Origin of the sequence: Brucella cytisi (genome assembly GCF_038433355.1) — a bacterium.
GTDB lineage: Bacteria > Pseudomonadota > Alphaproteobacteria > Rhizobiales > Rhizobiaceae > Brucella > Brucella cytisi.
In genome coordinates, this window is record NZ_JBCAUP010000021.1 from 1 (window position 1) to 99,201 (window position 99,201).

Below are 99,201 nucleotides of genomic sequence, written 5' to 3' on the forward strand. Positions count from 1 at the left end.
ACCGCACCAGGCACGATACATGCCGGGGCTGTTGAACGGCAGGCTGACATTGCCTTTGCGATCCACCGCAACAAGACCGCCGGAGCCACCGATTTCACCCAGCTCGCGGACAACCGCGCCAGCCGCCTCATTGAGCGATTGCCCTGCCCAGCGCATCCGTGCATCCACTTCGTGACCCACCACCCAGCGAATGAAATATTCTCCGTGACCTGTGGCGGAAAGCGCTACCGTCTCGTCATCCGCCCAGGTTCCAGCACCAATGACCGGGCTGTCACCAACGCGTCCCGGGGTCTTGGCGGTCATGCCGCCCGTGGAGGTAGCTGCCGCCAGATGACCGAAACGATCCAGCGCAACGGCCCCGACAGTGCCATGCTTGCGGGCAGGATCGCCATCATCGGCAGCACCACTGCGACGACGTGCCATTTCGTCATGCAAGGCCTTGCGACGCTGCTCCGTCGAGAACCACTCCGGCGCCATCATTTCCAGACCCGCAGCTTCGCAAAATCGCTTTGCCCCTTCGCCTGCAAAAAATACATGCTCGGTCTGCTCCATGACCGCACGCGCGGCCAGAACAGGATTGCGCGGCCCGCAAATTCCGGAGATGGCGCCGCATGCCCGTGTTGCACCATCCATGATGGCCGCATCCATCTCATGCGTTTCATCCGTCGTGAAAACAGCCCCATGACCAGCGTTGAAGAGCGGATTTTCTTCCAGAGCAATCACAGACGCCGTCACAGCATCAAGTGCTTTGCCACCTTTACGCAAGACATCCAGTCCAGCCTGCAGGCATTCACGCAGACCGGCATGATAGGCTGCTTCCTTCTCTGGCGTCATATTGGCTTTAAGAATGGTTCCAGCGCCGCCATGCAACGCGATGACAGGTACAAATTCGGGCATCTTCATTAACTCGCTGTTGACGTCGCTATTGCGGATCGGAATTATGTGAAGAAGAACGCAAACTATCGAAATGTATCAGCTGGTTTTGATTGGTTCGTTTCGTTTTGTGTATTTTCGAGCTCTCTCGGAAGAGGCAAACTTGAGCAGCGCAGGTGCATCTCGCGAACGAACACTTTTCGTCGCTTCTCGTCATTCTCCTTTATTGCCGCCGCTATACCCAGCCCATACGGGCCGATGAGAAGTCCGGGAGCCAGGTCGGAAACCTTCTTTTCTCTCGCCTCATAATTCGCGGCCTCCGCACGAATTTCTTCGCACTGTGGCGACTGCCATTTGGGATCCTGAATTGAAAGCGAGGACGCATAATTCTGCGGCGATGTCGTGCATCCAACCAAAGTCATTGACAGCAGGCCAACAATCCCTGCCCCTAAACGTTCGAATACCATTTCATTCCGTTTCTTTATGCGACAGGCTTCACGTGCGATGCCACCGCTTAATCTGAAATATTGCTATTGCCTGCAAGTATTGCATCCGCAGCCAACCCACCTGCCATGCGGTATTCATCCGACCATTCTTCATCATCAAATACGCAAAGCGCAATTGTCGCACATCGCTGCCTCTCCCTCAGGATAGCAAGTGCGATCATATCGACGGGTGCAACTTTTTCGTTCGCTTCTGAGACTTCGAGCCACAAATTTCTGGCCGCATCTTCAATATCACGGGGAAATTCCATGCCGTTTGCCTCTTCACGTGGTTCAATGCGCAAAATTTCGGCTCATCGAATCGCAAGCTGTTACCCGCTGCTTCTATCGTTTCACAATTCAATATAGCAGGCACTTCTCAACAATGCCGCACTGAACGAAACTTTCGTTCGACAGCACCCGTTAACGGAAAACATTGATCTGCACGGATATAAAACGCTGAGGGCTACATTTAGCAATGGGCGAGGCAGAGCTTGAAGCCGGACTTATTCTTTAAAATCATACTGGCTTTATGCGCAGTTTTCCTTGTGACTGCCATCTTTATCAGGCTTTATCACGAGTATCACGACATTGATCCGACCTGGGGCAACATACGTTCGGGCGTCTACCCAGGTTGGGATACATCAGAGAACTAATCTCCTGAAGTTTCAGAGAACCTGTTTGCCTGGTAAGTCAGGCTTCCCGACTCGGCAGCCTCAACGTCAATCCGGATATTCCTGATTTCGATAGATTGTTGCTCAACCGGAAAATCGACTGTTTGTCCCGTATCCGGGTTTTGCAGATCAGTCGCGGTATAACCGCGAATCTCGAAACGCATTCTGCCATCGGCGACGCCCAAATAAACGATGTCAAAAATCGTGCCGGACTCGATAGGATCATACTCATCAGGATTTGGTATCTCCAACCCTTTGGCATAATCGCGCGGGGGGACAACAGGATCGCCACTCAGAACGAACTGGATCTGACCAAAGGTGTCGGTTACCGGTGCAGAATGATGCGATGTCTCTTCAGTCCCTGCCGACACCTCAGCACCTTCTGCCTGTTGCGCGTGCAAGTTCGCCGGAAAACTCAGAATACAAGATATGGCCGAGAATATTACAAGCCATCGAATTGTATTCGAACGTTTACCCATCGGCTGCTCCTTTTCCTGAATCGTAAATCAACGGCGTTGTTTTGACCGAAACGCAACGCGCAAGCAATCCTGCATATCAGGTGCTGTACCTGTTGAAGGCATAGCAGTAACTGTCACGATTTTATGACTGCAATCGCAGATGCCTTCGGTTAGGGTCAGCGCGGGAAGATTATCTTCTGAAACCTCAATAGAGAGGCATGGCATGACGGTTGAAACCAGGTCCGTTCGCGTTATTCGGACAGTTGTTGAAACACTGCGCCCACAGTTCAACGTGGAGTTATGGGATGGCACGCGCATCGGTGCATTCGATGGCCCATCATTGGTAATCAACGATCCGACAATCGTTCGACAGCTTCTCCTCAAGCCCAACTATGATTCTCTGATCGATATCTGGACATCCGGTCGTGTGGATATCAGTAATGGTACAATCTTCGACCTCGCAAATGCCAAAACCGATGGAAGTGTGAAGAACAGGCTGAAAGAGCTGCCAAAATGGCAACTACTCAAGGATCTTCCGGCTCTTCTGCTCGCTGGCAAAACCGATGCGCGCGAGGTTCTTGACGGCAAGGAGCCTTTCGTCAGTGGATCGAGCAAGGAGGCAATTACCCATCATTACGATGTGTCCAACGAGTTTTATCGCTTATTCCTCGATGAGCGAATGGTTTACACATGCGGCTACTTCACGGACTGGGCCAATGATATCGATCAGGCCCAGAAGGACAAGCTGGAACTCATCTGCCGAAAATTACGATTGAAACCAGGTGACCGTCTTCTGGATATCGGTTGCGGTTGGGGTGCCCTCCTGATCTATGCAGTGCAGAACTTTGGCGTCATCGGAACCGGCGTTTCATTGTCGGAGGCACAAACGGCGCTGGCCCGAGAGAGGATTAAACAGGCAGGGCTCGAAGACAGGATTACCATCCACGTCAAATCCTATACAGAGCTTGATGGTCAGTTCGATAAAATTTCGTCTGTTGGAATGTTCGAGCATGTGGGCATCGCCAATTACGACAGCTATTTCAGTGCCGTGAACCGGCTTCTGCGCCCCGGTGGGCTTTACATGCACCACGCAATCACACGGCGTATGAAGAGGGACAAGAAATCCTTCAAACGCAAAAGTGCAGAGCATAAGGCGCTTGTGAAGTATATTTTCCCCGGTGGGGAACTCGATCATCTTGGGATGACGGTAGAAAACCTCGAAGGGCACGGGTTCGAAGTCCACGACGTCGAAAATCTGCGCGAACATTATGGCCGCACCTGCCGGTTATGGTGCGAACGACTTTATTCCAATTTCGACAAGGCCGTTGCCGAAATCGGTTATCCAAAAGCGCGTCTCTGGTTGCTCTATCTTGCGGGGTGTTCACTGGCATTTGAGAGAGGCACCGTCCAGATTAACCAGACCCTGGCTTCAAAACGCAAACGCGGCATTTCCGCTGTGCCGCAGACGAGAGCGGATATTTATACCAGTTTTGGCGAGCCAAGAGGTGGCTAAAGCAGCTTGGGCAATTCCCACCTGACTCACGATTGACTAAACAGTCTCCGCTAACTGGACGGTTTGTACCGGTTTAGCCTGTATCTGGCGCCATAGAGGCGTCATTGCAGCTGTGATATCTCCATAAAGCGCGTAACGGCGATTATAGTGTCCATCCAGCGCGGCGTTCGGCTTGTAATGCCGATCGGCGCGCACCATGGCATTGGCACCTTCTGTGAAATCGAAGAACAGCCCAACACCGGTCCCTGCCGCAATGGCTGCGCCAAGTGCGCCTGTTTCTCGTGAGACGGCAACGGAAACTGGCACGCCGAGTACATCGGCAAATATCTGGGGCCATAAACGGCTGCGTGAGCCGCCACCGGAAAGCACAGCCTCCTCGAAGGTCGCGCCTGCTTTTCGGATGGTTTCCACATGCTGGCGATGACCAAAGGCAACGCCTTCAAGCAAAGCGCGTATCAGATGCCCCTTCGTATGCCAGCCCGCAATACCGTAAAACCCTGCGCGGGCGTGGCCGTCCTGCTGCGCTCCGTAGAGATAAGGGTGGTAAAGCGGATCATCACCTGCAGGTTCGACGGCTGCGGCGAGACTACAACAAACATCAAATGACGAGACATCGGTATGATGGTCTCCTTCAAAGAATTCCCGCACCAGCCATTCAAGATTCGCCGCAGAGGTAGCGCTGTTTTCCATCGCCATGTAACGGCTGCGATCAAAAGTAGAGGTCATGAAGACCGGCCCCTTGAGATCAGGGCCGTCGACAATAATCTGGTTGATGCTCCATGTACCCGCAATGATCGATGCACTTCCTGTGCGTGAGACACCAGAACCTAGCGCCGAAGCTACAACATCGAAGAGACCTCCAACAACGGGTGTGCCCGCCGCAAGCCCGGTCTCCCGCGCCACAGCCTCAGTTACATTGCCTGCAATATTGTCGCTTTCGATGAGCGGTGGCAGGATATCCATACAGTCGCCCAAACCGTAAGCTTCCATCAAAGCACTGTCGTAACGGCGCGTTGCAAGATCGAGCAAGCCTGCCCCCGACATGTCGGAAACTTCGCTGAAACGTTTGCCCGTCAAGCGATTGACCACGAAGTCCTTGGAGAAAAATACCGTGCCTATCTGGTCAAACAGTTCAGGCTGGTAGCGCTTCAGCCAGGCAAGCAGTGTCGGGGTTTGGGAGGGCCATGGACGCTGGCGCGCTATCGGATAGGTCTTTGCGCCCACCCCTTTTGCCGTCCACTCTTCAACGAGACCGGTCGCGCGGGTGTCGAGCGACTGGATACCTATGAGCGGATCTCCCTCCCGGTCGAGCGCGTAGAGCCCGTTGCCGTGTCCGGCACAGCCGATAGCGGCAATATCACTCGCCGCTATCCCCGCCTTATCAAGGCAAGCCCGAATAACCCGCTTGGCATTGGACCAGAGCTCGCCAAGGTCACGCTCGACGTGACCGGGATGCGTCATGCGGCTATGTCCTTCTTCACCTGCATGGGCGAGCTCCCGTCCCGAAAGATCAAAAACCACAGCCTTGATGACAGTGTTGCCCGCATCGAGCCCCAACAGATATTTTTGCATGAAGAACCCCTCCCAAGGTCCAACTAATCCAGTAACTCAGCCCTGCTGATAAAGCGAGTAGGCCTCCTCGCCGCTCGCATTCTTATGAATAATCGCCATCAACCCACGCACCACGGCGCTTGGATTGGCATGCTGATATATGTTGCGTCCATAGACCATGCCCATTGCACCTTGCTGCATCAAGGCTGCAGATTTTGCAAATACGGTGGAGAGATCTTCCTTACCACCACCACGCACCAGCACCGGACAGCGCGCCGTCTCTACGACACGATGGAAATCCTCTGCATTTGTTGTCGGATCTGCCTTGATGATGTCAGCTCCCATTTCACGGGCAAGCCGCGTAAGCGTCACGATCTTGTCGGCGTCACCATCGACCATGTAGCCGCCGCGCTCTGTGACTGGCTGCATGACGAGCGGTTCGATCATCAGCGGCATACCATATTTTTCGCAATCTGCCCGGACGCGGGAAATGTTCTGCACGCATTGACGAAAGAGGTCTGGCTCGTCCGGCAGCATGAAGAGGTTCACCACCACGCAGGCCGCATCCATCTGCAGCGCTCCGATCAGCGGATCGGCCTCGTTCTGCAGCACCGCCCACATGTCGCGATGGCGGATACGGTTATAAGGATTACCCATGTCGAGACGCATGACCAGCGCCGGTTTATCCTTGCCGGGAACATCCTGCAGCAGATCGGCCTGACCATAGTTCATCTGAATTGCATCAGGCTTTGCGTCGATCAATGCCTTGATGACAGCTGGCATATTCTCCAAGCCGTCGAGAAAAGAGGGCTCATTGCACACGCCGTGGTCGACAGCCACATCCAGACAGCGACCGTTGCCGAACAGTCGGTTCATCCGGACTTTGCGGTTTTCTCGCATAATTCACTCCTTCGTTCGTTCCTTGCGGAAAGGGTTTCTGCGGCGACGCCGTGGCGCTCGCGCATGAGGGTTAGAAATCGCGTCAGCTCTGCTTTTTTGTACTTTGGTGACCAGCTTTTCTCCGTCGCCAGCAAATCAAGCACGGCCTCGGTCATGGCGAGAGATAGTTCGCCGGAAATCGCCAATGTCGTGCGCCGCAGGAGTAAGTCATCAAGACGTTCGACCGCCTCTGTGCGGATGAGATACAGGAGCTCCCGTGTGCTGTAGTCGGTATTGGGCAAGACGTGATCCGCCCCTGTGGCAATGAAGCGAGCTATTTCGGCAGCATCGGTGCCGTAGCGCTTGAAGAGTATTTCAACGCGGTCTGCGGGAAGTCTGGTGGCGGTAGTCAATTTTTCGATCCAGCTTGCACGATCTTTCGGGAATGCGTGTCCACCGCCTATGGCACGTTCTGTCGTGTCGATCCGTCGCGACAACCCCAACCGCTTCAACGCCATGTCAGCAGCCATTTCGCCAAAGGAACGAAAAGTTGTCCATTTTCCGCCAATCATGCAGAGTACGGGAGGACGGTCATCCTGCCCTTCAAGCACCGTGCAGAAATGGTCGCGTGGGATACGGCCCGTAAAACTGTCGTTGCTGGCTGGCAGCGGGCGCACTCCTGCGAACTGGAAGACAATCTCCTCAGGACGTATTTTGATCTCTGGCAGCACGGAAGCGAGCGATTGCAAAATGTAGTCCTGTTCGTCTGCCTCGCAGCGCACGGTGCCGGGATCGTCGACGCGGATATCTGTCGAGCCGACGAGAACTTTGCCGAGATAGGGAAACAGGATGCAGATGCGTCCGTCCTCGTTCTCGTAATAGATCATGTGCCCATCAAGACTGTCACTGAGAGCGGGATTATCGACAATGAGATGCGAGCCTTTGGTGCCCCCCATCAGCGGGGCAGGTTGTGCCTCTTTCGGAAACAGTGTGCCATTCGCGATATCGATCCAGCCACCCGTCGCGTTGATGACCAGCCGCGGCTGGATAGAGAGTGTTTCGCTGGAAATACCGTCGAATAACTGGAAATCACCGCCGCCACGTTCACGAATTGCCGCATAGTTGAGCGCCTTGGCATTTGGTCCAGCTGAAAGGCCGTCGCGCCGAAGCTCGATACCAATCCGCTCAGGATGGCTGACCCACGCATCGAAGTAGGTAGCGGAACTGCGGATCGCAGGATTGAGCGAGGGCCACTTTGCAAGTGTCGTTTTGCGACTGCGAAAACGGTGTTTTGGCATAAGCGCTCGTTTGCGCGTCAGAAAATCGTAGATGCCTAATCCTGTTTTGATGGCGATTGCACCACGCCGGCTCGGACGGCGCGTAAGCCCCAGAAAACGTACAATCCCATTTCCTAATCCCGAGAAAATGTCGAAGATCGGAACCGTCGTCGGTAACGGCGCTACATAGTGGGGAGCATTCCGCAGCAATCTGTCACGCTCGACAAGGGATTCCTTCACGAGACTGAACTCGCCATTCTCCAGATAACGCAAACCACCGTGAACCATACGTGAAAGCGCAGCGCTGGCACCCGAACAATAATCGGACTGCTCAACCAGCAGCACGTTCACGCCCTGCAGCGCAAGCTCACGGAAAACGCTGAGCCCGTTAATGCCACCGCCGACGACACAAACGTCCACCTTCGGGCTCTGGCGGAGCCCGTCTAATATCTCTTTTCGGTTCATAATGGCCGTCCGTTATCCGTCCATGTTAACCAGTTGTGCCGAAATGGCAGCGTCGATGGCCGCAAGATCATCGGCCGACAGCCGGAGCCCTCCTGCCTGCGCATTGTCGAGGGCTTGTACCGGATTTCTCGCCCCGCAAAGTGCGAAGGTCACTCCCGGCTGCGCCAGCGTCCAAGCAATCACGATCTGGGCTATCGTCGCGCCATGGCGATCGGCGACCGGCTTGATAGCCGTCGCGAAATCCTTTGCCTTCTGCCGGTTGGCAACGGAAAAGCGTGGATTTTCCTTGCGTTGATCGTCCCCGGAAAACACACGTTCCGGTCCGATCATGCCGGACAGAAGACCAAGCGCGAGTGAGGAATAGCTCAACGTCGACACATTGTTTGCAGTGGTAAGCGGCAGCAAGTCTTGCTCGATCTCCCGATCGATCATGCTGAACCGCTCCTGAATCGCATCGAGCGCGCCAGTCTGGATATATTGTTCCAGTTCCGGCCGATTGACGTTGCTGGCGCCGATCGCCCGGATTTTACCCGCCTGCTTCAACTCTTCAAGTGCCGCGACGGTTTCCTCGATGGGCGTCGTCTGGTCCTGCCAATGGGTGATGTAAAGATCGATATAATCGGTGCCAAGACGGCGCAAACTTTCTTCCACCTCGTGGATGATTGAATCCCGTCCCAGATAGCGATAGACTGGCTTTCCATCCTGATCGAAGAAGTGCTTACCTTTCCGGGTATGCCAGACGAGGCCGCATTTGGTCGCGATCACCGCCTTGTCACGACGCCCGGCAATCGCCTTACCGACTATTTCCTCGGAGCGTCCGAGGCCGTAGGCCGGTGCCGTATCGATTAGCGTCACGCCAGCATCCAGCGATGCCTGGATAGCTGCGATGGATTGGGTTTCATCCGTTCCGCCCCACATCCAGCCGCCTATGGCCCATGTACCGAGACCGACTGCGGAAGCCTTGACGCCGGAACACCCGATTTCGCGGATCAACTGTTCGCCGCTCATGCGGAATATCCTTCTTGGGATGCGAGTTCGAGAATGCGGGCGCCAGTCGCTTCGTCGGTGACGAGCGTATCGAGATGATTGCCGCGAAGAACACTCAGGATAGATTCGGCCTTGTTTAATCCGCTGGCGACACCGATCTTCGTCGGGATGTGCGCAAACTCATTCAGCGTAAGCGAGACCAGCGCACGGTTGAGGCTATAGTTGCAAATCCGTCCCTCCACATCGAGCAGATGGGCGAGAAGTTCCGCACTGGCACCGGAATGCTCGATAGCCGTCCGGTCTTCACTCGACGACGGGTGCAGATCGTAATAGGTCGAATCCGTACTGACGATAGAGCCGATACCGACGATGGCCACCTTGGCCTCCCTCGCCCGTTGGAACACGTCAGCGACAGAGCGCATGTTCATCAGCATAGCGCGCTGCGCAGCATCATCTGCGAACAAGGGCGCATGTATCTGATAGGAATGCCCTCCAAGCTTTTCGGCCATCAAAGTCGAGACGTGATTGACGTCAGTATAGTGCTTCCCCTGCACACAGCCCGTTGCTGGAATAACCTCGACATCGAAACGGCGTGGGGCCTGAATTCCAGCGACCACGGAACTCACGCCCTTTCCGCCAGTGATACAGATCGTGTCACCATCGGCGATTTCTTCAAGAAGCAGGCGGGCAGCGGCTTCCCCCACCGCCAGCAAAGCCGTTTGCGGGTTGTTGGATGCGGTCGGCACAACGATGGCGCGGCTAATGCCACCAAGCGCCAGCAATCGTTCTTCCAGATCGATAAGAGGCTCGACCGGCGACTTGATCTTGATTTCTACAAGGCCAAGCTGGCGGCCGCGTTTGATGAGCCGGTTGACAGTTGCGTGAGAAATCCCGAGCTGTTCCGCAATCTGCGCCTGTGTCAACCCTTCCAGAAAATGCAGGACGAGAGCCTGATGCATTTGGCGGGCAACGACGATTTCCTCACGTGGCGCTGTTGTTCTTGGTTTCAGTTTAGCAATGGGCATATCAGGACGCCTTCCGCTTGTGCAGGAAATGGTCGATCGAAACAGCGGCAAGAAGAATGCAGCCCTTGATCATGTCCTGCCAGTACACCGAAACATTGAGAAGGATCAGCGAGGATGTGACCAGCGAAAGCAGAGCCATGCCGAGAATAGCGCCAAGGATAGTACCTGAACCACCGCTGAGCGATGCACCGCCGATGACTGCCGCAGCGATAATATTCAGCTCCATGCCAACACCAAAAGTAGGCGTAGCAGCACCGAAGCGGGACATATAAATGACGCCTGCAACACCGGCGAGCGTCGAGCACAACACCGTAACCCAGAATTTGACCTGGTTCGTCTTTATGCCTGAATAGAGCGCCGCTTTCTCATTGCTGCCGGTATAGAACACCTTGCGAAAGGCCGTGGCACGACGGAGCAGGAAGTCGAACAGAATGACGACGGCGACGAAAATCAAAATGACATAGGGGATGCCATAGAATGTGCCCTGCCCCACCGCTTTAAAGCTTGGCGGCAGCGTGAAAAGCGACAATGGTGTTCCTTTGGTGATGATAAGGCAGAGGCCGCGCACAATTACCATGGCTGCCAGCGACGTGATGAAATGGTTGAGGCCAACGACGGTTACAAAGAAACCCATAATGCCGCCGATGGCTGCGCTCGCCGCGATACCGACAAGCGAAGCCGTCCATGGATCAAGCCCAGCAAGAAAGAGTGCGCCGGAAAGGACCATGGAAAAACAGACCACCGAGCCGACCGAAAGGTCGATGCCCCCGACAATCAACAGGATCGTCATCCCCACCACGACGATGCCTTCCACCGAGAAACTCATCAACATCGCACGAAAATTGCCTAGCGTCAGAAAATGCGGCGACGCAAAACTCATCACCACGGCCAATGCCAGAATGATCGCAATCAAACCGGCTTCACGCATGGTTCCCGTGCGCCTTATCGACGAATTTTTTGGCGCAGCGGCTGCCATTGTGTCGATTGCCATTTCACCCTCTCCCATTTTCTTTTCATGCGGCATGATGCGATGCCCGTTCCGCGCCTACGCCTGAAGCAAGAAGGATCACTGCCTCTTCCGACATGGTGTCCGCAGAAAGCTCTCCCGCAATGTGCCCTTCCCGAACGACCAGCACGCGGTCAGCAAGCCCAAGCAGTTCCGGCATTTCCGACGAGATGACGATGATGCCGATGCCGGAGAGCGCAAGCTCCCGCAACAGGCGATGAATTTCCGCCTTCGCGCCGACATCTATGCCCCGTGTCGGTTCATCCATCAGAATGACTTTGGGCTTTACCGCCAGTTGCTTGGCGATTGCCACTTTCTGCTGATTGCCGCCTGAAAGTGATTTCACGGGCGCTTCGATGCCACCCATTCGCACGGAAAGCCTTTTCGCAAAATCCTCTGCAAGTGCAGCCTCGGCTCGACCGTTCAGAAGTCCGGCGGCATTGGTCAATGATTTCAGGTCCAGCACGGAAATATTCTGTGCGATGGACATCTCCAGGAATACGCCAGAACCTTTGCGGTCTTCGGAAAGGTAAACAATGCCGGCCTTGGCGGCATCGGAATATGAATTGATCTTCTGTGTCTTGCCATGGAGGCGAACTGTTCCTGCGGTACGTGGGCGAAGGCCGCAGATACCTTCGGCAATCTCCGTTCGCCCCGATCCGATAAGGCCACCGACACCAAGAATTTCACCTTTGTGCAGAGAGAAGCTTACATCTGTGAAACGCAACCCATCGCCAATACCACCAACTTCAAGAATGACTTCACCCGTCGCCTCGTGTGATCCAAGCTTATCTGGGTAGAGCTGCGTGATCTCTCGTCCTACCATCCGACGCACCACATCGTCGGGTTTCACATCTGCAATGCGATCGGTGCATACATAACGACCATCGCGGAAAACCGTCACCCGGTCGCAGAGGCTGAAAATCTCGGCCATACGGTGACTGATATAGATGATGGAAATGCCATTCGCCTTTAGATCACGGATAATCGAAAAGAGCTGCTGTGCCTCGGTTTCGGTGAGCGCAGCCGTCGGTTCATCCAGAATCAACACACGGCAGTCGAGTGTCAGCGCTTTGGCGATCTCCACGAGCTGCTGGCTAGAAATCGGCAAGTTGGCGACCTTCTGCCGAACATCGATAGCCGCCAGGCGGTTCATCACGATCTGCGCATCACTTTCCAGCGCGCGGTAATTCATGAACGGTGAACGACGGCGATTGGTCGTTGCCATAAACATGTTTTCGGCCACTGTCGCGTCCGGACAAAGCGCTATTTCCTGATGCACCAGACCGATACCAAGCGATTGCGCCACGGCGGGGGAGGCAATGTGAACGATTTTGCCGTCAATGCGTATCTCACCTTCAGTCGGCTGCAAAACGCCAGCGATAATGCTCATCAGTGTCGATTTACCAGCACCGTTCTCGCCGCAGAGCGCATGGACCTCACCACGTTCAAGCCTGAAATCCACTTGCGTCAGCGCCTTCACCGCTCCGAAATGCTTGGTTACACCGTGAATGGTAAGCACCGGTTCAGCCATCTTTTTCCTCCCTCTCCATTCCAACCATCCGCACCGCAGGGCGCGGATGGCTTCTTGAACGGAGCCTATTCCTCAATGCCCTTAGTACCGCGACGCTTCAAATATTTGTCCCAATAGAAGTCGTCCGCGTTTTCTGCGGTCACAATCGAGAGGCCATTATCGACAACGGGAATGCTCATCGGGTTGAAGCCGGAACGCTTAGCGTCATTCATCGGGTCGATCAGTTCCGGATGCTTGGCAAGCCACAGCAGCATGAAGCCCATATAGCCCTGCATGCCCTGGTTCGGATTGATCGACCCGAAGACTTCACCAGCCTTGATCATGTCGAGGATGTTGGCGTTGACGTCGGCACACATGACGAGAACCTTGCCACCGGCTTCCTTGTTCGCCTGAGCAGCCCCAATTGCAGAGTTGGCCTCCGGCATGAAAACCGCGCCGAGGTTCGGATTGGCCTGAATGAGGCTCGACAGCCCCTGATACGCTTTCGTCGGGTCCTGATTGGAAGCAGCACGACCAACCAGCTTCATGTCCGGCCACTTCTCCTCCATGCGGGCGATGAAAGCTGCAATGCGCTTGTCGTGATTATCCTGTCCCGGATTTTCAAGAACAGCATATTCGCCCTTGCCGCCCATTTTCTGGGCAATGGCATCGGCAGCATAGGTGCCTTCGCGGGTGTTGTCCGAAGTGATGAAGGACACGCGCTTCGACAGCGGAGAATCTGCTGCGAATGTGACGACCGCCGTACCCTGATCGATCGCCCGGTTGATGGGCTCGATGAACGGGTCGGAGTTCATCGGATGAACAAGAATACCAGCTGGATTCTGCGCCAACGCCTGATCGAACGTGGCGATCTGCTTGTTCACGTCATATTCCGGTGTGCCAGTATATTCCGTCTCGCAGCCAAACTGCTGGCCAGCCTGTTTGAACATTTCATAGACGGGAAACCAGTACTCAACGCCAGAAACCATGACGTTCATCACATATTTTTCGCCCGGTTTGCAGCGGAACGGATTCTCGGTCTCGGCTGCCGTTGCGGAACCGGCCAGAAGCGTTGCCGCAAGAACCGCCATTGCGGTCGTACTCAGAAAATTGCGCAAGTGTCCTCCTCGAGGCCGAAGCCCCTCCCAAACGCGCGGAAAGCGTCCCAAAAACGCCGTTGACCTTTATGAAGACCGGCCCTCCTCCTCGAAGACCAGTATTGATAGCTAATCGCAAAGAAACGCGACTGTCAATATAATTCAGGATATGAAATATATTTCACACTATTTGTTCATTTCGCTTATAGTCAAGCTGGATCGGTGGCGAAGCGCATATTTGGTCGATTAAATTTTTGACACTGACCGCGTATTCCTTACTTCTGAAAATGGCGGCTACTTCCGACATGATCGGCTTTCCGATTATTGGACGGAAAACCGTATTGGGCATGTGCACGACGTTTCTCACCACGCCCGGTATGACCGATATACCGGCACCCAGCGATACCTGTGTCAGAACAGCAAGAAGACCGCCCGGCTTTGCAATGATCCTCGGAGTGAAGCTTCCTCGTTTCGCGACTTCATATGTGCCCGCCTCCTGTTCCGGCAGTATAAACCGGCTTTCCGCAAGAAAAGCGTATTGGTCCTCCACCTCAGCAACCGCAAGCCGATGATCAGAGGGCAGCGCCAGACAAAAATAGTCTCGTAGCAAAACATGGGCGCTAAGTGACGGTGGGAGCATCATCGGCATACGGACGAAGCCAATGTCGAGATGCCCGCCCTCAATGAGCTTCGGTAGTTCCTCCATCGGAAATTCGCGCGAATGAAGCTCCACTTGGGGCCAATCATGCGAGAAACGACTGATTTGCATCTGCAAGGCTCCGGCATAAGCCGCCGAGCCGACATAGCCAATTTCGATCCGCCCGATCTCCCCTCGTCCAGCTCTGCGGCCGACACTTTCCGCCTTATCGAATTGATCCAGCACCAATCTCGCTTCCTTCAGAAACACCTCACCCGCGGGAGTGATTGCGACTGAGCGTTTGGTTCTGAAGAAAAGTTTCGTACCGAGCCGCCGCTCGATTTCCTGTATCTGAACCGTGAGCGTCGGAGCCGCAATGTTCAACCGTTCTGCCGCTCTGGAAAAATGAAGCTCCTCAGCGAGTGTCAAAAAATAACGAAGATGCCTGAGTTCCATGAGCGGCTCCAATAATTAGGTAAAAACTAATATTATCTCAAAACACCACGAATGAAAGAAATTCAAACATCCTGTTTATTGGCACCTCAAATGTAACGAAGGAAGTCCAATGTCCGCCCGTTCTGTCGCAATCCTCGCCTCGTTGACCGCAACGATGACCCTCACCGCAGCCTTCCCGGCATTGGCAATCGAATTGCCGACAAAGCCTTATCTTACCCTTCAAGCTGCCCGCTCCATCGTAGCTGCTGCCGAAAAAGAAGCGACAGCGAACGGCTGGCCCTGCGTGATCTCAGTCGTCGATGCAGAAGGTCTGCCGATCCTCACGATACGCATGGACAACGCGTCAGTACCCGCTGGCGTCGAGCTCGCGCCCGGCAAAGCTCGCACAGCCGCGCTTTTCCGTCGGGAAAGCGGTGCTCTCGAGGATGCTATTAACGGGGCACGCCCTGCCGCTATCACGGCGCGCGGCTTCGTGCTCATGCGCGGAGGAGTTCCAATCACGGTGAATGGTACGATTGTTGGCGCCATTGGCGTATCAGCCGACACACCCGATCATGACCAGCAGATTGCGAAGGCTGGTGCGGCAGCATTGACAACCAAATGACAACCGTCCTCGCATCCGCGCCGCGCGTTACCAATTCAACTTTCATTTTGCTGACAGCCTCGACCGGTTGCGCAATGACCGTGCTGGACACAAATGTCGTCGCGATGGTCCTACCGACCATTGCGCGGGAATTTTCGGCAAGTTTTGCTGACGTAGAGTGGGTCATCAGCACTTATGTCCTTTGCTTCGCGTCGCTGCTCTTGCCGGCTGGCGCTCTAGCCGACCGGTTCGGACGTCGCACTGTTTTTCTGATTGGAATTGGTGCGTTCGCATTCTCATCCTGGCTTTGCGGTGTAGCAGATTCAGCCGCTTCACTTTACCTTGCTCGCGCGTTGCAAGGTGCCAGTGCCGCCTTCCAGCTCGCGCCTGCGCTCGCAATCATTGGCCATACGTTCCATCGCGATGAGGAACGTAACCGTGCATGGTCAATTTGGGGCGGCATCATGGGCCTGACCATGGTGCTGTCACCGATTATCGGAGGCCTTATCGCGCATAGTCTCGGCTGGCGTTGGGCATTCTACATAAACATACCTATCGGCATTGTGTTGGCACTGGCTACGCTGCATTCCATCACCGATTCAAAAGATGAAAATGCGCGGCGCGTTGATCCAATCGGCATCGTTGCATTTGCGAGTACAATGTTCGGCCTCACATGGGGACTTATCAATGGACAGGCACATGGTTGGACCTCTTCAACCGCGATTGCAGGATTTGTCGGCGGCTTAGCCGGCCTCGCTATTTTCTTGGCTGCGGAGAATATCCAGCAGCGCCCGATGCTCGATCTCAGCCTGTTCCGCAATCCTCGTTTCATCGGTGGTGTTTGGGCTATGTTTGCTTATGCCGCCTGTGCACAGGTGATGGCGTCCATGCTGCCGCTATTCCTTCAAAATGGCTTCGGTCAGCCGCCATTGCAAGCTGGTTTTGCCATGCTTCCATTTGCAAGCGCGATGCTGATCTTCCCCAATGTCGGGCATTTTCTCGGAAAGAGAATGTCGTCGCCGGAAATTCTGTCCCTTGGACTCATGATCGTCGGTATCGGCAGCCTTGTGACAAGCTTCGGCGCACATTGCGGCGCCTGGTCTATCGTTATGTGCGGCATGTTTCTGATTGGGAGCGGTGGCGGCTTGCTGAATGGTGAAACCCAGAAAGCGATCATGAGTACCGTTGCACGTGACCGTGCCGGGATGGCATCGGGTATCAGCACAACCGCCCGATTTACCGGCATTCTGTTGGGCTTCGCGGTCCTGAGCGGAGTGCTGGCAAGTGCTGTTCGGACTCACTTAATGCAAACGGGCTGCAAGGATCCGACATGCAGTGAAAATTTTGCTGACGCGATAGTCGCGGGCGACTTGCCTAACGCACTTGGTATGGTAGCACCTTCGGCGAGGATTGCCGCAACCGAACTTGCCATGCGAGGCTATTCTGCTGGCTTCTCGGTTGCGCTTCTGGTTTCTGCAATCGTGGCCATCGCCTCCTCGCTTTTGGTCTACTGCCTGATGAAACGACAATAGCTTTCAGGCACGAAGCTCTATTCTTTCTTGTAAAGCGTGCGCGACCGCTCAAGATGTCGGAGCATGGCAGCCTCGGCGCGGTCCGCATCCTTAATCGACAAGCAATCCAATATTTCCTCGTGTTCAACGAGGGTATATTTCTCTTTGCCGGTCCAGATAAGCATATGAGTGTGATACTCTTTCAGCCAAGCCAGCATAGCTTCGCTTACTGCGACCAATATTGGATTGCCGGAAATCCTGGTTATCCGGACATGAAACTCCATATCGGCAGCGATGAATGCCTCTGCATCACCAAGCGATTTCCGCTGCCGTTCGATGATCTCCCGCAGCTCGGCGATATCATCTTCCGTTGTCTTCTGTGCAATCTCGCGAACAATTCCACGTTCGAAGAAAATTCGCGCGCTCTTCAAATCTTCCAGCGTGTCCATTGATTGCGCAAGCATGATCTTCGCAGTCGGATCGACCTGCTGGAAAATTGAACGTGCAGTGAGTTTCAAAACCTTGGCGCGCTCGCCATGCGAGATGCTGACCAGACCCATCTTGGCAAGTGACTGCATCGCCTCGCGGATCGCGGGCCGTCCAACGCCAAAACGCTCCATCAGAACGCGCTCGGACGGCATCTCGTCGCCCGGCGTCAATTCACCGGAAGTAATCATGTTTTCGAGCCGGTCGAAAACTTCGTCAGATAGTTTGCGGCGAATGATGGGTTCAATTGCTTGGGTCATTGCGTCTCACTGCTCATGAGCTTTTCTCCCTTATGCATCTTCAAATGCTCTGAGGAAAGCCGTTACCCACACTCTCGCGACCGGTTAACAATTTTCCGCTTGCAGATATTGGAATACTCATTATACCAGTTCGCACTCAAACACCATGCGCTTATTGCAGGCGCAATGAAAACCGTGAGTGACGACAATTCCGATGAACATCTGTTTGACCTATCGCATTGAGACAACCGGCAGCATCGAACAGATGGCCGCCAAGATCGCGAGCGATCAGTCGACCGGCACTTTCGTCGCCGTTCCGGGAGAAACCGAAGAGTTGAAGGCGCGCATCGCAGCACGTGTGCTCGAGATTCGCCCGCTTGAAGACGCAACGGTGCCTGCATGGCCGGAGCTCGAGCCCGGACACAGCCCGATCAAGCGCGCCGATGTCGATATTGCTTTTCCACTCGATGCAATCGGTACTGATCTTGCAGCACTCATGACGATTGCCGTTGGCGGCGTCTATTCGATTAAGGGCATGACAGGCATCCGCGTTGTCGACATGAAGCTGCCGGAAGCCTTCAAAAGCGCACATCCAGGTCCGCAATTCGGTATTGCCGGAAGCCGTCGTCTGACAGGTGTTGAAAAGCGTCCGATCATTGGCACCATCGTCAAGCCCGCGCTCGGGCTGCGTCCACATGAGACGGCAGAACTCGTCGGTGAACTCATTGAGTCAGGCGTCGATTTCATCAAGGACGATGAAAAACTGATGAGTCCGGCCTACTCGCCGCTTAAAGAGCGCATCGCCGCGATCATGCCGCGTATTCTCGATCACGAACAGAAGACCGGCAAAAAGGTGATGTATGCTTTCGGCATCTCCCATGCTGATCCCGATGTCATGATGCGCAACCACGACATGGTGCTAGAGGCTGGCGGCAATTGCGCCGTGGTCAACATCAACTCGGTCGGCTTTGGCGGCATGAGCTTCCTGCGCAAGCGCTCGGGTCTCGTGCTTCACGCCCATCGCAACGGTTGGGACATCCTGACCCGCAACCCGGGCGCAGGCATGGATTTCCGTGTTTATCAGCAGTTCTGGCGGCTGCTCGGCGTCGATCAGTTCCAGATCAACGGCATCCGCATCAAATATTGGGAGCCGGACGAAAGCTTTGTCAATTCGTTCAAGGCGGTCAGCACACCGCTGTTTGATCCGTCCGATTGTCCGCTTCCTGTGGCCGGTTCCGGGCAATGGGGTGGACAGGCACCGGAAACCTATGAGCGCACGGGCCGCACGACGGACCTGCTTTATCTGTGCGGCGGCGGCATTGTCAGCCATCCGGGTGGCCCTGCAGCCGGTGTTCGCGCTGTGCAGCAAGCATGGGAAGCAGCAGTTGCGGGTATCCCGCTTGAAGCTTACGCCGCAGATCACCCCGAACTTGCAGCCTCGCTCGCAAAATTCGGGAAAGGTGGCGAGTAATGTCACAGGCTTCCAACGAATTACTGCTGTCTTATTACGGCGATGATCTGACCGGCTCGACCGATGTTATGGAAGCCATGGCTTCCAACGGCGTCGACACTGTGCTGTTCATGAATGTGCCGGATGAAGAACTTCTTTCGCGCTTTTCACACTGCAAGGCTATTGGTCTTGCAGGCACCAGCCGCAGTGAAACGCCGGAATGGATGCAGGAAAATCTCACGCCTGCGTTCAACTGGCTCAAAAGCCTGAATGCTGCGATTACGCATTACAAAGTCTGCTCGACATTCGATTCCGCACCACATGTCGGCAATATTGGCAAGGCCGTGGAAATCGGCAAAGCAATCTTCGATCAGGCCTATGTACCGTTGATTGTCGGTGCGCCGCAGCTAAAGCGTTACACATCTTTCGGCAATCTCTTTGCCGCCTATCAGGGCGAAACCTACCGCATCGACCGCCATCCCGTCATGAGCCGCCATCCGGTCACGCCGATGCATGAAGCCGATCTGCGCGTACATCTGGCAAAGCAGACCGCACTGAAAACAGTGCTTGCTGATCTCGTAGCGCTTTCAGTCGCAGATGCAAATGATCGCGTAAACACCATTGCCAAAAATGCGGACGGCATGTTGCTGTTCGACGTCGACAGCCATGAAAGCCAGTTGCAGGCAGGTGACCAGCTTTGGCGTCTGCGTCCTGATGCGGGTTGGTTCGTTACAGGCTCGTCCGGTGTTGAATATGCGCTTCTCGCAGCATGGGCCAAGGTCGGACTGATTAACGCTAAAAAGGAATTTCCGCTTCCCGGCAAAGCTGAACGCATCGCGGTCGTTTCGGGAAGCGTGTCGCCAACCACCGAACGCCAGATCCGCCACGCGACCGCATCGGGCTTTACCGGCATTGATCTCAACCCACTCGACCTTCTGGGTGAGAATGGCAATCAGGCAATCGAAGCTGCCATTGCTGACGGCCAAAAGGCACTCAAGCAGGGCAACAGTGTGATCCTCAATACCGCCCTTGGCCCTTCGGCTGACCGAGGCACAGAAATCGACAAGATCGCAGGCAGCCGCCACAAGCTGGCCCGCAGCCTCGGCTTCATCCTCCGCAGCCTTGTCGAGCGCGAAAGGCTTACCCGCGCCGTCATTGCAGGCGGCGACACTTCGAGCCACGCATTGCGTGAATTGCATGTCGATGCACTCACCACGCTTTTGCCGCTTCCACAAACACCGGGGTCGCCGCTTTGCACGGCGCACAGCGCTCACGCCGCCACCAACGGCCTCCAGATTGCCCTCAAGGGCGGTCAGGTCGGTTCTGACGGTTATTTCAGTCAGATTCGCGACGGCCTGACCGTTTGAATCTGGAATACTCATTGACTGGTTATACCAGTTACGCTACCAAAAGTCTGGGAAGGAACTACAATCATGACAGCTATCGCTTTGTTCGGAGCGGGCGGCAAGATGGGCTACCGTCTGGCCAAGAACCTCAAAGGTTCGCGCTTTGACGTCCGTCACATCGAAGTCAGCGACGCAGGCAAGGCACGCCTGAAGAGCGACCTTGGCATCGATACTATCGATGCGGATACAGGTCTTGAAGGTGCTGATGTCGTCATTCTGGCTGTTCCGGATACCATCATCGGTAAGGTTGCAGCAGGCATCGTAGACAAGCTGAAGCCGAGCACGATGGTTGTTGCACTCGACGCAGCCGCGCCATTTGCCGGTCATCTGCCAGAACGTGCAGACCTCACCTATTTCGTGACCCATCCTTGCCATCCGCCGATCTTCAACGACGAAACGGATATGCAAGCAAAAAAGGACCACTTCGGCGGTCTGTTTGCAAAGCAGCACATCGTTTCGGCTCTGATGCAGGGACCGGAAGAAGCTTATGCACTGGGCGAAGAAATCGCCAAGGTCATCTGGGCACCAGTAATGCGCTCGCATCGCGTAACCGTTGAGCAGCTCGCAATTCTCGAGCCCGGTCTTTCGGAAACCGTTGCAGCTTCGCTTCTCGTTGTCATGAAGCAGGCCATGGATGAAACCGTTCGTCGCGGCGTTCCTGAAGAAGCAGCACGCGACTTCCTGCTCGGCCACATGAATGTTCTCGGCGCCGTCATCTTTGGCGAAGTCCAGGGCGTATTCTCCGATGCCTGCAACAAGGCAATCGAATTCGGCATTCCTGCGCTGATGCGCGACGACTGGAAGAACGTTTTCGAACCGGAAGAAATTGCAGAAAGCATCCGTCGCATTACGTGACGTTATCCGGGAGGGCGTAATGCGCCTTCCCCTTTTTTACCGCCTCTTGGGAAACGGGGCTTGATTTGGGAGGAAAATATGAAGTTTACACGCAGGACAATTGCGCGCGGTTTTGCGATTGCAGCCGTCTCGGCAACATTGGCAGGCGGTGTTGTCATGCCAGCATGGGCCGCTGATCTGATCGCAATCATCACGCCGTCGCACGACAATCCATTCTACAAAGCCGAAGCCGTGGGCGCTGAAGCCAAAGCCAAGGAACTTGGCTACGAAACACTGATCCTTCAGCATGATGATGATCCAACCAAGCAGTCACAGCTTGTCGATACGGCCATCGGTCGTGGCGCAAAGGCAATCATTCTCGACAATGCTGGCTCGGAAGCATCGATTGCCGCCGTTCAGAAGGCCAAGGATGCCAAAGTCCCTTCATTCCTGATCGACCGTGAAATTAATGCATCAGGCGTTGCGGTGTCACAGATCGTTTCCAACAACTATCAAGGCGCACAGCTCGGTGCGGAAGAATTCGTCAAGCTAATGGGCGAAGCAGGCAATTATGTCGAGCTGCTCGGCCGTGAATCCGATCTCAATGCAGGCACTCGTTCGAAGGGTTATCACGACGTCATCGATGAATATCCTGACATGAAGATGGTTGCGCAGCAGTCTGCCAACTGGAGCCAGACTGAAGCCTTCACGAAAATGCAGAGCATTTTGCAGGCAAACCCTGACATCAAGGGCGTGATTTCCGGTAACGACACCATGGCTATGGGTGCATGGGCGGCGCTTGAAGCCGCCGGTCGCAAGGACGTTATCGTTGTCGGCTTCGACGGCTCAAATGATGTTCGCGACTCCATCAAGGCAGGCGGCATCAAGGCAACTGTTCTTCAGCCAGCCTATGCTCAGGCACAGATGGCTGTCGTTCAGGCTGACGAATATATCAAGACCGGTAAGGGACCTGCTGAAGAAAAGCAGCTGATGGACTGCGTCCTCATCAATCCTGACAATGCAGACAAGCTCGAAACCTTCGCTTTGAAGGACTAACTCCCAAGGCTTGCGACATCGGGAGCTCCAACAAATGTTAGCGTTCCCGAAATGCTCCTAAAGTGCATTGTGTTTTTCCAAAACGCGGCGACGCGCTTTAGGTCTTTGTTTTTACGCATGTCGTTATCGGAAAGCCAGTGCCCACTTTTCCGCGACATGCTTTGATGCCGAGGATAAATTCATGTCAGTGCTGAAGTCAGCTTCCATTATCCTGCTGGCCTGCGGTGTCGCGCTTTCGGGCTGCAAAATCATCAAGACTCCGACTGCAGAAGAAGCCGCCGAAGCACGCGGCGATAATTTCAATCCCGATCGTTCGGTTGCCGACATCTGGGACTCAAAAGTTAAGCCGTTTTTTGCCGAGAAAACTGCAAAGCTCGATGAAGTGATGCAGGCAGCAAACGCAGATGCGGATGCCGCTGGAGCAAAATACGGTCATCGCGAAAAGCAGGGCAATGCCCCCTGGACCTTTGCAGCCAAGCTTGAAGGCACGGTGGTCGCCGCCGAAACGAAATCGCGCGCAGCCTATATTGATGTCGACAGCAATGGCGATGGCAAGGCCGATGCACGCGTGCAGATCGGACCGACCGTTCGCGGCAGCGCAATTCGCGACAGCCTCTCCTTTGTGAACTTCAATGAGTTTCGCAATCAGATCGATTGGGCTCAGTTTGGCAAGGCGTTCAACACCCGCGTCAATGACGATGTTCTTTCAAAGCTACCACGCGAAGATTTGGTTGGCATGAAGGTGAAAGCCGGAGGTGCTTTCCCGTTGCCATCGAAGGGTCAGCTTCCGCTCGTCACGCCTGTTTCCATCTCTTTGGAGAAATAAGCGATGGGGACGAGATTGAACCCAAAGGACGATATCGTTCTCAAGCTTGAGGATGTTTCCAAGGTCTATTCGGGCATTGTCGCGGTCAAGCGCGCCAATCTTGAATTGCGCCGTGGTTCGGTCAATGTGCTTGTCGGCGAAAACGGCGCTGGCAAGTCAACGCTGATGAAAATCATCGCGGGCGTTGAGCGTCCGACCATGGGAAAGATCATTCTCGATGGCGAGGAAGTGTCATTCGACAGCCCCGCCGACGCGCAGAAGCGCGGCATTGCGATGATCTTTCAAGAACTCAACCTGTTTTCAAACATGACGGTGGCAGAGAATATCTTTGCCGCACGCGAGATTACACGCGGTGTGCGCGGCATCGATCACAAGGCGCAGGTCGTCAAGGCCAATGAATATCTCGACCGCCTTGACGCAGGTATCAGGGCAAGTACGCTCGTCGCCGATTTGCCAATCGGTCAGCAGCAACTTGTCGAAATCGCCAAGGCTATTTCGCTTGATGCACGCATCGTAATCATGGATGAACCGACATCGGCCCTTTCTGCTGCCGAAGTCGATATTCTCTTCAAGGTTATCGCCGAGTTGAAAAAGAAGGGCGTGGCAATCGTCTATATTTCGCATCGTCTCGAAGAACTGATGCGGATTGGCGATTACATCACGGTTCTGCGCGACGGAAAAATCACAGGCCAGGAAGAGATCAAGAACATCGATACGCAATGGATTGTGCGTTCGATGATCGGTTCCGATGCCAAGGATTTTGCCAAGCCTGTGACCCACAAGATCGGTACAGAACGGTTTCGCGCCGAAAACATCACCTTGCCGCGTGCGACTGGCGGGCTTGCAGTTGATGACGTTTCACTGACTGTGCGGGCAGGCGAAGTTCTGGGCATTTACGGCCTTATGGGTGCCGGACGTTCTGAGTTTTTCGAATGTGTGATGGGCCAGCATGGGCACTCCACTGGCCATATCTATATCGATGGCGAGGAAGTGAAGGAGCGCGATACGACCCGTCGCATCCGGCGTGGCCTTGCTCTCATACCAGAAGATCGCCAGCGCGAAGGTCTGGTGCAGATTTTGTCGATTGCCAGCAATCTGACACTGGCAAGTCTCGATCGTCTGGCTCGCTTCTTCCACATCACGCCAAAGCGTGAAAAGCAGGCTATTCAACAGGCGATCAAAGATCTGTCGATCAAGGCACCGAACCCCGAATTCGGGGTCACTTCGATGTCGGGTGGCAATCAACAAAAGGTTGTCATCGGCAAGGCGCTGATGACCAATCCGAAGGTTCTTCTGATGGACGAGCCATCGCGCGGCATTGATGTGGGTGCGAAGGCCGATGTCTTCCGAACCATGCGCAGGCTTGCTGCCGAAGGTCTTTCCATTCTCTTTTCAACCTCTGATCTGGAAGAAGTCATGGCGCTCTCCGATCGCATCGCGGTGCTCAGCAATGGGAAGCTGATTGCTATATTTGACCGCGATAAAGCGACGGAAGCCGACATTGTTGCTGCATCGGCCAAGGGCCATGGACACACACATGACAACGACCATAACAAACAAATAAAGGAACTCGCGTCATGACAGCCAACACGACGACGGCCGCCACTGACTCAACCTTTAACAGCGGCTCCGCCCTGCTGACGCTGATGAAACTGAGAACCTTCATCGCGCTTTTCGCGGTGTTCATCTTCTTCTCGTTCGCAGCACCGAACTTCCTTTCAGCCGCGAACCTAATCCTGATGTCGAAGCACGTTGCGCTTAACGCATTTCTTGCAATGGGCATGACCTTCGTCATCATCACAGGTGGCATCGACCTTTCGGTCGGCTCCATTGTCGGGCTTTGCGGCATGGTTGCAGGCGGTCTTCTGATCTACGGCATCGATCTTGGCATCGGCTATACGATCTATTTCAACATCATCGAAATCTCGCTGATCACACTGGCTGTGGGTGTTGCAGTCGGCTTCATAAACGGGCTATTGATAACCAAACTGAATGTTGCGCCCTTCATCGCGACACTCGGCACGCTTTATGTAGCGCGCGGCCTAGCACTTCTGTCGTCGGACGGCCAAACCTTCCCGAACCTTGTAGGCCGTGAAGACCTAGGCACAACCGGCTTCGCCTTCCTCGGATCAGGCAGCATTCTCGGTCTTCCGGTCTCGATCTGGATTCTGATCGTCGTTGCATTGGCCGCAGCCTATATCGCGCGATACACGCCGCTTGGACGGCAAATTTTCGCAGTCGGCGGCAACGAACGTGCGGCGCGCATGTCGGGTATCCGCGTCGACCGCGTAAAGATGTTCGTTTACATGTTTTCGGGCTTCTGTGCTGCGATCGCCGGCCTTATCATTTCATCCGAACTGATGTCATCGCATCCGGCAACGGGTAACTCGTTCGAGTTGAACGCCATTGCGGCGGCAGTGCTCGGCGGCACCTCGATGTCGGGCGGGCGTGGCACCATTGGTGGCACAATCATCGGTGCATTTGTCATCGGTATTCTCTCCGACGGGCTGGTCATGATGGGCGTTTCGTCCTTCTGGCAGATGGTCATCAAGGGCCTAGTCATCATCATTGCCGTAGTGGTTGATCAGGCACAGCGCCGCCTCCAGCAGCGCGTTACACTCATGCAAATGGCAAAAGCAGGATAAAGGCTCAGTAAATGGCAGAATTGAATGGCGCTCTGATCGGCTGCGGTTTCTTCGCAATCAACCAGATTCACGCATGGAATGACGTTTCGGGTGCCAAAATCGTGGCAATCTGCGACCGCGATCCTGAGCGGTTGAAGATTGTCGGCGACCAGTTTGGCATCGAACGCCGCTACACGGATGCTGAGGCGCTGTTTGCAGATGGCGGCATCGACTTTGTCGATATCGCCACCACAGTTTCAAGCCATCGTGCTCTGGTGGAACTTGCTGCCACCCACAAGGTGCCAGTAATCTGCCAGAAGCCTTTTGCCAAAACGCTTGATGATGCAAAGGCCATGGTGAAGGTTTGCGATGAAGCAGGCATTCCGCTCATGGTGCATGAAAACTTCCGCTGGCAGACGCCTATTCAGGCGGTGCGCAAGGCACTCGACGGTGGCGCCATCGGCACGCCATTCTGGGGACGTTTCTCGTTTCGCTCCGGCTTTGACGTATTTTCCGGCCAGCCTTATCTTGCAGAAGGCGAACGCTTTATCATCGAAGATTTAGGCATTCATACGCTTGATATTGCGCGCTTCATTCTGGGCGACGTGACCAGCCTTGTTGCTCGCACAAAGCGTGTGAACCCGAAGATCAAGGGTGAAGATGTAGCAACCATTCTCATGGACCATGAAAATGGTGCTACTTCCATTGTTGACATAAGCTATGCCACCAAGCTCGAAACCGATCCTTTCCCGGAAACACTCATTGAACTTGATGGCACGCAAGGATCAATCCGGCTTTATCAGGGTTATCGCCTTGAAGTGGTTACGCCGAACGGCCCCACGGTTTCCGACGTTTCGCCAAGACTGCTCTCGTGGGCCTCACGTCCATGGCACAATATTCAGGAAAGCGTTTTTGCCATACAACAGCATTGGGTGGACAAGCTGGAAGCTCGTGAAGAAACCTCGACATCGGGTGCGGATAATCTCAAGACTTTCGCGCTTGTCGAAGCCGCCTATGACAGTGCCGCAAGCGGCAACCGCGTTGACATTACGGCGTTGCTCAAATGAGCAACGTCGATCCTTTCCTGCTCTATGGGACGCGTGAAGCCGAAGCTAAGCCAACGCATCTGAAAGCGGGCTTACTTGACCTGGATTTAAGCGACGGCAATCTCCGCACTATCACTTACGATGGCGTCGAAGTTCTGCGCGCCGTCTCATATCTGGTGCGGGATCGAGACTGGGGAACCTACCACCCGAAAATCCATGATCTGAACGTCGAGCAAAACGACAGCGGTTTCATCGTCACCTATCAGGCACGTTGCGAAGGCCCGGATGCGACCCAACTCACCATTGATGTTCGCATTCAGGCAGAGAGTGGCGGTACGCTCACTTTTGATGCCGTGGCCAATACCACGACCGGTTTTGAAACCAACCGTTGCGGCTTTTGCATTCTGCATCCAATCGTCGGGGTTGCCGGTTCGCCTGTAACTATCGAGCATGTCGATGGGACGCTCAATAGAACACAACTGCCCTGTCTGATTGAGCCATGGCAGCCTTTCAAGGACATGCGCGCGATCACTCATGAGGCCATGCCCGGCGTTTCAGCCGAATGCCGCATGGAAGGTGACACATTTGAGATGGAAGACCAACGCAACTGGTCTGATGCATCTTACAAGACCTATGTGCGTCCGCTGGCTTTGCCATGGCCTTATCAGATCGAAGCCGCGAAACCCCAACATCAGCGCATTGTGCTCAATATTCGTGATAGTCGCAAAGCTGCTCTCAACGCCACCCGGAATGCCGAGCCGGTGAGCATCACGCTTGGTGACGCAAGCGGCAAAATGCCAAATATCGGCATCATCATCACACCGGAAGAAGCCAAGGCCAGCTTAGCCGCAATAGAGCTACTCGGGGAAATAGCCCCGCAGGATCTGTTATTTCATTACGATCCTCTAGCAGGGCATAAAGGGTCGACCTTTGCGGATTTTGCAGCCTTAGCTGCGAAGCATAGCGGGCGCGTTTCACTCGAAATTGCATTGCCTTGCGAGAAATCGCTCATCGAAGAGACGAAAGCAATCGCTTCTGACATGAAAGCGGCTGGTTTTACCCCGGATGCAATCATTGTTTCACCGGTTATGGATCGGCAGTCGACGCCGCCCGGCAGCGAGTGGCCACCCTGCCCGCCGCTTGAAGATGTCTATGGGGCAGCAAGAGCAGCTTTCCCGGATGTGCGGCTCGGCGGCGGAATGCTGAGCTATTTCACCGAGCTTAATCGCAAGCGCGTTCCCGGCGACCTTATTGATTTCGTGACCCATTGCACCAATCCGATTGTCCATGCAGCAGACGATCTGAGCGTCATGCAAACATTGGAGGCACTGCCGTTCATTATCCGCTCGGTGCGGGCGATCTACGGCGACAAGCCCTATCGCATCGGGCCGTCTACCATCCCCATGCGCCAAAACCCTTATGGCAGCAGAACTATGGAAAACCCGAATGGCAAGCGCATCGCTATGGCCAATCGCGATCCCCGCCACAATGGAAAATTCGCGGAAAGCTTCGCGATGGCCTATGTCGTATCTGTACTGAACGCTGGCCTTGACAGCCTGACGCTTTCAGCCCTCACCGGACCTTTCGGACTTATTGCTGGTGACGGCGAACCAACACTCGCAGGTGGGAAACGTCCACTCTTCACCACGATAAAAACATTGTCCCGGCTTGCAGGAAAAAAATGGCAGCAGCTTATTTCGTCGCGGCTTGACCACGTTCTGGCCTTTGCAACTGAGCAAGAATTCTGGCTGGTAAACATCACGTCACAGCCTCAGACTGTTAGCATCGCTCAATTCGCCAGGATTGCTCTCGAGCCCTACGCGGTCCAGAACTTGAAACGCTCATAGTTTTAATCGCGTCGTGTTGTTTTGATCAGGAGCGGCCAACGCTGAGCTATAAAAATGATATGCCCGCCAGCAAGAACTGACGGGCATAAATCCAAAAGGTTTTCGGCGACTTAAATCACATTTGGCGTGATAGGCAGACGCCAAATTATTCCCACTCGATCGTGCCGGGCGGTTTTGAAGTCACGTCGTAGACGACGCGATTGATGCCACGTACCTCGTTGATGATGCGGGTTGCCGCATTGCCGAGGAAATTCATATCGTAGTGATAGAAATCGGCAGTCATGCCGTCCACCGATGTCACAGCACGCAGCGCACAGACGAATTCGTAGGTACGACCATCTCCCATCACACCGACGGTCTGGACTGGCAACAGAACGGCGAAAGCCTGCCAGATGGCATCATAGAGACCAGCTTTGCGGATTTCGTCCAGATAGATCGCGTCGGCTTCGCGCAGAATCTCGAGTTTCTCGCGTGTAATACCGCCCGGGCAGCGGATAGCGAGACCCGGTCCCGGGAACGGATGGCGACCGATGAAGCTATCCGGCAGGCCAAGTTCCTTGCCGAGCAAGCGTACCTCGTCCTTGAACAGTTCACGCAGTGGTTCGACGAGCTGCATCTTCATGCGCTCCGGCAGACCACCGACATTGTGGTGCGACTTGATCGTGACAGAAGGACCGCCGGTAAACGAAACGCTTTCGATAACGTCCGGATAGAGCGTGCCTTGCACGAGGAAATCTGCGCCGCCGAGCTTCTTGGCTTCTTCCTCGAACACTTCGATAAAGAGGCGACCAATTGTCTTGCGCTTCTTTTCAGGATCGGTTTCGCCTTCCAGCTCACCGATGAAACGATCAGCAGCATCAACGAGAATGAGCGGCAGGTTGTAATGTTCGCGAAACATTTCAACAACTTGGCTAGCTTCGTTTTTACGCATCAGCCCGTGATCAACCAGAATACAGGTCAGCTGATCACCAATAGCTTCATGCGCGAGAAGCGCTGCAACGGACGAATCCACACCACCGGAAAGCGCGCAGATCACTTTGCCGCTACCGACCTGCTTACGGATCGCTTCGACAGCCTGTTCGCGATATGCGCCCATAGTCCAGCCCGGCTTTACGCCGACGATACGATGAACGAAGTTCTGCAACAGCTTGGCGCCATCCGGCGTATGCACGACCTCCGGGTGGAACTGCACGCCATAATATTTGCGCTTCTCGTCAGCGATAGCCGCAAAAGGTGCGTTTGGCGAAGTGCCGATAATGGTAAAACCATCGGGCAGCGACGTAACACGGTCACCATGGCTCATCCAGACCTGATGACGGGTGCCCTTGGCCCAGATGCCTTCGAAGAGTGGGCTATCTTCCTGCACATCCAGGAAAGCACGACCGAATTCGCGATCATGGCCACTTTCGACCTTACCACCCAACTGGGCGCACATCGTTTGTTCGCCGTAGCAGATGCCGAGAACGGGAATACCTTCTTCGAAAACGGCCTGCGGCGCACGCGGCGAACCAATATCAGTCGTCGAATGGGGGCTGCCTGAAAGGATAACACCTTTCGGCTTCAGCCGCTTGAAAGTCTCTTCCGCAGACTGGAAAGGGACGATTTCACAATAGACGTTGGCTTCGCGCACGCGACGCGCAATCAGCTGCGTAACCTGGCTGCCAAAGTCGATGATTAGGATTGTGTCGGGATGTGCCGTGGTGCTCATGTGCAGCGTCTATTTAAAAAGTGACCGGGATGCAATGCCTATATGGGTTATAGACATCATGCTCAACAAGTGCGTTGTCAAAAAACGACTTATACTGACATACCATTGTCAGGAGCCGACAAGAGCCCGTTAGCGATGGCGACCTCCAATTGCTGGACCGCATCAGCCAGTTTCTCATCAATAATGTGCAGATACTGTGTCCAGTCCCCGACATGCTGCAATTCACCTGCACCATCGGAGATACCGCGGAGGCCGTAAAGCGGAACTTCTGCGAGCTGGCAAGCGCGCAGGCAGGCATAAGTTTCCATATCGACCATATCTGCATCGATCGTGGTATATGTCTCACCGGAAACGATATTTGCACCTGTTGAAAGCGATGCAACAGGGATTTTCGGTACAGAGACCGGTAGCGCAATAACTTTGGGAAGATCGAGAAAAGGCGTTGCGCCTTTTTCAAACCCAAGCGGAGAGGCATCCATATCGCGATAGGAAACGGAAGAGACCTGAAACACCTCGGCTTGCGGTAATTTGGCTGAGCCTGCGGAACCAAGTGAAACCACGAGGTCAGGTTTTTCTCCCGATTGGACCAGACCCGCAAGAGCATATGCAAGATTGGCAGCCGCCTCAACCGGCCCTACCCCGATCATGACCGGCGTGAATAGCTTCGCCAGATGACGACCATATTCGGCATCAACAGCCATAACGTAGAGCAGACGCTTTCCGGCGACAATTTTCATCATCCCTGCAGGCCTTTTCTGTCCTGCACGACCATCATTGTTCCGGTCATCGTTGCGATCAGGCGCACTTCCGTGTCGGTGACCGCAAACGCCTGTCCATCACTAACCATGATGGTACGACCGGGCTTGGTGACCTCACCGCGAAAGAGGAACCGTTCTCCTTTGCCTGGAGCAAGCAGATTCACCTTGAATTCGATGGTCAGTACGGCAGCATCGGAAGGCATCAGCGTAAGCGCCGCGTAGCCGCAGGCAGAATCGAGCGCAGCAGAAATCATGCCCGCATGCAAAATCCCGTGCTGTTGTGTCAGCTCCTCACGAAACGGCATTTCAACTTCAACTATACCGGGCTCACACCGTGTCAGTTCAGCGCCAATCAGTTTCATGGCCGCCTGCCGCCCGAAACTTTCCTCGACGCGCTCCTTGAAATCCGGTTCCGCTACGCGGTGCGCTGACATCGGCTCTCCCGTCCTATTTTGACCTTTGCAGAATGCTCACATAAAAACCGTCAGTGCCAGTGGACAATGGCGAAAATACTGCACCATGCGACGGAAATACCGGCTTTACATCACCAGCATCCGCTACAATTGTATCCCACAAAGTCTGTGGCACAACTTCCGTAAAATCGACATTCCCTTTGAGAAACTGTGCAGTCTGCTTCGTGTTTTCTTCTGCGAACAACGAACAGGTAACATAGGCCAGGCGTCCCCCCGGCTTCACGTAATGCTTGGCAGATTCCAGCACTTCCCTCTGGTCCTGAACGCGCCGCTCCAGTTGCTGGTCGTTCAACCGCCATTTTGCATCTGGGCGGCGCCTCCATGTGCCGGAACCAGTGCAAGGCGCATCGGTAAGCACGAGATCCATCTGCCCGGTCAGCGGGTCCAGTGCATCGAGATTTCCATGTATCTGCGTGTTACGCACCCCTGCACGCTGTAGTCGCTCATGCATGGGCGACAACCGCGCTCGTTCAGCATCATAGGCATGAATTTGACCGCTGTTCTGCATTGCAGCAGCCAAAGCCAAAGTCTTGCCGCCCGCACCTGCACAATAGTCAAGCACCTGTTGACCGGGCTTCGCACCAGCAAAAAGCGCGGCAAGTTGTGAGCCTAAATCCTGAACCTCAAACCAGCCGTCGAGAAAAGCCTGTTCGCCTTGTACATTGGGATGGCGACCAAGTGCTTCGATAGGCGGAATGCGCAGTGCTTGCGCCAAAAAAGGCGCAGATGATGCACCGGATTTTTCAAGCGCTGAGAGCGTTTGTTCGGGTCGCGCCTTCAAACTGTTGACGCGCAAGTCGACTGGCGGCCGCGTTGCCAACGCCCTGCCTTCATCCACCCAGCGCGCACCGAGAAGTTCCTCAAGCGACGATGCACACCATCCCGGTACATCCGCCTGAACGTGAGCTGGAGCTTCAGCGATATCTAGGCTTCCCCATGCTCTGCGGCGTGGCTGCTCCAGCGTTTCCGGCGCAAATTTGTCTCCATCGAGTATAGCATCGATGGCCGCAGTATCCATGCCACCATCAGCCAGCAGTGCACCGAATGCCAGAGCGCGCGCATCATCGGCATCCATTCGCCACGTGATGGACAGCTTACGGCGCAGCGCATCATAGACGATGTTGCCAATCACAGCACGGTCGCCCGCGCCTGCGAAGCGATGGGAAGCGCCCCAATCCTTCAGCACGTCGGAAGCTGGGCGTGTACCCGCTTCAATCTGCTCCAATACCTCGATAGCCGCCTGCAGGCGTCCGCCAAGCCGCATTGTGTCTCCTTCTCGAATGCCTGCTCTCGGGCATAGCCTTCCTTACAGGGAAAAGGCAATCGGCAAATCAAAACAAAAAGGCGGCTTCAATTGAGCCGCCTCTTTTCATTCGCCAAATGTCATGAATTACATGCCGCCCGGATAGTTCGGGCTTTCGCGGGTGATAGCGACACCATGCGAATGGCTTTCCCGCAGACCGGCATTGGAAATTCGCACGAACGTTGCCTTTTCACGGAACTCTTCCAGCGTCTTGGCGCCAACATAGCCCATGGAAGCGCGCAAGCCACCTGCAAGCTGGTGAAGAACTGCGGAAATCGGCCCTTTGTAGGCGACCTGACCTTCAATCCCTTCCGGTACCAGCTTTAGTTCATCGCGCACTTCTGCCTGGAAGTAACGATCAGCCGAGCCACGCGCCATAGCGCCGACCGAACCCATACCGCGATAGGCTTTGAACGAGCGCCCCTGATGTAGATAGACTTCGCCGGGACTCTCTTCCGTACCGGCCAACAGCGAACCAGCCATCGCGGCGACCGCGCCGGCTGCCAGCGCCTTGGCAAAATCGCCGGAGAACTTGATGCCGCCATCTGCAATCACCGGGATATCCTGTTTTTGTGCTGCCTCAACCGCAGACATTATGGCCGAAAGCTGTGGAACGCCAACGCCAGCAACAATACGTGTGGTGCAGATCGAGCCCGGCCCGATACCAACCTTGACCGCATCCGCACCTGCATCGATCAGCGCCTTTGTACCAGCGGTCGTTGCAACATTACCTGCAAGAATCGCTATATTCGGATAGGCTTTCTTGATACGGGCCACTGCATCGAGAACGCGCTGCGAATGGCCATGCGCCGTATCCACCACCAAAAGATCTACACCGGCTTCAATCAAACGTTCAGCGCGCCCGTAACCGTCTTCACCAACGCTCGTAGCAGCCGCGGCGCGCAGACGTCCCTGAGCGTCCTTGGCGGCGTTCGGATTGAGCTGCGACTTTTCAATGTCCTTGACGGTAACAAGACCGACACAACGGCCCTGATCGTCGACAACGAGAAGCTTTTCAATGCGATGAGCGTGCAACAGACGCTTGGCTTCGTCCTGATTGACGTTCTCGCGAACCGTAATGAGGTTTTCACGGGTCATCAGCTCGTGAATCTTCTGCTTCGGATCAGAAGCGAAGCGAACGTCGCGATTGGTCAGGATACCGACAAGCCGTCCCGGGCCTTTGGTTGTATTCTCAACGACTGGAATTCCGGAAATTCCGTGAGCCTTCATCAGTGCCTGCGCATCAGCCAAAGTGGCATCCGGGCCAATCGTCACTGGATTTACAACCATGCCTGATTCGAACTTCTTCACCTGACGGACTTCTTCTGCCTGTCGCTCGGGCGTCAGATTGCGGTGAATGACGCCAATACCACCGGCCTGTGCCATGGCAATAGCCAGCCGGGATTCCGTCACGGTATCCATCGCAGCAGAAAGAAGAGGAAGGGTAAGTTCGATATCCTTGGCGATGCGCGTGCGCAGATCGACCTGCCCCGGCATTACTTCGGAATGGCCCGGCTGCAGCAGCACATCGTCAAATGTGAGAGCGAGAGCGCCGGTGGGCGATTCCACGATTTTAGCCATTGCCAATTCCTTTGCCGATTTTATCGAATGAGAAAAGCCGCCTCTCCGGAATAGGTCCGGGAGCAGCGACGCATCTGGTTTGCTAGGTTGAATTGGCACCGGCTGGTAACACGGTTATGACCAAATGGAAAGCCTTTTACTGACAAGTTTCAGTTACCGATAAGGATTTACGTGATAAATCTCGACACACATCGAAATCGGGCAGCAGCAGGCTTGCAGGGGCAAAGTGAGAAAATCCTATAGACGCGTTCCGCTCATCCGCCGGTCAAAAGCCATGTGGATGTCACCACATGTCTGGAAGCCACGACTGGTCTTCTGGTGTGGCGCACTCGCTATTGGCCTTATCAGCGTTGGCTTTGCCGAAGCTGCGGACATTGCGCAAGATTGGTTCAAGACCCTCACAAGCGGAAGCGGCTGGCGCGCATGGCTCCCACTGCTTATCACACCGGTCGGGTTTATGGCTTGTTCCTGGATTGCCTTATCCTGGTTCCCAAATTCTGGAGGCAGCGGCATTCCGCAAGCAATCGCCGCACGCCATTTGCACGACCATGAAGATCGAACTCTGCTGCTTTCACTCAAAACCGCGATCGGTAAGATCATTCTTACTCTGACCGGGCTTTTCAGTGGAGCATCCATCGGTCGCGAGGGCCCGACCGTGCAGATCGGTGCATCCATCATGATGCAGTCCGCCCGTTTCGGCGGCATGGAACAAGCACGCGGTCTCATCCTTGCGGGCTCTGCCGCAGGCATAGCGGCTGCGTTCAACACCCCCCTTGCAGGTGTCGTCTTCGCAATCGAGGAGATGGGACGTGCCTATGCCGCACGAACCAACGGTCTCGTATTATCTGCCGTTATTCTCGCCGGTCTTGCTTCGCTTGGTCTCGTAGGAAACTATAATTATTTCGGGCTGACGACTGTTACCGCTTCCAGCGGCAAAGACTGGATTCTGGTGATTGCGTGCGGTGTAATTGGTGGAGCATTCGGGGCTGCCTTCAGTGCGCTCGCACTCGAACTGAGACGTCGTGTGCGACGCCGCATTCAAAAGGCTCCTCTTCGCAATGCAGTATTTTTCGCGGGAATTTGCGGCCTTTTGGTCGCAATCATCGGCATTGCGTCCGGCGGATCGACCTTTGGCGCAGGCTACGATCAGGCACGGAGCGCTGTGGAAGGGTTGGCTCTTCCACCTCTTTATTTCATAGGGAAGTTCCTTGCCGGGCTTCTTTCCATGACTTCGGGGATACCGGGCGGAATATTTGCACCTTCTTTGTCGGTCGGTGCGGGACTGGGCAGCACCATCGGCCTGGTTCTTGGAACCAGCACCAGTCTTGCTGCTGTTCTCGGCATGGCAGGTTATTTTGCCGGCGTCGTGCAAGCACCGATGACTGCATTCGTCATCATTCTGGAAATGACCGGCAATCATAACAACGTCATTCCACTCATGTGCGCATCGATGATGGGCTATGGCACTGCACGGCTGATCTCTCACGAGCCGCTCTATCATGCCATGTCACGTGACTACGTAGCAGACGAACTGCGCCAGCGCCGGGCGCGCGAAAAGAATACGCTCTCTCAATAGAGTAAACATGGAGGAGAAAACTGTTCATGGATCGCAGAACATTCACCAAGTCGCTTGCGGGACTCGGGGCAATGCCCTTTGTCGTCAATGTGGCATCGGCAGCTACTGAGGGAGGAGCAGGCATGCTGGAGCTTATGGGTGGAAGCATCACGGATGTACCCGGAATCAAGCTGGGACACCACACACTGACAAAACGCCCGACCGGCTGCACCGTTCTTCTATGCGAGGAAGGCGCTTCTGCGGGCGTTGATGTGCGCGGTTCTGCGCCCGGTACGCGTGAAACCGATCTGCTCGATCCAATCAATTATGTACAACAGGTTCAGGCCATCCTGCTTTCGGGCGGCAGTGCCTATGGCCTGGCAGCTGCGACCGGCGTTATGCGTTATCTTGAAGAGAACAATCTCGGCTTCAAGATCGGCAAAGGCGTCGTTCCGATTGTACCGGCGGCAATCTTGATGGATCTCGGCGTCGGAGATTTTTCTGTGCGTCCCGATGAGGAAGCCGGTTATCTGGCATGCAAGGCCGCAAAGGCTGAAGCTTCTGGAGAAGGCAACATCGGTGCTGGCGCAGGCGCGTCTGTCGGCAAGATGTTCGGTATGGAATACGCTATGAAGGGAGGACTCGGCACAGCTAGCTATAAGGTACCCGGCACCGAAATCGTTGTCGGCGCAATTGTTGCCGTCAATGCTGTCGGCGACGTCTATGCACCGAATTCGCGCCAGATTCTGGCTGGTGCGCGGACAGAGGACGGAAAGGGCTACCGGGATACCATATCCGCCATCATGCAGGGCCATGGCGTGGTAAAGTCAGGCGGTGCCAACACAACGATTGGCGCAATAGCGACCAATGTCCCATTCGACAAGGCTCAGCTCAAAAAGATTGCGGGCATGGCGCATGACGGTTTTGCACGCACAATCAATCCTATCCATACAATGTGGGACGGTGACACGATCTTCGCGCTTTCCACAGGCAAGGCAAAGGGCGTGGAAGCCGATGTGACGGCAATTGGAGCAATCGCCGCGACAGTTATGGCAGAAGCCGTGGCACGTGCAGTTATCAATGCGGACAGCCTCAAGGATTTGAACTTGCCAGCCTATAAGGACTATGCCCCGCAATAAGGTGATTATCTGCTGACAATAGTGTGTATTCGGCGTCATTCGTGAATGCACAAAAGACAGTCTGTGCGGGGCGTAGAAGCATGTTCTTTACAGAAGCGAATCCTTCTATAGTCCGGCCATGCCAATTCGACACTTAAGCGAAACCATCATCAATCAGATCGCGGCGGGTGAAGTCATCGAACGCCCCGCCAGCGTTATCAAGGAACTTGTCGAAAATGCCATTGACGCCGGCGCGACCCGTATTGAGGTCGTGACCGGCGGCGGTGGCAAGACCTTGTTGCGGGTGACGGATAATGGTTCGGGAATTCCGGTCGATGAACTTCCATTGGCAGTTTCCCGCCACTGTACCTCCAAGCTTTCCGATGATGTGCACGACATTCGCGCACTGGGGTTTCGTGGGGAAGCTCTGCCGTCCATCGGTTCAGTCGCAAAACTGACCCTCAAATCTCGCCCGCAAGATGCAGATTCCGGTTTCGAAGTTTCGGTCTCAGGCGGACAGCTTGACGGTCCTCGCCCTTCTGCTTTGAACCGCGGGACAATTGCCGAGGTGCGCGATCTTTTTTACGCGACACCTGCCCGTCTCAAATTCATGAAAACCGATCGTGCAGAAGCTTCCGCCATAACTGATGTCATCAAGCGCATCGCAATTGCCTTTCCGCATGTCCGCTTTTCGCTCGCGGGCACCGACAGGACACCGCTGGAACTGGCCGCAACCGGCAGCGGTGCAGAAGCAACGCTCGAGCGCATCAATCAAGTGCTTGGAAAAGAATTCGGTGAAAATGCGCTTGCCATCGATGCCGAACGCGACAGTGTGCGTCTGGCCGGGTTTGTCGGCATCCCCTCCCACAATCGCGGCAATGCCCTGCACCAGTTCGCTTATGTGAATGGGCGTCCGGTGCGGGACAAACAGCTTTTCGGCGCATTACGCGGAGCCTATGCTGACGTTATGGCGCGCGACCGTCATCCGGTCGCCGTATTGTTTCTGACGCTGGACCCGGCACTGGTCGACGTTAATGTGCATCCGGCCAAGGCTGACGTGCGTTTCCGTGATCCGGGCCTTGTTCGCGGACTGATCGTCGGTGCAATCAAACAGGCACTGGCGCAGTCAGGCATTCGGCCTGCAACCAGCGGTGCCGGTGCCATGCTGCAAGCGTTCCGCGCAGAAGGGTTCCAGTCGGCCTCACCATCATTCACATCGCGTCCCTCTTCGACTGCTTATGCATCAGGAAACTGGCGCCCCGCGCCTTCAGCTCCCATAAACGAATGGTCACCGCAGACCGCGCATCCGGCGCATCGACCGCTGGACTTGGGACCGGCACCCTCTTTTCAAGAAAGTGATCAGGCGACGCTCACTACTTTCAATGTGCTTGCTGCAGATACCCGGGCGACGCTTGACGAAGCGCCGGTGGAACTCCGGCAGAAGCCGCTTGGCGCGGCCCGCGCACAAATCCACGCGAATTATATTGTCTCGCAGACAGAAGACAGTCTCGTCATTGTAGATCAGCATGCAGCTCACGAGCGACTTGTCTACGAGGCGCTGAAAAACGCCCTGCATGCTCGCCCGATACCGGGACAAATGCTGCTTATTCCTGAAATCGTGGATCTGTCGGAAGAAGATGCCGAGCGGCTGGCAACCCACGCAGAAACACTTTCACGCTTTGGCCTTGGCATCGAACAATTCGGGCCGGGTGCTATTGCTGTGCGGGAAACACCCGCAATGCTCGGAGAAATGAATGTACAACAGCTGATCCGCGATCTTTCGGATGAGATTGCCGAGCACGATACATCTGAAGGATTGACGGCCATGCTCAACCATGTGGCCGCAACAATGGCCTGTCATGGTTCCGTGCGGTCGGGACGGCGGTTGAAGCCTGAAGAAATGAATGCACTTCTGCGTGAAATGGAAGACACCCCCGGTTCAGGCACCTGTAATCACGGTCGTCCGACCTACATCGAATTGAAACTGACAGATATCGAACGGCTTTTTGGCAGGCGCTGATAGAATTACCACCAAGCAAGAGCCGGTACTGCTGGACGCGACGCCCGGTGCTTGCTAGAGTCAGTCGCAAAGGTTTTAGATACATGAATAAATTTGAATCGCCCCGCTCATCCGAAGCTGTTCTGCGTTATCTCGACGGTGATTATGAAATCGTCAGGCACGGAGCCTATGTCGCGTGTGCTGTAACCGGCGCCCATATCCCGCTCGATGAACTCAAATATTGGAGCGTTTCACGGCAGGAACCCTACGCAACAGGCCTGATTTCCTTTGAACGTGAGTTGGAAGCCAATCCAGAACTGCGTAGCCGCAAGAAAGCTTAAAATTAGCCCGTAATACGGCTTTTGAAGCGCTCGATGATCGTGTCCAGAATGCGGTCAAGTCCATCATTGCGGTCAAATTCGAGATCGACGTCGAGGACAGCAAGTTTCGCCAGAAAGCCGGAAGTTACTCCAATCATCGTTGCCAGACGCACCTGATCCTTCGCTGTGGTAATCAATCCTAACCCCTGACGGCGTGCTGTGTCTGCCAGATTGCGAATATCGTCCGATGCAAAGCTGTGATGATCGGGGAACGAGCGTGTTTCCACAATCTCACCGCCTGCTTCAACAACACTTGCATAGAATTTTTCAGGATTGCCTATGCCTGCAAATGCAAGCCAACGATTGCCCGCTACCGGTGTGGTAGACGACGGCTTAAGCTGGGCTTCATATATCGGCCGACCTGCCCGCGCCGCTTGCCTGATAACGAAATCAGCACCGTCGCCCTTGCCGATGCGCAGTAAAGCATCGGTCTTACGCATCTGGTCTGTCAGCGGAGCACGTAAGGGGCCTGCCGGTATTACCCTGCCGTTGCCAATACCACGCGTCGCATCCACAACCAGCAACGAAAAATCGGCAAAAAGTCGTGCGCTCTGGAAACCGTCATCCATGATGATGAAATCGCAACCGAGCGTCTGTAAATGTCGAGCCGCCTTTAGTCTATCAGGACAGAGAGCCACCGAAGCATGTTGTGCCAGCAGAAGCGGCTCATCCCCGACATAACGAGCACTGTCATGAGCAGCATCGACAACGTGCAGTCCCTTGTAGGTACCACCATAACCGCGCGAGACGATTCCAGGGTTTAGACCTCGTGCTTTTGCCCCAGCAGCAAAAGCAATTGCGGTCGGTGTTTTCCCCGCCCCGCCTACGGTAAAATTGCCCACGCAAAGAACCGGCAAAGAAATTCTTGGTGGTGCCGCTTTCAAAAGCCGACGCCCCGCCACCGCTCCGTAGAGCCAAGCAGCAGGCGCCAAAGACCAAGCGCGCCAATCAGGTTTCTCCCACCAGAAAGGCGGCGCTTCGCTCGCCATCTTCAGTGACCGCCCGACTGATAGGCAGCCTCGTTGCGATTGCCTGGCAATTGTGCCTGCAGGATCAATGGCTGGATAAACGGCTCGAGCGCGACGAGCGTACGATCCAGTGCACCGCGCATGTCCCTGACCGTGCTTACCCCGGCATTGATCATGGCTCGGAGATGCTGAGGGTTGTTGAACAGGAAATTGATCGCTCCTGCGAGCATATTGCGATCCTTCACAATGCGTGCGCCACCATTCTTGATGAGACGTTGGAAGGACTCGCGGAAATTCTGAACATTTCGCCCGGTTAGCACGGCAGTCCCCATCATCGCCGGTTCCAGCGGGTTGTGACCGCCTTCCTTGGTCAGCGAATTACCAATAAACGCTATTTCAGTGAGTTGGAGGTAAAGTCCCATCTCCCCGATGGTGTCTCCCAACAGGATATCGGTATCGGCTTCAATCGGCTCATTGGCGCTGCGACGCGCGACCTTGAGCCCCTTTTCCACCAGCATAGCCTCAATGGCTGGAGCGCGATCCGGATGACGCGGAACGATAATCGTGACAAGATGCGGATAGCGCACTTTCAGCATCTGATGAACTTCTGCTGTGATCGCTTCTTCGCCGTCATGGGTCGAAATTGCTGCCCATGTCCGCCGTCCACCGATCTGGCGCTGCAATGCAGCCAAAGCCTGCGGATCGGCTGGCGGAGGATTCGTATCGACTTTTAGATTACCTGAAACACTGACCGGTCGCGCACCCAGCGTCCGAAACCGATCTGCATCAAGTTCCGATTGAGCGACCACATAGGCAAAATTTTCAAAGAGCGCTTCGGCGAGAGCCGGTCTCTTCTGCCAGGCAGCAAAGGAGCGGTCAGACATGCGCCCATTGACGAGGACCTGTGGCGTATGACGACTGCCGAGCGAAAGCACAGTTGCGGGCCAGACTTCAGACTCACAACCAATGGCAAGATCAGGTTTCCAGTGGTTGAGAAACTTGTTGACCGCTGGCTGCAAATCCAGCGGAGCATATTGATGGATAACCTTGTTACCCAACTGGTCCGCCACAACTTTTGCCGACGTCACAGTACCTGTTGTCAGCACAATATGGATACCCGTTGCGGCGATCCGCTCAATCAATGGCGTGATCGCGACGGTTTCACCAACGCTTGCCGCGTGGGCCCAAATAACCGGCCCCTGTGGACGCACAATGGCCGATTTACCATAGCGCTCGCCACGACGCGTTCGCTCTTCCTTACCGCGAGACGCTCGATAAGCGATGTAAGGCCCCATGAATGGATAGGCCGCAGAGCCGAGTGCACGGTAGGCAGACAACATACTGCGCGCCCATCGTTCGCTCATTTCGCTTTCTCCAACGCAGCATAGGCCCTGACGGTCGCGTCGTTGAGTTGGCGCGTTAGCTCCATGCGTTTTTCTTCCAGTTGCGTTTCATCGGCATCCGCGTCGACCCACACATTGTCGCCGCGCACGATAATCGAACGCCCAAAGGGCAGTGGAATCGTCGTCTTGTCCCACGACTTTTCCAAAACATGGTTCCGAGAGAAAGCATAAGCAACCGGTATTATCGGGCGACCGGACAATTTCGCCAATAAAATGATGCCTTCTCCGGCCTCACGCGCTTTGCTGTGAGCAATGTCCGCTATAATTGACGCCGACTGCCCGTTCTTGAGAGCGTTCTTCAGCGTCAGAAGCGCGCGTGCGCCACCCTTTTCAGGCTTGGAACGAGACCCTCGCCCTCCGGAACCGCGCACCGTCAACAATCCGAGTTTTTCCGCAACGCGAGCGTTCAGCTCCGCGTCAGCACTTCGCGAGAACATGGCAACCAGTTCAATTCCCTTGGGACAGATGAACGGCCCCATGAGATGTTGTCCGTGCCAGAAAGTCACGATGAACGGATCATCCTTACCCACCAGTGCCTGTGGATCTGCTGATTCCTTCAAGCGAGAATTGGTGAAGTAGACAAGCTTGAAGTAGGCCGTGATCAACCAGACCAGCAGAGCTTTAACCACGGCAGACTGCGCCAGCGGCCCGCGCATACGCCGCCAGAGGCGCTTCGCGAACCCTTGCTTCTTATGCCCGGTAGTCTGACCCGAGCTATCTCCGCTTTGCATCCGATGTTGGCCGGGAGCAGACAAACCGCTCAATCCGCCTTCAGCGTCACGCCTTCCGGATCGAGCAACCGATGCAGGTGCACGATGAAGTAGCGCATATGAGCATTGTCTACTGTTTGCTGTGCCTTCGACTTCCATGCAGTCTTAGCGGTCTCATAATCTGGGTAGATGCCAACAATATCGAGGTTCTCAAGATCACGGAACTCAACGGTACCGAGCTTTTTCAACTCGCCGCCGAATACCAGGTGAAGAAGCTGTTTTTTGTCGCCTTCGACGCTCATGACAATTATCCCTGAACAAATTTGGTTCGCGGCATGATTAACCCAAGGGTCAGTCCGCGACAACACTCAACATTTCCTGCAGAAGGTCCCCGCTGGCGGCAACGAGAGCACCATGGCTCAACGTCGGGCCGCCATATGTGATCGGTAAAGCATCGCTTGTCAGGATTGCCCCGCCCGACTCACTCAGGATCAGATCAGCTGCCGCCAGATCCCAATCATGCGAATTTGGCCGAATGAAGGTGCCCGCTATATCTCCGCGTGCGACCATTGCGATACGGTAGGCGAGGGAGGGAACATAAGGATGAATCTTTGCACGATCCCGCCAGCTTTCCGGCAGTGCCGTGACCATATTGCGCGCTGATGCGATGGTGACCTGTTCACCGGGCGACGGTAGTCTGACATGAATGGACGTACCGTTTTGCGATGCACCCGTCCCTTTGCCAGCCTCGATGAGTTCGTTGCGCGCCGGACATTCTAAAACGCCCGCCAACGGGCGACCATCTTCAACAATGGCAATGCTTACACACCATTGATCTTGCCCGGCAATATATGCGCGGGTGCCGTCAATAGGATCGACCACGAAGGCACGACAGCGTTTTGCAGCAGCCCGTTCATCGACGGTTTCTTCAGATATCCAGCCATAGTCCGGCCGCGCTTTCAAAAGAATGTCTTTCAAATAGCAGTCGACAGCCAGATCCGCTTCACTCACAGGCGATGAGCCATCCTTCAGCCAGACTTCCGGAGAACGACCGAAGTATCGCATCGCGATGCAACCAGCTTCGCGCGCAGCATCACGCAAGAGCGCCAGTTCACCGACAATTTCGTTGTGCTTGTCAGTTCCCGGCAAGTGTCATGCCTTCAATTACGAGTGTCGGCGCAGTCATCCCGAAGTTTCGATCGATATCGGAGGCAGGAGTCATATTGAGGAACATATCCTTGAGGTTCGAAGCAATCGTTACTTCGCTGACAGGATAGGCAAGCCCACCATTTTCGATCCAGAAGCCCGATGCTCCGCGGCTATACTGGCCAGTGATCATGTCCACGCCCTGCCCAAACACCTCAGTCACGTAAAAACCTGTGCCAACGGCACTGATTAGCTCGTCCGGCGACTGGGAACCGGGCTCAATGGCAAAATTGGTAGACGCCGGCGAAACACCGGAACCCGAGCGGACGCCACGGCCATTGCCTTGCAGGCCAAGTTCGCGGGCGCTCGACCCAGAAAGCAACCATTGATTGAGAATTCCGTCTTCAACCATCGTCAAAGGCTGTCCCTCAATCCCTTCGCCATCGAACGGGCGGGAAGAAGAGCCACGCACGCGCAGCGGATTGTCGGTAACATTTATGCCCTGTTTGAGAACCTGCTTACCAAGACTGTCCCGAAGAAAGCTCGTCTTCCGCGCAACCGAGGCACCGTTAATCGCACTTGCAAGATGTCCGGCAATACCGCGCGCAAGGCGAGGATCATAGACAACCGTCACGGGGCCCGTTTTTGCCTGACGTGCATCCAACCGCCGCACGGCGCGTTCACCCGCGCGACTTCCGATAGCACTGGGCGTATCGAGATCGGAAAAATGCAGGCGCGAACTGAAATCGTAATCGCGCTCCATCTTCGTGCCCTCGCCCGCAATGGCGGAGACCGATCGTCCAAAGCGTGTGGCTGCGTAATGCCCCGAAAATCCCGTAGACGTGACCAGCACCAGACCACCCAAGCTACGCGAGGCGCCTGCTCCCCCTGAATTCGTCACACCCTTGACTGCGAGTGCAGCCGCTTCTGTCGCAAGTGCGTCCTGCGTCAGACGTTCGGAATCGATATCCGTCGAATCGTAGAGATCAAGATCACGAGCCGAAACAACAAGCAGCGATGGGTCGGCAAGCTGCTCGTAAGGATCTTCCGGCGCAACACGCGCCATGGCAACAGCGCGCTCTGCGAGACGGTCCGGATCGGCGCTCGCATTAGCGGAAACACTGGCGATGCGACGGCCGACAAAAACACGCAAAGCGAAATCGTCACTTTCCGACGATTCGGTTCCCTCAACCTTGCCTAATCTCACCGACACACTCACAGAGCGCGCTCGCATCACGACTGCGTCAGCGTAATCAGCACCCGCCCGTTTGGCAGCAGCCACGAGTGCGGCTGCTCGATCGACAAGTTTCTCTGCCGAATTATCTGAAATCATTATATAATCCGAGTTTCTCAAGTTTATCGCGGCTCAACCTTGCACCACAGTCTGCAGCGGGACTTGCCAAAAAATATCGTCAAATTGTTCGACATCGGGCTGATTACAGCCATATCTTGTTTCTATATTGCCGAAATCAAAGGGCTTCAAGACAAGCCCTTCTACATTTCTCCAAATTCCAAGAGCTGAGTATGGTTGCAACTGGCGGAAGTCTCTACCTACAGTGTCTGATGATTTTGGGCGGTGCAATAATCGCTGCGCCGCTATTCAAGCGGTTGGGGCTCGGCACGGTCCTCGGCTATCTTGCGGCAGGCATCACGATCGGCCCCGTGGCACGCCTCATTGCAGACGGAGAAGATTTTCTGCACTTCTCCGAGCTTGGCGTTGTCTTTCTTCTCTTCATCATCGGACTTGAGCTGAAACCCTCAAGACTTTGGGCGTTGCGCCAATCGATCTTCGGTCTTGGTACCGCCCAGGTTCTGCTTTGTGGAGCAGCCCTGACTGCGCTTGGCATCTACTTTGCGGGCCTCAGCTCCGAAGCAGGGATCATCATCGGTTTCGGTCTCGCGCTTTCGTCTACGGCATTTGCCATGCAGGTTTTGGAGGACCGGGCCGAAACGAACCAGAAACACGGTCAACGTGCTTTTTCAATTCTGCTGTTCCAGGACCTCGCCATCGTACCGATCCTTGCGATTATTCCGGCACTTTCGCCGAATGAACCGTCGCAGGTGAGCGCGGGTTTCCATCTTGCCACGGCAATTGCAGCCATTGCAGCACTGGTCGTCGCGGGGCGTTATCTCATCAATCCGATGTTCCGCATCATCGCCAACACGGGTGCTCGGGAAGTAATGATTGCAGCGGCGCTCTTTGTTGTGCTCGGATCGGCCAGCTTACTTCAGGCGGCTGGTCTTTCGATGGCCATGGGGGCATTCATCGCAGGCGTATTGCTGGCCGAGTCATCCTACCGGCACGAATTGGAGGCCGACATCGAACCCTTCCGCGGTATTTTTCTTGGATTGTTCTTTGTCTCTGTCGGCTTGTCGCTGAACCTCACGGTGATCCTGCAATACTGGAAGATTATTCTTCTTGCAGTGCCCGTCTTCATGGCGACCAAAATTGCGATCATTTATCTGCTGTGCCGCGTCTTCCGATCAAGCCATAACGATGCTGTGCGGATCGCATTTCTTTTGCCGCAGGGTGGCGAATTCGCCTTTGTTCTTTTCTCGGCAGCTTCTGCCGCATCCATAATCTCAAGCGCACTCGGCTCAGAGCTTGTAGCTGCCGTCACCGTATCCATGGCGCTAACACCGCTTTCCGTTTTCGTTGGCTCAAAGCTGCTTATCAAGGACAAGACTGTCGATGTAATTGAAGAAAATTTCGAGGGTGCAGGTTCTGACGTACTGATGATCGGATTCTCGCGATATGGTCAGATAGCGTCGCAGATTCTGCTTGCTGGTGGTATCGACGTAACCGTGATTGACAGTTCACCTAACCGTGTCCGCGCTGCTGGAAAATTCGGTTTTCGTATCTATTTCGGTGACGGCACCCGCAAGGACGTGCTGGAAGCGGCAGGTATAAGAAAGGCGAAGATCGTCGCTATCTGTACCCACAAAAAGGAAACGACTAACCACATCGTCAACCTCATACAGTCCGAATATCCAGATGTTCGGCTGTTCGTTCGCTCATACGATCGCGAGCACACACTGCAATTGCGCGCTCAAGGTGTCGAATATGAACTGCGTGAGACTTTCGAGTCCGGATTATTGTTCGGACAGCGTACCCTGGAAGGACTCGGTGTAGCTGAAACACAAGCCTACGAAATTCGCGAAGATGTGCGCCAGCGTGACGAAGACCGTCTCCATGTGCAGGCCTCGGAAGGAATCATGGCTGGCCGTCATCTGCTCTTCAATAAACCGGTCACACCAGAACCTCTGGTCAAACCCACACGCGAAGGTCAACGCATCGACAAAGGCGCGGATGACATCATATCCGCCTCGCCGTCAAGCGGCGCAGTCGGATCACCGGTTCCGGCGGAATAGCAAAAACTTAGGACGCCGATAAATTCAGGTCGCAAGCGTGGAATTTATCGGCACCACTTTTCCCTCGACTGCCAGTTCGATAGCACGTTTCAGCTCGTCGCGAACACCGGCGCTCTGTGACAGTATTTGTTCGAACTTCAGGAAATCCAGAAGCCCGATCCTCTCAACATTAGGGCGAATAAAAATGTGCGGCGGACGAATGCGAAATTTGTTTTCGATGATGGAGCACATGGTCAGCTGGTTCGCCCCGATCACTGCCTCGAACGTGGTTGGCATGTAGTCATCTGGTCCGACCGGCGTGCCGACAACGTCGATACCGATGACAATATTGGCCTCATCGAACAGCAGATCAAAGGGTACTGGATTGAACAAGCCGCCATCGACCAGAATGCGGCCATCCCTACGCACCGGAGCGAAAACTGGTGGTATGGCACAGGATGCCGCGACGGCCGAATGCAGATCGCCATCGCGAATATGGATTTCCCGAGCGGCGTGAAAGTCCGCCGCTGTGATAGTCATCGGGATTTTCAGCTCTTCTACATTCATCGGCAGGCTTGCAGGCAAAAAGACGTCCAGCACTTTTTCGATATTGAACTGGCTGACGCGCAAGCCACCTTTCAGCAATTCTACCCAGCGCGCAGGGCGGGTTTGCCACATACGCTTTGCGACTTCCGAGCGGCGATTGAAAATCGCCGCCATATATTCATGAACTTCCTTGCCCGTCATGCCGCTCGCCATTCCGGCTCCGACAATCGAACCTATCGAGGAGCCTGCAATTGCAACCGGTTTGATACCAAGTTCATCGAGTACCTCGACAATATGGATGTGGGCAATGCCGCGTGCCCCACCTCCGCCGAAAGCGACGGCAATTCGGGGCGATGACGGCACTGCCTTTTCCAATTTGGCACCTTTTAGCTTTGGGCCGGGCCGAAAATCAATATTGCCGGTTCCGCTTCAAGCAGTTTCTTGGCAATAGCCTTGACCTGATCCAACGTTACAGCATCAATCAACTCCGAGCGCTTGTCGATATAATCACGCGGAAGTTCTGCTTCCTGCAAGCTAACGAGAGTTTCAGCAATAGCGGCGGATGAATCCAGATTGTTGACGGCGTAAGATCCCTTGAGGAAGTTTTTGGCAGCAGCAAGTTCGTCTTCCGTGGGCCCGTCCGCGGCCATAGCAGCAACCTGCTCGCGGATAATCTTCAGGGATTCCTGCGCTTTGTCAGGACGGGTCGCAGTCGAAATCATCAATGCCGAAACGTGATCGCGCATGACCATGGATGACGATACCGAATAGGCAAGGCCACGCTTTTCACGCACTTCGGCATAAAGACGCGATGTAAAGCCACCACCCAGAATATGGTTCATCAGATAGGCTGCAAAGAATTCGGGATCCTTGCGCGGAATTGCCGGATAGACAAAGCTGATCGAGGTCTGCGGCATATCGAAATTGAGGCTGGTCGTCGTGCCAAGTGCCAGTTTGGCATCGGGTACAGGAACCAGTTCGGCCATCGCGGGGAGATCGCCGAACACCTTATCCAGCAACGCCCCCAAATCCTTCGCATTGATCGAACCCACAACGCCGATAGTCAGACGGTCACGCGCAAAGTTCTTGCGGTGAAAGTTCACCAGATCGTCACGCGTGATCGACTGCAGTGATTTCACCGTGCCATCATCGGGATGCGCATAAGGATGGTTCCCGTAAAGAACTTCGGAGAACTTACGCGAAGCAATCGTCGAAGGGTTGCGTTGTGAGGATTCGATACTCGCAACCACCTGCTGTCGAATACGATCAATTGCATCCTGGTCGAAGCGAGGCTTGTTGACAGAAAGAGCAAGCAAGTTTGTGACTGCGTCGCGATTTTCCGCGAGCATGCGAATACCGCCCGAAACGGAATCCTGTGTTGCAGAAAAGCTCATTTCCGCGCCCAGATTGTCTATCTTCTCCTGAAACACATCCGATTTCAGGTCGCCCGCTCCCTCGTCGAACAGCCCTGTCATCAGGTTAGCCAACCCTTCCTTCCCGGAAGGGTCCTGCGATGTGCCACCCTTGAATGAGAACCGCATGGAAATAAGCGGGACTGAATCGTCTTCTACCAGCCAGGCATGAATACCTTTTGGCGAAACAACTTCCTGAATTTCGATTGCGCGCGCCGGCAAGGCGCACACGATCAACAATGTCACGGATGCGGCAAGAACACCCACAGCCGACCCGGCATAGCGAAAGTCGAAAACACGTCTGAAGTTCAACGTAAGAATGTTCTTCACTGGATCGCTCCTCCCGCACCATTGGCCCCGGCGCTTCCCGCTGACGCATCCGGGTTCTCGCGAGCGCTCTCCGGCTCGGCGTCCGGAGGAAGCAGGTAACTCGTTACCGATTGGTCTTTAACGAGATAACGCGTCGCCACATCCTTGATCTGATCGACTGTGACACCCTTGATGACCTCCGGCCATTTCTGGATATCGTCAACCGTTTGACCAACAGACAGCGACGAGCCATAAATCCGGGACATCCCTGTCTGACTGTCGCGTGCAAAGATAACCGCTTTCAGGAAACGATTGCGAGCTTGATCAAGCTCGGTCTGGCTGACACCGTCTTTGATGATCCGTGTCACTTCTGCTTCAACGGCCTTTTCGACATCGCCAAGCGTCGCGCCATTGCGCGGCGCGCCATATACAGAAAACGTACCGTCATCAAGCGCATCGCCACCATAGCTCGCGCCCGTATTGGCAGCGATACCCTGCTTGACGATCAATTCCTGATAAAGGCGTGAACGCAACGAACCGCCGAGAATTTCGCTCAGTAGATCGAGGGCGGGGGCATCCCCTGGTTTTACATTCGGAAACCGTTTTTCGTTCGCATAGGAAGGAACAAGCCACGACACACGGAATGAGGGGGTGCTTACACGCTCATCGTGCAACGTCACGACGCGGGCGGCGTGCTTCGCGGGCTCCTGCGGACGCTCACGCGGTAGAACTTCGGCGCGTTTCGGCACCTTTGCCCATGTCTTCAACGTCAGCTCGCGTACGCGTTCCGGTGTAACGTCTCCAGCGATGATGAGCGTTGCGTTATTCGGTGTGTAATATTGCTGATAAAAGTCGATGGCGTTCTTGAGGCTTAGCTTTTCCATTTCCTGCTGCCAGCCAATTACAGGCTTGCGATAAGGATGGTTATAGAAAAGAACAGCGTCGCTATTCTCCATCAGCATGGAAGCCGGATTGGAATCAACTCGCATCCGGCGTTCTTCCAGAATGACATCCCGTTCGGTTTTCACTGCTTCTTCATTGAGCACCAGATTTTCCATCCGGTCCGACTCGAACTGCATCACCATTTCCAGCGCTTCGGGAGATACCCGCTGGAAATAGGCCGTATAATCATAGGAGGTGAAGGCGTTTTCTTGCCCGCCGATGGAGGCGACTTTCGCCGAAAACTCGCCAGCCGGGTGGTTCTTCGTGCCCTTGAACATCAGATGTTCGAGAAAATGCGCTATACCCGAAACACCGAGCGCTTCATCGGCCGATCCCACATGGTACCAGATCATCTGCGTTAAGACTGGAGCGCGATGATCGGGAATGACGACCACTTCCAGACCATTTGGCAATGTGAAATGACTGACCCCGTCGGATTGGGTGATTTCGGGAAGGGCGACTTGGTCGACAGCAGGCGTCGGCTGTGTTTCAGTGACCGCAGCAGGTTGGCTTTCTGCCCGGACGGCGCCGCTTGCCAGTGGTAAAGCCAGCACGAAACCCAAGGCGGTAGACAACAGCAAGCGCCGGAGTGAGGGGTTATTCACCAAGCGACATCTCCAATCGGTTTCATTCCCGCCCGGTTCTTCCGGGCAGCATTTCAATTTTTATGCGAACAGAAGCGTCCGCTAATTCAACCGGCGGCTTTCAACTGGATCAGCCGAATAATCGTGCCCCCGTAGTTGCGCTCTTCCAACACGACGAATCGCTCATCAAGCTTGAGCGCCGCCTCAGCATCTTCTTCAAGCACCAAAAGTGCGTCAGGATTAAGCCAACCACCTTGAAGTGCAGACAAAAATGCCTTTTCCCCCATACGCCGCCCATAAGGCGGATCGGCAAAAACCAAATCGAACGGCTCCATCGTACCGACGATACCCAACTGACAGGCGTCGCGCCGCAAAATCTTGGTGTGCCCCTGCAGACTGAAAGCCTCGATATTCTGACGCAACAATCCCCGCCCCTCCGCAGATTCTTCCACGAAGGTCGCGTAGCGCGCACCGCGCGATAGGGCCTCAAGACCAAGCGCGCCTGTCCCTGCAAATAGGTCGAGGACGCGTGCGCCCTCTACCTTGTTGGGGAAATTATGCGCGAGGATGTTGAACAGGCTCTCGCGTGTGCGATCGGTGGTGGGACGAATGGCGTTGGTCGAAGGCGTTACGAGCGCACGCCCGCGCAATCTACCGCCGACGATCCGCACCACCGCCTCCAGTTCTGCCACCGCCTGACTTGCCGCCACCCGGCTTTCCACCTGGTTTACCACCCGGCTTGTTTCCCGGTCCACGACGCGGTCCATCCTTCGGACCATCATCAAAACGACGAGATTTATTACCCGGTCCGCTGCTGCGCGGGCCTGAGCGCGTATCGCGATCGGATGCACCAAAACGACCTTCACCACGCGGTCCGCCCGGCTTTCCCGTCTTGCGACCCTCGAAGCCGCCCTTACCGTGCTCTACAGTCCGGCCTTCCGCGTCGCGCAATTCTGCACGCTCGCGTTTGCCGGGACGACGCTCCTTGCGTCCATCCTCACGCTGCTCACGGCGCTCTGGATGTCCCTCTTCCGAACGGTTTCCTTCCGGACGCGGACGCTGTGGACGAGCGTCCTTATCAAAGCGGCCTTCCGGTCGCTTGTTATAGCGGCGTTCACTACCTTCGTCGCGTCCCTGCTCCTCATCACCAGCCCGACGCGGGCGCATCTGCAGATCGCCACTGAATTTCGCTGAACGATGCGGAACTTGACGTTCCACACGGGCGGGCTTGGCAGCCGCATTTTCGCCCTTGGGACGCGCACCTGGAGCCATCCAGACATTGGCGTTTCCGCGACGACGCGGCTCAACCTTTTCGGCTCCCTTATCTTCGCGACCGCGACGACGCTGAGGACTGCTGGAAATCCATTCACGTTCGCGCGGGCCACGCCGGCGTTCGCCTTCCTCGCCCTCATCTTCCACGTCGCGACGAGTCCGTCCCTGAACAGCGGCATTGGAAAACTCGTTCAGAACAGGCGCATCGAAATCCGCGCCTGAATCCTCAATCAACTTGTCACCAAGCTGATCTCGCAGGATACGTCCCTTGATTTCGCGTACTGCACCTTCTTCAAGATCACCGAGCTGGAACGGACCAAACGAAACGCGGATCAGACGTCCAACAGTCAGACCAAGAGCGCCCAGAATATTCTTTACTTCACGGTTCTTGCCTTCGCGCAATCCGATAGAGATCCAGACATTGGCACCCTGCTCACGCTCAAGCGTTGCTTCAATACTGCCGTAGAAGACGCCATCGACGGCAATGCCGTTCTTCAGCTCATCAAGCTGTACCTGTGTGACCTTGCCGTGGGCGCGAACGCGATAGCGGCGCAGCCAGCCGGTGGATGGCAGCTCCAGAACGCGCGACAGACCACCATCATTGGTGAGCAGCAACAGACCTTCGGTATTGATGTCGAGACGACCAACTGAAAGTACGCGTGGCATCTCGGCAGGCAGTGCCTCGAAAACCGTTGGGCGACCTTCAGGATCGCGATTGGTCGTCACAAGACCCGCAGGCTTGTGATAAAGCCAGAGACGGGTACGCTCGGTCTGCTTCAATGGCTTGCCGTCGACCGTAATAATATCCGTGCGCTTGACATTGACCGCAGGGCTCTCAAGCACCTTGCCATTCACGGCAATACGGCCAGCAACGATCATCGTTTCCGCTTCACGGCGTGAAGCTATGCCTGCGCGTGCCAGACGCTTGGCGATACGTTCGCCCGTGTCCTCTTGCCCCTCGGCGTCGCGCGGTCCGAATTTACGTGGCTTGTCACGTCCGCCGTCATCGCGGCGCGGACGAGTGTCACGATCTGGCCGACCGGGACGGTCGGAGCGCCCTCCACGGCCATGCGGACGCTTGCCATCCTTGTTGTCATCATCTTTAGTCATCTGGTATTGGCCTTTCAGCAGCGCTGCCGTGTCACCTTACACCTTTAATGACAGGCAAGGGACAGCCGGAAACAGGAACGCTGTATAAATCCGTTCGCAAATCGGTTTCGATTTCGAGAATTATGCAGTAACAAATCGCTTCATGGCTTGCGAGCGAAATTTCCGAAAGAATGCACGAAATGGAACAGGCATGAATAAGAGTGCCAAAGTCCCGGACCCAAATAAGGCTACCCCCATGGAGATAGCACTTGCAGAAGCGCGCGCTGCAGGTTCACGTGGAGAGGTTCCAATTGGCGCAGTCATCGTACATCAGGACACGATCATTGCACGAGCAGGCAATCGTACACGTGAGTTCAATGACGTAACCGCCCATGCCGAAGTGCTTGCAATTCGTGAGGCTGGAAAAGCCCTACAATCCGAACGTCTGGTCGACTGCGATCTTTATGTGACGCTGGAACCATGCGCGATGTGCGCAACCGCCATTTCTTTCGCCCGTATACGTCGCCTCTATTACGGCGCCTCCGACCCGAAAGGTGGTGGTGTGGAACATGGGCCACGGTTTTATACGCAGCCCACCTGCCACCATGTACCGGAGATTTATGCGGGTTTCTCCGAGGGGGATTCACAGAAAATCCTGCGGGATTTCTTCCGAGACAAGCGCTAGCTTCTGCTCAGAGCCTTGTGTCCGGCCATGTAGCGCAGCGTATTATCCTGCAGCATGAAATGATGAATAAGAGCCATCAGAACGTGTCCCGCAATTATTACAAGCAGGCCCCAACCCAGCAAACCATGCAATGCGCTGCCCGGAGCGGTCAGCGCGGCATTTTTCACATCGGTCTGCTCGAAAATCCGGATGCCAAGAAACGAGAAGCCTCGCCCGCCGCCATATGTGCGCAGCAGAGCCAATGCAGGAACTGCGAACATTAGGCCATAGATAACGAGATGCCCGAGTTTAGCCAGTTTGCCGACATGGCCTGACTTATGCGGACGACGACCTGAGTTCAACAATCCCCAGACCCCGCGTAATAGTACAAGCACCATAAGCGCGAAACCAAGCTGGTAATGAGCCGACCAGAAGATATTGTAGACCGTCGTATCTTTAGCCACGACGCGTAGAATTGCTGACGCAAACTGCCAAAGAAACAGGAGAGCCATCAGCCAATGAAGAGATCGACTGATTAGACCATATCCCGACGGCGTATCCCAGATAGTGTTCGTATCGTTCATCAAATCATACCTTACATCCCATGTTGGCATGATAAGATCTGCATGAAAGGAATCTTTGATTGAAATCAAATATACGTCAAAACTGCCAACATTAAAAAAATTTAATAATCGTTCCTGCGAGAAAACAGATTAAACATTCACTAAAACTACTGAAATAATAAGCCACAGTAAATTCTATTTACTGTGGCTTATTATCAAGAAAATAAATTCAGCAAACGATTAGTTCCAAGGCAAATAGTCGCGCCAGCCCTTGGATTTGCCGGATGCCTTCTTGCGCTCACGTTCCTTTTGCGCCTCGTCCGTACCCAATTCGCCTACAGCTGCAGTAGACGCAGGCTCACGATAAGTAAGCGGCGGTTCGCTCAAATAACGGCGTGTCGTCGAGGAACCCTGAACCTGCTGCTGGCGTGCAGCCTTGTAGGCCGCAACCTTTGCCGGGTCGAATGTTGGCGTACGGGACTCATAATCTTCGCGGCGGCTGTTACCACTCGGCAATGCTGCCTGAATGTTGGACGCTACCGGACCATCCTGAACGACCGGCGACACGAAATCCGGATCATCGCGGTTTGCCGTGATCTCGTCACGCAGACGCTTGCGACGCTGTTCCGGCGATTCTGGCCAATTCGGATCGTTGGCGCTAACAACGCTTTGTTGCGGAGCGGGCAACTGACCTTTATCCCCCGGAGCCGGACGAACCAGGTCGGGGCGAGGCTTGTAGTCAATCCGTTCTTTCTTGTTCTTACCCTGTCCGAAGCTCGCCATATTCGACACATCGTCAAAGAGCTGTGCTCCTGCGGTCTTGTCGGTTCCATAGGTTGGCGAAGAAACGCAGCCGGATAGCGAAACGCCCGCTATCGCTGTCATAAGCACCAGAACTCGTCCTTCAATCTTCATTAGCGCCACTTCTTTTACGCTTGCCGATTTTATCTTCACCAAAATTTGCTCAAGCAAGCCTTGACTGAAGAAACCGGCAACTCCAAGGCAGATCTTGAAATTATCCGAGGAATGCCTTGTACATGAGTGCAACCCATGCGGCAATCCGATGTTAATCGGTATTTCACCATGTCCGAAGAAAGGATTGCAACCCGTTTCCTTCTGAAAATACCCCCAACATATGAAGCGCCGAGGGTAAAACCTTCAGAACTCCATCAAGCTTCAAGCTTGCCGAGTGCCTTGAGTTCTCGGAGAGCAGCAGCGTCGCGCGCCGAGACATCGGGAAACTCGGGATCGGAACCAACATCCGTCGTATAACGCCACGAACGGGCGCACTTTTCACCTTCGGCGCGTGCGGGCACAACAGCAACACCTTTCACATCAGAAAGCGTGAAAGCGTCTTCCGGTACAGCCGCATCGCTCAACGAAATACCGCTGGTGATGCAGATTTCCGCAAAATCAAGACCTTCGAGCGAATCGGTCAAGCTCTTGTCGGAAATGTAGACGAGCGGTGCAGCTTCGAGCGAGGATCCAATGCGCTTATCCGCACGCTCCAGTTCCAGAGCGCCAGTAACGACACGACGCACCGCACGAACCTTGCGCCACTTTTCGGCCAGCACATCATCCCGCCATTCGGCAGGTGTCGGACGGAACTGCTCGGCATGAACCGAAACCGATTGTGGATAGCGGTCGAGCCAAGCTTCTTCCATAGTGAAAGGCAGCATTGGCGCCAGCCAGGTCGTCAGGTGATCAAAGATTTCACGCACAGTCTGAAGCGCAGCCGTACGGCGCACGCTCGACGGCGCATCGCAGTAAAGCGCGTCCTTGCGAATATCGAAATAGAAGGCCGAAAGCTCGACATTCATGAAGTCGATAAGCGTGCGAGCGATGCGCTTGAAGTCGAAAGCATCATATCCAGAGCGAACAACTTCATCCAATTCAGTCAACCGGTGCAGCATCAAGCGCTCAAGTTCCGGCAAATTCGCATAGGGAAGATTGTCGCCTTCATCGTGGGCGAGCGTGCCCAGCATCCAGCGGATCGTGTTGCGCAACTTGCGATAAGCGTCGATATTAGTCTGGATGATGCTCTTGCCGAGGCGCTGATCTTCCCAATAATCGGTCGTCATGACCCAAAGACGCAGGATATCCGCACCGGATTCCTTGATGACGTCCTGTGGAGTGACTGTATTACCGAGCGACTTCGACATCTTCTTGCCGTGCTCATCCATGGTGAAACCATGGGTCACGACGGCATTATATGGTGCCCGGCCACGCGTACCGCAGCTTTCCAGCAGCGACGAATGGAACCAACCGCGATGCTGATCCGAACCTTCGAGATAAACGTCAGCCGGCCATTTCATGTCCGGGCGGTCTTCCAGCGTGAAGGTGTGGGTCGAACCGGAATCGAACCACACGTCCAGAATGTCGCGCACCTGCACCCATGGTTCATCGGTGCGGTTGCCGAGGAAACGCTCGCGCGCTCCTTCGGCAAACCATGCATCAGCGCCTTCGGCTTCAAAAGCATCGAGAACACGCTTGTTGACCGCATCGTCCTGAAGGATGTTACCTTCTTCATCGACGAAAACACAGATAGGCACGCCCCAGGCGCGCTGACGCGAAAGCACCCAGTCCGGGCGGCCTTCGATCATCGCGCGCAAGCGCGTCTGACCGGCAGCCGGTACGAACCGCGTATCGTCGATGGCCTTCAGCGCGCGCGAGCGCAGCGTGGTGCCGTCGCCGAGGTTCTTGTCCATATAGACGAACCATTGCGGCGTGTTGCGGAAGATGACCTGCTTCTTGGAACGCCAGGAATGTGGATAGGAGTGCTTGAGGCGACCACGGGCGAAGAGCTTGTCACGGGCGATGAGCTGATCCATCACCGATTTGTTGGCGTCGCCCTTCTTGCCGTTATCGTCGATGACGCGCGCGGGGCCGCCATCGCGATCCGGACCAAAGCCCGGCGCGTCCTTGGTATAGAACCCACCATCATCGACCGGGAACGGGATGCTCGGATCGATACCGCGCGCTTCCAGTTCACGAACATTGTTCATCCAGGCTTCAAAGTCTTCACGACCATGGCTTGGTGCGGTGTGGACGAAGCCCGTGCCCGCATCGTCGGTTACATGATCGCCGTCTAGCATTGGCACTGCGAACTCATAGCCGCCGCCAAAGCCCTTCAGCGGGTGATCGAGCACGATCTTGCCAAGCTCGTCTGCCGAAATACCGCGCAGGCGCTTGAACTGGAGCTTTGCCTTGGCGAAGCTTTCCTCAGCCAGCTTGTCGGCGAAGATGAGCTTTTCGCCCGGGCGAGGGCCAAAGTCGTTCTCGGCTTCCGTGACTTCATAAAGCCCGTATTCGATGCGCGACGAATAGGACACGGCGCGATTGCCGGGAATGGTCCACGGCGTGGTCGTCCAGATCACAACATCGCTGCCGGAGAGATCATTCTGGCCGGCGACCGGGAACTTAACCCAGATCATATCCGACTCGACATCGTGATACTCGACTTCAGCCTCGGCGAGTGCGGTGCGCTCGACGACCGACCACATCACCGGCTTGGAGCCGCGATAAAGCTGACCGGAAGCCGCGAATTTGAGAAGCTCGCCAGCGATACGCGATTCAGCGTGGAAGTTCATCGTCGTGTACGGGTTTTCGAAATCGCCGAGGATAGCAAGGCGCTTGAACTCTTCCGACTGGACCTTGATCCAGTTGGTCGCAAATTCGCGGCATTCCCTGCGGAATTCGTTGATCGGCACTTCGTCCTTGTTCTTGCCCTCAGTGCGATATTTTTCCTCGATCTTCCATTCGATCGGCAGGCCATGGCAGTCCCAGCCCGGAACGTAGTTCGAGTTATAGCCGCGCATCTGGAAAGAGCGCGTGATAACGTCCTTGAGAATCTTGTTCAGCGCGTGGCCGATATGGATATTGCCGTTGGCGTAGGGCGGACCGTCGTGCAGCACATAGAGCGGGCGATCCTTGGCCTGCTCGCGCAGCTTTTTGTAGAGATTCATTCCCTCCCAGCGCTCGACGAAAACGGGCTCGCGCTGCGGCAAGCCAGCACGCATCGGAAACTCGGTCTGCGGCAGATAAAGGGTTTTGGAATAATCGATTTTGGTCGTCTCAGTCATGAGGGTATTCGCCTGTGAAGCCCCGGCCGGAGATGGCGGGCAAGTGGATCAAAGAAAACAGGGGACTGTAAAGCACAGCCAGTCGCTCCCGGACCTCCGCGCCAGATATTACCTGGCAAAGCAGCCATTCAGGCAAAGCGGGAGGCCGGGCCAATAATTCGTATGGCCGTCATGATAAGCCGAAAATCCGTCATCATGGGCACGCTTTTAGCAATGAGCTTCGCAGGAATAAAGAGGCCAGAAGGGCAAAGACGCAATAAAACTGCATCCCTGCCCCTGAAAATGTTCACATTGACACCGTTGAGGTCAGTCCAGCGAGAAATCGAAACGGTAAGTCGCAGAAACGCCGACCATGAACTGGTCCGGGGAGCCGCGTTCCTTCACGATGCTTGAATCCTTTGCCGGACCTTGCAGACGACTGTACTCACCAAACAGGCTCGTATCGATCTTGTCGGTTGCCTTCCAGGTAATTGCGCCACCAACACCAGCTGACTTGAAGCCACCGCCCGGACTATATTCGGAAAGTCCCGACGCAACTGCTTCCTCGGCATCGACGCCGAAATAGGTTTTGAAGTAATCCTTTGAAGCGAAAGTCGCACGCGGACCACCCGACACACGAACAGTCGGCGTAACATCATAGAATGCATCGGCAGCAATATCGGCTACGACGCCATTATGCGCACGGATACCATGACGCACTTCGCCACGCACACGCAACCAGTCGGTGGGGTAGACGTCGACAAAAGCACCCGCTTCACCACCAAACTTCGTGTCTTTCAGGCCGTGAATATCGTCATCCCTTTCGAACAACAGCTTACCGGCGAGCCCCACGCGGAAGCGGTCGTTGTCGATCAACGCGAAGGATACGTTGTCATTTCGCGATGAGAAGCGCGTCGCCTGCCCCTGTCGGCCGAGTGAGATCAGCGGCTGGGCAGAAAAGCGATATTTGTTCGAGCCTTCGAACTTTGGAGCGACGAGGCCTGCCGCGCCGACCTTGAGATACCAATCGCCAGACCAGAAATGCTTGCGAGCCGGCTGAACGGTTTCCGCCGCATAAATATCGGCTTGCTGTACATCGGCGGAGAAAGCGAGCGAACTACTCGTTAGGAATGCGGCACTTGCAACAAGCGCCAGAGGAACAATACGTGCCACATTAAACTCCAACAAAAAGCGCCCCAACAAATTTTGAGGCATTTATCACTTTTTGTCGAGAATAAGTAAAATTTGATTTAAATCTTAAGTGGAAAACGAAACCAAGACTTCGCCTCACTCAAAAGAAAGCAAGCGATCCAGTTCTGACAGTGGCTTCGCGCTTGCAAGCAGGGCTCGTGCCTCTGCGTCATCGTGCTTCATCTGATCGATAAGCGGATCAAGGCCATCAAACTTGATCTCCCCGCGCAGAAAGCCAAAGAAGGATACACAAGCGATCTCACCATAAAGGTTGCCCGAAAAGTCAAAAAGAAATGTTTCAAGAAGGGGCGTACCGTCACTGTCCACGGTTGGGCGGCGGCCAAAACTCGCAACCCCGTCATAAAGGTCACCGTTCTCACGCCTGAACCTGACAGCATAGATTCCGTGCTTCAAGCCCGCCTGCGCGTCGATTTGCATGTTCGCGGTCGGAAATCCAAGCGTACGTCCGAGCTTCTTGCCGTGCACAACTTTACCGCAAGCCATATAGCGATAACCAAGAAGTCCCGCTGCTTGAACGACGTCCCCTTCGCAAAGCAGATTTCTTATGCGGGTCGATGAGACGAGGTTATCGCCTTCGTCTGAAAAGGCGTCGACAAGTGTAACCGTGAAACCGGCTTTTTCTCCAGCTTTCTGAAGAAATTCCGGTGTTCCGCGCCGGCCCTTACCGAAATGAAAATCATAACCGGTGACCACACAGCTTGCGTGCAATCTTTCAACCAGAATGTGTTCAACAAAGTCTTCCGCAGAGCGAGACGAGAACTCACCGGTAAATGGTTGCTCGACGACCGCATCAAAACCCATCAGATGTAGAATTTCAGCCTTCTTCGCTGCTGCGGTCAAACGATCGATCGGCGCATCCGGCTTGAAGAAGCTACGCGGGTGCGGTTCAAAAGTCAGGACTACTGCTGGCAGGCCGCTTTTTTCAGCAATCTCCAGCGCGCGCTCCAGAACAGCCTGATGGCCGCGATGGACACCATCGAAATTACCGATTGCCACGACACAATTCTGCAGGCGTTCCGGCAAAGAATCCGTTCCAGAAAGGCGCTGAAAGCTGGATGGGGTCATAGTGATCCGAACTTCGTTGGTCGTAACGAGATTGCTCGTCCTCAAACAAGAGCATTAAGCGTAGCAACCGGACGATTGCCATGCTTCTGGAGAAACGCTTCCATTCGGGCAATGTCAACCGTGCCATCGGTTGTATAGTCCGCTGCATGAACTCCACCGGAAATGTAGAGCACATCCAAATCGAAGTCGGTGGCGCCCTTCACGTCAGTCAGAACCCCGTCACCGATACCGAGAATTCGGCTCTTCTCGACTTTTCCGCCCCGAATCTCTTCAGCGAACCGCAGTGCTGCCTCGTAAATCGGGCGATGCGGCTTTCCAGCTATAAGAGTGCGTCCGCCGAGCTGGCCATATTCGCGTGCAAGGGCACCTGCGCACCAGATCAGCCGCGTACCGCGCTCAACCATAATGTCCGGATTGGCACAGATGAACGGAAGATTGCGCGAACGCAGCCGGACCAGCAATTCCTTGTAATCGTCCGGTGTTTCACTTTCATCATCATAAAGTCCGGTGCAGACGACCCCCGAAGCTTCGAATTCTTCAACCAATTCAACAACGAGACCGTCATAGATGGTCAACTCGCGCTCACAGCCGATGTGAAACACCTTGCGCGGACCTTCGGCGATCAGATCACGGGTTACATCGCCGGACGTGACCACACGATCATAGGCATCCGCGGGAACACCAAGACCCAGCATCTGCTTTTCGACATCTGGATGAGGTCTTGGAGAATTCGTCACCAGAATGACCGTAACGCCCTTGGCGCGCGCACGCTTTAGAGCCTCGATTGCAGCCGGATACGCGGCTTCGCCGTTATGCACCACGCCCCATACATCACAGAAGAGCACATCGTACTGGTCGGTCAGATCGTCGAGGCGTTCGAGCTGCTTCATGATTTCCTCTTGATAATCCATCGGTAAGGCGAGAACCGCTATAGGGTGTCTATAAGACTGCCGAAAAGGCAGCCAGCGCTCCATCTAACGCAGCCAATCACATCTGTCACGGTCTTTGGCCCGGATATCCGACCGGCAAAGCGCGTCCAATTATCTCATAGGTGATTTCACCGATCATTTACCGTGCTTCGTGACTGACTGTTAGAAAGATGCTGGTAGGAGCGGATACAACCTTTCATTTCATGTGTCTCAGACACAACCGTCGGCGGGGGCTACGTTGAAAAACTGGATCACTCAAACCCGCAGGCTTGCGCTGCGTAGTTTTCGTCATTTGACCCAACCGATGAGCCTGCGCTTTGCCAAAGACGAGCGCGGTAATTTTGCGATGATAATGGCTTTGGTGCTGGTGTCTCTGTTGCTCGCCGGCATGGTTGCAGTCGACTCCGCCAATCTCATGCGTGTGCGCAACAATGTACAGGCTTCGCTCGATGCTGCGGCACTCGCTGTGGGTAAGAGATTTTCCACTGGCGCCCCACAGTCCGATATGCAGGTTTATGGCTCGCAAATCTTCAGCGCAAACCTCACAGCGTTAAGCGGCAGTGCAGTTCGGTTTCAGGTCACTTTTCCAGAAGGCCGGGAAACGGAGCAGCAAGTACAAGCAACCGCCAACTTCACATACAAGTCTCTTTTTGGCGTCATTGCATCTCGCCTACTGGGTTCAGAACAAAATGACTGGGACAATAAAACTTATGCGCTTCGGTCAGCCGTAAGACTCAAGAACACGATTGAAGTTGCATTGGTCCTCGATAACTCCGGCTCAATGGACTACTACGGAAGTGGCTCTAATAAAAAGCGCATGGATTTACTCAAGGATGCAGCCAAGCAGTTGGTAGAAACCATGGCCGCGCAATCCTCCATCATCACGCGCGTTCAAAAACCCGTACAGTTTTCGCTTGTTCCGTTCGCTGGCTCGGTAAATGTCGGCCCGCAATATCTCAATGCGTCATGGATGGATACAGCAGGGCTGAATAAAGTCAACTTCGAAAATTTCGAGCTCCCGATTACAATCGATAATAACCGAAAAATTATTGAAAACCCCGTTGGAAGCAAACGCTTCTACAAATCCGGTTCCGGCTGGGGGATAGATGACGGAAAGGCTTTTTCCCGCACCGTTCTTTATAATGATATTATGGCGCGGGATGCTACATCCTGGCTAAAATGGTCGGGATGCGTTGAGGCCCGAGGTGGCAAATACGGACTCGATGTCTCTGCCCCTGTTCTAGGTAATCCGGCCACCATGTTTGTGCCGATGTTTGCACCCGCTGAATACTATAATAGCAATCGGGATCGGGGGGTGAACTACTGGTGGACCGAAAATTTATCCGGTAGTAATTATACAAAACTACAGCGAGACATCACCAAATATTATCTTAAAGGAAAAACGGCACGCGCTGATGAGAACGGTGGTCCGAACTACAGCTGCACGACCTCTCCTCTAACGCTGCTTACAGATGTTTCCAAGGATGAAGGCAAAACAGCGATTCTGAATGCAATTAGCGCCATGAAAGCGAACGGTGGTACTAACGTACCTGAGGGGCTAGCGTGGGGATGGCGAACCATTGCTCATGCGGCTCCCTTTACCGAGGGTCGGCCCGAAAGCGAACGTGGAAACGATAAAGTCGTGATTGCTCTGACCGACGGCGCAAACACTTACTACACTTATAAATTCCTACTCGGAAGCAATGGTTCGGACCGGGCAGGCAACCAATCCTACTATTCGGCCTACGGTTATACACGTGAAGTTCCTGCCGAATATGGACGTACCCGACTATTTCAGGAGACGAGCGTAGGTGTATTCCAGGACAACGCTGCCTATGGCAAAGCGATGAATGCGAAATTCGAAACTCTTTGTAACAACGCAAAGGCTGCAAATGTCATCATCATGACCGTTGCACTCGATCTCAGCGCAAGCAAAAGCGATGAGAAAGCACAGATCGACCTGCTTAAATCCTGCTCTTCAAACTCGCGTGTTCGCCTGGAAGACGGCAAACCTGCAAAACTTTTCTGGAACTCCACCGGTGGGAATCTTGCGGAAACCTTCCGGCAGATCGGCGACGAATTGTCAAACTTGCGTCTGGTCGATTGATATTGCTAACAACAACACCATATGCCGGACCAGGCATCGTCAACCCGTGGCCGCTCCGCGTTAAGGATAGTGCAAATTAACCATCATTCGTCTGTCAAATTTCTCAGGCAATCTTGACAAGATAAGGTCTAGCTTCTATTTCAGAGCCACGTTAGCACTCTCATAGGATGAGTGCTAACAAGCGCGGATCGGCTCGATCCGTTAACAGGGTTCAACGTCTATAACACCAAGGGTTATACCATGGCTGATATCAAGTTCCGCCCGCTTCATGACCGCGTCGTCGTTCGTCGCGTTGAATCGGAAGCCAAGACCGCTGGCGGCATCATCATCCCTGACACCGCCAAGGAAAAGCCGCAGGAAGGCGAAATCGTCGCTGTTGGCGCAGGCGCCCGTGACGAAGCTGGCAAGCTGATCGCTCTGGAAGTCAAGGCTGGCGACAAGGTTCTGTTCGGCAAGTGGTCGGGAACCGAAGTCAAGATCGGCGGCGAAGACCTGCTGATCATGAAGGAATCCGACATTTTGGGTATTGTCGGCTAACGCCTCCGGCTCGGTATCGTCGGCTAATATGGCCTACATACGGGGTCGATCATATACCACAAACCAATTCACCATAATCTGACCGGGACAATTCCCAGGAGAGTAAAATGGCTGCAAAAGACGTAAAATTCGGTCGCTCTGCGCGCGAAAAGATGCTGCGCGGCGTCGATATCCTCGCTGACGCTGTAAAGGTAACGCTCGGCCCGAAGGGTCGTAACGTTGTCATCGACAAGTCTTTCGGTGCTCCGCGCATCACCAAGGACGGCGTATCGGTCGCCAAGGAAATCGAACTGGAAGACAAGTTCGAAAACATGGGCGCACAGATGCTGCGTGAAGTGGCTTCGAAGACCAACGACACTGCCGGTGACGGCACGACGACGGCTACCGTTCTCGGTCAAGCAATCGTTCAGGAAGGCGCAAAGGCTGTTGCCGCCGGCATGAACCCGATGGACCTGAAGCGCGGTATCGACCTCGCAGTAACCGAAGTTGTTGCTGAACTTCTCGGCAAGGCCAAGAAGATCAACACGTCGGAAGAAGTTGCTCAGGTTGGTACCATCTCCGCTAACGGCGAAGCCGAAATCGGCAAAATGATTGCTGATGCGATGCAGAAGGTCGGCAATGAAGGCGTGATCACGGTTGAAGAAGCCAAGACCGCTGAAACCGAACTCGAAGTCGTTGAAGGCATGCAGTTCGACCGCGGCTACCTGTCGCCTTACTTCGTCACCAACCCTGACAAGATGGTTGCTGACCTCGAAGACGCTTACATCCTTCTGCACGAAAAGAAGCTCTCGAACCTCCAGGCTCTTCTGCCGGTTCTGGAAGCTGTCGTTCAGACCTCCAAGCCGCTCGTCATCATCGCTGAAGACGTCGAAGGCGAAGCTCTTGCAACGCTCGTCGTCAACAAGCTGCGCGGCGGCCTGAAGATCGCTGCTGTCAAGGCTCCTGGCTTCGGCGATCGCCGCAAAGCCATGCTCGAAGACATCGCGATCCTCACCGGCGGTCAGGTTATCTCCGAAGACCTCGGCATCAAGCTCGAAACCGTTACGCTCGACATGCTCGGCCGTGCAAAGAAGGTTTCGATCTCGAAGGAAAACACCACGATCGTTGACGGTGCAGGCCAGAAGGCTGAAATCGATGCACGCGTTAGCCAGATCAAGCAGCAGATCGAAGAAACTTCTTCGGACTACGACCGTGAAAAGCTTCAGGAACGTCTTGCCAAGCTTGCTGGTGGCGTTGCCGTGATCCGCGTCGGCGGTGCAACGGAAGTTGAAGTGAAGGAAAAGAAGGACCGCGTTGACGACGCCCTGAACGCAACCCGCGCTGCGGTTGAAGAAGGCATCGTTGCTGGCGGCGGCACCGCCCTGCTCCGCGCTTCGGCCAAGATTTCCGCCAAGGGCATCAACGCCGACCAGGAAGCTGGTATCAACATCGTTCGTCGCGCTCTGCAGGCTCCAGCTCGTCAGATCACGACCAATGCCGGTGAAGAAGCTTCGGTTATCGTTGGCAAGATCCTTGAGAATGCCTCTGAAACCTATGGCTACAACACAGCCAATGGTGAATTCGGCGACCTGATCAAGGCTGGCGTTGTCGATCCGGTTAAGGTTGTCCGTACCGCTCTGCAGAATGCTGCATCGGTTGCCGGCCTTCTGATCACGACGGAAGCCATGATTGCTGAACTGCCGAAGAAGGATGCAGCTCCGGCTGGCATGCCTGGCGGCATGGGCGGCATGGGCGGCATGGACTTCTAAGAAGTCCATAAAGCTTACTTTGATGAAAATGCGAGAAAGGCGGCCTAGGGCCGCCTTTCTTTTTACGTTGCGTAACCGTTTGTGATTTATGAAAAATTTACTCTGCTCGCGCTTTGCCGCACCTAAGTCGTTATTTTAGAAACTTCTGATTGACTCATAACCACCAATCATGGTCAATCCCGAATGACACAGAGATGGACTTCCTGTTTGCCCCCGCACTTTGGAAGTCCTGTCTCAGGCAACAGGAAAGGCAGGCTTCGGCCTGTCTTTCCACTTGCACTTCCAAAAGTTCAGCTTCTATTCTGCGGCGTCAATCTGCGCCTTTCCTGATATCGAGGCGTCATAACGCGCGCGAGCCATCATTACCTTTGCTTCATTGGCTATCGCCCACTCACCCAATGCGCGCACAGGCCGCAAGAGATCGCTCCCCATTTCAGTCAGTTCATATTCGACCTTGGGCGGAATTGTCGGAAAGATCGTACGCGTGACGAAACCATCTCGCTCCAGATTGCGTAACGTCGTCGTCAGCATTTTTTGAGAAATACCATCTACGCTTCGACGCAATTCGTTGAAACGCATTGGATGATTACCGAGATAGCTCACCACAAGCACCGTCCATTTATCGCCCACGCGAGACAGAATATCCGCAACGGTCCTGCATGCACTGGTTTCCTTGAAGTCACCGGGTTTCATAAAAGTGCCTCCTTGTGCGCTAGGTAAGTCACTTATATAGCGTCAGTTTCCAACGGTTACCACTCTAAATAAAGGTGCTATCTATGTCTAAGCTCAAAGTCGCCGTCGTCGTCGGCAGTACACGTGAACAGCGTTTTGCTCCAGTCCCTGCTCAGTGGATTGCGAAACTCGTGGCAGAACGCCCGGAACTGGACGTGGAAATTCTTGATGTCGCCGATTATCCGATGGGCTTCTATGGCGACACTTCCACCACGACCGCACAAGCAGAAACTGCTGACAAATGGAAAAACAAGCTGCGCGAGTTCGATGCCTACATCCTGACTGCGGCTGAATACAATCACGCTCCTACTGCTGTTCTAAAAAACGCCATCGACTATGGTGACTGGATTCAGAAGCCAATGGGATTTGTCGGCTATGGTGGCGTCGGTGGCGCTCGCGCTGTCGAACAACTGCGGATGATTGCAGTCGAAATGTCTTCTATGTCAGTCAAGACCGGCGTTCATATACTTTTCCCTGATTATCTCGCCGTCGTCAAAGGCGAGAATAAGCTGGACGACCTCCCTCATCTGGCAGAAGCAGCCAAAAACATGCTGGATCAGTTGGTTTGGTGGGGCAAGGCACTTAAGTCGGCGCGTGCCGTCTGAATAAGACGGCAAGCCGGAACGTTAGAGTTCCGGCTTGCCGCTAGCATTGTATGCCCTATGATTATCCGCAGTCACAATGGAATGGATGATCATATGCGCAAAGAACTTTCTATCGCCTCAGCTCCGAAAGACGGCCGTAAGATAACAGTCGTCTGGACCGATGAAGATGAGCAGCGTAATGAGTCAATTGCGCAGTATCGAACGCTAGCCCAATTACAGGCCGGTGGCGGTCAGTGGGATGAGACAGATACTGGCTGGTGGACGTTCACCGATAGCAAAACCCAGCGCAAGATCGAACCGACCGCCTGGATTTCCGAAACGGATAACGGTGACGAAGAGGACGACGCTTGACCGTGGAAGTCCCGGTCAACAAAAATTGACTTTTATAGTCATGTTTTATCAAATGACTGCGTTATAAAAGTTTCACGAAGAAACATTCGCCCGCCAAGCACCTGGCGGTGCTATATTTGCTTTGGATGGCTCGGTTTCGAGTCCAATTACCCGGAGACCTGAAATGACCGCTACGCGTACCGAAACAGATACGTTCGGACCGATTGATGTTCCTGCAGACCGCTACTGGGGCGCTCAGACGCAACGCTCGTTGCAAAACTTCAAGATCGGCGGGGAGCGCATGCCGCTTCCCTTGGTCCACGCACTGGGTGTCGTCAAGCGCGCGGCAGCGGAAACTAATATTGCGCTTGGCAAACTCGATCCGGTTCTCGGCCAGGTAATTGCAGTGGCGGCGTCCGAAGTCATCGAGGGTAAGCTCGACGAGCAATTCCCGCTGGTCGTCTGGCAGACTGGTTCGGGAACGCAATCGAACATGAATGCCAACGAGGTCATTTCAAACCGGGCTATCGAACTTCTCGGTGGTGAAATGGGGTCCAAGAAGCCGGTCCATCCCAATGACCACGTGAATATGAGCCAGTCGTCCAATGATAGCTTCCCAACGGCAATCCATGTTGCCACGGCAGTCGAGGCCGTCAATCGGCTTTATCCGGCGGTTGAACAACTGACCAAGGCGCTCCAAGCCAAGGAAGAGGCCTTCAAGGATATCATCAAGATCGGTCGTACCCATACGCAGGATGCAACGCCGGTTACACTGGGACAGGAATTCTCCGGGTATCGCGCCGCGTTGGAATATGCGCGCCATCGCATCGAGCAATCGCTCGCAGACGTCTTTCTGCTCGCACAAGGCGGGACTGCAGTCGGCACGGGCCTGAACGCGCCAATCGATTTCGATACGGGCTTTGCTGAAGCCGTGAGCGAAATTACCGGCCTCCCTTTCAAGACGGCGCCCAACAAATTTGAGGCTCTTGCCAGCCACGGTGCTATCCTCAATTTCCATGGCAGCCTGAATGCTTTGGCGGCAGACCTTTTCAAGATCGCGAATGACATTCGTTTCCTCGGTTCGGGTCCGCGGTCCGGGCTTGGTGAACTGTCACTGCCGGAAAACGAACCCGGCTCCTCCATCATGCCGGGCAAGGTCAATCCGACCCAGGCAGAAGCTTTGACTATGGTCACAACACAGGTGTTTGGTAACCAGACCACAATTACGGTCGCCGCAAGCCAAGGTCACTTCGAGCTTAACGTGTTCAAACCGGTAATCGCATATAATGTCCTGCAATCGATCCGCATTCTCAGTGATGCCATGGTGTCGTTTGCCGATCATTGTGTGGAGGGAATCGAACCGAATCTGAACCGTATCAAGGAACTGCTGGACCGCTCGCTGATGCTTGTGACCGCGCTGGCTCCGGCGATCGGTTATGACAATGCAGCCAAGATCGCCAAGACCGCGCACAAGAATGGAACGACCTTACGTGAAGAAGCATTGGCGAGCGGATTGGTGTCGGCAGAAGACTATGAGCGGCTGGTGCGGGCAGAGAGAATGATTGCACCAGAGTGAATTGGTATTCATACTGTAAACAAACTGTCGAAGATTAGACGGCTTTCCTTGACAGTCTGCAGTCGTTAATTGATGCTTCAGTTCAACAGGAGATAGCCTCGCATGTCCTCTATCACTCCACAGTCCAATGGCGCTGTAGCGCTCATCGCCCGCATCTTTCTTTCGATCCTCTTCATTCTTGCCGGCTACGGCAAGCTGACCGCCATCTCGGGCACTGCAGGTTACTTCGCTGGTCTCGGCCTTCCGGTTCCAACCGTTACGGCTGTCCTTGTCGGTCTGGTGGAATTTGTCGGCGGCCTCGCAATTCTCGTCGGCTTTCAGACCCGCATCGCGGCAGCCATTGTCGGTCTGTTCACCATCGGCGCGACGCTTGTTGCCCATATGGACTTCTCGCAAGGCATGAACGCCATGATGGCGCAGAAAAACCTCGCAATTGCGGGTGGCCTCTTCATCCTTGCCCTGCATGGTGCAGGTTCGCTTTCGATTGACGCCAAGCGCGGCTGAGCAGACATCACCAACACAACATAAAGAAACCGCGCTATATAGATGGCGCGGTTTTTTAATTCCCAGCTGCTGTCAATAGTTAAAAAGGAGGATTCTCCTGGAATTGAGGTAAGTCATCCAGAATATCATACCATGGAGCTTTCGAGCTGACGAAAATATGAGCAGACGGCTTCAGCTTTGGCTCCTCAGCCAACACACCATAATTGACGTGAACATATTCGCCCCCGCGAACGATGGAATATAGAAAAGAACCACAAGAAGCGCATCGCACATCGTGATCGATCTCGTTGCCGACAAGCATGAGCGACGATTTACTATTCGTCTCTTCGAGTGCGTGGGTTTTTATTCCACCGAAAGTCTTGAATGCACTGCCAGTGGCACGACGACATAATGAGCAATGGCAGTTCAGGGCATATTCGAATTCATCCGTCACTGTGAAACGGACTGCTTCGCAGGTACAACGTCCAATCAATTTCCGCACACTATTCATCTGAACTGTTCCGAGTTCCAATTGTGAAAGGGCAACTCGCAACATAAAAGACAAACTTGAAGTTATCTACCCGCCTAGTCCTTTACGAATACGGGTCGCAACTTCTGTAACGCGTGCATTCTCGCGAGCCCTGCGCGCTGAAACAAGGCAAGCCTGTGAGCGCAGAATAACGCCGTCTTCCAGAACCTTTAGGCGGTTGGCCCGCAGCGTTGAACCCGTCGATGTAATATCGACGATCATGTCTGCAGAACCTGCAGCCGGAGCGCCTTCAGTAGCCCCCAAGCTTTCAACGATGCGGTAAACCTGAATGCCATGCTTCTGCGAAAAGAATTGCTGTGTCAGTCGCCAGTACTTGGTGGCGATACGCAGACGGCGACCGTGACGCTGGCGGAAATCTGCCGCCACATCGTCCAAGTCAGCCATGCTGGTCACATCACGCCAGACTTCCGGGACTGCCACCACAACATCAGCATGACCGAACCCCAGTTCCGCTTCGATGGCCACGCGTTCTTCCGAATGCGCCAATGTTTCGCGAACAAGATCTTCGCCTGTAACGCCCAGATCAACACTGCCGTATCCCAGTTCACGGGCTATTTCGGAAGCCGAAAGGAACAGAATGTCGAGATCAGTTTCGCCCTCAACACGAGCCCGGTAATTACGCGAGTCATCCGGCAGGATCACTTTGTAACCCGCCTTGTCTAGCACTGCGAGCGTCTGTTCCTTCAAGCGCCCTTTGGACGGCAATGCCAGAGTCACACTCATTTTCTCTCTCCCGCCAGCATTTGCAGTCGGTCGAGCCAGATGGAAAAGCCGACGCCGGGAATGTTTTCCGAAGCGCCAAGCATGGTCAGAAGCCGGTCATAGCGACCGCCGCCAGCGAGAACGCCTTCCTTTTCAACACCCGGAGCCCGGATTTCATAAACGAGACCGGTATAGTAATCGAGCGGACGCCCGAAGGAGGCATCGTAGATAATATCTTTTGTAGCGATGCCCGCATTCGCAATAGCTTCACTGCGGGCCTCAAACTTTTGCAAGACTGCAGCAAGATCAAGGGCGTGTTCCGAAGCAAATGCCCGCAAGGTAACGGCTGCGGAATCAAGCGAGACGCGCGTTTCAAGAAACTGCTTCAGAAGATCAAGCGCGGATGCAGGAAAGCGCGTAACTGCAAGATCTTCCTTCTCTATCAACCGGCGTGCAATCTCGGCCGGCGAACGTCCTGCACTGGGCGAAATGCCAGCTTCGAGCATTTCTGCTTCCAGCATGCGTGCAAGTCCGGATTCATCGCCCTCTGCCACAAGCCCGGCAAGCGTTTCCGGTAACGGATCACGCCGTTGTGCGCCGGTCAGTTCAGCAAGTACCTGTTCCATGGAATTCGCATCGCCGAAAGAACGCAGAAGCTTCTTGCGCCAACCTTGTGGCAGCCCCAGCGCCTTCAGCATACCCGCAAAAACCGACTGGTCTCCCAGAACAATCTCAAGCTCTGCTTCAGGAGCAGCCGCACGAACACAGGAAAGCGCATCAGCAATCGAGCGCGCATCCGATGCGGCTTCGTCGGAGGCACCCAAGTCTTCGATACCGGCCTGAAGGAATTCGGCCGCACCGTCACGATGCTGACGGAACACTTCGCCCAGATAGGCATAGCGCTTCGGCGTGGCAGCATTCAGGGCGATGTGGTTGCGGCAGACGGGAATGGTAAATTCCGGCCGCAAGCACAAACTATCGCCGTTCTCGTTTTCAGTGAGAAAAATACGACGGCGTAAATCCTCGCCCGCCATATCCAAAAATGGATCTGCCGGCTGAATCAGCGGAATTTCGACAAGTTCGGCTTCGCGCGCACCAAGCGTCGCACGAAGAGAATTGAAAACACCAGACGAGCTCGATCCAGCCATAGTTTTCGTCACTTCGACTGTTCTGCGCGATCTCGCGCCTGGCTGGCAAGGATTTCACGGACGGCATCGATGAGGCCATTTTCCTTGGCCGTGATCTGAGCCGGGCGGCTTTCGCGCCAGGTTACATTGTCCTCAATCTCCGCTGAAAGGCGCTTGCCCTCGACCAGATCCTTAATCTGCACCTCACCGGCCTCACGCTCCTGCGAGCCCTGAATGATGACACAAGGCGCTTCACGACGATCAGCATATTTCATCTGCGCCTTCATGCCGGACCCGCCGACATACATTTCAGCGCGAATGCCGGCCTGACGCAGGTCGGAGACCATCTTCTGATAGCGGCCAAGGCTTTCTGTATCCCTGTCCATAACCAGAACCACTACCGGGCCGACAACATCGGAAACATCAAGTTTGCCGAGGTTCTTCAAAGCCGTCATCAAGCGCGAAACACCAATGGAAATGCCCGTCGCCGGTACTGGCTCGCCGCGGAAGCGTGACACTAGACCATCATACCGGCCACCACCGCCCACGGAACCAAACACGACCTTCTGACCGTCTTCATTGGTAACGTCGAATTGCAGTTCCGCTTCGAAAACCGGACCGGTATAATATTCAAGACCACGCACAACGGACGGGTCAATCTTCACACGACCATCGTAGCCACCCGCCGAGAACAGCACCTGCATGTCGGCAAGTTCGGTTACACCTTCTTCACCCTTGGCGTTGCCAGCCACAACTGCACGGAGATTGGCGATCGTTTCGACGCCGGTCGCCCCGCCCGCCGCAGTGAAAGCCAGAACTTTCTCGATTGCATCATCAGTAAGTTCAGCGCCCTTGGTGAAATCGCCGCTTTCATCAAGACGGCCCTTACCGAGCAGAAGGCGAACGCCTTCAGGTCCAAACTTGTCGAGCTTGTCGATGGCACGCAGTACATTGAGGCGCTTGGCGGCATTGCCCTCACCTTTAAGACCGATAGCATCCAGCACACCGTCAAGAACCTTGCGGTTATTGACGCGGATCACATAATCGCCACGACTGATGCCTAGGCGCTCCATCGTATCGGCCATCATCATGCACATTTCGGCATCGGCCGAGACATTCGGCGCACCGACCGTGTCAGCGTCGAACTGCATGAACTGACGGAAACGACCCGGTCCCGGCTTCTCATTGCGGAATACCCAACCATTGCGATAGCTGCGATACGGTTTTGGCAGTGACTCGTAGTTTTCAGCGACGTAACGTGCCAGCGGCGCAGTCAGATCGTAGCGCAGCGACAGCCATTGTTCATCGTCGTCCTGAAACGAGAACACGCCTTCGTTCGGGCGGTCCTGATCCGGCAGAAACTTGCCGAGCGCATCCGTATATTCCACGAGCGGAGTTTCCACCGGCTCGAAGCCATAAAGGTCGTAAACTTCACGGATTGTCGCCATCATCTTTTCAGCGGCGCGCAAATCATCCGGCACCCGATCGACAAACCCGCGCGGCAACCGCGCCTTCATCTTGTCCGCTTTATCGGCCATTTTTCCTGCCTGATCGCTGATTTATACACACATGCCGATTGGAACCGGCATCAATTCTGTTGCCGGTTTCCTAACCGATCAAGTCCGTTGCGGCAAGTGCAGGAAGCGTGTTCAGCGTGTCGCAATGGCGACGGCTGCACCCGCCATCATGCCAGCACTGGTTCTGTTAGCGATCCGCATCATGCGGGGACTGCGCAGAAACCGTCGTGCTTGTGCTGCGAGCACCACCCATGCGGTATCGACTGCAGCGAGAACGGCAAACATGACCAGCAGCAATTCAGCCCAACCAACCAGCGAAACATGGGTGATATCAACCACCGTCGGCAGAATGGCGAGGTAGAACACCATGATCTTCGGATTACCAAGCGTTATCGCCAGCGCGCTAAGGAAGAGCTTCCCCGCCTCACCCTGACGCGGAATGGCATTTTCATCCGCAACTTCATCTACCGGTGCGATCCACATCTTCCACGAAAGATAGATCAGATAGGCTACGCCGACATATTTGAGGATGAGAAACGCAGTGTGAAATGTGTTGGCCAGCGCCGCCAGTCCCCAGACAGCGAGTGAAAGCCAGATAGCATCACCAAGCCATAGACCGAACATGAATGGAAAGACGCCCTTGTGGCCGCGGCTGATAACGCGTGCCACCAGCGCGCCGACATTCGGCCCTGGCGTACCCGCAGCCACAACCAGAATACCGGCAAATGCCAACAACGACACCAAATCCATGATCGTCTCCCATACTCAAAGATTGATGTTTCTCGCAGAAATGATGCGGCTTAGCAATCGTTGCACTAGCTGGGTCGTTTGAAACTCTGTCGCAATTTTTCAATGTGTGTCCGACAGTGACAACCTTCGATGTGGTCGTTCACCAGCCCCATTGCTTGCATGAAAGCATATACAGTCGTTGGACCAACGAATGACCAGCCGCGCTTCTTCAGATCTTTGGAGATGCGAATTGATGTTTCAGTCTTCGGATTGGCAACAAGGGTTGGATAGTCCACCACCGTAGGGCGATCTTTTACGCCCGGTTCGAATGACCAGAAATAGGCCGCAAGTGAACCCTTTTCTGCTATCAGCTCAATTGCGCGCTTGGCGTTGTTGATCGTGGATTCGATCTTGCCGCGATGGCGCACGATACCCTTATCGGCCAGCAAGCGCGCCACATCCTCCTGATTGTACTGCGCAACACGATGGAAATCGAAGCCATCGAAAGCGGCCCGAAAATTATCGCGTTTTCGCAAAATCGTGAGCCACGACAGGCCTGACTGGAATCCCTCAAGGCAGATTTTTTCGAAAAGCCGGAAATCGTCAGAGACAGGAACACCCCATTCCTTGTCATGATAAGCAAGATAATCGGGTAACTCGCCCGGCCAGAAGCAACGCGTCATTCCATCGGCGCCGACGATCAGACCGGTTTTTGCCTCAGCGACATCGCTCATTGTTCCGCCTCTCAAGTTTCATCCATAATTAATTATGTCGCGCAACCTGACACTAACCACAACTTTAATTGGAAGGGCCGTCAGGCAAAACACGCTACCAAAATTTACCTTTACGATTCCATTCCGGCACACAATCCCCACACGAGCATGAGGGTCACTCTCCTGACAGCTGATGTCAGGAGTTGCAACGGGCAACTGCGTCACAAAGATTTTCAGGCGCAAAGATACGGATCGGGATTATGAAACCACGGCATCTTCTTTTAATCGGGTCGCTTGCGGCTATTGCCGTTTCCATCGTCAGCACGGGCATGGCCTTTGCCAATGACCGCTATGCAACACTGCCGCCGGTACGTGTGAGTCCTGATCTTTCCGCGCCATGGGTAGCTCAATTGCATGGACAGCCTGCCCGCATAAAGGTCGTACCGCAATCTTTGCAGCCAGCGCCACGTGTTACCGCCAGACAGAAGCAGAAAGTCAAATCCGGCTATCGTCAGGTTTCGTATCAACGCCCGGCTGCAAACCCGGCCAATACGGTGCGAAAAAATCAGATTGATCCCGCTTACCTGCCGCAGACGGTTTCCTATTCCGGCAACGAAAAACCGGGCACAATCGTCATTGATACAGGCAAGCGCTTCCTTTATCTCGTTCAATCCGGAGGTAAAGCGATGCGATATGGCGTCGGCGTCGGGAAACAAGGTTTCAGTTGGAAGGGTTCGCAGCGCATCAGCCGCAAGGCTGAATGGCCAACCTGGACGCCACCGAAGGAAATGATCGCCCGCGAGCGCAAGAAGGGGCGTATCCTCCCGGCGCGTATGGAAGGAGGGATAAATAACCCGCTTGGCGCGCGCGCGCTTTATCTCGGTTCAACACTCTATCGTATCCACGGGACTAACCAGCCTTGGACTATCGGCAAGGCAATGTCGTCCGGCTGCATTCGCATGCGCAATGAAGATGTCACCGATCTTTATGAACGTGTCCCGGTCGGCGCAAAGGTGGTTGTCCGCTAATCGAACCATCTTTTTTATGTCATTTACAACCGCCTTCTCTCGGAGGCGGTCGTATTGTTTTCATAAATCTGAAAAGATCAAAATTTCTGCACAGAAAGAATGATTGCAGACTTGGAAACATGATTGAAAGGGCTTTTCCTTTTCCCCCGAACACCCATATGCTGACAGTGGCAAAGTCCAAAGCGAGATGAAAATGGCTGCCAGATGGCAGTTCGTGCTGGAGAAAGAACCGGCATGTAGGTCAATAGCATTCATGCGCATCAAAGGATCCACCTTTGCGCTCAATGCTTCGGAGGGAAAGGATAAATCATGACCGTACCGACGGTTAAACTGAACGACGGCAATCACATTCCGCAGCTCGGTTACGGTGTCTGGCAAGTAGGTAATGACGAAGCGGTGACCGCTGTCAGCGAAGCGTTGAAAGCAGGATATCGTCACATCGACACCGCTGCCATTTACGGCAATGAAGAAGGCGTCGGCAAGGCGATCAAGAGTTCCGGAATCGAGCGCGGCGACATTTACCTCACCACAAAACTGTGGAACGGTGAACAAGGCTATGAATCGACGCTGAAAGCATTCGACGCCAGCTTGAAAAAGCTTGGCACCGATTATGTGGATCTCTATCTCATCCACTGGCCGATGCCGTCAAAAGATCTTTTCATGGAAACATGGCGCGCTTTTCTCAAATTGAAAGAAGAGGGTCGAGCCAAATCCATTGGTGTATCCAACTTCCGTACAGCCGATCTCGAACGCATCATCACGGAAAGCGGCGTAACGCCGGTTCTCAATCAGATTGAGCTGCACCCACAATTTCAGCAGGACGAGTTGCGTCTGTTCCACAGCAAACACGACATCGCGACGGAAGCGTGGAGCCCACTTGGTCAGGGTAAAATTCTGGAGGATGCCACGCTGAATGCCATCGCTGAAAAGCATGGCAAGTCGGTTGCACAAATCATCCTGCGCTGGCACATCGAAACGGGCAATATCGTCATTCCCAAGTCCGTTACGCCCGCCCGTATCACAGAAAATTTCGATATTTTCGATTTCCGTCTCAACGGAACCGATCACGATGCGATTACGAAACTGGATAAGGCAGACGGTCGGATCGGCCCGAACCCGAGTACCTTTTCGGCTGGCTGAGCAGACATCGAAGACAAAACCGGGCAATTGCCCGGTTTTTTATGCAGCTATTTGTGACAATCCCTGAGGCTTCGGCCCACCATAGGCCCAGTCAATCAGTTCCACCGTGTGCACGATGGGTAGCTTGCTGCCGGTGGCGATCTGAGTCATGCAGCCGATATTGCCGGTAGCGATCAGATCGGCGCCTGTCGCCTCAATGTTCTTCACCTTGCGGTCACGCAACTTCGTGGCGATATCTGGCTGCATGATATTGTATGTACCTGCTGATCCACAACACAGGTGTCCTTCCAGAGGTTCTTTCACCTTGAAGCCCGCCCTTGAGAGCAGATCCTTAGGCTGGCGCACGATTTTCTGACCATGCTGCATGGAGCAGGCGGAATGATAGGCAATTGTTAGCGCTTGCGGTACATCCGGCTCCGGCAGATCAATACTGGCGAGATATTCGGTGATGTCCTTGGCCAACGCTGATACGTGTGCTGCCTTGTCCTTGTACAATGGATCGAGACGCAGCATGTAGCCGTAGTCTTTGATGGTCGTGCCGCAGCCCGATGCCGTGACAATAATGGCATCAAGACCACCCGCTTCGACCTCACGCGTCCAGACATCGACATTGTGCCGTGCCTGTTCAAGCGCCTGCTCCTCGCGGCCCATATGATGGACCAGCGAACCGCAGCAGCCTTCGCCCTTCGGTGTCACCACTTCGATGCCGAAGCGGTTCAAAAGCCGCAAGGTTGCAGCGTTGATGCCCGGATTGAGCACTGGCTGCGCGCAGCCATTGAGGATCGCCACGCGACCACGCTTCTCGCCTTTGGCAGCACTAACTGTTTCGATATTGGCGGCCGCTGGCAGACTTTGCGGCGCTAGGTCGAGCATGGCCGCCATCGGTCGCAGGGATTGGCTTTTGCGCAGGAGCGGCGCAAACGGCTTTCCAAGTTTTGCCAGTTTTAGCGCAGCGCGGAAACGACCCGGATAGGGCAGCACCTGCGCCAAAACCCCACGCAGGAAGCGGTTCACAAATGGGCGCTTATAGGTTTTTTCAATATGCGCCCGCGCATGATCGACCAAATGCATATAGTTGACCCCGGAAGGACAAGTCGTCATGCAGGAAAGGCAGGACAGGCAGCGGTCAACATGGCGAACGATTTCCTCGTCCGCAGGGCGACCGTTTTCCAGCATATCCTTGATTAGATAGATTCGTCCGCGGGGACTGTCGAGTTCATTACCGAGCGTCACATAGGTCGGGCATGTTGCGGTACAGAAGCCGCAATGCACGCATTTGCGCAAGATTTTTTCGGCTTCACTGACGCCGGGATCGCGCAGTTGATCGGGGCTGAAATGGGTCTGCATGGCTTCAAGCTCCAGCCTGACGGGGATGCATACGCCCCGGATTGAGGATATTTTCGGGATCGAATTGTTGCTTCAACCGCTGAGAAAGCGCTGCGAGTGCTGCCGGTTGCGGTTCGAACACTGCATTGCTTGCGCGAATATGTTCCGATGCGCGCACGAGCGTCGCATGGCCACCGCCATATTTGGTAATCAGCTTGCGCAAAGTTTGCGCTTCCGTGTCAGCTTCCATCCGCATCCAGATCAGCCCACCCTGCCAGTCGTAATAGGCATCGACACCTGCATAACGCCGGAACTCGTCCACCATACGCCAGCCTTGCATCGCCGTTATCGAAACACGCCAGACGGCGCGATTGTCTCCTGCATTGGCATAAGGCAAGACGTCGCGCACTTCACGCCAGAGCTGGTGCGACTGCTGCCCATCTAGCATCTCGACTTCACCCGATTGGCCCAGCAGCGCCTGCAATTGCCGACTACGGTGCTCGACCGAAGGTGCAAAGCCTTCGAGCCGTAGAACGGTCGCCGCATCCCAGCCTAGCTTACCGTCAAGGAAGCGATTGGCAACGGTCGGCGGCAGATGCGCAGCGGAAGCGACTTCCTCTCGCGATCCCATAGCCATTGCCATGACGCGCGCCGCCTGTTCGTCGGTCAGACCGCGCACGGCAAGCGTGGCTGCGGTTTCCGGCTTCGGAAGAACCTTGAACGTTACCTCGGTGGCAATGCCCAGCGTGCCCCAGGAATTGGCCATACCCTTGGACAAATCATAGCCCGTCACGTTCTTGACCACGCGACCGCCAGATTTGAACAATTCGCCCCGCCCGGACACAACGCGCACGCCAAGCACATGGTCGCGTGCGGCACCCGCCTTGAGGCGACGCGGACCGGACAGATTGGCGGCAAGCGCGCCACCAATCGTGCCGCGACCAGCATCGCCCAACAACAACGGGCCGTAATCCATCGGCTCGAAATGAAAGCACTGATTGTTGTCGGCCAGAAGCTTTTCGATCTCGACCATCGGCGTTCCGGCCTTTGCCGAGAGCACCAGTTCGTCCGGCTCATACAAGGTCACGCCCGACAGTTTGGAAACGTCGAGCACGCGACCGGCATCAACCCTGTGTCCGATGCCACGCTTGGAGCCATGGCCGATAATTTCCAGCGGCGTGGAACTGGCCAGTGCATCCTGCACGGCATCCAGAACACCAGCCTCATCTTGCGGCTTTAGAATATTTGCATCGCTCATGATCAAACCACAACTCAGAATCGGGGAATATCCGGGAAGGCCAGCTCGCCACGATGCACATGCATACGACCAAGCTCGGCGCAGCGGCGTAATTGCGGAAAGACCTTGCCGGGATTAAGGAGGTGCTTGGCATCGAAAGCACATTTGACACGCATCTGCTGGTCAAGATCAATCTCGTTGAACATTTCCGGCATCAGATCGCGCTTTTCGATGCCTACTCCATGTTCGCCAGTGAGAACACCACCGACTTTCACGCAAAGGCGCAAAATGTCCGCACCAAAATCTTCCGCTGCTTCCAATTCGCCCGGAATATTCGCATCATAGAGGATAAGCGGATGCAGGTTGCCGTCGCCCGCGTGGAACACATTGGCCACCCGCAATCCATATTTCTCGGAAAGTTCGCGCATCCCCGACAGAACACGCGGCAGTTCTTTGCGCGGAATGGTGCCATCCATACACAGATAGTCCGGCGAGATGCGTCCCACTGCCGGGAATGCCGCCTTCCGGCCTGCCCAGAAAGCCAGACGTTGTTCTTCCGACTGCGACAAAATGCAGGTTGTAGAACCGTTTGTAAGCGCCAGTGCTTCGACCCGACCTATCAGATAGTCCACTTCGACGGGCGGCCCATCAAGTTCGACGATCAGCAGCGCTTCAACATCGAGCGGATAACCGACCCGCACGAAATCTTCGGCGGCCTTGATGGCTGGCCTGTCCATCATCTCCATGCCGCCTGGTATGATGCCTGCGCCGATGATGTCAGCGACACACTGACCGGCTTGCTCGCTGGAGGGAAAGCCGACCATGACTGCACGCGCCGTTTCCGGTTTTTGCAGGATACGGACCGTAATCTCTGTCACGACACCGAGCAGTCCTTCTGAGCCGGTCATCAGACCGAGAAGATCGTAGCCCTCACTGTCGAGATGCTTACCGCCAAGCCGGATAACTTCTCCGGTGATAAGCACCATTTCGATCCCGAGCACATTATTGGCGGTCAGACCGTATTTAAGGCAATGCACACCACCCGCATTTTCCGCGACGTTACCACCGATGGAACAGGCAATCTGTGACGAGGGATCAGGCGCATAATAAAACCCCTCGTGTTCAACAGCCTTGGTAATGCCGAGATTGGTCACGCCTGGCTGCACCACAGCGACTCGGTTCGGATAATCGATTTCAAGAATGCTATTGAAGCGCGACATACCAAGCAGAACCGCATCCTGTAGCGGCATGGAGCCGCCGGACAGCGAAGTACCCGCTCCCCGTGGCACGACACGAATGTTATTATCGTGACAATAACGCAGAACCTGCGAAACCTGTTTGACTGTTTCAGGCAGCACAACGACGAGCGGAAGCGAGCGGTGTGCCGTCAGGCCATCGCTCTCAAACACGCGCATTGCATTGATGGCATCCACGACGCCTTCGCCTGGCACAATGTCGCGCAAGTCTGCAACGATCTGCTCGCGACGCTGCATGACGGACGCGTCCGGCTCCGGCATGATGAGTCCGCTCATATTCTCCTCCACCACTTGTGTGGTCAAAGTGCACTCCACACCATTTTCGTCAAGTGGTAAATCATTTTTACCACTTTATTCAGTAGCTAAACAGTTTCCACGCTGCGGCATAATTGCTTGCCTAGTTTCGCGGCGCTCGGCTAGATGCTTTAAACCCAACGCTTTAGCAAAAAGCACAGCAGGGAATGGGATAGCAGAATATGATGAGCAGTCTGGCTGATATGGAAATCTTTGCCCGTGTCGTGGCAACGGGCAGCATGTCGGCAGCCGCTCGCGATCTGGGTCTCTCGCCAGCGGTTGTCTCAAAACGTCTCGGACGGCTGGAAGAAAGGCTGGGAACCCGACTGCTTCAACGAACCACACGCCAAATTGCGCTTACCGAAGCTGGTCAAGGCTATCATGAGCGGGTTCTGGCCATTCTCTCTAACATCGAAGAAGCGGAAGCCTTCGTTGCTCGCCGTTCTGCCGATGCGCGCGGTACATTGAAAATTTCAGCGCCCACGACTTTCGGTCGCATGCATATCGCGCCCTATCTCGTGCCGTTCATGCGCGCCAACGCAGATCTTACCGTCAATATGCAGCTCACCGACGAGATGGTCGACATTGTGGGCGATGGATACGATCTCGCCATTCGGATCGCGGAGCTTTCCGATTCGACCCTCGTTGCACGCCGTCTCGCACCGGTGCGTCGTATTCTCGTCGCTTCACCCGGCTATATCGCGGAACGGGGCACACCACAGACGATTGAGGATCTGCAGGAGCATATCTGTCTGGCACCGCACAACAACGACCCCTGGCGGCTGGAAGGACCCAAAGGACCCATCGTTGTACGACCAGTGGGGCCACTGCAAACTAACTCCAGTGAAATGGTACGCGAGGCAGTCCTGGCAGGCCTTGGCATAGCGCAACGATCGACCTGGGATATCGGCCCGGAACTTGCAGCAGGCAAGTTGGTGCAAGTGCTGCCCGACTACGCTGCTTCTCGCAACGTTGCAATTCATGCTGTCTATCCGTCGAAACAGTTCCTCCCGGCTAAGGTCAGACTGTTCATCGACTATCTGGCAGATCTTTATGGCCCTGTTCCTTACTGGGAGAGCGGCGCATCTCCGCACGAAGTAGCAAAGAAATAGACTGGCTTTCATTCGTCGGTTAATAAGTCACGCGCGCTATATTAGCATGCCAGCGTACACAGCTGACTAAGCTTTTGATTCTAAAAGGCTTAAATATCTCGCAATCCGTTATTCAAGCGAATCGGATGATTTCCTCCCATTGTCCTGATTTCCTGGGAAAAATGATGAACACACCTGTACGTTTTATTCTAGCAATCATCGTCGCCGTTATCGTCGGCTGTGGTTTCATGTTCTATGACAAATCGCGCGGCGCTGAATGGGTCGTTTCTCCACAACAGATCGAACAAGCGAAAGCTGACGGCAAATCGGGCGTAGAAAGCCGTCCCGGCACGGTAACCGTACTTCCAATCCGGAGCGAGACAGCCGACGCACTTCCGTTCAAATGGGCGATGTATGGCCTTGTCGCAGGCCTTTTCGTACTTGTCGCGACACGCAAGCGCAAAAAAGCCTGATCATTTTTCGATTATAATTCCTGAGAGCCTGATTGCATTATCGATCGGGCTTTCATTTTCAATATATTCCGTTGCCGGACATCAACCTAAGGGCTACTTTGCCGCCGTTATGGAGAGGGCTTCAGACGGCATGGCCGAAACGATTTTTTCACGCATACAGGCAAGCCGCACGGCAGACGACGTCGTGCACCAGATTGAAACGCTTATTCTCGAAGGCGTTCTACGTGGTGGCGACCGGCTTCCCGGTGAGCGTGAGCTGGCGCGCCAGTTCGACATTTCCCGCCCGATACTTCGCGACGCGCTCAAGAGACTTGAGACTGCTGAACTCCTGATCTCCCGTCATGGTGGAGGCACATTCGTTGCGGACGTGATCGGACAGGTTTTCAGCGCCCCTGTGGTCAAACTTTTTGCCGATCACCGCAAGGCAACTGGAGATTACCTTGAATATCGGCGCGAGATTGAAAGCATCGCTGCAGAATATGCGGCACTTCGAGCCACGCCAGCCGACAAGGCACTACTGACTGAAATCATGGAAGCCATGGAAAAGGCTCATGGTGTTAGTGACTTCGACACCGAAGCACGCCTCGACGTAGAATTGCACAACGCTATTGGTGAGGCTGCCCATAACATTGTTCTCCTGCACACATTGCGGTCCTGCTATCAATTGCTGAAAGATGGTGTTTTTTACAACCGCAGCCTTATTTATAGCTATCCTGGCGTCGCCGATATGTTTCTATCGCAGCACCGCGCCATTTACGATGCAGTCATGGCAGGCAATCCGCAAGCGGCACGCGAAGCGGTTCGAAAACACATTCGTTTCGTGGAGCAGGCAATGCATGATCGCGAGCTTAACGAAGAACGCGAACGTGTCTCGCGTCTACGCTATCGTCAGCGAGTCGGTGCGAAGTCAGGCAAAGACTTGAAGGAAAGTAACAGCGAATGAACGGCGTGGTTTTCAAGGAAGCTAAAGGGCCTGACGGCATCCGCCTTTATGCCATCGGCGACGTACATGGCCGTCTCGACTTGTTGCGGGATATGCACAGGCTGATCCGTGCCGACCTTGACCACCGCCCGGCTCACGACTGGCGCATCATTCATCTTGGTGATTATATTGATCGCGGTCCGAGCTCGAGAGAAGTACTGGATTTTCTGATTGATGTGTCACATCGGGATGAGCGCGTCATTTCGCTGTTGGGCAATCACGACGACGGCTTTCTTACCTATCTGGCAACAGGAGATGTAGCGGGGATATTCGCACTCCACGGTGGCATTGATACTGCACGCTCCTACAGTGTAGAAATTGATTTTACTGATGCAGATTCAGCGCACCAAGGTCATGCCGCGCTCGTCAAGACCGTCCCCCAAAACCATATCGACTTCATTCGCGCCATGCCGCGCTCAGTCGCTTTTGGCGAATTCTTCTTCTGTCATGCAGGCATAAACCCTGCTGTGCCGTTAGATGCACAAGATCCGGAAGAATTGATCTGGATTCGCACAGCTTTCCTTAAATGGACTGAACTCTTCGAAAAGGTCATCATCCACGGGCATACACCGCAAAGCGCCATCGATATTCAACCCAACAGGGTCAATCTCGATACATATGCATGGAGAAGTGGGCAACTGTCAGCCATCGTGATCGACGGTTCTGAAAAGCGTTTTATTGAAGCTAGCTAGTACGCGCTCAATGAGCGCTGGAAATGCCATAACCGTCAGTAGACATCGCGTTGTTGCCCGCATCGACGGTAAATATGCCGACCGCCATGAATACAATCGCGGAAACCATCAGGACGGTGAGAAGAGCGGCATGCTTGGCAGTCATATTCGGAAACTCTTTCGACGGTGGCCGGATAAAGCTCGGTAGACGAGCCGCCACTTGAGAGCATGGCGATCAGCCTTGCTCATTCGGTTGCTGCCCGGGGGAGACGGCGTTCAGTTACACCCGAAAAAAGTTACCCGCAACTGAACGGTTCCAGCCAAGCCACCGCTTTTCTCTTGAAAAACCGAATTGGTTGAACGCTGTGGCAAAGCGGCAACGCGATACTTCGACTTAAGGTTAAGACGCAGTTGCGAGGCCCCTAGATTTGGTTTACCCACGCCTTGGCTAATGCAGCACCTGCGGCATCCGCTTGTGCTCCGAACTTCTTTGCAAGCTCTGGATATTGTAACGCCCAATCCGGCGCGAAACCCGCGATCAGTTCGCTTAGCTGGCCATTCCACTCGTCCACAAGCTGCGTGTTCGCCTCGAAATGGAATTGCGTGCCATAGACTGCACGTCCAATGCGATAAGCCTGATGAGGTGTCATATCACTTATCGCCATATGCAAAGCTTGCTTCGGAAGCGAAAACGTATCGCGATGCCAATGAAAGATTGGAAAGATGTCACCTGCGGCAGACAAGACCGGATCGCTTTTACCCTCCTCAGTAAGCCGAATTTCTTGCCAGCCGAACTCCATCGGGCGATCCAGAATATTCTCCCCACCATAAGCACGAGCCACGAGCTGGCTGCCCAGACAAATGCCGAGAACGGCCTTATCATGATCGCCAAACCGGCGTATAAGCTCGAGTAAATGGGGAAAATAACGACATTCGGCGTCGGCAAGCGCATTCTGCTCGCCGCCGAGAATGATCAAGGCTTGATAGCCATTGTCATCAGAGGGTAGTGAATCGCCGTTGTAGGGATGACGCAGATCAATCGAATGCCCAGCATTCACCAGTATTGGCTCGATCTGTCCCAATCCGGACCCATCGTAGTTCTGGACAACCAGCACACCCATGAGAAATCCCCAACCGCTTTTGTCTTTGCTAACATGGAAAAAGCCCGGACGACAGCCGGGCCTTTAAATCAGTTCACCACCGAAACGCTGACCGTTCGGCCAGCAACGAGATGGACACTGTCCGGCACCTCTTCAAGTTTCACACGCACTGGCACACGTTGTGCTAGACGCACCCAGTTGAAGGTCGGCGAAACATTCGCAAGCAAGCTGGAAGAATCGCTACGCTCACGATCTTCAATACCTCCAGCGATGCCTTCAACCTTTCCTTTGAGTTGCACTTTGCTGCCCATGATATCGACCACTACCGGGTCACCAATCTGGATACGCTCGAGTTTGTTCTCTTCAAAATAGCCAGAAACGTAGAACGAGTCCGTATCCACCAAGGCAGTCACCGCTGAGCCTGCAGAGACGTAATCACCCGGCTGAAGCGAGAAGTTGGTAATCACACCGTTGACGGGCGCTTTTACCGACGATCTATCGAGATTGAGTGCTGCAAGATCGCGATCCAGTTGCGCCTGCCGATAGGAAGCTTCCGCTTGCTGGGCCGTCGTTTCAATCTGCTCCAGTTTCTGGCGCGTCACGGTCGTGTCGTTAAGCTGGCGATAGCGGACCAGATCGCGGTTTGCCATATCAAGTGCCGCCTTGCTGCTATCAACCTTTGCTTCCGTTGTTTGCAGGGCGAGCTTGTAACGGGCCTGATCTATGCGAAAGATAACGTCGCCCTGATGAACAGTCGCATTGTCGTGGACGAGCACTTCGCCGACAAGGCCCGAGACATCCGGCGCAACGCGCACGACATCGGCACGAATTTTGCCATCGCGTGTCCATGGCGCGTTCATGTAGTAATCCCACAAATGCCAACCGAGGAGCCCTGCCATCGTGACCATGACGACGGTTACAAAGACACGGCCTGAATGTGCAAAGAGCTTTTTCATAGCGGTATTCCATTGAGAATGACGGCGGCAACACCGAGAATACAAAAATACATCGCAGCATCGAACAAAGGCCGATGCCAGACGAAACGATAAAGGCGTGCCCGCGCCAATAGGCGTTGCATGACCGTATTTGCAAAATAAGCGCCAAGCGCCAGCACGCCGAGGGTCGGAATGTAAATTCCGTAGATATCGAGTTCAGGTTGCATCACAAATCACATCGTTGTCTTAGGCTGCTTGCGGGAGTTCCATGAGTGGACGCGGCGGCAAGGCAAAAGGTGGCTCTTTCGGAAACAGATTGAAGCGAAGGGCGACCAGCGCCATTCGCGTACGTTTGGCTATTGCTGGCGATCCGCTCTCGATAATGGTGGTGATTGCCGTATCGATGGAGGCAAGCAGGTTTCTGTCGATTTCACCTGCCTGCTGTGGCTTGTTGGTCAAGGCTCGGTAATACGCGCCAACACCATCTAGCACTTCATCGACCGCTGGCCGACAGTTTTCGGGCAGTTTGGAGCGGTATTGCTGGAGATCGATCGTGTTCATGCCGTTTCGCAGATCGCGCAACAGATCGACCTTCGCGACATCTGCCGCCGGGACTAGCGCGAGACGCGGGGTCATCATGCCGATACGGTCGATCATCCGGAGCAAAAGGCGATTCATGTGCTGGCGACGATGACGTCCGGGGCGCCGTTCAGCAGCAAGTGCAATATCGTTCCAACCCGCCTTGATCAGGCGGCGCACGCTCCATTCAGCACCGACAGACCGGACAATTGAAGTCACTACGGCAGCGATTACGATCCCCACTACGGTGGCGAGATTGGCATTGGCAAAACTGACAAAATCGTGGGTCAGATGGCCCTGCAGCATGAGCATGTTCGGCAAGTTCACGCAGAGCACCATGCCGAGCAAAAATTGCGAAGGAATGGCAAGCAGCAACCCTGCTGGAATGAGGAACAGTCCCAGCACCAGAACCAGCGGAAAGAACCCATCCACCAGCGGCAACAACGCAAACTCAAAAATGAAGGCGGCAACGATGACAATCAAAAGTAGCCAGTTGAACTTGCGCATGACCGGCACCGGATCATCCATGGTTGCGAAGATGCAGCAGAAAATACCGGCCATCATGGCTGCAGCACTGCCTTGAGACCAGCCGCTCGCAATCCAGAATGCAGTCGCTACACAAGTTGCCAGAAAGGCAGAAAAGCCAGACAGGAAGGCCATGCCGTAGTCCCGATGCATAGGGCGAGATTTCAAGTGCGCGTCGTAACGACGCCAGCGCAGCGAATGTCGGGAACCGGAAACAATGTCCTGACGCAATGTGATGCAATCGCTCCATATTTGAACCAGATCGCGAACGCGCGCAGCCACATTGAACGGCAGCAATTCACCCCAACTTGTCGCATCCTTCCCATGCCGGTCGATTTCGTCGATCAACTGCAAGAAAACAGCACGGCGTTCCTCTGTCAGGTTTTCGCCACTCTCGATCCAGTCACCGGCCTCGTCCAACAGTTTCTGCACCGCTGGATGCCAGGACTTTTCGTTTTCACCAGGCTTCATCGCCAGCACATCGTGCAAGCTTGATATGATCGGAAGAACAGCCACCATACGCTGCTGCAAAACGTGAAGCTGCGTTCCGACATTTCTGATTGATGAAGTGTCATAGGCAACATGCGTCGTCAGATTGCGCAGCTCGAGCGCGTCGGCTGCAAGACGCTGGCGATCCCGAAGAAATTCAGGTGTAGCACCTTCACCCCGCATGCTTGCCAGCGCCAGCTTTGAGCCGTCACGCAGCCAATTATCGATACGACTGACGAGCACCGGGCCGCTGTGACGTGGAAAAATAAGTCGATTGACGACAGCAGCGCAAATGATCCCGATTGCGATCTCTTCCACACGACCTACGGCATAGTCGAAAGTCGTTTCAGGCACGGAAACAACGGCAAAACTCGCGATAGCCACCGTATAGCCAGCCAGCATGAACAAATAACTGCGCGGCGTACCATCGAGCAGGCTGATCGCAAGGCAGAGGCCCATCCAAAGACCGATCGCCAGCGTCAGTATTTCAGGGGAATTGACCAGATGCGGCACGAACAGAATGGTCACTGCTCCGCCGATAATCGTACCGATCAGACGGTAAAAACCCTTTGATGTGGTCGCACCTGATAGCGGATGCGCAACAATATAGACAGCCGCAATGGACCAGTAAGGATTGGGCAAATTGGCCATCAGGCCGATCCACAGCGCAAGCATGGCTGCAGCGAAAGTCTTCAGTGAAAAGACTACGTCCCAGAACTTCGGAGTTGTTTCGACTGGCTTCGTCATGGCTGTGAGGGCACCGGTTGAATGCGTCGCATCTTTCCGGTCGCGCGACCGATCAGAAAGATTATGTTTGAAACTTCTCATTCAGCTTGCGCAGTACTTCCATGGCAATGTCGACCGCGTCGGAATCGAAATCACCGAGGAAAATGGCGCGAAGACGGGCAGCAGACTTTTCCACCTTGCCGGCAAGGACGCGACCGTCCTCTGTCAGTTGAATGAGCTTGACGCGACGATCAGCATCGTCGGCAACCCGCTGGATCAGGCCATCCTTCTCCAACTCGTCGACAACCCGGACAATCGTTGCTCCCTCGATACCGACCCGTTCGGCCAGCACTCCTTGGGGAACACGATCTCCGTGCCGCAACAGGATCATCAGCGGTATGGCTTTCGCGTCGGAAAGACCATGTTCCGCCATCGCTGCATCGAAAGCTTTCCGCCATCCTCTGGCGGTGCTTGCAAGAAGCGGTGCGAATTCGACCCACGTTTGTTTCATCACATCAATTCCATTCAAATAGATAGCTTCATACCTATATGGATACAATCTAATTAAATGCAACTGCCATGATATTTCCCATCAATTGTTTGTGTAGGAATGCTAATTAATTGTCTCTTGATGCATTACCAAAGCGCTTGACCGCCGCCCCTGCCCTCTGCCATCGATGCTGTCATGCGCGCAAACTACAAAATGCAGAGACTATACGTTGAAAACGACCTCGACGACGGCGACCAGATTGAGGTCGCCCCGCAGGCCGCACATTATCTCACCCACGTCCTGCGCTTGAAGGATGGCGATGAAATTCTTGCTTTCAATGGACGCCACGGCGAATGGAAATCACGGCTGAAGCCGGAGGGTAAAAAGCGTCTGTTTCTCATGCCCTTCGAACAGACGCGCCCGCAGCCTTTAGCGAGTGATCTTGTTTATTGCTTCGCCCCTCTAAAACAGGGGCGGCTGGACTATATGGTCCAGAAAGCTGTCGAGATGGGCGCAGGTATACTGCAACCTGTCATCACACAGCACACTCAGGTATCAAAGCTGGGGGGCGACCGCATCAAGGCCAATGCGATAGAAGCTGCGGAACAGTGCGGCGTACTTTCCATACCTGAATGTTGTGAGGCCATTCGCTTTGACCGCTTCATTGAGCAGTGGGACAAATCCCGACATTTGATCTTCTGCGATGAAGGTTACGAATCGGACGATCCGTTGACCATCTTGCAGAAAATGGCGCCCGGCCCTGTTGCGTTGTTGATTGGTCCGGAAGGTGGCTTCTCGGAAGACGAACGTCAAACGCTCCGAAATCTCCCCTTTGTGACAGCTATTCCGCTCGGCCCTCGAATCCTGCGCGCCGACACGGCTGCTGTCGCTGCGATGGCTCTGGTACAATCTGTGCTCGGAGACTGGCGGAAAGCAGGATGATGTTCTCGAAATCTGACGTTCAATGGAATTGACTTGCGTGATTTGACAAATTTGTCCAATCACGCTGAAAAGCGAAAAATAGGCTAGGGATAGACTGCATGGCGCGCGATACAACTGACGAAACGGCACTGACGGGCGTTGAACAACTGGCGAACTATCTGGCTGGCGGATGCAAGCCCAAGGATGCCTGGCGTATCGGCACCGAGCATGAGAAATTTCCATTCTACACAGCCGATAACAGTCCCGTTCCCTATGAGGGGCCGCGCGGTATCAAAGCCATACTCGAAGGCATGCAGGCCACGCTTGGTTGGGAGCCTATTATCGATGAAGGCAATATCATCGGCTTGGTCGAGCCAACCGGACAGGGTGCCATTTCGCTAGAACCCGGAGGCCAGTTTGAGCTTTCCGGAGCACCGCTTTCCACCATTCACCAAACATGTCGTGAAGTGAATGCGCACCTGTCCCAGGTCCGCGAAATTGCTGAGCCTCTGGGCATCCGATTTTTAGGTGTTGGTGGCAGTCCAAAATGGACCTTGGCTGAAACACCTGTCATGCCGAAATCGCGTTACAAGATCATGACCAACTATATGCCAAAAGTCGGGCATGAAGGCCTGGACATGATGTACCGCACGTCGACCATTCAGGTTAATCTCGACTTCAGCTCGGAACGAGATATGCGCCGCAAGATGCAGGTTTCGATGAAGCTGCAATCTGTGGCCACCGCACTTTTCGCCAGCTCCCCATTCACCGAAGGCAAGCCAAACCACCTTTTGTCGTGGCGCTCGAATATCTGGCGCGATACCGATAACCAGCGTTCGGGCGTCCTGCCGTTCGTCTTCTCGGAGAACTTCGGTTTTACCGATTATGTCGAATGGGCGCTTGATATACCGATGTACTTCATCCTGCGCGACGGCCATTATCACGACTGTACGCATGTCACGTTCCGTCAGTTCATGAATGGTGCGCTGAAAGGTGAAGTGAGCGACCCGGTTCCCAATATGGGCGACTGGACCAATCATCTTTCCACGCTTTTCCCCGAAGTCCGTCTGAAACGCTTCCTTGAGATGCGGGGGGCCGATGGAGGTCCGTGGCGCCGCATCTGTGCGCTTCCAGCCTACTGGGTCGGCCTGCTTTATGATGACGAGGCTCTGACTGCTGCCGAGCTACTCACCAAGGATTGGACCTACGAAGAGGTCCTTGCCCTTCGTAACGAGGTTCCCGCTAAAGCTTTGAACACGACATTCCGGGGCAAGCCGCTGGAACAGGTCGCACGTGAGACTTTGAAAATCTCCCGGCTCGGTCTTTTGAACCGTAACAAGCTCAACAGCGAAGGCCATGACGAAACGCATTTCCTTGCGCCGCTTGAAGAAATCGTAGCAGCAGGCGTCACGGATGCCGAGCGCATGCTGAAGGCATATAACAGCGTATGGGCAGGATCGGTCGATCCAATCTTTCTCGAATATGCCTATTGAGCATTGAGCCGCAAAACACATCCAACAAAAAGGGCGCGGTATCCGCGCCCTTTTTGTTTTAGTCAGCTTGTGACCTGCTGGCCTTTGCTCGGATCGGGTATCACGACAATCGTGCTGCCATCGCGTACATTATTGTAAAGATCAATCACATCTTGATTGAGCATGCGAATGCACCCCGACGACACGGCTTTACCGATGCTCCATGCTTCCGGCGATCCGTGAATGCGATAGAGCGTATCGCGCCCATCCTTGTGAATGTACATCGCTCGCGCACCCAGCGGATTCTTGATACCAGGAGGCATCCCGCCATTGGCGATGCTGTAAGGCTCCAGCGCAGGTTGACGTGCAACCATCTCATCCGGCGGCGTCCAGCGCGGCCATTGACGCTTATAAGCGATCTTAGCGCGTCCGGCCCATGCAAAACCATCGCGTCCGACACCGATACCGTAGCGCATGGCCCGCCCATTGCCGAGTACATGGTAGAGATACTTGTTTGGCGTATCGACGATAACAGTGCCTCTCACTTCGTCCGTTGGATAATCGACTTCTTGCCGCCAGAACTTTGGATCAACCTTGCTCGTATCGACAGCCGGGATCGGGAACTGTTCTTCCGGCAGGGCCTGGTACATCAGCGGCACAGGCCGCGACGGTGCAGCTTCAGGCAGTTTTTTCACCGGTTGAGGTGGCTGTTGCGTCGTGGAAACACAGCCCGACAACGCAACAGCGCTTATACCTATAAGAAAGCCGCGACGGCTGAAAGCAGCCTTCGCAAAGCCATTTGTGAGGTCGTCCTGGGATTTTTTACGCGACATCCTGAATCTCTAACAATGACAGATGCGCGAGAAAAAGACGTCCAAGCTTAAGCCAGCCTTAAGGCCAAACGATCTCAGCAGAAAACGGAAAACACAGCGACTGACTGTTGCTAAAATAACGATCCCTGATTGCCTGAGCCGGGAGACTGAACCTTTTTTGTTTGTACAAGCTTTGCGGGCTCGGTCCTGTCTTCATCACCCGCAACGACTGCAACGTCACCATCGCGAAACCGAATAGACAATGCATCGCCAGCCGATACGGATGCAGCCTGCTTCACCGGCTTCCCTTCTTCATCGAAGACAACTGCAAAACCGCGTTCCAGAACGCTTTCATAAGAAAGCGTGCGCATAAGACGCTCCAGTTCCTGCCCGCGCCGTTTAGCTCTTTCAATGAGAAGACGGACAGCTTGATCGCGACGACGATCCAGCTGTTCTATTGCTCCGGTCGTAAGTTTTGTTCGCCGCAGTATCGGCTCCGCCGAAAGACGATTTGCCCGATGAATGAAAGCCGTTCTTCGTTCGCGCAGGAATGCTTCGAGCGCACGAGGCAGTCTTTGTCCAAGAGCGGTAACATCGCGCTGCAGTTCCGCAAACCGGCGCTGCAGCAGGCGCGACGATAGCTGTCGCGCATGCCCCTCAAAGTGAACCCGCTTCTTTTGTGTGTTGACGAACAGAGCCCGCGTGAGGCGCGAGGCTGCTTCATCGAAACGGCGGCGTGGTAAAGCCAGCAACTGGTCAGCCGACGGAAGAGCACGCGCTGCCGAACGATGTGCTTGTCGTTTCAGATCGATAAAGCGTGACATGGCCGACGAAAGTCGCGCGGATTGTCCCACCAGCGCTGCCAGAAGATCTGCCTTTACGGGCACCGCCATTTCCGCCGCACCTGTTGGAGTGGGCGCGCGAATATCCGCCGCAAGGTCAATCAAGGTCCAGTCGGTTTCATGACCGACCGCAGAAATTACCGGTATATGCGATGTAGCAACGGCGCGAACGACGATTTCGTCATTGAAGCCCCAAAGGTCTTCCAGACTGCCGCCCCCGCGCGCCACGATCAGCACATCCGGCCTCGGAATATTCCCTTCGTCGGGCAAAGCGTTGAAACCGTGTACCGCAGCTGCCACCTCAGGTCCACTTGTCTCGCCCTGCACACGCACAGGCCAGACAATGACATGCAGCGGATAGCGATCTGCGATCCGGTGAATGATGTCCCGAATGACGGCACCGGTCGGAGAAGTCACCACTCCGATCACACGGGGCATAAAGGGTAAGAGTTGCTTTACGGCAGGATCGAACAGGCCTTCCGAAGCCAGCCGCTGCTTGCGCTCCTCCAGAAGTGCCATCAGCGCGCCCGCGCCGGCTGGCTCCATCTGTTCGATGACGATCTGATATTTCGATGAGCCGGGATAGGTCGTGAGTTTGCCTGTAGCAATGACTTCCATCCCCTCTTCGGGACGGAAGCGGAGACGACTCATCGAACCGCGCCAGATGACGGCCTCAAGACGCGCACGATCATCTTTCAATGCAAAATAGGCGTGCCCCGACGAATGCGGACCTCTATAGCCGGAAATTTCGCCGCGCACACGCACATGCCCGAACGTATCCTCGACCGTGCGCTTCAACGCGCCGGAAATCTCGGAAACGCTATACTCGGCAACATTGGACGATGCGCCGGTAAAACTCGAATCGGAACCCATGCTCATCCCATCATAGGCAACCACGTGGCATGGCTGGTCAAGAAGCCATGCGGCGATTTACGAAGTCGTCACCAGCCTGGCAGCAATTCGTTGGCTCGTACCCTCCTCGTACGGACCGCCGGAAACGGTGAAATTTCCGCCGAAGCCATCGCGCCGGGCTGCGGTGACGATATATTGTCTAGACTTTCAATAATATGCTGCGCAAGTGCGTCGACGACTGCATTCTGTTTTGTATGGCCGCGCATGATGCCAATGCCGAACTCCGGCAGCATTCCAAACCCGTCTGCTTCACCAAGGACCCGCATACCGGGACGCAGTGCACATTCCGGAAGAACTGAGACCGCAAGGCCGGAGAGAACTGCCGCCGCCAAAACAGTCGCTGACCAGCTGGTAATGATGATACGATAATCGCGTCTGGCCGCTTCCAGCACATCAATGGCTGCATGACGCCAGATACAGGTCGGGCGTCCGACAGCAAGCGGCAGGACAGCCTCTTCATGCACAGCATGATTGGCAGAAGTCACCCAAAGCAATGGCTCCGTTCGAACAACTTCCGAACGACGTTTGTCATCGCACTGGGTGACAAGAGCAATATCTAGTGTTCCGCGGCGGATCATCTCGTCCAGATTGACGGTCGGTTCGCACACAACCGACAATTCGACGCGCGGGTTTGATCGCGCAAAACGCGCCATTATTTCCGGCAAAAACCGATCGGCATAATCGTCCGGCGTACCGATACGCACGTGGCCTTCCAGTTGAGTGTCATCAAACGCAGCGATGGTTTCACCATTGAGCTGCATCATGCGGCGCGCATAAAGTAAAAGACGCTCGCCCTCTTCGGTAAGACGATTGGTCCGTCCATCACGTTCAAATAACGGCTTGCCAATACGCTCTTCCAGGCGGCGCATCTGCATGGAAACGGCGGATTGCGTCTTGAAAACGGCATCCGCCGCCCGCGTAAAACTGCCCGCATCAGCTATGGCTATGAAGGTCTGTAATTGATCGAGATCCAGAGGCGTGCTCATCGGCGTCATCCATCATTATTATTGAAGAATTACATTAAAAACATTCGTTGGAACAATCAATTTGATTGTTGGATAAAGCCGCCATCGTAAAGGAAAAGGAGCCGCGAAAGCGAATGACCCTGACGATAAGGATCACTTAGCCCCGCCAGATCAAAGGAGAGCGGACATGACAGCGACAAGCAAGATAACGACAACGCATTTACCTGCAATGAGCGGACAGACCGCCACGTTCGTGCAGATGGTAAAGGCCGTATTTACGTCGGTCATGCGTCGCTGGACGTTTTCCAATGGTCGACGGCAAGTGCTGAACCTGAGCAGCTTTGACGACCACATGCTGCGCGATATCGGACTTCGTCGTGAGGATATTTACACGGCAGCTCATTATCGCGGCACGGAAGACCCTACACGGGTTCTGAGTGAACTGGCAGACGCTCGGCTACGGATCAAGGCTACACGCCTGATCTGCTGAACCAACATCTCTTCGGATTCGGTAAGGCACGGCCCTATTTGAACCCGCAGACAAATCATCTGGCAGGCGCCACCTTCACATACCGGGTCCCCTCCCGGTCAGCCTGCCCCTTGCCCGGCCGCTCCTCCGCTGGCCGGGCTTTTTTTATGCGCCGACTTCACGAAAGCATCCCGCTGCGCATCAATTTGCAGCGGCCCCACCGTATGAAATCGGCAATTGCTGGATAACTTAAATCACTTTGATTTTTTTCGAAGAAAAGTGTTGCGTTCGGTGTTTGAGTTCGCTAGATGGAGGCCGGCGCGAATGAGCTTACGCTTTTATCGCGCTTGCAGGCCTCCAGACTGAAGGCATTTGCATATTCCTGCTGGGGAATAGTTTAAGGGTAGAACAGCGGACTCTGACTCCGCTAGTCTTGGTTCGAATCCAGGTTCCCCAGCCACTTTAAAATCAATGAATTAGTTGTCATTTTCCTTCATCTTCATATCGCATAACTCTGAAATTCAATGCAACATAACGCATTGAGTTGAATAGGTAGCGCTACGTTCAGGCGGCAGAACGCGACATCAGCGCGATATGAAATTTCGATTCTTGCCCCGCCCACCGACTTAGTATGTGCGGCGATTCACTTCCTCGCGCTTTGGTTGCAATTCGCAATAATTGCGACTTTCACAAATGGTAGACCAGATTGATGGCGATCTCGGCAGGATTCGAAGAACTTGCTGGCGCATGCGGAGTATCGCTGCCGTCGATCAAGCGTCTCGAAACGCAGCGTGGTGAACCTGCTGCCCAACCCCGCACCGTGGAGGCTATTCGCAATGCTCTTGAGGCCGCTGGTGTCATCTTCATTGACCAGAATGGCAACGGCCCCGGCGTTCGCCTGAAGGGCCCCAGCCATGAAGCGTACGGTGATTCATCAAGAACTAAGCCCAGATGGGCAAATCAGGTTAATGGTTATCCAGCGGTCAGATGGTTCCCTTATTTACACCGCGGAAAAATTCTGGATTGATGATGTACCTGAGTACAATTATCACGCTGAGTATTGGGCCGCCTTCACCGACAACAGCTCGATATTCGATAGCTTAGAAACAGCAATTCGTGAGCTTCGCGTGGAGTATCCATGGCTGGTGCCAGTGGAAGGCTAGCGGGCCATAGTGCGATGGACGATGCAGACATCGAATTTATAGGTACGTCAACTCCACTTGGAGAATATTCTGATGGCGGCATACACCTGCGTGGACACTGAGCGGTGGCTTGATGCCATTTCCGGAGTAATTGCTTACTTCCCTGAGACAGAACAGACTCTTCTGCCGCTTTTTGAGCGTGTAGAAGGGATACAACGCAATCTCGTTTCCAGACAGGCTACACGCGATCGCATCGCGGAGCGTAGAACAAGCGGTTCGCTATTTGCAGAACCGCAGGTGAAAGACTTCATCGTATAGCGCGACAATCAGGATGAGACGCCGCATTGCCTCACTAGAAATGTTCCCTGATTGTTGGCCGTTGCCTCATCTGATTTGCTCCCAGCATTTGTGGGTGCGGAGCAAATCAGATGAGGCTGATCAGCGTGACGACGAAGAAGGAATTGGTTGCTGCTCTGGCAAAGCGCTATGCGGCCGGAAAGCGGGAGGAAAAATCGCAGATCCTCGATCAGTTCGTATCGATCAGTGGGATGCATCGAAAACACGCGATGCGTTTATTGCGGGGGGCAGATAAGCAACCGCAATCGCGAACGCGGGCGCAGATTTATAACGAGGCGACCCGACAGTCTCTTATTGTTCTGTGGGAAGCCTCTGACCGCATCTGCGGCAAACGATTGAAGCCCTTGCTGCCAATTCTGATCTCGGCGATGGAACAACATGGCCATTTGAAGTTAGACGATCAGGTCCGCACACTTCTGCTACAGATGAGTGCGGCTACCATCGACCGTGCATTGAAAAGCGTGCGAGAAACAGCAGGCGGCCGTCGACGCCGACGTTCCGTTGCTTCATCGGCATTGAAGCGGAGTATCCCAATTCGAAAATTCTCCGACTGGGGTGATCCCGCACCTGGCTTCATCGAGGCCGATCTTGTGTCGCACTCCGGTCCCAACGCACGCGGCAGCTTTATTCATACTCTTGTCCTTACGGATATTGCGACCGGTTGGACCGAGTGCGCGCCTCTGATTGTTCGCGAACAGAAGCTCTTGACGGAAGTTTTGACCGAGCTTCGCCGCATGATGCCGTTCCCGCTGCTTGGCTTTGATACGGATAACGATAGCGTATTCATCAACGAGACCCTCAGGGACTATTGCGTTCATTCAGATATCGAATTCACTCGCTGTCGGCCATATCGCAAAAATGATCAGGCTTATGTGGAGCAGAAAAACGGATCGGTCGTCCGCCGAATTGTTGGCTATCATCGGTATGAGGGTGTTGAAGCTGCAGCAACACTTGCGGAGCTTTATCGTTCGGTACGCTTGTTCGTGAACTTCTTTCAACCGTCGTTTAAATTGCTCGAGAAGCAGCGAAATGGAGCGATGGTCAAGAAGCTCTACTCTTCTCCCGCGACGCCACATCAACGGCTATTGTCGGATGCAAGGACGGCGGTCGAGGTACGCGACCCCTTGGTGCGCATGAGTGAGCAACTCGACCCTGTGATGCTCCTCCGAAACATTCGTGCAGGACAACAGCGGCTTGCCGACATTGCGCATCAGGGAGCACCCTCAAGCGAGGCTCCCGATATCGAGAGCTTTTTGCGAAGCCTGCGTATCGCGTGGACGGAGGGCGAAGTTCGTCCGACCGCGAAAGCAAAGCCAAAACTGAAACGCGAGCGACGGCGGCCTGACCCGCTGGTTAACGTCACGAATGATCTTTACAGTTGGTTTGAAGCTGAGCCATGGAGAACCGGCCGGGAGCTACTGGAGCGACTTCAAAGCATTTATCCCGGCGAGTATCCTGATGCACTAATCCGTACGGTGCAACGACGGGTGAAAGCCTGGCGTCGCGATCGCGCGCATAGAATGATATTCGGAAACGAGTCTGGCGAAGATGAACAACTACCAGCGCTCAGCAGGGCTTAGGGAGCATTCTGGTGAGGCAATATGCTATC

92 protein-coding genes and 1 tRNA gene are annotated in these 99,201 nt (G+C 54.6%); 38 read left to right on the forward strand and 55 right to left on the reverse strand.

Annotated features, from left to right (window positions below):
* The 4 genes from AAE521_RS18685 to AAE521_RS18700 form a co-directional block, all read right to left on the reverse strand.
* A partial coding sequence (locus AAE521_RS18685) for an isoaspartyl peptidase/L-asparaginase family protein (protein ID WP_342062116.1) occupies positions 1 to 897 on the reverse strand: 897 nt, incomplete at its 3' end.
* A gap of 62 nt (positions 898 to 959) precedes the next feature.
* On the reverse strand, positions 960 to 1,340 hold the full coding sequence (locus tag AAE521_RS18690) for a hypothetical protein (RefSeq protein WP_342062117.1): 381 nt from the start codon (positions 1,338 to 1,340) through the stop codon (positions 960 to 962).
* 47 nt (positions 1,341 to 1,387) lie between these two features.
* Complete coding sequence (locus tag AAE521_RS18695) at positions 1,388 to 1,660, reverse strand: hypothetical protein (RefSeq protein ID WP_342062118.1); 273 nt, start codon at positions 1,658 to 1,660, stop codon at positions 1,388 to 1,390.
* Between the two features lie 347 nt (positions 1,661 to 2,007).
* Positions 2,008 to 2,508, reverse strand: a complete 501-nt coding sequence (locus AAE521_RS18700; RefSeq protein WP_342062119.1) for a hypothetical protein — start codon at positions 2,506 to 2,508, stop codon at positions 2,008 to 2,010.
* Between the two features lie 202 nt (positions 2,509 to 2,710).
* Between AAE521_RS18700 and AAE521_RS18705 the strand changes: the two genes are divergently transcribed.
* On the forward strand, positions 2,711 to 4,000 hold the full coding sequence (locus AAE521_RS18705) for a class I SAM-dependent methyltransferase (RefSeq protein WP_342062120.1): 1,290 nt from the start codon (positions 2,711 to 2,713) through the stop codon (positions 3,998 to 4,000).
* 36 nt (positions 4,001 to 4,036) lie between these two features.
* On the opposite strand, the gene AAE521_RS18710 is transcribed toward AAE521_RS18705, so the two are convergent.
* The 9 genes from AAE521_RS18710 to AAE521_RS18750 all read right to left on the reverse strand — a co-directional run bounded on the left by AAE521_RS18710 (position 4,037) and on the right by AAE521_RS18750 (position 14,893).
* Entirely contained in the window at positions 4,037 to 5,572 is a 1,536-nt protein-coding gene (locus AAE521_RS18710) for an FGGY-family carbohydrate kinase (protein WP_342062121.1), read from the reverse strand.
* Between the two features lie 36 nt (positions 5,573 to 5,608).
* Positions 5,609 to 6,451 carry a class I fructose-bisphosphate aldolase gene (locus AAE521_RS18715; RefSeq protein WP_071633544.1) on the reverse strand — a complete coding sequence of 281 codons (843 nt, stop codon included), beginning with the start codon at positions 6,449 to 6,451 and terminating at the stop codon, positions 5,609 to 5,611.
* Complete coding sequence (locus AAE521_RS18720; RefSeq protein ID WP_342062122.1) at positions 6,424 to 8,172, reverse strand: glycerol-3-phosphate dehydrogenase/oxidase; 1,749 nt, start codon at positions 8,170 to 8,172, stop codon at positions 6,424 to 6,426. Before AAE521_RS18720 ends, AAE521_RS18715 begins: the two co-directional genes overlap by 28 nt.
* Before the next feature lie 12 nt (positions 8,173 to 8,184).
* A complete protein-coding gene (locus AAE521_RS18725; RefSeq protein ID WP_342062123.1) occupies positions 8,185 to 9,180 on the reverse strand; it encodes an aldo/keto reductase in 996 nt (331 codons plus the stop codon).
* Positions 9,177 to 10,184 (reverse strand): sugar-binding transcriptional regulator, encoded by a 1,008-nt coding sequence (locus tag AAE521_RS18730; RefSeq protein ID WP_342062124.1) that lies wholly within the window; start codon positions 10,182 to 10,184, stop codon positions 9,177 to 9,179. Before AAE521_RS18730 ends, AAE521_RS18725 begins: the two co-directional genes overlap by 4 nt.
* Before the next feature lies 1 nt (position 10,185).
* Positions 10,186 to 11,175, reverse strand: a complete 990-nt coding sequence (locus tag AAE521_RS18735) for an ABC transporter permease (RefSeq protein ID WP_342062125.1) — start codon at positions 11,173 to 11,175, stop codon at positions 10,186 to 10,188.
* Positions 11,176 to 11,197: 22 nt separating this feature from the next.
* The gene (locus tag AAE521_RS18740) at positions 11,198 to 12,724 is read right to left on the reverse strand and encodes a sugar ABC transporter ATP-binding protein (protein WP_342062126.1); all 1,527 of its coding nucleotides are present in this window, start codon (positions 12,722 to 12,724) and stop codon (positions 11,198 to 11,200) included.
* Positions 12,725 to 12,789: 65 nt separating this feature from the next.
* The gene (locus AAE521_RS18745) at positions 12,790 to 13,821 is read right to left on the reverse strand and encodes a substrate-binding domain-containing protein (RefSeq protein WP_061346567.1); all 1,032 of its coding nucleotides are present in this window, start codon (positions 13,819 to 13,821) and stop codon (positions 12,790 to 12,792) included.
* 160 nt (positions 13,822 to 13,981) lie between these two features.
* Positions 13,982 to 14,893, reverse strand: coding sequence for a LysR substrate-binding domain-containing protein (locus AAE521_RS18750; protein WP_342062127.1), 912 nt, complete (start codon positions 14,891 to 14,893; stop codon positions 13,982 to 13,984).
* 109 nt (positions 14,894 to 15,002) lie between these two features.
* On the opposite strand from AAE521_RS18750, the gene AAE521_RS18755 reads away from it, so the two are divergent.
* The gene (locus AAE521_RS18755; RefSeq protein WP_342062128.1) at positions 15,003 to 15,497 is read left to right on the forward strand and encodes a GlcG/HbpS family heme-binding protein; all 495 of its coding nucleotides are present in this window, start codon (positions 15,003 to 15,005) and stop codon (positions 15,495 to 15,497) included.
* Positions 15,494 to 17,008, forward strand: coding sequence for an MFS transporter (locus AAE521_RS18760; RefSeq protein WP_342062129.1), 1,515 nt, complete (start codon positions 15,494 to 15,496; stop codon positions 17,006 to 17,008). Before AAE521_RS18755 ends, AAE521_RS18760 begins: the two co-directional genes overlap by 4 nt.
* A 17-nt stretch (positions 17,009 to 17,025) precedes the next feature.
* Here the strand turns inward: AAE521_RS18760 and AAE521_RS18765 are convergent, their stop codons facing one another.
* Positions 17,026 to 17,733 (reverse strand): transcriptional regulator NanR, encoded by a 708-nt coding sequence (locus tag AAE521_RS18765; protein WP_342062130.1) that lies wholly within the window; start codon positions 17,731 to 17,733, stop codon positions 17,026 to 17,028.
* Between the two features lie 193 nt (positions 17,734 to 17,926).
* Here AAE521_RS18765 and oiaX point away from each other — a divergent pair, with 193 nt between their 5' ends.
* From oiaX to apnL, 9 genes are all read left to right on the forward strand, one after another.
* Positions 17,927 to 19,183 (forward strand): 3-oxo-isoapionate-4-phosphate decarboxylase OiaX, encoded by a 1,257-nt coding sequence (gene oiaX, locus AAE521_RS18770; RefSeq protein WP_071633554.1) that lies wholly within the window; start codon positions 17,927 to 17,929, stop codon positions 19,181 to 19,183.
* Positions 19,183 to 20,529 carry a four-carbon acid sugar kinase family protein gene (locus AAE521_RS18775; RefSeq protein WP_342062131.1) on the forward strand — a complete coding sequence of 449 codons (1,347 nt, stop codon included), beginning with the start codon at positions 19,183 to 19,185 and terminating at the stop codon, positions 20,527 to 20,529. Before oiaX ends, AAE521_RS18775 begins: the two co-directional genes overlap by 1 nt.
* A 66-nt stretch (positions 20,530 to 20,595) precedes the next feature.
* Positions 20,596 to 21,423 (forward strand): phosphogluconate dehydrogenase C-terminal domain-containing protein, encoded by an 828-nt coding sequence (locus AAE521_RS18780; RefSeq protein WP_071633556.1) that lies wholly within the window; start codon positions 20,596 to 20,598, stop codon positions 21,421 to 21,423.
* A 78-nt stretch (positions 21,424 to 21,501) separates the two neighbouring features.
* Complete coding sequence (locus tag AAE521_RS18785) at positions 21,502 to 22,458, forward strand: D-ribose ABC transporter substrate-binding protein (protein WP_071633557.1); 957 nt, start codon at positions 21,502 to 21,504, stop codon at positions 22,456 to 22,458.
* 181 nt (positions 22,459 to 22,639) lie between these two features.
* Entirely contained in the window at positions 22,640 to 23,284 is a 645-nt protein-coding gene (locus AAE521_RS18790) for a DUF2291 family protein (protein WP_071633558.1), read from the forward strand.
* Positions 23,285 to 23,287: 3 nt separating this feature from the next.
* On the forward strand, positions 23,288 to 24,865 hold the full coding sequence (locus AAE521_RS18795) for a sugar ABC transporter ATP-binding protein (protein ID WP_071633559.1): 1,578 nt from the start codon (positions 23,288 to 23,290) through the stop codon (positions 24,863 to 24,865).
* Positions 24,862 to 25,929: an ABC transporter permease gene (locus AAE521_RS18800; protein ID WP_010661025.1), complete on the forward strand. Its 1,068-nt coding sequence runs from the start codon at positions 24,862 to 24,864 to the stop codon at positions 25,927 to 25,929. Before AAE521_RS18795 ends, AAE521_RS18800 begins: the two co-directional genes overlap by 4 nt.
* Before the next feature lie 11 nt (positions 25,930 to 25,940).
* Positions 25,941 to 26,975 carry a Gfo/Idh/MocA family protein gene (locus AAE521_RS18805; protein WP_071633560.1) on the forward strand — a complete coding sequence of 345 codons (1,035 nt, stop codon included), beginning with the start codon at positions 25,941 to 25,943 and terminating at the stop codon, positions 26,973 to 26,975.
* On the forward strand, positions 26,972 to 28,801 hold the full coding sequence (gene apnL / locus AAE521_RS18810; protein WP_342062132.1) for a D-apionate lactonase: 1,830 nt from the start codon (positions 26,972 to 26,974) through the stop codon (positions 28,799 to 28,801). The genes AAE521_RS18805 and apnL overlap by 4 nt, the downstream gene beginning before the upstream one ends.
* A gap of 145 nt (positions 28,802 to 28,946) precedes the next feature.
* Here the strand turns inward: apnL and guaA are convergent, their stop codons facing one another.
* The 5 genes from guaA to guaB all read right to left on the reverse strand — a co-directional run bounded on the left by guaA (position 28,947) and on the right by guaB (position 34,624).
* Positions 28,947 to 30,509 carry a glutamine-hydrolyzing GMP synthase gene (guaA, locus tag AAE521_RS18815; protein WP_071633562.1) on the reverse strand — a complete coding sequence of 521 codons (1,563 nt, stop codon included), beginning with the start codon at positions 30,507 to 30,509 and terminating at the stop codon, positions 28,947 to 28,949.
* A gap of 89 nt (positions 30,510 to 30,598) precedes the next feature.
* Positions 30,599 to 31,249: a 5'-methylthioadenosine/S-adenosylhomocysteine nucleosidase gene (locus AAE521_RS18820; protein WP_342062133.1), complete on the reverse strand. Its 651-nt coding sequence runs from the start codon at positions 31,247 to 31,249 to the stop codon at positions 30,599 to 30,601.
* Positions 31,246 to 31,701 (reverse strand): PaaI family thioesterase, encoded by a 456-nt coding sequence (locus tag AAE521_RS18825; RefSeq protein ID WP_010661020.1) that lies wholly within the window; start codon positions 31,699 to 31,701, stop codon positions 31,246 to 31,248. The genes AAE521_RS18820 and AAE521_RS18825 overlap by 4 nt, the downstream gene beginning before the upstream one ends.
* Before the next feature lie 13 nt (positions 31,702 to 31,714).
* Entirely contained in the window at positions 31,715 to 33,004 is a 1,290-nt protein-coding gene (locus tag AAE521_RS18830) for an RsmB/NOP family class I SAM-dependent RNA methyltransferase (RefSeq protein ID WP_342062134.1), read from the reverse strand.
* A gap of 126 nt (positions 33,005 to 33,130) precedes the next feature.
* Positions 33,131 to 34,624: an IMP dehydrogenase gene (gene guaB, locus AAE521_RS18835; RefSeq protein ID WP_342062135.1), complete on the reverse strand. Its 1,494-nt coding sequence runs from the start codon at positions 34,622 to 34,624 to the stop codon at positions 33,131 to 33,133.
* A gap of 226 nt (positions 34,625 to 34,850) precedes the next feature.
* Between guaB and AAE521_RS18840 the strand changes: the two genes are divergently transcribed.
* From AAE521_RS18840 to AAE521_RS18855, 4 genes are all read left to right on the forward strand, one after another.
* Positions 34,851 to 36,200 carry a chloride channel protein gene (locus AAE521_RS18840; protein ID WP_342062136.1) on the forward strand — a complete coding sequence of 450 codons (1,350 nt, stop codon included), beginning with the start codon at positions 34,851 to 34,853 and terminating at the stop codon, positions 36,198 to 36,200.
* Positions 36,201 to 36,226: 26 nt separating this feature from the next.
* On the forward strand, positions 36,227 to 37,318 hold the full coding sequence (locus tag AAE521_RS18845; protein ID WP_071633567.1) for a P1 family peptidase: 1,092 nt from the start codon (positions 36,227 to 36,229) through the stop codon (positions 37,316 to 37,318).
* A 118-nt stretch (positions 37,319 to 37,436) separates the two neighbouring features.
* Positions 37,437 to 39,317, forward strand: coding sequence for a DNA mismatch repair endonuclease MutL (gene mutL, locus AAE521_RS18850; protein WP_342062137.1), 1,881 nt, complete (start codon positions 37,437 to 37,439; stop codon positions 39,315 to 39,317).
* Between the two features lie 83 nt (positions 39,318 to 39,400).
* Positions 39,401 to 39,637 (forward strand): DUF2093 domain-containing protein, encoded by a 237-nt coding sequence (locus AAE521_RS18855; protein WP_071633569.1) that lies wholly within the window; start codon positions 39,401 to 39,403, stop codon positions 39,635 to 39,637.
* Positions 39,638 to 39,639: 2 nt separating this feature from the next.
* On the opposite strand, the gene lpxK is transcribed toward AAE521_RS18855, so the two are convergent.
* From lpxK to AAE521_RS18885, 6 genes are read right to left on the reverse strand one after another with little or no spacing between them, the layout of a single operon-like run.
* Positions 39,640 to 40,665, reverse strand: a complete 1,026-nt coding sequence (gene lpxK / locus AAE521_RS18860) for a tetraacyldisaccharide 4'-kinase (RefSeq protein WP_342062138.1) — start codon at positions 40,663 to 40,665, stop codon at positions 39,640 to 39,642.
* Between the two features lie 2 nt (positions 40,666 to 40,667).
* Positions 40,668 to 42,008: a lipid IV(A) 3-deoxy-D-manno-octulosonic acid transferase gene (gene waaA, locus AAE521_RS18865; protein WP_342062139.1), complete on the reverse strand. Its 1,341-nt coding sequence runs from the start codon at positions 42,006 to 42,008 to the stop codon at positions 40,668 to 40,670.
* Complete coding sequence (locus tag AAE521_RS18870; RefSeq protein WP_342062164.1) at positions 42,005 to 42,778, reverse strand: lysophospholipid acyltransferase family protein; 774 nt, start codon at positions 42,776 to 42,778, stop codon at positions 42,005 to 42,007. Before AAE521_RS18870 ends, waaA begins: the two co-directional genes overlap by 4 nt.
* A 29-nt stretch (positions 42,779 to 42,807) precedes the next feature.
* A complete protein-coding gene (locus AAE521_RS18875) occupies positions 42,808 to 43,059 on the reverse strand; it encodes a DUF4170 domain-containing protein (RefSeq protein WP_071633573.1) in 252 nt (83 codons plus the stop codon).
* A 49-nt stretch (positions 43,060 to 43,108) separates the two neighbouring features.
* Complete coding sequence (locus AAE521_RS18880; protein WP_071633574.1) at positions 43,109 to 43,906, reverse strand: 3'(2'),5'-bisphosphate nucleotidase CysQ; 798 nt, start codon at positions 43,904 to 43,906, stop codon at positions 43,109 to 43,111.
* Positions 43,893 to 45,236, reverse strand: a complete 1,344-nt coding sequence (locus AAE521_RS18885) for a TldD/PmbA family protein (protein ID WP_071633575.1) — start codon at positions 45,234 to 45,236, stop codon at positions 43,893 to 43,895. Before AAE521_RS18885 ends, AAE521_RS18880 begins: the two co-directional genes overlap by 14 nt.
* A 191-nt stretch (positions 45,237 to 45,427) precedes the next feature.
* On the opposite strand from AAE521_RS18885, the gene AAE521_RS18890 reads away from it, so the two are divergent.
* Entirely contained in the window at positions 45,428 to 47,275 is a 1,848-nt protein-coding gene (locus AAE521_RS18890; RefSeq protein ID WP_342062140.1) for a monovalent cation:proton antiporter-2 (CPA2) family protein, read from the forward strand.
* Between the two features lie 24 nt (positions 47,276 to 47,299).
* Here the strand turns inward: AAE521_RS18890 and AAE521_RS18895 are convergent, their stop codons facing one another.
* The 5 genes from AAE521_RS18895 to AAE521_RS18915 form a co-directional block, all read right to left on the reverse strand.
* Positions 47,300 to 48,175, reverse strand: a complete 876-nt coding sequence (locus AAE521_RS18895; RefSeq protein WP_342062141.1) for a patatin-like phospholipase family protein — start codon at positions 48,173 to 48,175, stop codon at positions 47,300 to 47,302.
* 11 nt (positions 48,176 to 48,186) lie between these two features.
* The gene (locus AAE521_RS18900; RefSeq protein ID WP_342062165.1) at positions 48,187 to 49,533 is read right to left on the reverse strand and encodes a M16 family metallopeptidase; all 1,347 of its coding nucleotides are present in this window, start codon (positions 49,531 to 49,533) and stop codon (positions 48,187 to 48,189) included.
* Positions 49,534 to 49,538: 5 nt separating this feature from the next.
* On the reverse strand, positions 49,539 to 51,068 hold the full coding sequence (locus AAE521_RS18905) for a M16 family metallopeptidase (protein ID WP_342062166.1): 1,530 nt from the start codon (positions 51,066 to 51,068) through the stop codon (positions 49,539 to 49,541).
* A gap of 86 nt (positions 51,069 to 51,154) precedes the next feature.
* Positions 51,155 to 51,718 (reverse strand): 16S rRNA (guanine(966)-N(2))-methyltransferase RsmD, encoded by a 564-nt coding sequence (gene rsmD, locus AAE521_RS18910; RefSeq protein WP_342062167.1) that lies wholly within the window; start codon positions 51,716 to 51,718, stop codon positions 51,155 to 51,157.
* On the reverse strand, positions 51,699 to 53,429 hold the full coding sequence (locus AAE521_RS18915) for a pseudouridine synthase (protein ID WP_342062142.1): 1,731 nt from the start codon (positions 53,427 to 53,429) through the stop codon (positions 51,699 to 51,701). The genes rsmD and AAE521_RS18915 overlap by 20 nt, the downstream gene beginning before the upstream one ends.
* A 190-nt stretch (positions 53,430 to 53,619) precedes the next feature.
* Between AAE521_RS18915 and AAE521_RS18920 the strand changes: the two genes are divergently transcribed.
* Positions 53,620 to 54,093: a nucleoside deaminase gene (locus tag AAE521_RS18920; RefSeq protein ID WP_342062143.1), complete on the forward strand. Its 474-nt coding sequence runs from the start codon at positions 53,620 to 53,622 to the stop codon at positions 54,091 to 54,093.
* Here the strand turns inward: AAE521_RS18920 and AAE521_RS18925 are convergent.
* The 6 genes from AAE521_RS18925 to AAE521_RS18950 form a co-directional block, all read right to left on the reverse strand.
* A complete protein-coding gene (locus tag AAE521_RS18925) occupies positions 54,090 to 54,656 on the reverse strand; it encodes a cytochrome b (protein ID WP_071633589.1) in 567 nt (188 codons plus the stop codon). The genes AAE521_RS18920 and AAE521_RS18925 overlap by 4 nt on opposite strands.
* Before the next feature lie 219 nt (positions 54,657 to 54,875).
* A complete protein-coding gene (locus AAE521_RS18930; RefSeq protein WP_071633581.1) occupies positions 54,876 to 55,550 on the reverse strand; it encodes a hypothetical protein in 675 nt (224 codons plus the stop codon).
* A 254-nt stretch (positions 55,551 to 55,804) separates the two neighbouring features.
* Positions 55,805 to 58,717 (reverse strand): isoleucine--tRNA ligase, encoded by a 2,913-nt coding sequence (ileS, locus tag AAE521_RS18935; protein ID WP_342062144.1) that lies wholly within the window; start codon positions 58,715 to 58,717, stop codon positions 55,805 to 55,807.
* A gap of 306 nt (positions 58,718 to 59,023) precedes the next feature.
* Positions 59,024 to 59,884, reverse strand: a complete 861-nt coding sequence (locus AAE521_RS18940; protein ID WP_374864985.1) for a MipA/OmpV family protein — start codon at positions 59,882 to 59,884, stop codon at positions 59,024 to 59,026.
* A gap of 99 nt (positions 59,885 to 59,983) precedes the next feature.
* A complete protein-coding gene (locus AAE521_RS18945; protein WP_342062146.1) occupies positions 59,984 to 60,973 on the reverse strand; it encodes a bifunctional riboflavin kinase/FAD synthetase in 990 nt (329 codons plus the stop codon).
* A 41-nt stretch (positions 60,974 to 61,014) separates the two neighbouring features.
* Positions 61,015 to 61,863, reverse strand: a complete 849-nt coding sequence (locus tag AAE521_RS18950; RefSeq protein WP_342062147.1) for a TIGR01459 family HAD-type hydrolase — start codon at positions 61,861 to 61,863, stop codon at positions 61,015 to 61,017.
* A gap of 277 nt (positions 61,864 to 62,140) precedes the next feature.
* Between AAE521_RS18950 and AAE521_RS18955 the strand changes: the two genes are divergently transcribed.
* From AAE521_RS18955 to groL, 3 genes are all read left to right on the forward strand, one after another.
* Positions 62,141 to 64,009: a pilus assembly protein TadG-related protein gene (locus AAE521_RS18955; RefSeq protein ID WP_342062148.1), complete on the forward strand. Its 1,869-nt coding sequence runs from the start codon at positions 62,141 to 62,143 to the stop codon at positions 64,007 to 64,009.
* 240 nt (positions 64,010 to 64,249) lie between these two features.
* Positions 64,250 to 64,546: a co-chaperone GroES gene (groES, locus tag AAE521_RS18960; RefSeq protein WP_006472506.1), complete on the forward strand. Its 297-nt coding sequence runs from the start codon at positions 64,250 to 64,252 to the stop codon at positions 64,544 to 64,546.
* Between the two features lie 107 nt (positions 64,547 to 64,653).
* Positions 64,654 to 66,294: a chaperonin GroEL gene (groL, locus tag AAE521_RS18965; protein WP_071630518.1), complete on the forward strand. Its 1,641-nt coding sequence runs from the start codon at positions 64,654 to 64,656 to the stop codon at positions 66,292 to 66,294.
* Positions 66,295 to 66,591: 297 nt separating this feature from the next.
* Here groL and AAE521_RS18970 read toward each other — a convergent pair whose 3' ends face one another.
* The gene (locus tag AAE521_RS18970) at positions 66,592 to 66,987 is read right to left on the reverse strand and encodes a winged helix-turn-helix transcriptional regulator (protein ID WP_010660990.1); all 396 of its coding nucleotides are present in this window, start codon (positions 66,985 to 66,987) and stop codon (positions 66,592 to 66,594) included.
* 83 nt (positions 66,988 to 67,070) lie between these two features.
* On the opposite strand from AAE521_RS18970, the gene AAE521_RS18975 reads away from it, so the two are divergent.
* The 4 genes from AAE521_RS18975 to AAE521_RS18990 all read left to right on the forward strand — a co-directional run bounded on the left by AAE521_RS18975 (position 67,071) and on the right by AAE521_RS18990 (position 70,041).
* On the forward strand, positions 67,071 to 67,631 hold the full coding sequence (locus tag AAE521_RS18975) for an NADPH-dependent FMN reductase (RefSeq protein ID WP_071630517.1): 561 nt from the start codon (positions 67,071 to 67,073) through the stop codon (positions 67,629 to 67,631).
* Positions 67,632 to 67,724: 93 nt separating this feature from the next.
* Positions 67,725 to 67,982: a hypothetical protein gene (locus AAE521_RS18980; protein WP_342062149.1), complete on the forward strand. Its 258-nt coding sequence runs from the start codon at positions 67,725 to 67,727 to the stop codon at positions 67,980 to 67,982.
* A gap of 163 nt (positions 67,983 to 68,145) precedes the next feature.
* Positions 68,146 to 69,537 (forward strand): class II fumarate hydratase, encoded by a 1,392-nt coding sequence (gene fumC, locus AAE521_RS18985; RefSeq protein WP_342062150.1) that lies wholly within the window; start codon positions 68,146 to 68,148, stop codon positions 69,535 to 69,537.
* 102 nt (positions 69,538 to 69,639) lie between these two features.
* Complete coding sequence (locus AAE521_RS18990; RefSeq protein ID WP_071630514.1) at positions 69,640 to 70,041, forward strand: DoxX family protein; 402 nt, start codon at positions 69,640 to 69,642, stop codon at positions 70,039 to 70,041.
* Between the two features lie 79 nt (positions 70,042 to 70,120).
* Here the strand turns inward: AAE521_RS18990 and AAE521_RS18995 are convergent, their stop codons facing one another.
* The 6 genes from AAE521_RS18995 to AAE521_RS19020 form a co-directional block, all read right to left on the reverse strand.
* Positions 70,121 to 70,474 carry a GFA family protein gene (locus AAE521_RS18995; RefSeq protein WP_342062151.1) on the reverse strand — a complete coding sequence of 118 codons (354 nt, stop codon included), beginning with the start codon at positions 70,472 to 70,474 and terminating at the stop codon, positions 70,121 to 70,123.
* 123 nt (positions 70,475 to 70,597) lie between these two features.
* Positions 70,598 to 71,293, reverse strand: a complete 696-nt coding sequence (gene hisG / locus AAE521_RS19000; protein WP_011982740.1) for an ATP phosphoribosyltransferase — start codon at positions 71,291 to 71,293, stop codon at positions 70,598 to 70,600.
* A complete protein-coding gene (locus AAE521_RS19005) occupies positions 71,290 to 72,420 on the reverse strand; it encodes an ATP phosphoribosyltransferase regulatory subunit (protein ID WP_071630512.1) in 1,131 nt (376 codons plus the stop codon). The genes hisG and AAE521_RS19005 overlap by 4 nt, the downstream gene beginning before the upstream one ends.
* An 8-nt stretch (positions 72,421 to 72,428) precedes the next feature.
* Positions 72,429 to 73,937 carry a histidine--tRNA ligase gene (hisS, locus tag AAE521_RS19010; RefSeq protein WP_071630511.1) on the reverse strand — a complete coding sequence of 503 codons (1,509 nt, stop codon included), beginning with the start codon at positions 73,935 to 73,937 and terminating at the stop codon, positions 72,429 to 72,431.
* Between the two features lie 111 nt (positions 73,938 to 74,048).
* Positions 74,049 to 74,666: a LysE family translocator gene (locus tag AAE521_RS19015; RefSeq protein ID WP_071630510.1), complete on the reverse strand. Its 618-nt coding sequence runs from the start codon at positions 74,664 to 74,666 to the stop codon at positions 74,049 to 74,051.
* 65 nt (positions 74,667 to 74,731) lie between these two features.
* Positions 74,732 to 75,379 carry a DNA-3-methyladenine glycosylase I gene (locus AAE521_RS19020; RefSeq protein ID WP_342062152.1) on the reverse strand — a complete coding sequence of 216 codons (648 nt, stop codon included), beginning with the start codon at positions 75,377 to 75,379 and terminating at the stop codon, positions 74,732 to 74,734.
* Positions 75,380 to 75,618: 239 nt separating this feature from the next.
* Here AAE521_RS19020 and AAE521_RS19025 point away from each other — a divergent pair, with 239 nt between their 5' ends.
* Positions 75,619 to 76,386 carry a L,D-transpeptidase gene (locus AAE521_RS19025; RefSeq protein WP_342062153.1) on the forward strand — a complete coding sequence of 256 codons (768 nt, stop codon included), beginning with the start codon at positions 75,619 to 75,621 and terminating at the stop codon, positions 76,384 to 76,386.
* Positions 76,387 to 76,695: 309 nt separating this feature from the next.
* Positions 76,696 to 77,526 carry an aldo/keto reductase gene (locus AAE521_RS19030; RefSeq protein ID WP_342062154.1) on the forward strand — a complete coding sequence of 277 codons (831 nt, stop codon included), beginning with the start codon at positions 76,696 to 76,698 and terminating at the stop codon, positions 77,524 to 77,526.
* Positions 77,527 to 77,565: 39 nt separating this feature from the next.
* On the opposite strand, the gene glcF is transcribed toward AAE521_RS19030, so the two are convergent.
* Genes glcF through AAE521_RS19045 form a run of 3 tightly spaced genes read right to left on the reverse strand, consistent with a single transcriptional unit; the run spans position 77,566 to position 81,621 of the window.
* Positions 77,566 to 78,873: a glycolate oxidase subunit GlcF gene (gene glcF, locus AAE521_RS19035; RefSeq protein WP_342062155.1), complete on the reverse strand. Its 1,308-nt coding sequence runs from the start codon at positions 78,871 to 78,873 to the stop codon at positions 77,566 to 77,568.
* Between the two features lie 4 nt (positions 78,874 to 78,877).
* A complete protein-coding gene (gene glcE / locus AAE521_RS19040) occupies positions 78,878 to 80,110 on the reverse strand; it encodes a glycolate oxidase subunit GlcE (RefSeq protein ID WP_071630551.1) in 1,233 nt (410 codons plus the stop codon).
* A gap of 14 nt (positions 80,111 to 80,124) precedes the next feature.
* Positions 80,125 to 81,621, reverse strand: a complete 1,497-nt coding sequence (locus tag AAE521_RS19045; RefSeq protein ID WP_342062156.1) for an FAD-linked oxidase C-terminal domain-containing protein — start codon at positions 81,619 to 81,621, stop codon at positions 80,125 to 80,127.
* Positions 81,622 to 81,821: 200 nt separating this feature from the next.
* On the opposite strand from AAE521_RS19045, the gene AAE521_RS19050 reads away from it, so the two are divergent.
* The 4 genes from AAE521_RS19050 to AAE521_RS19065 all read left to right on the forward strand — a co-directional run bounded on the left by AAE521_RS19050 (position 81,822) and on the right by AAE521_RS19065 (position 84,877).
* Positions 81,822 to 82,751 (forward strand): LysR family transcriptional regulator, encoded by a 930-nt coding sequence (locus tag AAE521_RS19050; protein ID WP_071630504.1) that lies wholly within the window; start codon positions 81,822 to 81,824, stop codon positions 82,749 to 82,751.
* A 164-nt stretch (positions 82,752 to 82,915) separates the two neighbouring features.
* Positions 82,916 to 83,203 carry a hypothetical protein gene (locus AAE521_RS19055; RefSeq protein ID WP_071630503.1) on the forward strand — a complete coding sequence of 96 codons (288 nt, stop codon included), beginning with the start codon at positions 82,916 to 82,918 and terminating at the stop codon, positions 83,201 to 83,203.
* A gap of 130 nt (positions 83,204 to 83,333) precedes the next feature.
* Complete coding sequence (locus tag AAE521_RS19060) at positions 83,334 to 84,146, forward strand: FCD domain-containing protein (RefSeq protein WP_342062157.1); 813 nt, start codon at positions 83,334 to 83,336, stop codon at positions 84,144 to 84,146.
* Positions 84,143 to 84,877: a metallophosphoesterase gene (locus AAE521_RS19065; RefSeq protein WP_342062158.1), complete on the forward strand. Its 735-nt coding sequence runs from the start codon at positions 84,143 to 84,145 to the stop codon at positions 84,875 to 84,877. Before AAE521_RS19060 ends, AAE521_RS19065 begins: the two co-directional genes overlap by 4 nt.
* Before the next feature lie 7 nt (positions 84,878 to 84,884).
* Here AAE521_RS19065 and AAE521_RS19070 read toward each other — a convergent pair whose 3' ends face one another.
* The 6 genes from AAE521_RS19070 to AAE521_RS19095 form a co-directional block, all read right to left on the reverse strand.
* Entirely contained in the window at positions 84,885 to 85,022 is a 138-nt protein-coding gene (locus AAE521_RS19070) for a hypothetical protein (RefSeq protein WP_010660970.1), read from the reverse strand.
* A 256-nt stretch (positions 85,023 to 85,278) separates the two neighbouring features.
* Positions 85,279 to 85,977 carry a type 1 glutamine amidotransferase gene (locus AAE521_RS19075; RefSeq protein WP_342062159.1) on the reverse strand — a complete coding sequence of 233 codons (699 nt, stop codon included), beginning with the start codon at positions 85,975 to 85,977 and terminating at the stop codon, positions 85,279 to 85,281.
* Between the two features lie 68 nt (positions 85,978 to 86,045).
* A complete protein-coding gene (locus AAE521_RS19080; protein ID WP_011982727.1) occupies positions 86,046 to 86,912 on the reverse strand; it encodes an efflux RND transporter periplasmic adaptor subunit in 867 nt (288 codons plus the stop codon).
* Positions 86,909 to 87,118: a DUF1656 domain-containing protein gene (locus AAE521_RS19085; protein WP_010660967.1), complete on the reverse strand. Its 210-nt coding sequence runs from the start codon at positions 87,116 to 87,118 to the stop codon at positions 86,909 to 86,911. Before AAE521_RS19085 ends, AAE521_RS19080 begins: the two co-directional genes overlap by 4 nt.
* Positions 87,119 to 87,137: 19 nt before the next feature.
* Positions 87,138 to 89,231 (reverse strand): FUSC family protein, encoded by a 2,094-nt coding sequence (locus tag AAE521_RS19090; RefSeq protein ID WP_342062160.1) that lies wholly within the window; start codon positions 89,229 to 89,231, stop codon positions 87,138 to 87,140.
* Positions 89,232 to 89,292: 61 nt separating this feature from the next.
* Positions 89,293 to 89,721, reverse strand: coding sequence for a MarR family winged helix-turn-helix transcriptional regulator (locus AAE521_RS19095; protein WP_071630499.1), 429 nt, complete (start codon positions 89,719 to 89,721; stop codon positions 89,293 to 89,295).
* A 174-nt stretch (positions 89,722 to 89,895) separates the two neighbouring features.
* On the opposite strand from AAE521_RS19095, the gene AAE521_RS19100 reads away from it, so the two are divergent.
* Both AAE521_RS19100 and AAE521_RS19105 read left to right on the forward strand, forming a co-directional pair.
* Positions 89,896 to 90,642: a 16S rRNA (uracil(1498)-N(3))-methyltransferase gene (locus AAE521_RS19100; protein WP_071630498.1), complete on the forward strand. Its 747-nt coding sequence runs from the start codon at positions 89,896 to 89,898 to the stop codon at positions 90,640 to 90,642.
* A 98-nt stretch (positions 90,643 to 90,740) separates the two neighbouring features.
* On the forward strand, positions 90,741 to 92,114 hold the full coding sequence (locus AAE521_RS19105) for a glutamate--cysteine ligase (RefSeq protein ID WP_071630497.1): 1,374 nt from the start codon (positions 90,741 to 90,743) through the stop codon (positions 92,112 to 92,114).
* Between the two features lie 62 nt (positions 92,115 to 92,176).
* Here AAE521_RS19105 and AAE521_RS19110 read toward each other — a convergent pair whose 3' ends face one another.
* From AAE521_RS19110 to AAE521_RS19120, 3 genes are all read right to left on the reverse strand, one after another.
* Positions 92,177 to 92,926, reverse strand: a complete 750-nt coding sequence (locus AAE521_RS19110; protein WP_071630496.1) for a L,D-transpeptidase — start codon at positions 92,924 to 92,926, stop codon at positions 92,177 to 92,179.
* Positions 92,927 to 93,036: 110 nt separating this feature from the next.
* On the reverse strand, positions 93,037 to 94,620 hold the full coding sequence (gene xseA / locus AAE521_RS19115) for an exodeoxyribonuclease VII large subunit (protein WP_071630495.1): 1,584 nt from the start codon (positions 94,618 to 94,620) through the stop codon (positions 93,037 to 93,039).
* A 68-nt stretch (positions 94,621 to 94,688) separates the two neighbouring features.
* Complete coding sequence (locus AAE521_RS19120; RefSeq protein ID WP_125334860.1) at positions 94,689 to 95,645, reverse strand: LysR substrate-binding domain-containing protein; 957 nt, start codon at positions 95,643 to 95,645, stop codon at positions 94,689 to 94,691.
* 166 nt (positions 95,646 to 95,811) lie between these two features.
* Between AAE521_RS19120 and AAE521_RS19125 the strand changes: the two genes are divergently transcribed.
* From AAE521_RS19125 to AAE521_RS19145, 5 genes are all read left to right on the forward strand, one after another.
* The gene (locus AAE521_RS19125) at positions 95,812 to 96,114 is read left to right on the forward strand and encodes a DUF1127 domain-containing protein (RefSeq protein WP_342062161.1); all 303 of its coding nucleotides are present in this window, start codon (positions 95,812 to 95,814) and stop codon (positions 96,112 to 96,114) included.
* A 365-nt stretch (positions 96,115 to 96,479) separates the two neighbouring features.
* Positions 96,480 to 96,553: transfer RNA gene (locus tag AAE521_RS19130), tRNA-Gln, on the forward strand.
* Between the two features lie 454 nt (positions 96,554 to 97,007).
* The gene (locus tag AAE521_RS19135) at positions 97,008 to 97,256 is read left to right on the forward strand and encodes a hypothetical protein (protein ID WP_167375504.1); all 249 of its coding nucleotides are present in this window, start codon (positions 97,008 to 97,010) and stop codon (positions 97,254 to 97,256) included.
* Positions 97,257 to 97,328: 72 nt separating this feature from the next.
* Entirely contained in the window at positions 97,329 to 97,553 is a 225-nt protein-coding gene (locus AAE521_RS19140; protein WP_342062162.1) for a hypothetical protein, read from the forward strand.
* Positions 97,554 to 97,663: 110 nt separating this feature from the next.
* Entirely contained in the window at positions 97,664 to 99,172 is a 1,509-nt protein-coding gene (locus AAE521_RS19145) for an integrase catalytic domain-containing protein (protein WP_342062163.1), read from the forward strand.
* The last annotated feature ends 29 nt before the right edge of the window (positions 99,173 to 99,201 follow it).

Excerpts from the sequence above, each read along its gene's own strand:
- AAE521_RS18805 (WP_071633560.1), top strand. The coding sequence starts at position 25,941 with ATGGCAGAATTGAATGGCGCTCTGATCGGCTGCGGTTTCTTCGCAATC.
- AAE521_RS19015 (WP_071630510.1), bottom strand. The coding sequence starts at position 74,666 with ATGGATTTGGTGTCGTTGTTGGCATTTGCCGGTATTCTGGTTGTGGCT.
- AAE521_RS19140 (WP_342062162.1), top strand. The coding sequence starts at position 97,329 with ATGGCGGCATACACCTGCGTGGACACTGAGCGGTGGCTTGATGCCATT.
- xseA (WP_071630495.1), bottom strand. The coding sequence starts at position 94,620 with ATGGGTTCCGATTCGAGTTTTACCGGCGCATCGTCCAATGTTGCCGAG.
- AAE521_RS18780 (WP_071633556.1), top strand. The coding sequence starts at position 20,596 with ATGACAGCTATCGCTTTGTTCGGAGCGGGCGGCAAGATGGGCTACCGT.
- AAE521_RS18705 (WP_342062120.1), top strand. The coding sequence starts at position 2,711 with ATGACGGTTGAAACCAGGTCCGTTCGCGTTATTCGGACAGTTGTTGAA.
- AAE521_RS18775 (WP_342062131.1), top strand. The coding sequence starts at position 19,183 with ATGTCACAGGCTTCCAACGAATTACTGCTGTCTTATTACGGCGATGAT.
- AAE521_RS18980 (WP_342062149.1), top strand. The coding sequence starts at position 67,725 with ATGCGCAAAGAACTTTCTATCGCCTCAGCTCCGAAAGACGGCCGTAAG.
- AAE521_RS18825 (WP_010661020.1), bottom strand. The coding sequence starts at position 31,701 with ATGTCAGCGCACCGCGTAGCGGAACCGGATTTCAAGGAGCGCGTCGAG.
- AAE521_RS18990 (WP_071630514.1), top strand. The coding sequence starts at position 69,640 with ATGTCCTCTATCACTCCACAGTCCAATGGCGCTGTAGCGCTCATCGCC.
- AAE521_RS18730 (WP_342062124.1), bottom strand. The coding sequence starts at position 10,184 with ATGCCCATTGCTAAACTGAAACCAAGAACAACAGCGCCACGTGAGGAA.
- AAE521_RS18845 (WP_071633567.1), top strand. The coding sequence starts at position 36,227 with ATGGATCGCAGAACATTCACCAAGTCGCTTGCGGGACTCGGGGCAATG.
- AAE521_RS18785 (WP_071633557.1), top strand. The coding sequence starts at position 21,502 with ATGAAGTTTACACGCAGGACAATTGCGCGCGGTTTTGCGATTGCAGCC.
- mutL (WP_342062137.1), top strand. The coding sequence starts at position 37,437 with ATGCCAATTCGACACTTAAGCGAAACCATCATCAATCAGATCGCGGCG.
- AAE521_RS19025 (WP_342062153.1), top strand. The coding sequence starts at position 75,619 with ATGAAACCACGGCATCTTCTTTTAATCGGGTCGCTTGCGGCTATTGCC.
- AAE521_RS19145 (WP_342062163.1), top strand. The coding sequence starts at position 97,664 with ATGAGGCTGATCAGCGTGACGACGAAGAAGGAATTGGTTGCTGCTCTG.
- AAE521_RS19085 (WP_010660967.1), bottom strand. The coding sequence starts at position 87,118 with ATGCAACCTGAACTCGATATCTACGGAATTTACATTCCGACCCTCGGC.
- AAE521_RS18890 (WP_342062140.1), top strand. The coding sequence starts at position 45,428 with ATGGTTGCAACTGGCGGAAGTCTCTACCTACAGTGTCTGATGATTTTG.
- AAE521_RS18760 (WP_342062129.1), top strand. The coding sequence starts at position 15,494 with ATGACAACCGTCCTCGCATCCGCGCCGCGCGTTACCAATTCAACTTTC.
- AAE521_RS19020 (WP_342062152.1), bottom strand. The coding sequence starts at position 75,379 with ATGAGCGATGTCGCTGAGGCAAAAACCGGTCTGATCGTCGGCGCCGAT.
- AAE521_RS18820 (WP_342062133.1), bottom strand. The coding sequence starts at position 31,249 with ATGATGAAAATTGTCGCCGGAAAGCGTCTGCTCTACGTTATGGCTGTT.
- AAE521_RS18945 (WP_342062146.1), bottom strand. The coding sequence starts at position 60,973 with ATGACCCCATCCAGCTTTCAGCGCCTTTCTGGAACGGATTCTTTGCCG.
- AAE521_RS18970 (WP_010660990.1), bottom strand. The coding sequence starts at position 66,987 with ATGAAACCCGGTGACTTCAAGGAAACCAGTGCATGCAGGACCGTTGCG.
- lpxK (WP_342062138.1), bottom strand. The coding sequence starts at position 40,665 with ATGGCGAGCGAAGCGCCGCCTTTCTGGTGGGAGAAACCTGATTGGCGC.
- fumC (WP_342062150.1), top strand. The coding sequence starts at position 68,146 with ATGACCGCTACGCGTACCGAAACAGATACGTTCGGACCGATTGATGTT.
- AAE521_RS19070 (WP_010660970.1), bottom strand. The coding sequence starts at position 85,022 with ATGACTGCCAAGCATGCCGCTCTTCTCACCGTCCTGATGGTTTCCGCG.
- AAE521_RS18790 (WP_071633558.1), top strand. The coding sequence starts at position 22,640 with ATGTCAGTGCTGAAGTCAGCTTCCATTATCCTGCTGGCCTGCGGTGTC.
- AAE521_RS18735 (WP_342062125.1), bottom strand. The coding sequence starts at position 11,175 with ATGGCAATCGACACAATGGCAGCCGCTGCGCCAAAAAATTCGTCGATA.
- AAE521_RS18755 (WP_342062128.1), top strand. The coding sequence starts at position 15,003 with ATGTCCGCCCGTTCTGTCGCAATCCTCGCCTCGTTGACCGCAACGATG.
- oiaX (WP_071633554.1), top strand. The coding sequence starts at position 17,927 with ATGAACATCTGTTTGACCTATCGCATTGAGACAACCGGCAGCATCGAA.
- AAE521_RS18950 (WP_342062147.1), bottom strand. The coding sequence starts at position 61,863 with ATGAAGCAGCTCGAACGCCTCGACGATCTGACCGACCAGTACGATGTG.
- AAE521_RS19100 (WP_071630498.1), top strand. The coding sequence starts at position 89,896 with ATGCGCGCAAACTACAAAATGCAGAGACTATACGTTGAAAACGACCTC.
- AAE521_RS18925 (WP_071633589.1), bottom strand. The coding sequence starts at position 54,656 with ATGAACGATACGAACACTATCTGGGATACGCCGTCGGGATATGGTCTA.
- glcF (WP_342062155.1), bottom strand. The coding sequence starts at position 78,873 with ATGCAGACCCATTTCAGCCCCGATCAACTGCGCGATCCCGGCGTCAGT.
- AAE521_RS19050 (WP_071630504.1), top strand. The coding sequence starts at position 81,822 with ATGATGAGCAGTCTGGCTGATATGGAAATCTTTGCCCGTGTCGTGGCA.
- AAE521_RS19075 (WP_342062159.1), bottom strand. The coding sequence starts at position 85,977 with ATGGGTGTGCTGGTTGTCCAGAACTACGATGGGTCCGGATTGGGACAG.
- AAE521_RS18920 (WP_342062143.1), top strand. The coding sequence starts at position 53,620 with ATGAATAAGAGTGCCAAAGTCCCGGACCCAAATAAGGCTACCCCCATG.
- AAE521_RS18795 (WP_071633559.1), top strand. The coding sequence starts at position 23,288 with ATGGGGACGAGATTGAACCCAAAGGACGATATCGTTCTCAAGCTTGAG.
- AAE521_RS18830 (WP_342062134.1), bottom strand. The coding sequence starts at position 33,004 with ATGCGGCTTGGCGGACGCCTGCAGGCGGCTATCGAGGTATTGGAGCAG.
- AAE521_RS19060 (WP_342062157.1), top strand. The coding sequence starts at position 83,334 with ATGGCCGAAACGATTTTTTCACGCATACAGGCAAGCCGCACGGCAGAC.
- AAE521_RS19030 (WP_342062154.1), top strand. The coding sequence starts at position 76,696 with ATGACCGTACCGACGGTTAAACTGAACGACGGCAATCACATTCCGCAG.
- AAE521_RS18700 (WP_342062119.1), bottom strand. The coding sequence starts at position 2,508 with ATGGGTAAACGTTCGAATACAATTCGATGGCTTGTAATATTCTCGGCC.
- AAE521_RS19125 (WP_342062161.1), top strand. The coding sequence starts at position 95,812 with ATGACAGCGACAAGCAAGATAACGACAACGCATTTACCTGCAATGAGC.
- groL (WP_071630518.1), top strand. The coding sequence starts at position 64,654 with ATGGCTGCAAAAGACGTAAAATTCGGTCGCTCTGCGCGCGAAAAGATG.
- AAE521_RS19080 (WP_011982727.1), bottom strand. The coding sequence starts at position 86,912 with ATGAAAAAGCTCTTTGCACATTCAGGCCGTGTCTTTGTAACCGTCGTC.
- glcE (WP_071630551.1), bottom strand. The coding sequence starts at position 80,110 with ATGAGCGATGCAAATATTCTAAAGCCGCAAGATGAGGCTGGTGTTCTG.
- AAE521_RS18740 (WP_342062126.1), bottom strand. The coding sequence starts at position 12,724 with ATGGCTGAACCGGTGCTTACCATTCACGGTGTAACCAAGCATTTCGGA.
- AAE521_RS18715 (WP_071633544.1), bottom strand. The coding sequence starts at position 6,451 with ATGCGAGAAAACCGCAAAGTCCGGATGAACCGACTGTTCGGCAACGGT.
- AAE521_RS19005 (WP_071630512.1), bottom strand. The coding sequence starts at position 72,420 with ATGGCTGGATCGAGCTCGTCTGGTGTTTTCAATTCTCTTCGTGCGACG.
- AAE521_RS18870 (WP_342062164.1), bottom strand. The coding sequence starts at position 42,778 with ATGCAAAGCGGAGATAGCTCGGGTCAGACTACCGGGCATAAGAAGCAA.
- AAE521_RS19045 (WP_342062156.1), bottom strand. The coding sequence starts at position 81,621 with ATGAGCGGACTCATCATGCCGGAGCCGGACGCGTCCGTCATGCAGCGT.
- AAE521_RS18720 (WP_342062122.1), bottom strand. The coding sequence starts at position 8,172 with ATGAACCGAAAAGAGATATTAGACGGGCTCCGCCAGAGCCCGAAGGTG.
- AAE521_RS19120 (WP_125334860.1), bottom strand. The coding sequence starts at position 95,645 with ATGAGCACGCCTCTGGATCTCGATCAATTACAGACCTTCATAGCCATA.
- hisS (WP_071630511.1), bottom strand. The coding sequence starts at position 73,937 with ATGGCCGATAAAGCGGACAAGATGAAGGCGCGGTTGCCGCGCGGGTTT.
- AAE521_RS18690 (WP_342062117.1), bottom strand. The coding sequence starts at position 1,340 with ATGGTATTCGAACGTTTAGGGGCAGGGATTGTTGGCCTGCTGTCAATG.
- AAE521_RS19135 (WP_167375504.1), top strand. The coding sequence starts at position 97,008 with ATGAAGCGTACGGTGATTCATCAAGAACTAAGCCCAGATGGGCAAATC.
- AAE521_RS18750 (WP_342062127.1), bottom strand. The coding sequence starts at position 14,893 with ATGGAACTCAGGCATCTTCGTTATTTTTTGACACTCGCTGAGGAGCTT.
- AAE521_RS18710 (WP_342062121.1), bottom strand. The coding sequence starts at position 5,572 with ATGCAAAAATATCTGTTGGGGCTCGATGCGGGCAACACTGTCATCAAG.
- AAE521_RS18975 (WP_071630517.1), top strand. The coding sequence starts at position 67,071 with ATGTCTAAGCTCAAAGTCGCCGTCGTCGTCGGCAGTACACGTGAACAG.
- AAE521_RS18930 (WP_071633581.1), bottom strand. The coding sequence starts at position 55,550 with ATGAAGATTGAAGGACGAGTTCTGGTGCTTATGACAGCGATAGCGGGC.
- AAE521_RS18915 (WP_342062142.1), bottom strand. The coding sequence starts at position 53,429 with ATGACTAAAGATGATGACAACAAGGATGGCAAGCGTCCGCATGGCCGT.
- AAE521_RS18885 (WP_071633575.1), bottom strand. The coding sequence starts at position 45,236 with ATGATTTCAGATAATTCGGCAGAGAAACTTGTCGATCGAGCAGCCGCA.
- guaA (WP_071633562.1), bottom strand. The coding sequence starts at position 30,509 with ATGAGCACCACGGCACATCCCGACACAATCCTAATCATCGACTTTGGC.
- AAE521_RS19095 (WP_071630499.1), bottom strand. The coding sequence starts at position 89,721 with ATGAAACAAACGTGGGTCGAATTCGCACCGCTTCTTGCAAGCACCGCC.
- AAE521_RS19105 (WP_071630497.1), top strand. The coding sequence starts at position 90,741 with ATGGCGCGCGATACAACTGACGAAACGGCACTGACGGGCGTTGAACAA.
- AAE521_RS18725 (WP_342062123.1), bottom strand. The coding sequence starts at position 9,180 with ATGAGCGGCGAACAGTTGATCCGCGAAATCGGGTGTTCCGGCGTCAAG.
- guaB (WP_342062135.1), bottom strand. The coding sequence starts at position 34,624 with ATGGCTAAAATCGTGGAATCGCCCACCGGCGCTCTCGCTCTCACATTT.
- AAE521_RS19110 (WP_071630496.1), bottom strand. The coding sequence starts at position 92,926 with ATGTCGCGTAAAAAATCCCAGGACGACCTCACAAATGGCTTTGCGAAG.
- waaA (WP_342062139.1), bottom strand. The coding sequence starts at position 42,008 with ATGAGCGAACGATGGGCGCGCAGTATGTTGTCTGCCTACCGTGCACTC.
- AAE521_RS19055 (WP_071630503.1), top strand. The coding sequence starts at position 82,916 with ATGAACACACCTGTACGTTTTATTCTAGCAATCATCGTCGCCGTTATC.
- AAE521_RS18800 (WP_010661025.1), top strand. The coding sequence starts at position 24,862 with ATGACAGCCAACACGACGACGGCCGCCACTGACTCAACCTTTAACAGC.
- AAE521_RS19065 (WP_342062158.1), top strand. The coding sequence starts at position 84,143 with ATGAACGGCGTGGTTTTCAAGGAAGCTAAAGGGCCTGACGGCATCCGC.
- apnL (WP_342062132.1), top strand. The coding sequence starts at position 26,972 with ATGAGCAACGTCGATCCTTTCCTGCTCTATGGGACGCGTGAAGCCGAA.
- AAE521_RS18765 (WP_342062130.1), bottom strand. The coding sequence starts at position 17,733 with ATGACCCAAGCAATTGAACCCATCATTCGCCGCAAACTATCTGACGAA.
- AAE521_RS18855 (WP_071633569.1), top strand. The coding sequence starts at position 39,401 with ATGAATAAATTTGAATCGCCCCGCTCATCCGAAGCTGTTCTGCGTTAT.
- AAE521_RS18875 (WP_071633573.1), bottom strand. The coding sequence starts at position 43,059 with ATGAGCGTCGAAGGCGACAAAAAACAGCTTCTTCACCTGGTATTCGGC.
- AAE521_RS19090 (WP_342062160.1), bottom strand. The coding sequence starts at position 89,231 with ATGACGAAGCCAGTCGAAACAACTCCGAAGTTCTGGGACGTAGTCTTT.
- ileS (WP_342062144.1), bottom strand. The coding sequence starts at position 58,717 with ATGACTGAGACGACCAAAATCGATTATTCCAAAACCCTTTATCTGCCG.
- hisG (WP_011982740.1), bottom strand. The coding sequence starts at position 71,293 with ATGAGTGTGACTCTGGCATTGCCGTCCAAAGGGCGCTTGAAGGAACAG.
- groES (WP_006472506.1), top strand. The coding sequence starts at position 64,250 with ATGGCTGATATCAAGTTCCGCCCGCTTCATGACCGCGTCGTCGTTCGT.